Raw genomic sequence first — 115,343 nt, forward strand, 5'->3', positions numbered from 1 at the left:
TTCCGACCGCACACCGCCTGCCAGCCGCAGCTTCTCATCCAGCAGCGCCAGATTGAGCTGCGCAAAGGGGGCCAGACTGCGGAAATCCGTGGGCGGTACCCATTTGCGGCCCGTGGCGATCAGGCGCTGTTCGGTGGTGTCCCAGATGGCGTCGAAGCCGACGGTGCCCGTCAGATCCTCAAATCCCGGCATGGCGCGTTCATAGGCGATCTTGCCGCCCGTCTTACGCGACCGGTTCTGCGACTGATCGAACAGGGTGCCGTTGGGGGCCAGGCGCACATCCTGGAAGGTGGGGATGGGCGACGGGTCGCCACCATAGGTGTCGCGCGATCGGTTGAAGAAAATCTGGCTGGTCAGCGTGCCCTCCGCCAGATCATCGTCGGTCAGCGACAGGGCCACGCTTTCGGTGCGGTTGGCCGCCGGCGTGCCCGGCGGGTTGCCCTTGATGGACGTGCCGGGGACGCGGGCTTTGCGATCTCCCTGGCCGATCGCCGCGACATAGTCGCCATCGCCCTTCAGTTCGAACCGGCTGGTGGTCAGATCCAGACGCGTGCCCTCCCACACCTCATACCCGAAGCGGGCGAAGACATTGGTGCTGGCGCTGTCCTGGGTTTCGCCCTGGGTGCTGTCCATGCCGATACGGCGACCATTGGCGTCGTAGAACGCGCCGCGCGTTTCATAGGCCGCACCCACGGTGGCATCAAGCCGCCCGTCGCGTTGGCTGAGCAGGGCTGCCACCTTGCCACCGAAACTGTCACCTTCGAACCCGTCATTGGCGGTGCCCTGGATCAGGACGCGACCGCTATTGCCATCGGCCTTGGGCGCGCTCACCGTCACCTGATTGACGATACCGCCGGTGCCACCAATGCCCTGCAACGCGTTGGAGCCGAAAATCACCTCCACCCGGTCCACGAAGAACGGATCGATGGTGAAGCCATCGCGCGACCCGTCACGCAGGGGCGTGGATTGCGGAATGCCGTTGATGGCGTAAAGTGGCGACCGACCGCGCAGCGTTTCCCCGGCCCCCGACAGCTTCTGGCGGGTGGGGGAGAAGGACGGGATCAGGGTGGCAACGGCATCCACGACCGACCCGCTGATGGCCGCCTGCTGCGCCAGATCGGCGCTGCCGATGACATCCACGGTCAGGGGCAGGGCGCTGGCCGGCAGCTTAGTGCGCGCCGCCGTGACGACGATGGCGTCAATATCATCCTGTGCCGTTGCCGCCTGCTGTGCGGCGGCGGGAAGGGCGATCAGGCTGCTGCTGATCATCAGGAACGACAAGGACTTGCGCATCGAAACCTCTCCTTTTCAAAACGCCGGGACCCTATGATGGCGGACATACAAATGCAACTCATTATCAATGCTATTGCTGCGGGGCGGGTTTGATGCTGCGGGGGTCTGGCGGTCGATAGGAGTGTGGTTTTGTTGCAAATATGAAATAAAATAAAAACAGCAAATAAATAAATATTAAGTCGCGTAAATAAAATCTTCATGTCGCAAATGCCACAGAGGTTAATAATGAATAAACACTGTTACAATTCACTATTGCAGTAAAATTGGCCCTATACGAGTGTTCCGCCAGTGCCTTGGGGCACATTGACTGAGCGCGCGCCCGCAAGCTTGCCGAACAGAGGCGCGGCCTGTTGGAACAAGGGGACACAGCAACCATGACACTTTCTGAAAACGTGCGCGGCTCGGTCCGCTCCCGCCTGCTGCTGGGCGCCGCCTTGGCTGCGGTGCTGGCGCCGATGGGCACCGCCCTGGCGCAGGATGCGATCGAAGAGATCGTTGTGACCGGTTCGCGCATTGCGCGTCCCAATGATACCTCCACCAGCCCCGTCTATTCGGTCGGCGCGGCCGAGATCGACGCGCTTCAGCAGCCGGAAGTCGAGAAGATCTTCCGCATGCTGCCCGTCACGGTTCCCGGCGACGGCCAGAACACCAATAACGGCACCGCCGGCGCCTCCACCGTCGATCTGCGCGGCCTGGGTGCCCAGCGCAACCTGATCATGATGGATGGCAAGCGCGTCACGCCGTATAATTTCAACGGTCTGGTCGACGTCTCCACCATCCCGACGGCCCTGATCGAGCGTGTGGACATCGTCACCGGCGGCGCCTCTGCCGTGTACGGCTCGGACGCCATGTCCGGTGCCATCAACTTCATCATGAAGGATGATTTTGAAGGCGTTGATGCCAACTACGACTATTCCGTCACGGGCGAGGGGGATGGCCACATCCATTCCGCCGACGTGACCGTTGGTTCCAACCTGGCCGATGGCCGCGGCAACGTCGTGCTGGGCATCAACTATTCCCAGCGCAAGGGTGTGCAGCTGGGTGCCCGCCCGCTGGGCCAGCTGGGCATCGCCACCGCGACGGGTGCCAATTATCAGAACTTCCTGGATGGCAAGGCGCCCGATCCGGCCCCGGCGGGTTGCGGTGGTCCCAACTCCGTGGCGGCTGGCGGTTCGCCGACCACGCTGCCATCGCGCGTCACCATCGCCGGCGGCCCGGCCCTGGGTCAGTTCCGCGACGATGGCTCCATCGGCGCCAACTGCTCGGTCTTCAACTTCAATCCCTATAACTATTACCAGACCCCACTGGAGCGTTTCGGCGGCTTCGCGTCCGGCCATTACGAGATCAACGAGCATGTCGAGGCCTATGGCCGCTTCTCGTATTCCAGCACGAAGAACACCCAGCAGGTCGCCCCGTCGGGTATTTTCGGCACCACCTTCTTCGTGCCGCTGAACAACCCCTATCTGACGGGTGCCGCCCGCCAGACCATCATCAACGCCGCCAATGCCGGTCGCACCGCCGGTACCGTGGTGACGGCGGGCGCCTTCCCGAACTGGGTGGACGTCAACAATAACGGCGTGGTCGATCAGGCCGACGATATCCGTCTGTCGATCAGCCGCCGTACCGTGGAACTGGGGCCCCGCTCCACCTCCTATGATAACAACGCCTTCCAGTTCCTGACCGGTCTGCGCGGCGACATCATGGAAGGCTGGACCTATGATGTGTCGGTGCAGCATGGCGAAAGCAGCCGCACCAACCTTAGCCAGGGCTATACCAACATCACCAATGTCGGCAACGCGCTGAACGCCGTCAGCACCACGGCCTGCCGTGGCGGCCAGGGTGGCTGCGTGCCGATCAACCTGTTCGGTGGCTTTGGCTCCATCACCCCGGAAATGGCGGCCTATGCCTCCGCGTCGGCCATCGACAAGCAACATTACGCCCAGACCATCGTCACCGGTTCCGTCAGCGGCCCGATCGAAGGTCTGGTCAGCCCCTGGGCCAATGACAGCGTCGCTGTCAGCTTCGGTGCCGAATACCGCAAGGAAACCGGCTCCCGCACGCCCGACGAATGCTGGAAGCTGGCCCCGGCCTCGTGCCTGGGTGGTGCGGGCGGTAACCTGCGCCCGATCTCCGGCGGTTTCGACGTGCAGGAAGTCTTCGGCGAAGTGCTGGTGCCGCTGGTCTCCGGCAAGCCGGGCTTCGAGTCGTTGGACCTGGAAGCGGCCTATCGTTATGCCGACTATGATCCGACGGGCGTCAACAAGACCTGGAAGCTCGGCCTGAACTGGACCCCGATCGACAGCGTCCGTTTCCGTGGTTCGCAGCAGCGTGCGGCCCGCGCCCCGAACGTGGGTGAACTGGCTGCACCGCAGGTCGCGGCCCTGCAGAACGCCAATACCGACCCCTGCTCGGTCGGCAATGCGGCGGCTCTGACGGATGCTACCCTGCGCGCCCGCTGCATTTCCACCGGCATGACCGCCGCTCAGGTCGGTAATGTCGTGGATATCGCCGCCGGTCAGGTGAACGTGTTCGCCGGTACCGATCTGGCCCGCCTGCCGACCCCGGAAGTAGCCGATACCAGCACGCTGGGTATCGTCCTGACCCCGGATCTGGGGGCGATCAAGAACACCTTCATCTCGCTGGACTATTACAACATCAAGATCAAGGACGTGATCGGCGCCTTCGCACCGCAGGAAATCCTGGACGGTTGCTATGTCGCCGGTGACGCCAGCCAGTGCGCAAAGGTCATCCGCGTCGGCGGCACGCTGACCCTGCCGGGTGCGGGTCTGCAGGCCTTCACGACCAACCTGAACTACCTGAAGGCCGAAGGTCTGGAACTGGGCGTCAACTTCAATGTCGACCTGGAGGATCTGGGCGTCGGCGGCGATATGGGCACCCTGATCTTCGCCCTGAACGCCAACTACTACCTGACGCAGGAGTCCAAGAGCTCCGACCAGACCCCGGTCCTGGACTGCGTGGGCCGCTTTGGCACCAGCTGCCCTGGCGCCGTCGGTGCCGGTGGCGTCGGCAGCCCGCTGCCGGAAATCCGCTGGGTTCAGCGCATGAACTGGAATCTCGGCGACTTCACCATCGGTTACACCTGGCGTCACCTGGGTGGGGTGGAGATCGAGGAGCGTCAGAAGGCCACGACCTTCGACAAGTTCGAGAAGATCAAGGCTTACAACTACATCGACCTCCAGGGTTCGTATCAGCTGTTCGAGCAGGTGCGCCTCAGCGCCGGCGTGACCAACCTGTTCGAAAAGGACCCGCCGGTGGTCGGCAACGAAGCGGGCGCCACTTCTGCCAACTCGGGCAACACCTTCCCCAGCATGTATGATCCGCTGGGCCGCGTGTTCTCGGTTGGTGTGAACGTGCGCTTCTGATCCCGGATGGACGGGGCGGTGCCGGGTGACCGGTGCCGTTCCGACCGGCCAGGATGACATACCCCCGGCGCGCAACCCGACCGGTCCCATGCGGGACTGGCCGGGTTGCCGTCATTTCGGATATCATTATTGCAACGCGGCCTGTGGGGTGGCTGAAATGATTGAAAGTCACGGCGAAACTTAATTAACAAGGCTGTCCGGCAGGACGGCCACGGCCTGCGGAGTGTGGGTAGCGGTAATGAACCATCTGGCATCCGGGTTCGACATCAATCCTGACCAGGATCTGGTCGTGGGTGATGTGACGATCAGCCCGTCGCTGAACCGGATCGCCATGGGCGACCGCCAGCGCCGGGTGGAGCCGCGCATCATGCAGGTGCTGGTGCTGCTGGTTCGCCATCAGGGACAGTCGGTTTCCCGCGACACGCTGCTGCATCATTGCTGGGGCGGGGTGTTCGTCGCCGAAGACAGCCTGAACCGCTGCATCTTCCAGCTGCGCCGCGCGCTGCGCGATGTCGGCAGCGTCCGTCTGCGCGTGGAGACGATCCCGAAATTCGGATATGCCCTGTTCGTGGATGAAGGGGCGGAGGCAGAGGCCGCGCCTGTGGCGACCCCGGCCACCGACGGACAGGAAGCACCTGTTTTCACCGCCGATACGGATACCGCCCCCGCAGCGGCGGTTCTGCCGGTGGGTACGGTGCCGGCCACGGCAGAGGCACGCCGCCTGCGTCTGGCGCTGCTTGTTGCGGTGGCGCTGCTGTCGCTGGCCGTGATCGTGCTGGGTGTGGCCTATTGGCGGGCGGATCGGGCAGAGCCGTCGCTGGCCATCCCCGTTTTCGACGTGCTGCCGCTGACCCTGGAACCGGGGATGGACCTGTTCCCCGCCTTGTCGCCCGACGGGGAGATGGCGGCCTATGCCGCCCGCAATTCCTTTGACGATTTCGACATCATCCTGCGGGGCACCGGGCCCAATGGCCGGTCGGTGTCGCTGACCAATACGGCCGATCATGACCGGATGCCCGTCTGGTCGCCCCGGGGGGATGCCATTGCCTTCCTGCGCAGCGACCGCGACTGGAACTGCGCCATCTATGTCATCGCGGTGCCGGTGGGCAAGGAACGCCGCATCGGTGACTGTGTCGGTGATCAACTGCCCAATCTGGCCTGGCGGCCCGATGGGCAGGCCATCATCTTTACCGGCGTGCCTGATGCCACCGTGAAGATGTCACGCCTGATGATGATGCCGCTGGAGGGGGGGCAGGCCAGCCTGCTGCCGGTGCCGCCGGGCGGCAATGCCGATGACTGGATCCCCGCCTATTCCCCCGATGGCCGCAAACTGGCCTTTGCTCGCGCCTGGCCCGACGGCAAGCTGTCGATCATGGTGGTGGACACGCGCAGCGGCAAGGAACTGCACCGGCTGGCCCTGGACAGCACGTCTGTGAACTTTGCCTGGTCCGTCGATGGACGCGGCCTTTACATGACCAATGCCAGCCGGCAGCGGCGCGGCCTGTGGTATGTCGATCTGCAGACGACGCGCTGGCAGCAGGTGATGCCCGGCATCGGCCAGCTGGGCCGTCTGGCCGTGGCCAGCCAGCGCGGCAACATGGCCATGGAGATCTACCGTGGTCATGCCGACATTATGGAATTCACCTCCGACGCGCATGAGCGCACCCTGCAGGGGTCTGGCGCCAATGAATATGAGCCGCAGCTGTCGCCCGATGGGCGCGCGCTGGCCTTCGTGTCCGACCGCACCGGTGAGCCGCAAATCTGGCTGGCCGAGGATGACCGTCCGCCCCGGCCCCTGACCAATCTGCCGGGCGCCAACATGAACGGCCTGCGCTGGTCCCCCGATGGCCGCGCCCTGCTGTTCGTGGCGGAGGTGGCGATGGTCAGCGACCTGTACCGTGTCACCATCTCCGACGAGGCGACGGTGCGGCTGACCCATGACGGGCATGCCAAGAACGCGCCCGTCTGGATGCAAGATGGCCGTATCCGCATTCCCATCCGGGGGGATACGACCTGGGATATCTGGCTGATCGATCCAGCGGGTGCGGCGCCCGTGAAGATCGACGAGAACCGCGACTATATCGACATGTCGACCGATGGTTCCATGCTGCTGGTCGGCAATAGCGGTGGCACCAAGCTGACCTGGACCGCGTTGAAGGGGGAGGGCGGTGGAACGCTGGACCTGCCTGTCACGCTGCGCCGGCGCAATGTCGTGGTCTGCCCTGACACGATCTATGCCGCCCGCGTCAACCTGCCCTCGGCAGAGGTGGTTGCCGTGGACCGCAAGACCGGGGCGGAACGCCGCCTGGGCATGGTGGCCCGCACCGAAGGCCGGGGCCAGATCACCGCCGATTGTGCCAATGGATCGGTGATGATGATGCAGTTCGTGGGTCAGGAATCCGATCTGGTCCTGTTGAACCCTGTCAGGCCCGAGTGATTTTCCGTTGATGCGGTCAGCGCCGAATCTTTCCCTGGTTGCCGCAACGGCATCGGATTTGCCTTAGATTTTCCGAAGGATAGGCCGGGGCGGGGGAGGGGTGCCCATGTGCCGGAGAAGGGGGTGGGGGCGTGCCCCATCATCCATCTCACCGCCGCGATCATTCCGGAAATGCGCCCATCATCTTTCCATCATGTGTCAAAGATGGTCTGATCGATGTCAAATTACGTCATCTAAATCAGTGAGTTAGGATAAATCGCAGGCTTTCGTCAGGCGATGATCGGCTTTCAATCAGCCAATGATCATCTTTCCATCATGGTCAGTTCGATGCAGTCCGGCAATCTTTCCCCTGTCGCCGTCACGGATGCCTGAACAATCGGGCAAGGAACGGCACAGATCAGTTGGGGGAAATGATGAAGGACGGAAAACTCCGCCTGAAGGCATGCATCAATATCGAATTCCATACTGAAAACTTCGTCGAGGCGGGTGAGCATCAGAAGCGGCTGATCGAGCTGCTGGAAGAGGTGCAGCGCCATTATCCGGACAGTACGCTGGATCTGCGCGAACTGCGCAACCGCACCGCCGCCAATTCCGGGACCGCACCGCGTCCGCCGGTTACCCGCACTGGCCGTCTGCGTCCCTATGCCAGCGTCGCCTGATAGGGGGATTGTGTCATGCAACGTTATCCCAGCACGGCGCTGGCCATCACGCAGGCCCTGTTGAAGATCAATCCGCGCATGTCGCTGCGCACGGCGGCGGCCCTGCTGACCATCTGCGAGAATGAAGGCATCAGCCAGGCGGAACTCTCCTATCTGATGGGGGAGGCGCCCTGCGCCATCAGCCGGGCCATTGATGAGCTGTCGCGCGATGTGGAAGAGGGGCGGGGCGATGCCGCAGGTGCGCTGGTCGAACGCCGGGCCTGGACCCAGGATGCCCGTCTGCGCGTGGTGCAGCTGACGCCGCGTGGCCGCGCCATCCGTGACCTGCTGAACAGCCAGATCGAGGCGGCCCGCCCCATCGTGGCCGCCTGAATGCTATAGTTCATGCCCTTCAATCGCCGGCGCCCATATCCGTGGGCTTGGGATTACGCGGCACGAGCCGCGCGGCGGCAGTCGCCGCCCTATCACCGGTCAACAATTTTGACCGGTGATATTACCGCAGGGCGGTGAGCTGGGCATAATCGGCGCGCAGTTCGGCCAACCGGCCCGCCGCCGCCTCCGGGTCCGTGTCGACCAGTTCCATGGCCTTCTGCACCGCCATCTGCAAGCGCTGATGCGCCTCATTCACCACCAAGGCGCGGCCAAAGGCGACATTCATCGCCGTCAGGCCGCCCTGCAGGGCACGGCACAGGCTTTCTGCTGACCGCCCCATCCGGTCCACCGCCGAAACAAGTTCTGGCAGCTCCGCCGTCGCAGTGACCAATTGGTCAGCCAGCATGATTGTGGTGGCCAGGGGTCGTGCCTGAACCGGGAATTGGATGATCTCGCCCATACGCGGCCCCTCTTGCCGACTGTCGCGGGGCGTGCCTGCACCCGGTTGCCCACCGTCGCGCGGTCTGTGATTTCGGGCAAGCTATCCATTGGCACAGTTTCCAGCCGGCACCTGCAAGGCTGCCTTTCGCCATGCGACAGGAAATTTTCCGAATGGCCGCCGCCGCGTCCGTTTCGTGCAATCCGCCGCCCAACAACGAAATCGACCTGGGTGCGCTGCCATGCCTAGACTTTGGCCGTCAAAGCCGCCCGCAAAGAAAGGCGGCAGCAGCGATCCATCGGCCCGGAGGCCCCGCCCCATGCTGTTCGATTTCCCCGATTTCGATAATCACGAACTGGTTCTGTTCGGCCGCGACGAGGCCAGTGGTCTGGCCGCCATCATCGCCGTCCATTCAACGGCCCTGGGCCCCGCCTGTGGCGGTTGCCGCATGTGGCCCTATGTAAACGATACCGAAGCGATGCGCGACGCGCTGCGCCTGTCGCGGGGCATGAGCTACAAGAACGCCATGGCTGGCCTGCCGCTGGGCGGTGGCAAGTCCGTGATCATCGGCGACAGCCGCAAGGACAAGACGGACGAGCTGTTCCGCGCCTTTGGCCGCGTCATCGACAGTCTGGGCGGCAAGTACATCGCGGCGGAGGATGTGGGCATCAGTGTCGCCGACGTCATGACCATGGGCCAGACCACGCGCCATGTCGCGGGCCTGTCCAAGGGGCATGACGCGTCGGGCGACCCGTCGCCCTTCACGGCCTATGGCGTCTATATGGGCATCAAGGCCGCCGTCCGCCACAAACTGGCCACCGACAGCCTGAAGGGTGTGCGCGTCGCAGTGCAGGGCCTGGGCAATGTCGGCAGCCATCTGTGCCAGCGTCTGGCCGATGACGGCGCCATCCTGACGGTCACCGACATCCATGCCGATGCCGTGCAGCGCGCCGTGGACAAGTTCGGGGCCATTGCCGTGGCACCGGACCGTATCCATGCCGCCGATGCCGATGTCTACGCGCCCTGCGCTCTGGGTGCCGTCATCAATCCGCGCAGCCTGCCTGAACTGAAGGCGAAGATCGTGGCCGGTGGCGCCAACAACCAGCTTGAAACCGACCCGATGGGCGAGGCGCTGCGTGCCGCCGGCATCCTGTACGCGCCTGATTATGTGATCAATGGCGGCGGTATCATCAATGTTTCCGCCGAAGTGACGCAGGATTATGACCGCGATGCCGTGCTGCGTCAGGTGGAACGCATTCCTGTGACGCTGACGGAGATTTTCCGCCGCGCCGACCGGGAGAACCGGCCGACCAGTGCGGTTGCGGATGAGATGGCCCGCGAAATCCTGGCCGCCGGCAAGGGCGGGCAGAAGCAGGCGGCGTAAGGTTTTTATCTTCGAGCGGGTTGCCCTCACCCTCCCAAACGCTGGCGCGTTCGGGTCCCTCCCTCTCCCACGTTCGTGGGCGAGGGGGGGGACTTTGCCCCTCGCCCACTTGCGGGAGAGGGAGGGGCCCGGCGGCGTCAGCCGTCGGGAGGGTGAGGGAGCGGCGTCTCCGACCCCGTCTCTACGCCCCACCCAGCACCACGCGCGGGGCCACGATGATCCGGCGTAGCGGGGTGGCGCCCGGTGTTTCCACTTCGTCCAGCACCACCTCATAGCCCCAGAGATTGGCCAGGTGCTGCATGACGGCGCGGGCTTCCTCCTCCTCCAGCAGGATCTGGTTCATCACATGATGTTCCAGCATCAGCTTGCGGTCGCCGACCAGATCGACATCGACAATCTGGATATCGGCCTCGGCCCAGGCGATGTCGTATTGCCGGGCCAGCGCCTGACGTACGGCACGGTAACCGCGTTCATCATGGATGGCGGCCACCTTCATTTCCGGGTCACGCGCGTCATCGGCCACATGGAACATCCGGAATTTGCGGATCAGGGCCGGTGACAAGTACTGCAGGATGAAGCTTTCGTCCCGGAAATTGGCCCAGGCATCGCGCAGCGCGCCCATGGCGTCGCCGCGGCCCGCAAGGTCCGGGAACCAGTACCGGTCCTCCTGCGTGGGTTGCGTCGCGATCCGCTCGATATCCTGCATCATGGCAAAGCCCAGCGCGTAAGGATTGATGCCGCCATAGCGGCGGTCATCAAATTCCGGCTGGAACACCACATTGGTATGGCTGTGCATCGCCTCCATCCACGCCCCGTCGGTCAGGGCGCCGCGTTCATGCAGGGTGGACAGGATGCGGTAATGGCAATAGGTGGCGCAGCCTTCATTCATCACCTTGGTCTGGCGTTGCGGATAGAAATACTGTGCCACATGCCGCACGATGCGCAGGATTTCGCGCTGCCAGCCCTGCAGGCGCGGGGCCTTTTTCTCCAGGAAATAGAGGATATTCTCCTCCGGCAGTTCCAGCAGGGTGCGGCGGCGGTCGCGATCCGACAGGGGGCTGGCCCCGCCGGCCTTGGTGGGCACGGTGCGCCACAGGTCGTTGAAGGTGGCCTCCGCATGCTCCAGCCGTTCGCGCGCCCTTTTCTCCTCGTTCCGCAGGTCGGGGCCGCGACGACGGGGATAGCGGTGGACGCCGTGGTTCATCAGCGCATGGGCGGCATCCAGCACCCGTTCCACCATGGCATGGCCGTACCGTTCCTCGCACTGGCTGATATAGGCCTTGGCGAAGGACAGGTAATCCAGGATGCCGTCCGCATCGGTCCATTGCTGGAACAGGTAATTATTCTTGAAGAAATGGTTATGGCCGAAGGCCGCGTGCGCGATCACCAGTGTCTGCATCGTCATGGTGTTTTCTTCCATGATGTAGCTGATGCAGGGGTTGGAATTGATCACGATCTCATAGGCCAGCCCGCGCTGACCCTTGCGGTACATGGCCTCGTCGCGGGCGAAATGCTTGCCGAAGGACCAGTGCTTGTAGAACAGCGGCATGCCGATGCTGGAATAGGCGTCCAGCATCTGTTCGGACGTGATCACCTCGATCTGGTTGGTGTAGCAATCCAGACCCATGTCCCCCAACGCCACCTTCTCGATGGCGTCATAGACGCGGCGGACCTTGTCATAGTCCCAGTCGGCGCCGGTATAGAGCGGGGCGGTCTCAAAGGCGGTCAGGGTCATGCGCTCACCTCCGCCGGTTGCCCGGCCTTGTCCTTGGCGAACAGCTCGCGGAAGACGGGGTAGATTTCCTTGCGTTCGGTTACCCGCCGCATGGCCAGCACGCCGCCGGCATTGATCTGCTTGTAGGTGCGCCACAGGTCGGTTTCGCGCGGGCCGCCGCCATAGGGCAGGCCCGGCATCATTCCTTCCTGCCCCACCTCCAGATAGGCGTAATATTGACAGTCGGGCAGGATGCTGTCGGTCATCAGCTGCGCTGTCTTGGTATTGTCCGACAGGGCATTGTCGCCGTCGCTGGCCTGTGCCCCGTAAATGTTCCATTCACCGGGCGGATAGCGTTCCTTGATAACCCGCGCCATTTCTTCCAGCGCAGTCGATACCACCGTGCCGCCGGTCTCCGCGCTGTAGAAGAAGGTCTCTTCATCTACCTCCGCAGCGCGGTGGGTGTGGCGGATGAAGACCACGTCCACATGCTTGTACCGCCGCGACAAGAACAGGTAGAGCAGCATGTAGAAGCGCTTGGCCAGATCCTTCATATGCTCCGTCATGCTGCCCGACACATCCATCAGGCAAAACATGACCGCCTGCGCCGCCGGGCGCGGCGTGGCCGCGAAACGGTTGTAGCGGACATCGACGGGGTCGATATAGGGGATGCGCTGGGTGCGTTTCAGCGCCTCGGCCAGTGCCAGCCGCGCCTGTTCCAGCCGGTCGCGGTCGCGCCCCGTCCGTTCCAGATCATCGATTTCCTGCCGCAGGGCCTTGATCTCATCACCGGTCGGGCGGTGCAGGGCCATGCGCCGGGCCAGGCTGTTGCGCATGGTGCGCACCAGATTGAGGTTCGTGGGCGATCCCGCCACCGAATAGCCCGCACGGTGCCAGTCCATGGCGTCGGTGACCGCCAGCTTGCGCTTGGCCAGATCGGGAAGTTCCAGATCCTCCAGGAACAGGTCGATGAATTCCTCCCGGCTGAGGACAAAGCGGAATTCATCCTGGCCGTCGCCATCCTCCGATCCCTCATTGCCCCTGCCGGACCCGCCACCCTGCGGCGGGCGTTTGATCTTGTCGCCCGACATGAACTCCTTATTGCCGGGGACCACATAATCACGCTGCCCGCCGGTGGAAGACCGGCGCAGGGTCGGTTCGCGGATCCCGTCGGGGGAGATGGCGATATCCCCACCCATGTCGATATCGCGGATGCCGCGCTTGGCCGAGGCGTCGCGCACGGCCCGCATCACCTGTTCCTTGGCACGGCGCAGGAACCGCTGGCGGTTGGCCAGACTTTTACCCGAAGGATTGAGACGTCGGTCGACAATGGTGAACAAGGTTGCACCGTCCTTTCGATGGGGGCCGAACCCGTCGCCCCTCTCCCCCCGTGGTGGGAGAGGGGGCCGTCATCACCCCGCCTGTTTCACCCGCATGTACCATTCGACCAGACGGCGGACCTGCCGTTCCGTGTAGCCGCGGGCCATCATGCGATTGACGAACTCGCTGTGTTTCTTCTCCGTGTCGCTGTCCTTCTTGCTGCCGAAGCTGATGACGGGCAGCAGTTCCTCCACCTGGCTGAACATCCGCTTCTCGATGACGTCGCGCAGCTTTTCATAGCTGGTCCAGGACGGGTTGCGCCCGCTGTTGCCCGCCCGCATGCGCAGCGCGAATTTTACCACCTCGTTGCGGAAATCCTTGGGGTTGGCGATGCCCGCCGGCTTTTCGATCTTGGTCAGTTCCTGGTTCAGCAGGTCGCGGTTCAGAAGCTGGCCCGTGTCGGGGTCCTTGAAATCCTGATCCTCGATCCAGGCATCGGCATAATCGACATAGCGGTCGAACAGGTTCTGGCCATAGTCGTGGTAGCTTTCCAGATAGGCCTTCTGGATTTCATTGCCGATGAACTCCGCATAGCGCGGGGCGAGTTCACCCTTGATGAACTCCATATATTTCTTCTCCACCTCGTCGGGGAACTGTTCCCGCTTGATGGATTGTTCCAGGATGTACATCAGGTGAACGGGATCGGCCCCAACCTCCGTATTGTCATAGTTGAAGGTGCTGGCCAGGACCTTGAAGGCGAAGCGGGTGGAGATGCCGTTCATCCCCTCATCCACGCCGGCCGCGTCCTTATATTCCTGCATGGTCTTGGCCTTGGGGTCCGTCTCCTTCAGGCTTTCCCCATCATAGACCCGCATCTTGCTGAACAGGTTGGAATTGCCATGGTCGCGCAGGCGCGACAGGACCGTGAAGCGGGCCAGCATTTCCAACGTGGCCGGCGCACAGGGGGCGCCGGACAGTTCGGACGTCTTGATCAGCTTTTCATAGATGCGCTGTTCTTCCATCACGCGCAGGCAATAGGGGACCTTGACCACACAGATACGGTCGATGAAGGCCTCGTTATTCTTGTTGTTCTTGAAGCTCTGCCACTCCGCCTCATTGCTGTGCGCCATGATCACGCCCTGGAAGGGCAGGGCGCCGATATTCTCCGTCCCGATATAATTGCCCTCCTGCGTGGCGGTCAGCAGGGGGTGCAGCATCTTGATCGGGGCCTTGAACATCTCCACGAATTCCAGCATGCCCTGGTTGGCCCGGTTCAGGCCGCCGGAATAGCTGTAGGCGTCGGGATCATTCTGGCTGTAAAGCTCCAGCTTGCGGATATCGACCTTGCCGACCAGCGACGAGATATCCTGGTTGTTCTCATCCCCCGGCTCCGTCTTGGAGATGCCGATCTGGCGCAGGCGGGACGGGCGCAGCTTCACCACCTTGAAGCGGCGGATATCGCCGTCAAACTCATCCAGCCGTTTCAGCGCCCAGGGGCTCATCAAGCCTGTCAGGCGCCGGCGGGGAATGCAGAACTTCTCCTCTATCGTCGCACCCATGGTGGCGGGATCGAACAGGCCCAGGGGGCTTTCGAAGACCGGGCTGATCTGGTCGCCGGCTTTCAGCGCATAGATGGGCTTGTCCTCCATCAGCGCCTTCAACCGTTCGGCCAGCGAGGATTTGCCGCCGCCGACCGGGCCCAGCAGGTAGAGTACCTGCTTACGCTCTTCCAGCCCCTGGGCCGCATGGCGGAAGAAGCCGACGATGCGCTCAATCGTCTCCTCCATGCCAAAGAACTCGGCAAAGGCAGGGTAGACCTTGATGGTACGGTTCATGAAGATGCGGGCAAGCCGCGCATCTTTGGCCGTGTCGATCACTTCCGGCTCGCCAATGGCGGCCAGCAGCCGTTCGGCGGCGCTGGCATACATCAGCGGATCGTCGCGGCACCCCTCCAGGTACTCCATCAGCGACATCTCAACGTCGCGGCGGCTTTCATAGGAACTGGCGTAGCTGGCGAAAAGGTCTGTGACCAGACTGCTCATCGGCACTCTCCTTCCAGACGGCCGGTCGGGGGGCGATAGTGCGGGCATGGGCGTGCCATGCACCGCGACGCCGCGCCGGCGGGGGGCAGTGGGATAGGGTGGCGGTCGATCTTTGGCTCGCGCCGGGCCTCCCCGGCCCGAACCCGTTCCGGCCGCGTCAATGCGAACCGCCGGGTCATTCTTGTCGAACCCGCCACGGGGAACGGGGATGTGTCGGGGGCGGGCCGCAGGGCACCATCCGGTCGGACCGACCGGTCTGTGCGCTTGCTGATGGCCCTACCGTCACCCATCACCGCGTCTCCCAAGGTTGGGGGTCAATCGGTAATCAAGTTGTTGGTACTGAACGCAAAACTGTGATCACGAAACCGAACCGACGCAAAGCATCATCTCCCCCGATTGGGGCAGGCCGAAGGCATGTATGCATGCCGGGGCACCTGCCCGTCCGGGCGACCGGGCGGCGTTCGGCGCCTGCCCGTTTGGGGGAACCCTGTCCCCTGTCCATCCCCGCCCATCCAGCAACGGGAATCCGTACACACAGCATGACCCGAAAGAGGGCCATGGGTCAAAGCATACAGCCGCACACCTTTAACAATCCGTAACGACCGCTTTGCTTTTGCCACTTCTGGTCATGATATGGCGCGGCATGGGGCGGTCGGCCAGCCCCCCTGACCGGATGCGCCGACGGGCGAACTGGGGCGAATCGCCGACGCGAAACCGGCCCCCGGCAATTCCGTATAGTCATCCCGCGATGCGGAAGGGGCGGCCATGCGTTGTTCGCTGTTGCAACAGATTGGCTGATGATTTGATCTAGTCACGTGAACGCCATCGTTTTGGATCAACAGTTTCGCAAATTAGCCGTAATGGCTGGCGATGCTGCGATGCGTGAAGGGCAGTGGCTTTTTGCCGCTCACCGACACCGGCCAGGCCCGATGGTCCCGACCGTGACAAACGTTGAACCTGCGAAGGTGACATGATGAGCAGCGCCGATTTCGATAACGTATTCACCGCCGCCTGCGTTGAGCTGGGCCTGGATCCCGCCAACACCAATATCTTCGCGCTGGAATGCCGCCGCCAGGGTATGGACCCGAGCAAGACCCGCGCCTATGACCTGGACAAGAACCCGTCGCCGATGTGGGCGCAGTTCCGCAAGCTGAAGCGCGCTTCCTGATCCGCCGTCCCTTTCGGGCGCGTAACGGAATGTGAAGGGGCCGTCCCGCTGGGGCGGCCCTTTTTCGTTCCGCCCACCCTCTCCGGGGCCGATATTGGGTGTGTATGCCCAATATTTGCTTGTACAGGTCCAACCCTTTTCGGGCATGATCACCGCGACGGAATATCGCAGCGCAGTTGCGTAACCCCATCAGCGGGTGACCAGTAACGCGCCACGCGATGTGCGGCCGGATGCAGGCCTCTTGGGGAGGGCGATGCTGAAAGGGCTGGGCAGTTCCTTGGCGGCCAGACAGGCGGCGCGTGCCGTGCTTGCCGCCTGTCTCATCGGATTGGTGTTGAGCGGGCTGGAGGTTGCCTGGGCGACGTGGCGCGAACGCGGGAAGGCCAGCGATCTGGTCGAACAGATGCTCGACCTGACGGAAGGCAGTGCCGCCGCCGCCGCCTGGAACGTGGATGAGGCGCTGGCACAGCAGATCGGCAATTCCGCGCTGTCCATCGGCGCCATCGCCGGCATCGATATCCGCATATCGGAGGAACAGCCCCTCTGGTCCCGTCACCGGGCCCTGGCGGCGCCCAGTGGCGGCAGCGGGGCCATTGGGCGGCTGGTGTTCGGCGATCTGGCGCGGGGCACCCGCCTTCTGTACCGGCCCCTGCCTGACGGACGGGAAAAGCCGCCCATCGGCATTCTGCGCATCGACCTGGATATGGCGCGGGTATCGGCGGATTATATCGCCTTTGTCGGGTCATCGCTGCTGGGCGGGCTGGCGCGCAATATCCTGCTGGGCCTGATGCTGACCTGGGTGTTCCACCGGTTCCTGACCCGGCCCTTGGTCGAACTGGAACAGGCCGTGGCGGGGATCGACCCCGACAATCCCCGCGACACCCGCGTGAAGGTGCCCGCAGGCCACGAAACGGACGAGCTGGGTCGTCTGACCCAGCGTATCAATGAGACGCTGGACAAGCTGGATGAAAGCCAGGGGCAGCTCCGGCAGCTGGCGACGCGCGATCCGCTGACCGAACTGCCCAACCGTGCCCTGCTGCTGGAACGGCTGGAACATGCGCTGGCGCGGGCCCGGCGGACCAAGCGCGGCGTGGCGGTGCTGTTCCTGGACCTGGACCGGTTCAAGCATGTGAATGACAGCCTGGGCCATGACATGGGCGACCGGATGCTGCAGGGCATCGCCCGTCGCCTGGACGATACGCTGCGCCATTCCGACACGGTGGGCCGGCTGGGCGGGGATGAATTCCTGGTTCTGGTGGAGGATGTGAAGGAGCCGAAGGAGGCAATCCAGGTTGCCGACCGCATCCTGGCCACGCTGGCCCGTCCGCTGGACCTGGAAGGCCATCTGCTGCATCCCAGCGCCTCCATCGGCATCTCGCTCTGGCCCAGCGACGGGCAGGATGCGCGGCAGATCCTGCGCTGCGCCGATGTCGCCATGTACGCGGCCAAGGCGGCGGGCACCGGCTGCTGGCGGATGTTCAGCGCCGAGATGTCGGAACAGGCCATGGCCCGCCTGCGCACGGAGGCGCGGCTGCGCGCCGCCGAACTGCGTGGGGAGTTCGAGCTGTTCTATCAGCCCAAGGTGGACCCGCGCAGCCTGACCCTGCGGGGGGCGGAGGCGTTGCTGCGCTGGAAGACGGAGGATGGCTATATCGCTCCCGCCGACTTCATCCCCGTGGCGGAGGAGACGGGTCTGATCGGCCCCATCGGCGACTGGGTGCTGGGCGATGCCTGTCGGCAGGCGGCGGCCTGGCGCCGGCTTTATGGCGATCTGCCCGTGGCCATCAATGTCAGCCCACGTCAACTGGCGGATGCCGATTTCCCCAACCGTGTGCGGGCGGCGCTCGCCAATTCGGGTCTTCCTGCCCATCTGCTGACGCTGGAGATTACGGAAACGGTGGCGATGACGCAGGCGGCCGGCGATTTCGCCATGCTGCGGCTGTTGCGGGATATCGGCGTCGGCATGGCCATCGATGATTTCGGGACGGGTTATTCCTCCCTGTCCCACCTGCGGCGCATCCCGCTGACCGTGCTGAAGATCGATCGGGGTTTCATGCAGACGGTGCCGCATGACGTGGCCATCCCGGCCACCATACTGGAACTGGGCCAGCGCCTGGGGCTGGAGATCGTGGCGGAAGGGGTGGAGACGGAGGCGCAGCGCGACTGGCTCTGCACGCTCGATTGTCAGACGATCCAGGGCTTCCTGATTTCCCGCCCCCTGCCGGCAGCGGAGTTTGAGGAACGGTTCCTGGGGGAGGGGGTTCGGGCGGTGGGGTGAGGGCGCAACATCCCCACCCCTATCAGACCCCCGCGGCCCCCCGCAGTCGGCGCATGAAGCGGGTGGGTGACGGAATATGGGCCAGCAAGCCCGCCGCCTTGTCGGCCCGGCCCGTGACCTGTCCGATCACCTTGCCCACGCTCATCACATTGGCGATGCGCCGGTCCAGGAAGGCCCAGCTGTCGGTCAGCTCATCGGAGCGGTCATCCAGCCAATAAAGCGTGGTGGCGGTGACGACGCCGGCCAGAAGCAGGCGCTTGGTATAGAAATTATAGTCGACGGAGGTATCGCCGACGGCACGCCAAGCGGCATCGACCGTGGCATAGACAAGCTGCGGCCCGCGCGTGGCATTCTGCGGTAGGGACAGCAGGCTGCTGGCGCGGCGCACCGCCTCGCGATAGGGGATCAGGATTTCCAGGCGCTTGCGCACGGCCAGGGTCACCCGTTCGCGTACCTTCAATGCCGTCAGGTCGGTGCCGGCCAGGGCGTCCACCATCTGCCGGTCGGCCCAGTCGCTGAACCAGCAGGCAGCTTCCACCGGGCCACCGGGGAAGGCGGCATCGGCCTCCTGCGCGTGGAACCCGGCGGCTTCCGCCCCGCGCCGCAGGGTGGTGCCGGTCCAGCCATCGAACGCCACATCGGGCAGCATGGCCACCAGGATCGCATCCTTGCGCGCGGCCAGGGCGGCCTGTGCGCGGGTATAGGCATCCTGCGGCGGCGGTGTCGTGGCGTCGGTCATCATATGTCTCCCTGCCGGCGTGTCAGCGCGATGGCGCCAGCACGTCGGGTCCGAAAAACTTCTGCTCTTCCATATAGGTCAGCGTGGCCAAGCTTTCCATGCGGTCCAGATAAAGGACGGCGTCCAGATGATCCAGCTCATGCTGGATCACGCGGGCATGGGTGTTCGCGGCCTCGCGTTCCACCAGATTTCCATCCAGATCATAGCCGCGGTAGCGGATGCGGCGATAGCGTGGCACGACGCCGCGCAGGCCGGGGATGGACAGGCACCCTTCCCAGCCCAGCACCGTTTCGGCCCCCACGGGCACGAATTCCGGGTTGATCAGGACCTGCGGCCCCATGGCCGCATCGCCCTGGTCGCCCGTGGCGCGTTCCGGCGGTACCCGGAAAACGATGATGCGGCGGGACACGTCGATCTGCGGGGCGGCAAGGCCGATGCCGGGCGCATCGAACATGGTCTCCACCATGTCGGCTGCCAATTGCCGCAACCCATCGTCGAAACCGCCGGCCACCGGTACCGGGATTGGGTCGGCGACACGGCGCAGGACGGGGTTGCCCATGCGGACGATGGGAAGCACGGCCATGGAAAAGGCTCCGAAAAAGGGGGCGATTCGGCTATATCGCTATTGTGAGGCCCAGGGCGGGGCGATGCAAGGCAAGGAAAAGCGTGCCCCCTGTGGCCGCATGCCCGCCATTCCGCATGAATCTTCACAAGGATGCGCTGCGGGTCTTCACAAGCCCCACCGGCATGTGTATAACCCCGCCGACTGGATCGGGCGATGGCGCGACCTTCATGGTCTCGCGTTGCCTTTGTCTTTGTTTTCAACCCTACCCGCAAGTGCTGGCCCTGGCTGGTGTGAGCGCACGATTGGAGTGGATGTCCCGTGCAAGTTCTGGTTCGTGATAACAACGTCGATCAGGCACTGCGCGCGCTGAAGAAGAAGATGCAGCGTGAGGGCATCTTCCGCGAAATGAAGCTGCGCCGCAATTATGAGAAGCCGTCGGAAAAGCGCGCTCGCGAAAAGGCTGAAGCCGTTCGCCGCGCCCGCAAGCTGCTGCGCAAGCGTCTGGAGCGCGAGGGCTACTAATAGCCCTCCCTGTCCACCAGACAGATTGCCAGTTGGCCGTAAAGGCCACGGGATTGAATGCCGCCCCTGGGAAAGCCCGCGGGCGGCTTTTGGTCTTTCTGGGGGTGCGGTATGATGGTTGCTCCGTCCCGCCGCCAAGGCCTGTCCGATGCCCCGCCGCCCAGCCGATTCCCATATTTTCTGGCGTGATCCCGCCCTTGCCCATCTGGAAGCGCGGGAGGTCATGGATGGCCGCACCGTCTGTTACGTGCCGCATTCCCATCCGACCTTTTCCATCGGCGCCATCACGGGCGGATACAGCGAATATCTGACCGGCACCGACCGGTTTGAGGCGGCCGAAGGCACCGTCGTGCTGATGAACCCGGAAATCGTGCACGCCTGCAACCCGGTCAATGACCACCCCTGGTCCTACCGCATGCTGTATGTGGATACCGGCTGGCTGGCGTGTGTGCAGGGGCTGCCGGCGTTCCGGCCCTTTGGCGCCGTGATCAGCCGCGATCGCGATCTTTATGCCGACCTGATGGCCCTGTTCGATCTGCTGTTCGATGACGGGGTTGAGGTCGCGGACAAGGAAGCCGGAGCCTGCCGTTTCTTCTCATTCCTGGCGGAACGTGTGGATGGGGCCGGACTGCCCCTGACGGAAAGCCATGACGCCCTGGCGCGGGCTGCCGATTACATTACCCGTCACTGCACCCGTGATTTACGGGTGGAGGAGGTGGCGGCGGCGTCGGGCCTGTCCCCCTCCTATCTGATCCGGGCGTTCAAGGCGCGTTACGGCCTGACCCCGCATGCCTATCAGACCAATCAGCGTATCCGGGTGGGGCAGGCGGGGTTGCGGCGGGGAGAGGCCATTGTCGATGTGGCGCTGGATGCCGGATTTGCCGATCAGGCCCATTTCCAGCGGGTGTTCAAGGCGCATGTTGCCGCCACGCCGGGCCAGTATGGGCAGCAGGGTCAATCCCGTTCCCGCAGACGGTAATGGAAGGCTTTGGGCTGCGTCGCCTCACGCTCGATCATCTCCCGCATCCGATCTTCGGCCCCCGCGATCAGGTCGGGGATCAGGTCCGCCTCCGGCAGGTTCTTCCAGTATTTCTTGGGCATTTCCGACTGCATGGCCCGCACCTTCAACCGGGCCGGGTTGAAGATATGGGCGAAGTAGGTGCGCCAGAGATCGTCCGTATCGTCGATCAGGTCGGGCTTTTCCGAAGGTTCGTCGGATAGGGTCAGTTGCTGCCCGTCCCAGGCAGCCGATCCCTTGGGTGTGGCGATGATCCAGTCCATGTCGGTGAAGCGGCGTTGGAAAAAGCCGGCTGTGCGGCCCACGATGTAATTGTCCGGTTCAAACCAGGCGGCGAAGCGGCGGCGGCCATCCTGCGGCGGTCCCATTTCCTTGAACCGGACAAAGGCCTTCATCTTGTGCGCGTCGCGGCGGATGGCCTTGGTCAGGGTTTCCGCCCGCGCCACATCCGCATCCGACGGGTTGGACAGCAGCGCCTTTTCCCGCTGCACCCGCCACAGCAGACGGTACAGCAGGGCGAAGCGCGCCGGGTCGACATGGCAGATGACGGCATCGGCCAGGGTCAGGAAGGCGGCAGGCACCGTGGGTGCGGGCAGTGACGGGTCGGGCGGGGGCAGGGGATCGTCGGCCATGCCGAACAGGTCGGCCCCCGCATCCCGCACCCGCCATTCCACATCGCCCGGTCCCACCCCGGCCCGCAGCAGGGCGCGGGCCGCATCCCGCCATTCCGCCAAATCACCGCGTCCACGCAGGGACAGGCGGATCATCCGAACAGGCTCAACTGCTTGGGCTTGGGCGCGAACAGGTCGCGCAGATCGGTGCGGTCGGTCAGGCGCAGGGGTGACCAGCCCTCCGCCATGATGAAGGGCCGCACCTTGCGCACCCCCACGCCCAGCCGTTCCAGATCCTCCAGCCGCAGGTTCTTGTGCCGCCGCGCCGACAGGATGGAGGGCACGGACTTGGTGCCCAGGCCCGGCACGCGCAGCAGCATTTCCTTATCCGCCCGGTTTACATCCACCGGGAATCGGTCGCGGTTGGCCAGGGCCCAGGCCAGTTTCGGATCGATATCCAGCTCCAGATTGCCGTCTTCCCTGACCGACGTGATCTCCGCCACGTCGAACCCATAGAACCGGTAGAGCCAGTCCGCCTGATACAGCCGGTGTTCACGCATCAGGGGTGGGCGCGACAGGGGCAGGACGCTGGAGGCATCGGGAATGGGGCTGAAGGCCGAGTAATAGACGCGGCGCAGACGGAACCGGCTGTAGAGATTGGCGGACGAGCCCAGGATGGTGGCGTCGGTCGTGTTATCCACGCCCACGATCATCTGCGTGCTTTGTCCGCCCGGTGCGAAGCGGATGCGCCGCTTGGTCCGCAATGTTTGTTCCTTCGACGCCTCGATCCTGACCGACAAGTCCGACATGGAGCGGCGGATGCGGGCCGGATGCTTTTGCGGTGCAAACTGCTCGATGCTCTGATCGGTCGGCAGCTCGATATTGATCGACAGGCGGTCGGCATACAGCCCCGCCTCCTCGATCAGTTGCGGCGATGCCTCCGGGATGGTCTTCAGATGGATATAGCCGCGGAAATTATGGATCGTGCGCAGGTCCTTGGCCACGCGGACCAGTTGTTCCATTGTATAATCGGAAGAGCGGATGATGCCCGACGACAGGAACAGCCCCTCAATATAGTTGCGGCGATAGAATTCCAGGGTCAGCCAGACCACTTCGTCGGCCTTGAATCGCGCCCGCTCCACATTGCTGGACGACCGGTTCACGCAATAGACGCAGTCATAGATGCAGAAATTGGTCAGCAGGATCTTCAACAGCGAGATGCAGCGCCCGTCGGGTGCATAGGCGTGGCAGATGCCCATGCCTTCCGTCGATCCCAGCCCGCCGCTGGCCGACGAATCGCGCCGCTGGGTGCCGCTGGATGCACAGGACGCATCATATTTCGCGGCATCGGACAGTACGGCGAGACGTTGTTTCAGCGATTTGGCCATGGTCCGAACGGGCAGGGGGAAGGGATTTTGTTCATGATATGTTCGTGGATGTCCACGTCAACAATCTTGAACTATGCCCCCCGTCCTGAACGGCAAGGCACCCCTATCCGCGCCGGGGGAACAGGACCGTGAAGCAGGTGCCATCGCCCACCCGGCTGTCGACATCGATGCGCCCGCCCAGACGCTGCGTGACCAGATTATAGACCAGATGCAGGCCCAGGCCGGTGCCGCCCGCATCGCGCCTTGTCGTGAAGAACGGATCGAAGATGCGGGGCAGGGTGGCGGCGTCGATGCCGTTGCCATCATCGGCCACCGACAGCTCCGCCCACCCTGCCTGTGTTTCGGCGGGGCGCAGGCGGACCCGGATGGTCCCGCCATCCCCCCGACCCGTGAAGGCATGGGTCAAGGCGTTCATCACCAGATTGGTGACGATTTGCGCGATAGCGCCGGGCGTGCTGTCCACTTCCAGCCCTTCGACCAGATCGGCCTCCAGCCGGTGGGGAACGCGACGCAACTGCGGCTGCAAGCTGCGCAGCACCTCCCCCAGATAATCGCCCAGGTCGAAGCGGCGGACCTGATCGGTGGTCTGGTCCACGGCCACCTGCTTGAAGCTCTGCACCAGATCGGCGGCGCGGGTAATGTTGCCCAGCACAAAGCCCATCGCCTCCGTCGCGGAGGCCACGTAATCCTCCAGCAGGCTGCGGCGCAGGGACCCGTCGCGATAGGCGGCACCGAACCGTTCGGTATCCTGGGCAAAGGCTGTCGCCGCCGTGACCGCGACGCCTAGCGGCGTATTGATCTCATGCGCCACACCCGCCACCAGCCCGCCCAGGGCCGCCATCTTTTCCGCCTGGATCAGGTCGCGCTGCGTGGCGCGCAGCCGGTCCAGGGTGCGGGACATCTCCTCCGCCGTCAGGCGCATGACGTCGATGCCCTGGCCTAGCCCCATGGCCCGGCCATCGCCATCCACCAGGACGAAGCCACGGTGCAGGGCGTCGGGCTTCTGTTCCGCAATCAAGGCGTTCAGGGCTGATAGGCCGGTCTCCAGCGGCACCAGCAGCGGTTCCCGGTCGGCCAGATGTGTGACGGCGCGGCGGGCATAAAGGTCACGGCCATAACGCTGGGAGAAATGCAGAAGGAAGGTGGCGCGGTCGGCCAGCGCAAGCGGACGACCGCCCGCATCGGCCACGATCACGCCGGGCAGGGTAGGGTCAGCCTGGAACAGTTCGGCCACGCTGCCGCAGCGTGTTTGTTCCGGCACCGACGGTACGGTGCGGCACAGCCGTGCGGCTGTCCAGGCCGCGTCCGTCATCTCCCCGCCTGCTGCCGGGTCCTTGTCCCTGTCCCGGTCCAACCATTCCCCCGCTGCTGGGATCGTGTTCGGGTGTGATGCCAGAAAGCCATGACGGATTCGTGACGGGCGCGCTACCCTCAACCGCCCTTCATCACCGTCAGGGCAGCATCCCAGTAAGGGACCGGCCCGAACCGGCCCGCCAGAAAATCCACAAAGGCCCTGACCTTGGGGCTGAGATGGCGGTTGGCGGGATAGACGGCGTGGGCGGCCAGCGGGCTGGGCAGCCAAGCATCCAGCAAGGGGATCAGCCGTCCCGCCGCCAGCGCATCGCCCACGATGAAGGTGGGCAGCAGCACCAGCCCCTGGCCGTGCAGCGCCGCCTCGCGCAGCGCGTCACCATTATTGGCGCGCAGCCGCCCCTTCAGACGCACATTCTGCGTCTCCTCCGATCCAGGTGCGGTGCGGAAAGTCCATTGATCCGGGTTCTGGACATTGGTGTAGATCAGGCAATCATGATCGGCGATGTCGGCGGGGCTTTGCGGCGTGCCGCGCCGGGCCAGGTAATCGGGGCTGGCGCAGATCACGGCGCGCACGGGAAAAAGGCGGCGGGCCACCAGCGAACTGTCCTTCAGCCGCCCGATGCGCACCGCCAGATCATAACCTTCCTCCACCAGATCGACGAACCGGTCGGACAGGTCCATATCCACGATGACTTCCGGGTACAGGCCCATGAAATCGGCAATGGCGCCTGACAGGTGGACAAAGCCGAACGACATGGGGGCGGCCAGTTTCAGGACACCGCGCGGGGCCGCATGCTGGCTGGCCACCGACCGTTCCGCCTCCTCCAGCGCGTCCAGCGCCTGGGTGACGCGTGCATAGAAGCCCTCGCCCACCTGGGTCAGGCTGATATGGCGGGTGGTGCGGTTGAACAGGCGGGCACCCAGACGCGCCTCCAACTCCCCGATGCGGCGGCTGGCGGCGGATTTCGACAAGCCCAGCTTTTCAGCGGCCCTTGTGAAGCTGCGCCCCTCCGCCACCAGCGTGAACAGCCGCAGATCCTCAAGCCTGTCCATTTTGGCCCCCATGATTGTCCCGCCCAGCGGGACAAAGCTGTTCGAAATTGGACCATTATCGGGAATGATGCAACCGCCTATCTTTCTCTCAACAGCGCAACACACCGCACCTTATGGAGAGCGAAATGAGCAAGGTTCTGGTCCTCTATTATTCCTCCTACGGCCATATCGAGACGATGGCCAAGGCCGTTGCCGAGGGTGCGGCCTCTGTCGCCGGCACCGAAGTGGTGGTCAAGCGCGTGCCGGAGCTGATCCCGGAAGAGGTTGCCAAGCGGTCTGGCATCAAGCTGGAACAGGATGCCGCCGTCGCCACCGTGGACGAGCTGCCGAACTATGACGCCATCATTTTCGGCACGCCCACCCGCTTTGGCATGATGGCCAGCCAGATGCGCAACTTCCTGGACCAGACCGGCGGTCTGTGGGCCAAGGGTGCGCTGATCGGCAAGGTCGGCTCGGTCTTCGTGTCAACGGCGACCCAGCATGGCGGTCAGGAGGCGACCCTGCTGTCCTTCCACACCAGCCTGCTGCACCATGGCATGGTCATCGCTGGATTGCCCTACAGCTTCGGCGGTCAGACCCGCCTGGACGAGGTGACGGGCGGCAGCCCCTATGGCGCCACCACCATCGCCGGCGGCGACGGTTCCCGCCAGCCGTCGGAGAATGAGCTGGAAGGTGCGCGCTTCCAGGGTGCCCATGTGGCCCGTCTGGCGGCAAAGCTGTCGGCCTAACGCCTGTCCCTCAAACGCCGGGCGCCGTCGTCCGGCGGCTTGGCTCACGGCGCATGTGCGCCGGGCCGGCAGTCGCCGGCCTCCGATGGTCATGGGGTCATGACCATCGGGTTTTATTCCATGACCGTAACGGTCCTTGCAGCGTTGCCAGTCCGGGGCGCTGCCGGGAGCCATCAAGGAGAAGTGTCATGATCGAACATCGCCCCTTCGCCGGCCTGGGTAAGGCCAACCATGGCTGGCTGCGCGCCAATTTCCACTTCAGCTTTGCCGGCTATCACAATCCGTCGCGGGTCCATTGGGGACCGTTGCGGGTGTGGAACGATGATACCATCGACAGCAATACCGGCTTTGACCCGCATCCCCATCAGGATATGGAAATCATCACCTATGTTCGCAAGGGCGCCATCACGCACCAGGATTTCCTGGGTAATGAGGGCCGCACGGAAGCGGGCGATGTGCAGGTGATGTCGGCGGGCACCGGCATCGTGCATGCCGAATATAACCGCGAACCGGGAGAAACCACCCTGTTCCAGATCTGGATCATCCCCAACAAGCGTGGCGTGAAGCCGCGCTGGGAAGCCGCGAAGTTCCCCAAGGGCACCGATGCCCAGGGCCAGCTGCGCGTCCTGGCATCGGGCCGGGATCAGGATAAGGACAGCGGTGCGCTCTATATTCACCAGGATGCTGCACTTTTGGGTGGAACCTTGCCGGCGGGTACGGTGTTGACCCATCGGTTGGGTGATCGGCTGGCCTATCTGGTCCCCGCCCGGGGCAAGGTGAAGGTCAATGGCCTGACCCTTGATGCCCGCGACGGCGCCGCGGTGAAGGACGAAGAAGTCCTCACCATCGAGGTGCTGGAAGAGGCCGAACTGATCCTCGCTGATCTGCCGCGTGCGGCCTGATCGGCAGGGTCCACCATACCGGGGCCGGCTCCCCCATCCCCCTGAAGGCCGGTCCCGGTTTCAAAGGGCGGCGTCCTCCCCCCGGACGCCGCCCGTTTTATTTTGGGCACTATGCTGCGCGCATCCGTCCCCTTGGCGGCGGGGGCGGTTGATGCCAGTTATCGGTGCAGGATAACGCCAAGGAACCATCCCCGTGACCCATCCCGACAGTCCCGCCCCGCCCGCCGGTGACCCCGTGGCTGCCCGCCTGATGCTGCTGGCCGGCCTGTTCGGGGCGGTTGCGGTGGCGGCGGGGGCCTTTGCCAGCCATGGGCTGTCGGCGGTGCGGGATGCGCATGCGGTCGACCTGTGGAAAACGGCCAGCCAGTATCAGATGGTCCACGCCCTGGCCATCCTGGTGCTGGCCCCGCTGCGACGTGCCCTGCCGGGTCAGACGCGGTGGCTGGCGGCGGCGGGCCTGTGCTTTGCCGTCGGCTGCGTACTGTTTCCGGGCGCGCTCTACGCGCTGGGCTGGTACGGGCCGTCGGCCATGGGGGCCGTGGCGCCCATCGGTGGGCTGTGTTTCATCCTGGGCTGGCTGCTGACCGGGATTGCGGGTCTGCGCAGCGCGGGTTAGGGCCGCGACGGGAACAGGCGCCGCATCAGAGACAGAACCTCAATCGGTGCGTCGCCCTTCAGGGCATAGAAAATGGTTTGTGCCTGCCGACGGGTTCGCACCAGCCCTTCCTGCCGCAGTATGGCCAGATGCTGGGACAGGGCGGACTGTGACAGGCCGACCAGTACCTCCATCTCCCCCACTGATTTCTCGCCATGAGCCAGGTGCAGAAGTATGCACAAGCGCCGTTCATTGCCCATGGCCTTCAGCAGGGCAGCGGCGGCGTCGGTCTTGACAGGCAGTGTCATGGCATCCATAGCCAACGGGAAACTGGACCATCCCACGCCCCCGTCAAGCCCAGGGTCCAGAAGATTTTCCGGAAAAAGGGGAAAGCCCATGGATGCCGCCATCCATGCCGATGTCACGCTGGATTGTTCGGGTCTGAAATGCCCGATGCCGGTGCTGCGCGCGGCCAAGGCGCTGCGGGGCATGATTGCCGGTCAGGTCCTGTCCGTGACGGCGACCGACAAGGCAGCGCCCAAGGATTTTCAGACCTTCTGTGCCGAAGGCGGGCACATATTGATTGCGACCGATGTCCTGGGTGACACACCCCAGGGGCAGTTGGTACGGTTCACCATCAGGCGTGGCGGCTGATCTGTCGCAAAGACAGAAAACGGGTCACCGCCCATGATGGAATTGGCGACAGCCGGCGCAAAAGACCGGCGGGCCAGATTTGAGGAAATGACCGGGGACGCCGCATCGCATGAATACGCTGCTTTTCTCCCATCCCGACTGCCTGGACCATGATACGGGCTATGGCCATCCCGAATGCGCCGACCGGCTGCGTGTCGTGCTGTCGGCGCTGGAGGATGAGGCCTTCATGTTCCTGGACCGGCGCGACGCACCCCTGGCCACGCGTGAGCAGTTGGAGCGGGTGCATCCGCCCGGCCATGTATCGGCCCTGCTGGACGCCATTCCCGCTGATGGTCATGGCAGCATCGATGCCGATACGGTTCTGTCACCGGGGACTGGCAAGGCCGCCCTGCGTGCTGCCGGGGCCGTGGTCGCCGCCGTGGACGCCGTGTGCGGCGGGGAGGCACGCAACGCCTTCTGTGCCGTGCGCCCGCCGGGGCACCATGCCGAACCGGATCAGGCCATGGGTTTCTGTCTGTTCAACAATGTCGCAGTGGGGGCGGCGCATGCCCGCGCCAATCACCGCATCCGCCGCGTTGCCATCATTGATTTCGATGTGCATCACGGCAATGGCACCCAGACCTTCTGCGAACAGGATGCCGACCTGTTCTATGGCTCTACCCACCAATGGCCGCTTTATCCCGGCACCGGATCGGTGAAGGAGAAGGGGGTGTTCGGCAATATCGTCAATGCCTGCCTGCCGCCCATGGCCGGCAGCCCGGAATTCCGCCACGCCATCCAATCCACGCTGATCCCGGCGCTGGATGCGTTCAGGCCGGATCTGGTGATGATCTCCGCCGGGTTCGACGCCCATATGCGCGATCCCGTGGGCGGGCTGGACCTGACGGAGGATGATTTCGTTTGGGTCACGCAGAAGCTGATCGAGGTGGCGGACCGTCACGCCAAGGGCCGTATCGTCTCCGTCCTGGAGGGGGGCTACGACCTGCGCGCACTCGCCAACAGCACGGCGGCGCATGTGAAGACATTGATGGTCGCCTGAGACTTCGTGTGACTGGCACTTGAACCGCTCGGCCAGGGGACATACAGTCCGGCCTTCCGAATGACAGTGCCGAAGCCATGACCGACCAGACCCTGCCCCCCGACATCGCCGCCCTCAGCTTTGAGGATGCGCTCGCCGAGCTGGAACGGATTGTCCGCCAGCTGGAGGAAGGCAAGGCCAAGCTGGACGATGCCATCCAGTCCTATGAGCGTGGCACCTGGCTGAAACGCCACTGCGAATCCCGGCTGCGCGAGGCGCAGGCCAAGGTGGACCGCATCACCATCGCTGCCGACGGCACCATCGGTGCCGAGTCCGCCCGTCTGGATTGAAAGCCTCCATCCCATGCCCTCCCTCCCCAAGACCCTGACCGCCGCCATGGCGGATACTGTTGAACAGGTCGAAGCCGCCATTGAGGTGCTGCTGCCGCGTAGCAACCTGATGGAGGCGCGCCTGTTCGACGCCATGCGCTATGGTTGCCTTGGCGGGGGCAAGCGTCTGCGTCCCTTCCTGGTCATGGAAAGTGCGCGCATGTTCGGGGTCAGCCCGGCCTGTGCCTTGCGCACGGCGGCGGCGGTGGAGTTCATCCACTGCTATAGCCTTGTCCATGACGATCTGCCCGCCATGGATGACAGCGAACTGCGCCGGGGCCGCAAGACAGTGCATCTGGAATTTGACGAGGCGACCGCCATCCTGGCCGGTGACGGGCTGTTGACCCAGGCGTTCGAGATATTGGCCGACCATGAGACGCATGAGGACCCGCAGGTCCGGTGCAAGCTGGTGGCGGCCCTGGCCAAGGCCGCCGGCCCGCGTGGCATGGTGGGTGGGCAGATGCTGGACCTGATCGCGGAGACGACGCCGCTGGATATCGGTGCCATCACCCGGCTTCAGCGGCTGAAGACCGGTGAGATGATCGCCTTTTCCGCCGTGGCCGGCGCCATCCTGGGCCGGGCGGGCGCGCCGCAGCATCACGCGCTGCAGGCCTATGCCCATGATTTGGGTCTGGCTTTCCAGATTGCCGACGATCTCCTGGATGTCGAAGGCACCCAGGATGAGGTGGGCAAGCCGGTGGGCCGTGACGGCGACGCAGGAAAAGCCACATTCGTGTCCATCCTGGGGCCGGAGCGGGCGCGCGATCAGGCACGCCGGCTGGCCGATCAGGCGGCTCAGCACCTTGAGATTTTCGGGGACCGGGCTGATATGCTGCGTCAGGTGGCGCATTATGTCGTTGAGCGGCGCACATAAAAACAAAGTAAGAGGTGGGGACAATGTCCCAGTCGAAGACGCCGTTGCTTGACCAGGTGAAGGTTCCCGCCGATCTGCGGCGGTTGCAGCCCGCACAATTGCGCCAGCTTGCCGATGAGCTGCGCAATGAGACCATTGATGCCGTCTCGGTCACGGGTGGGCATCTGGGGGCTGGTCTGGGCGTGGTCGAACTGACCGTGGCCCTGCATTACTGCTTCGACACGCCCGCCGACCGCCTGATCTGGGATGTCGGCCATCAGGCCTATCCGCACAAGATCCTGACCGGACGGCGCGACCGTATCCGCACCCTGCGCATGGGCGGCGGCCTGTCGGGCTTCACCAAGCGGTCGGAGAGCGAGTACGACCCGTTTGGCACGGCCCACAGCTCCACCTCCATCTCCGCCGGTCTGGGCATGGCCGCGGCGCGCGATCTGGCGGGGCGCACCAACAATGTCGTGGCCATCATCGGTGACGGCGCCCTGTCGGCCGGCATGGCGTATGAGGCGATGAATAATGCCGGCGCGTTGCAATCGCGGCTTGTCGTCATCCTGAACGACAATGACATGTCCATCGCCCCGCCGGTAGGTGCCTTGTCTGCCTATCTGTCGCGGCTGATCTCGTCCAAATCCTATCGCGGCTTCCGCGATTTCTCCAAACAGGTGGCCGAACATCTGCCGCGCCCGCTGCTGAACGCTGCGCGCCGGGCAGAGGAATATGCAAGAGGCATGGTCACGGGCGGCACCCTGTTTGAGGAACTGGGCTTTTACTATGTCGGCCCCATCGACGGGCATAATCTGGATCATCTGCTGCCCATTCTGGAGAATGTGCGCGACGATCCGCGCGGCGGCCCCGTGCTGGTGCATGTCGTCACGCAGAAGGGCAAGGGCTATGCCCCCGCAGAGGCATCGGCGGACAAGCTGCATGCGGTCGGCAAGTTCGACGTCATCACCGGCACCCAGGCCAAGCCCAAGGCCAATGCCCCCAGCTATACCCGCGTCTTTGCCGACAGCCTGATCAAGGAGGCCGAGAAGGACGAGAAGATCGTGGCCATCACGGCGGCCATGCCGTCGGGCACGGGCCTGGACCTGTTCCAGCAGAAATTCCCCAAGCGCAGCTTTGATGTGGCCATCGCCGAACAGCATGCCGTGACCTTCGCCGCCGGCATGGCGACCGAAGGCTACAAGCCGTTCTGCGCCATCTATTCCACCTTCCTGCAGCGCGGCTATGACCAACTGGTCCATGACGTTGCCTTGCAGAACCTGCCCGTCCGCTTCGCCATCGACCGCGCCGGTCTGGTCGGGGCCGATGGGGCCACCCATGCCGGCGCCTTCGACGTCGCCTACCTTGCCTGCCTGCCCAACATGGTGGTGATGGCGGCGGCGGATGAGGGGGAGCTGGTGCATATGGTGGCTACCTGTGCCGCCTATGATGCCGGCCCCATTGCCGTGCGCTATCCGCGCGGTGAAGGCGTGGGCGTGGACATGCCGGAACAGGGCGTGCCGCTGCCCATCGGCAAGGGCCGTGTCATCCGTGAAGGGTCCAAGGTCGCCATCCTGTCGCTGGGCACCCGTCTGGCGGAGGCATCAAAGGCCGCCGAGGATCTGGCCGCCCTGGGCCTGTCCACCACCGTCGCCGACGCCCGCTTTGCCAAGCCCATCGACATGGAACTGGTCGAACGGCTGGTGCGCAGCCATGAAGTGCTTATCACCATCGAGGAAGGCAGCATCGGCGGCTTTGGCAGCCATGTCCTGCACCATCTGGCGGTGGAAGGCCTACTGGAACTGGGCTGCAAGGTCCGCCCCATGGTCCTGCCCGATACCTATCAGGACCATGACAGCCCGGTGAAGCAGTATGAGGAAGCCGGCCTGCAGGCCCGTAACATCGTGGATACGGCGCTGAAGGCGCTGGGCGTTGAGGGAGTGGCGGCGGCGCGGGCGTGAAGGTTGCATGGGCGGGGGGCACCGTTATCCCTGCACATGCTCATACGCACTAAGTTGGTGAATGGCCCCCTCCCTGCGTCCCCCGCGAAAGCGGAGGTGCAGACCCAAGGGCTCCCAGCGTGGTTCTTGTGCCCCTGGGTCCCCGGTTCCGCAGGGAAAGCGCCTCAGTGCGAGAGGCTAACTTAATGCCTGTACGCAACGGCGAGGCCGTACGGGTGAGGCTCTGGCACCTTGCAAGCCGTGGCCGGACGGATAACATTGCCGCCATTCCACGACGGGGGAAGCTGTGAGCAGCGGAACGACGCGGCGGGAGCTGTTTCTGGCGGGTGGGGCTATTCTGGCCTTGGCCGGAAGCGGTGTGGGCGGGACAAAGGCACAGCAGGGGACAAGTATGTACGGATTGATCGGCCGCATGATCGCCACGCCGGGCAAGCGGGATGAACTGGCTTCCATCCTGCTGGAAGGCACCGCCGCCATGCCGGGGTGCCTGTCCTATATCATTGCCGCCGATCCCACGAATCCAGACGCGCTGTGGATCACGGAGGCGTGGGACAGCAAGGACAGTCACGCGGCCAGCCTGAAACTGCCGTCCGTTCAGGCCGCCATTGCCAGGGGCCGTCCCCTGATTGCCGGGTTCGACAGCCGGTCGGAGACCACGCCCCTGGGCGGTCATGGTCTGGTCAGGGTGGGGTAGGGGCCGGGTTCCCGAAGAAGTGCTGAAACGCCAGATCGGTGCGCACCGCATATTCGTTCTCGAATGACAGGATGCGGCGGGCCCATTGTTTCTGGCTGTCCAGCACCTTCTGAAAGAAGGGATCGGCCGACTTCGCGGCGATCACCTTGTCCCAGGCGGCAAGCTGCGCCAGCAGGACGCTGTCGGGTGTCTTGACGACATTCACCCCTTCGGCCTTCAGCGCCTCCAGATCGGCGGAGTAGCGGTCCATGGCCTTCCACGCCATGTCAGCGGATGATGCCTCCGCCGCGACGCGCAGGATGGTCTGCATCTCTTCGGGCAGGCCGTCGTAACGCTTCTTGTTGAAGATGATCTCGAACATCTCCGCCGACTGGTGGTATGAGCCGACCATATAGGTGCGGGTGACATTCTGGAACCCCAGCGCCCGGTCGGAGGAAGGGTTGTTGAATTCCGCCCCGTCCAGCAGCCCCCGGTCCAGGGCCGGCACGATATCGCCCGCCCCCATCACCGTGACGGCCACCCCCATCTCCCGCGCCAGCTCGGCGGCCAGCCCGACGGTGCGGTAGCGCATGCCCTGCATATCCGCCGGCCCTGTGATCTCGCGGTGGAACCAGCCCAGCGGCTGGCTGGGCATGGGGCCGGTGAGAAAGCCGACAAGGTCCAGCTTCAGCACCTGCTGCACCAACTCGTCATAGAGCGCCTGACCGCCGCCATATTTCACCCAGCCCAGCACATGGTCGGCCTTCCAGCCCAGCGCTGGTGGCGTTCCGAACAGGGAGAAGGCGGGGTGGCGGTTGTACCAATAGGCGGTGACGCCGTGCCCGCCATCCAGCGTGCCCTTCACCACCGCGTCCTGCAATTGCAACGGCCCGACCACGGCCCCTGATGGCAGCATGTCCAGGCGTAATCGCCCGCCCGCCAGCTTGTTGACCAAACTGGCGTAATCGCCCGCGAATTCATGGAAGATGTCGCGGGCGGGCCAGGTGGACTGAAACCGCAGGCTGACCGTCTGCGCGCGCGATACATTGGGCATGGACACGCCCGCCACTGCCATGCCGGCAGCGGCCCCACCGGCCCCCGTGATAAAGCGCCGCCTTGAGGCCCGTTCCGGCATCTCTGTCGCTGCCGTCTCTGGGCATTGGATGGGCTGCTTCATACGGCGGAACCTCTCGGCTTAACCCCTTTGATGGCGGGGATGGTAAACGCGAAGGGCGCCGCATTCAAATTCCCGTGCATCGCACAAGTGAATCTCGCGACCGCACAATGGTTCGGTGACCATGCCGGTCGGCTGCTTTATCCACCTGACCGAAAGAACCATCCCGAAAGGATGGTTAACGGGTGGGGCCGCGCGAATTTGCCCATCCGTGCGATGAGGGATTTATGCTAGGCTGACCTACTGCTTTCGTTTGGAGTCTTTCGACAGTGACCGTGCCCACCGATACCGGACGCAATGCTGCGCGCCCTGCTGCCGCCGACACGATGGCGGATGACAAGATCCAGTACAGCACCATGATCCCCTTCATCCTGGTCCATATTGCGTGCTTCGGCGCCATCTGGACCGGTGTGGCCTGGGAACATGTGGTTCTCGCCCTGGTCCTGTACGGCGCCCGGATGTTCGGCATCACGGGCGGGTATCACCGTTACTTCTCCCACCGCTCCTACAAGACGGGCCGGGTGGTGCAGTTCCTGCTGGCCTTTCTGGCGCAAAGCTCGGCCCAGCGCGGTGCGCTGTGGTGGGCGGCGACGCATCGACATCACCATAAATACTCCGACACGGAACATGATGTGCATTCGCCCCGCCACAAGGGCTTTTTCTATTCCCATATGGGCTGGATCTTCACGGAAAAGCACAATGGAGCAGATTACAAGACCATCGGCGACCTGACGAAGTTTCCGGAACTGGTCTGGCTGGACCGTTACTACTATCTGCCGCCAGTGCTGCTGGGTTTTGCCACTTGGGCGCTGTTCGGCTGGGGCGGTCTGGTCGTTGGCTTCCTGTGGAGCACCGTGGCGCTGTACCACGCCACCTTCTGCATCAATTCGCTGGCCCATGTGCTGGGCCGCCCGCGCTATCTGACGGGCGATGACAGCCGCAACAACTGGGCACTGGCCATCGCGACCATGGGCGAGGGCTGGCACAATAACCACCATCACTATCAGTCGGCAGCCCGTCAGGGCTTCCGTTGGTGGGAGATCGACACCTCCTACTATATCATCAAGGCCATGCAGGCCGTGGGCCTGGTCTGGGACGTGCACGAGCCGCCGGCATCGGTGGTCCGCAACGAACAGCGCCTGGGCACCAAGGTCATCGAGGCGGCGGCCGCGCAGCTGGCCAACAGCTTCCAGGTGGAAAAGCTGACCCAGCAGGTGCGTGAGGCCCTGGCCCACACGCCGACCCTGGCCGAGATTGAAGAGCGGGTGCGTCAGGCCCGCGATCAGGCCAAGGTCCGGGTGGAGGCGCTGGTCGCCAATATCCAGTTGCCGCATCTGCCGACGACCGATGAACTGCGTCAGCGTGCGTCGAACATGTTCGTGCGCACGCCCAGCATGGACGATATTGTGGAGCGCGCCCGCCAGATCCTGGTGGCCAATATCTGCACGCGTCTGGCCGGCGTTCCGGCCTGATCGTAAGGGGTAGGGCGGTTTTCGGTCAGCCGGAAACTGCCCCGGCAGCCCCTCAAGCGAACGAACAATTGTACAGGGCCGGCACCGTCAGTGCCGGCCCTCACTTTTGTTCCGTAAGGGCGATGCATATCCGACCCGTTGAATTACCTCGGGCTTTCCCCTTCCCTTCGCGGTTGCGGGACGTTAATTTACGCACCCAGGGGCGCCTTTGGACGATATGGATTTATGAACATGACCCGTTTTACCACCAGCCTGCTGCTTTCCGCAGCGCTGATCGCCGCGCCGGCAACGGTCCTGGCCCAGTCGGCTCCGCCTGCCGGTGCTGCTGATGCTCCGCGCGTCACCGGTGCCGCCGCTGGCGCCAACAAGGCCTCTTTCTTTGCTTCCGGCAACCTGATCCCGCTGGCTGGTGTTGCCGCTGTCGCGGCTGCCGGCGTGATCGCCGCTACCGTCGGCGGTGGTGATGATGAAAGCGGCCCGCCGGTCGCCACCAGCACCACGACCTCGACGGCGACGTCGACCCGCTGATCGGGCGGTTCGTTCCTGGTTTGAAAGCCCCGCTATCCATTGGATGGCGGGGCTTTCTTCTTTTGTGATGCCGGGTTAGAGCAGTTTACAGGCTACCGTAAACTGCGCCGGCGACGACGGCCGCCGCGCGGCCCATGCCGCGTTGCGCCCAAGCTGCGGATGCAGTGCCGGCGCTTGAGGAAAAAGAAAGGAAGGGGGCGCGTTTCCGATCACCGGAAATACGCCCCCGGAAAGACACCATGGAACAGACCGCCGATCTTGAGATTTTCGTGGTGACAACGCCCGGCCTGGAACCCGCCCTTTGCGCGGAGATGCAGGAGAAGGGGTTCGCAAAGCCGGTCATCGCCAAGGGCGGCGTCACGACGCACGGTCCCTGGTCTGAGGTCTGGCGCGCCAATCTGGAACTGCGCGGCGGGGCCCGCGTCCTGGCCCGCATCGGGTCCTTCCGCGCGATGCATCTGGCACAACTGGACAAGCGCGCCCGCAAGTTTCCTTGGGGGCAGGTGTTGCGCCCGGATGTGCCGGTGCGGGTGGAGGCTAGCTGCAACAAATCCCGCATCTATCACGCCGGTGCCGCCGCGCAGCGCATTGCCAAGGCGATTGCAGAGGAACTAGGCGCCCCCATCACCAAGGATGCCGAACTGGTGCTGAAGGCGCGCATTGACGATGATCTCTGCACCTTCTCCATCGACACATCGGGGGAGGCGCTGCATAAGCGCGGCTATAAGGAGGCGGTGAACAAGGCGCCGATGCGTGAGAATCTGGCCGCCATGTTCCTGCGCCAATGCGGGTACAATGGTACCGAACCGGTGGTGGACCCGATGTGTGGTTCCGGCACCTTCGTGATTGAGGCGGCAGAGATGGCCGCCGGCCTGCATCCCGGCCGCGCCCGCTCCTTTGCCTTTGAACAACTGGCCAGCTTTGACCCCGCCGCCTGGGCCAGCCTGCGCGGCACGGCCACCGCCGCCGACACGCCCCTGCGCTTCCATGGCAGCGACCGCGACGCCGGGGCCGTGAAGATGAGCACGGCCAATGCCGAACGCGCCAGCGTGGGGGGCATCACGACCTTCCGCGCCCATGCCATCAGCGATCTGGAACCACCCGAAGGCCCCCCCGGCCTCGTCATCGTCAACCCGCCCTATGGCGGCCGCATCGGCGACACGCGCCAACTCTACGGCCTCTACGGCGCCTTCGGCAAAACCATGCTGAACCGCTTCAAGGGCTGGCGCGTCGGCGTGATCACCAACGAGGCGGCGCTGGCCAAGGTGACCGAACTGCCCTTCCTGCCCACCCTGCCGCCCGTGTCGCATGGCGGGCTGCCGGTGACGCTGTACCGTACAGGGGTGTTGGGGGGCGGGTGAGGCGTGCAGCCAGCGCGTAAAGGTTGATTGTTCACGGCACGCCGGTAAATGATGGCCCTGTCACAAGGTGACAATCTGCCATTTTCCGGGGAGTGGCCGCATGAAGAAGCACCAACCGCCGCCCTATGCGCCGTTCCGGACAGCGGGTGCTGCCACCGTTCCGGTTCAACCCGCAATGGGACGACCTGGTTTTCCCGTGCCGGCTCATGCCGCTGTCTCTGTTCCCGGCACCTGCATTCCGGCAAACCGCCCCCCGTTTCCAGGGGCGGCTTCCATTCAGCCGGCTCTGAAATCAGCGCCACCAGCACCGTCCATCCGTCTTCAACCGCCGCCGCCGGGACCGATGGCCGTATCGTCATTGGCGGTGCAGCGCATGCAGGCCGTCGAGAGGCCGTCCCTGCGCGATATGCTGGCCCCGCACGGGTTTCCCAGTGATTACAAGCAGTTCATGTATAATGGCGGGCTCGTCTACAGGACGTCCTACAAGGAACCGCGTGCGGCCTGTGTGGAGGGCTGGACCAAAGCGGGCGTCGATCCCGATATCGTGAAGCACATGACTGTGGATCAGGGGGTCGGTTCTCCCTGGATATCCTGTTGCCGCGACATGATGGCGACCAAGGACCTGCTGGTGGAATATGGCGGGACCTACGGTAATTTCCTCTATGAGATCGAACTGGATAACTACCAGTCTATCGACGCCGAACTGGCCTACACCACCATCAAGCACAAGGACAAAAGCCCGTTCTTCTGGCAGCAGGAAGTGGCCGTGTTCAAACGGATCAGGGGCGATCAGGTTATTGCTGTCTGGATCAAGCGGGAAACGCCCGCCCAAAACGAACGCAAAGAGCCCTATTTCGCCAGCCTGTATGAACGCTATACGCGTGAGCAGGTTTTGCGCGGCCTCTGACGGGATCGCCAAAAGCAAAAAGCCCCGCTGGCGATCAGCGGGGCTTTTTTGATGATCGCTTGGCGTCCCCAAGGGGATTCGAACCCCTGTTACCGCCGTGAGAGGGCGGTGTCCTAGGCCTCTAGACGATGGGGACTAGAGCCGTGCGAGGCGCGCTTTCTATGCGAAAGGGCCGGGGGTGATCAAGCGATTTTTTCACCCCCGGCGCATTTTTTCGCCGGTCAGCGTGTGACCCAGCCGATGAGGGCCTTGGCCTCTGCCCCGTCCCAATGGGCGGCACCGGCCAGACGGCCAACCTCGCGACCTTCGGCATCAACCAGTATCGACAGAGGCAGGCCTTCCTTCAGGGGGAAGGCCTTCATGCTGGTCATCTTCTGATCCAGATAGATGGGCAGGGACTTGATGCCCGCTTTCTCAAAGAATGGTCCGACTTCGTTCAGGCCGCCGCGGTCGACGGAGATGGCGACGACCTGGAATTTGTCGCCCCCTATTTCCGCCTGCAACCGGTCGAGCGCCGGCATTTCGCGGATACAGGGCGCGCACCAAGTGGCCCAGAGGTTGATCAGCAACGCCTTGCTCTTGAACGAGGCCATGTCGACCGGGTTGCCATCCTTGTCGGTGATGGTCATGGGGGGCAGGGCGGGGCGGTCCGGGCTGGCCACGAAGGGGCGTGCCTCGCCCTGGAAAACCGGCATGGCGGTTGGTGCCGCCGGGGGTTCGGCGGTGGTTGCGGGTGCAGCCGCCGGAGGAGCGGTCGCGGAACTTTCCTTCTTCTCGCCGCAGCCCCCCGTTACGAGAATTGCTGTACCCACGGCCACGATTGTTGCGATGCGTCGGAAAATCGCCATTCTGCCCTCTATCGAACTTTGTACGACAGAGTTCGTGCCCGACGGCCCCGCCGTCAACCCCGCAAACCGACGCAGAATGACGATGACCGAGAAAACCACCCAGACCGCCGCCGCCGGAACCGACGCCAACGCGCTGTGGGGCGGGCGATTTGGCTCTGGTCCCGCCGCCATCATGCAGCAGATCAACGCCTCCATCGGCTTTGACCAGAAGCTGTGGGCGCAGGATATTACGGGGTCGAAGGCGCATGCCACGATGCTGGCGGCGCAGGGCATCATCAGCGTGGCCGACCGCGACGCCATCCTGGCCGGGCTGGATCAGGTGGCCACCGAGATCGCCGAGGGCCGTTTCACCTTCACGGTGGAGAATGAGGATATCCACATGAATGTGGAATCCCGCCTGAAGGAGATCATTGGCGAACCGGCGGGCCGCCTGCACACCGCGCGGTCCCGCAATGATCAGGTGGCGACCGATTTCAAGCTGTGGGTGCGCGATGCGTTCGACCGTCTGGACACGGATATTCAGGCGCTGCAGGCAGCCTTGATCGACCGGGCAGAGCAGTTCCCGGACCTGATCATGCCGGGCTTCACGCATTTGCAGACGGCACAGCCCGTCACCTTCGGCCACCATCTGCTGGCCTATGTGGAAATGCTGGGCCGCGACCGGGCGCGCATGCGCGATGCCCGCAAGCGGCTGAATGAATGCCCGCTGGGCTCCGCTGCGCTGGCCGGCACGCCCTATCCCATCGACCGTGAGGCGACGGCAACGGCACTCGGCTTTGACCGGCCCACGGCCAATTCGCTGGACGCCGTGTCCGACCGCGATTTTGCGCTGGATTATCTGGCCGCCGCCAGCATCTGCGGCACCCACCTGTCGCGTCTGGCCGAAGAGATCGTGATCTGGTGCACCAGCCAGTTCCGTTTTATCCGCCTGACCGATGCGTTCACTACCGGCAGCTCCATCATGCCGCAGAAGCGCAACCCCGATGCCGCCGAACTGGTCCGTGCCAAGGTGGGCCGCGTCATCGGCGCGCTGAACGGTCTGCTGATCGTCATGAAGGGTCTGCCGCTGGCCTATTCCAAGGATATGCAGGAAGACAAGGAGCCGGTCTTCATGGCGGATGAGACGCTGGCTTTGTGTCTGGCGGCCACCACCGGCATGATCCGCGACCTGACGCCCGACCCGGCCTCCATGCGCCGCGCGGTGGAGGCGGGCTTCCCCACGGCCACCGACCTTGCCGACTGGCTGGTCCGGTCCTTGGGCGTGCCGTTCCGCGATGCCCACCATATCACGGGCCGCATCGTGAAACTGGCGGAGGAGGCGGGCACCGGTCTGGCTGAGGTGCCGCTGGAAAAGATGCAGGCGGTGCATGCCGGCATCACCGACGCCGTCTATGGCGTGCTGACCTTGGAAGCGTCGGTCAACAGCCGTACCAGCTTTGGCGGCACCGCCCCGTCGCGCGTCCGCGCCGCCGTGGAAGCGGCGAAGGCGCGGTTCCTGTAACCAGCACCCGGAAGGAGCAAGCCCATGCGCAAAGCCATCCTTTTCGTTGCCCTTCTGGCGCTGGCCGGTTGCGGGATGAAACCGCATTTCCCCAAGGCCCCGCCGGGCAGCCCGCCGCCCAAGACCTATCCCGATCCGGCCAGCGATCCGAAGCCGGCCACTCCTTCACTTGAGAAGCCGCAACAATGACCTGCTTCCCTGTTCCCGGTTTTCATTACACCGACGGCGCGCTGCATGCCGAAGGTGTGGCCCTGTCCGCCATCGCCGCCTCGGTCGGCACGCCCACCTATGTCTATACGACAGAGGGGTTGACGGCTGCGTGGCGCGCCTATGCCGATGCCTTTGCCGGTCAGGATGTGACCATCTGCTACGCGTTGAAGGCCAATTCCAATCTGGCCGTCATCCGCACCCTGGCACAGCTGGGCGCCGGCGGTGACGTCGTGTCGGTGGGCGAAATGCGCCGCGCGTTGGCCGCCGGCATTCCCGCTGACAAGATCGTGTTTTCCGGGGTGGGCAAGACGCGGGACGAACTGGTCGCGGCATTGAAGGCCGGCATCCACCAGATCAATGTCGAAAGCCTGCCCGAACTGGAGGTTCTGTCGGAAGTCGCGGTGGAGCTGGGCGTGGAAGCGCCCATCGCCATCCGCATCAATCCCGACGTCGATGCCGAAACCCATGGCAAGATCGCCACGGGTCGCAAGGAGGACAAGTTCGGCATCGATTTCGCCCATGCGGGCGAGGCCTATGCCCGCGCCCTGGCGCTGCCTGGGATCAATCCGGTCGGCATTGCGGTCCATATCGGTTCCCAGCTTCTGAAGACAACGCCGTTCCGCAAGGCGTTCGGCAAGCTGGCCGAACTGGTGCGCGATCTGAAGGCCCAGGGCGTGCCGCTGAGCCGTATCGACCTGGGCGGTGGTCTGGGAGTGCCGTACAAGCCGGAGGATCAGGCCCCCGATTATCCCGCCTATGCCAAGGCCATTGCCGAGACGGTGGGCGGCTTGGGCTGTCATGTCACGCTGGAACCGGGCCGGTCGCTGGTGGCGGCTGCCGGCCTGCTGCTGACCCGCACCATCTTTGTGAAGGAAGGGCTGCACCGCCGCTTCCTGATCGTCGACGCCGCCATGAATGATCTTGTGCGTCCGGCCATGTATGAGGCCTGGCATACCGTGATCCCCGTGGCACAGCCGGCGGCGGATGCCGTGCTGGCCGATGCCGATATTGTCGGCCCGGTATGCGAGACGGGGGACACGTTCGCCCGCCTGCGGCCCATGCCGCCCGTGGCGCCGGGTGATCTGCTGGCCTTTTTGACGGCGGGTGCCTATGGCGCCGCCATGTCTTCGACATATAATTCACGTCCATTGGTGGCCGAGGTTCTGGTGTCGGGCGCGAATTTCGAGGTGGTGCGCCGCCGCCCAAGTTTCGAGGATAGCCTGACGCTGGAGAAGATGCCCGATTGGCTCTCCCCTTAAGCGGTGAAAGCGGGGTAGGCTGTCGGCCAGACATGTAAGGTGTGAACGACAGATGCCGCCCCGCCCCGCCCCGCCCCGTGATCCCGGCCAGCGTCCCGCCGGCCAGAGTCCCGCCCGGACGCTGGCCGCGCGGCTGCGGTCGCTGCTGGGCCGGTATCGGATGGGATCGGTGCCGGTGCCGGCCAAGGCGCCCTTGCCGGGCGATGCCGGCAGCCGCCCCCTGAAACTGGCCCGCACCATCCTGTGGTGGGAGGCGCTGTGGCCCCCGTTCTGGCGGCCCCTGGCGCTGCTGGGCCTGTTCCTGGCCGTGGCCTGGATGGGCCTGTTCGTTCATCTGTCGCCCTGGCTGCATGTGCCGTTGCTGCTGCTCATGCTGGGTGGGGTCGGTTATCTGGTGCGGCAGGGGCTGCGGTCGCTGCGCCTGCCGACGGAGGCGGATGCCCGCCGCCGCCTGGAACGCGACAGCCGGCTGGCGCACCGGCCCCTGTCGCAATTGCAGGATGGCATTGCCGGTGGGGCCGGTGACCCGCTGGCCCATGTGCTCTGGCGGCTGGCGCAGGAGCGGGCGAAGGGCCAGTCGCGGGATCTGCGCGTCGACCTGCCCGACAGCAATCTGGTCAAGCGGGACCCCTGGGCCCTGCGTGTTGCTGTTGCCCTGCTGATGGTCGTGGGGGCGACGGTCGGCTGGGGCGATTTGGGCGGGCGCACTTTGAGTGCCTTCGTGCCTTCCATCGGGCTGGGGGGTGTGTTCACGCCCACCCGTCTGGATGCCTGGGCCACGCCGCCGGACTATACCGGGCAGCCGCCCGTGTTCCTGACGGGCCTGAAACCCGCCAATGCGGTGGATGACGGGACGGAAGAGGGGGAGGAGAAACCCCTGTTCCTGCCGGCGGGGACCAAGCTGGTGGTGCGGCTTGACGGCGGGTTGGGCACGCCCAGCCTGCGTGCCAATAACCAGGATGTGGATTTCCAGCCTGTGGCCGGTGGCGGCCATCAGGTGGAACTGGCCCTGACCGAGGGGGAAGGCGTCTCTGTGCGGCAGTTCGGGCGGGAGGTGGCGTCCTGGCCCATCCGTCTGATCCCCGATCAGCCGCCGGGCATCGCGTTTCGCACCCCGCCGGCGGCCACGGAACGCAATGCGCTGCGCATCGATTATACCGGGGCCGATGATTACGGCATCCATGCCGTCACGGCGACGGTGACGCTGGCCACCGACCTGCCGATGGGCATCGACAAGACGCCCTTCGATCTGCCCCTGCCTGTCCCGGCCAAGAACAAGCGGGAGATTACGGGCACCGGCTATCACGACCTGTCGGGCCATCCCTGGGCCGGAATGCCGGTGACCGTCCGCCTGCGCGCCACCGATGGCGCCGGGCAGGTGTCGCAGAGTGCCGAACAGGCGATCACTCTGCCGGAGCGGCATTTCAACCACCCCGTGGCCCGCGCCATCATCGAACAGCGCAAGACCCTGATCCTGATGGGGGACACGGTGCGCCCGCTGGTGGGCCGCGCCCTGCATGACCTGTCGGTCAATCTAGACGGCTATGGCGGCGATCCGCTGGCCTTCCTGGCGCTGCGCAGTGCGGTGGGCCGCCTGATGCGCAATGCCGGGCCGGACACGGTGCCCAGTTCCATCGCCATGCTGTGGGATGTGGCCCTGCGTATCGAGGATGGGAACCTGTCGCTGGCCGAACGCGAATTGCGCGATGCGCAGAAGGCGCTGATGGAGGCGCTGGATCGCAACGCCCCGGCAGAAGAGATCGACCAGGCCATGCAGCGCCTGGAACAGGCCATGCGCGATTTCATGGATGCGCTGGAACAGCAGGAAGCCAAGAACCCGCAGGCCCAGAATCAGCCGCAGAATCAGGGTGAGCCCGACCCGGATGCGCAGTCCATGAGCCGGGACGAGGTGGAGGACATGGTGCGCCAGATGCGCGACCTGGCCGCATCCGGCAATCATGAGGCGGCGCGGGAGATGCTGTCGCAGCTTCAACAGATGATGGAGAATCTTCAGAACGGGCAGCCGCCACCCCAGCAGGATGTGGAGGCCAACCAGCAGGGTAAGGCACTGGCCGAACTGAACCAGAAGCTGCGGGAAGTTCAGAAGCAGCAGCAGCAATTGATGGATGACACCTTCACCCAGCAGCAGGAACAGTTTGACGGGGCCGGGGAACTGCCCCCCAACCAGATGCCAGGCCTGTCCATGCCCAACCGCCAGAGCCGCCGCCCCGGTGACCAGGGTGCTGCGCAGCAGGGCAAGGCGGATGCCCATGCCGGCGCCATGGCTGGGCGTCAGGAAGAGTTGCGCGGTGAGTTGGGCGACATCATGCGCCGGCTGGGTGAGATGGGCGGCGAAATCCCCCGCCCCCTGGGCCGGGCCGAACGCGCCATGAAGGAGGCCACCGACGCCCTGCGCAGCGGTGCCCCGGATCAGGCCGTGGCCTCACAGGGGGAGGCGCTGGAACAGCTACAGCAGACGCTGAAATCCATGCAGGAACAGATGGCCAAGGCCAGTCCCGGACAGGCTGGCGGCCAGCGCAACCGCACGGGCCGGCAGCAGGGCCGCGACCCGCTGGGCCGCCCGCTGCCCGGTTCCGGCACCCTGGATGGGGAAGAGGTGAAAATCCCCGCCGAGGCCGACATGCAGCGCGCCCGCCAGATTCTGGAGGAGCTGCGCCGCCGCGCCGGCGAACAGAACCGGCCCAAGGCGGAGCGGGATTACATCGACCGTCTGCTGGACCGGTTCAAACGGTATTGAGGGCCAACAGTCTCGACATCCAGGCCCTGTTGCGCCATGTTCCGGGGCCTAGAACACAGCCGGAACGACAGGCCGCCCCATGCCGACCGACAGCGCCCCCAGCACCGCCCTTCCGCCGGCCGACGGCACACCGCTTTATCTGGTGGATGGGTCGGGCTTCATCTTTCGGGCCTATCATGCGCTGCCGCCGTTGAACCGGCCCGACGGGACGCCGGTGAATGCCGTCATGGGCTTCACCAATATGCTGATGCGGCTGCTGGCAGAGCTGAAGGCCGATGCGGTGGCAATCATCTTTGACAGCAAGCGCCTGAATTTCCGCAATGATTTCTACCCCGACTACAAGGCCCACCGCCCCGACCCGCCGGAGGATCTGCGGCCCCAGTTCGCTATCATCCGCGAGGCGGTGGAGGCCTTTAACCTGCCGTCAATCGAGCTGGAAGGGTTTGAGGCTGACGATCTGATCGCCACCTACGCCCGGCAGGCCCGCGCGCTGGGCCGGCCCGTCACCATCGTGTCGTCGGACAAGGACCTGATGCAGCTCGTGGATGACGGGATCCGCATGCTGGACCCGATGAAGAACAAGATGATCGGGCCGGACGAGGTGTTTGAGAAGTTCGGGGTGGCGCCGGACAAGGTGGTGGATGTCCAGGCCCTGGCCGGCGACAGCGTCGACAATGTGCCCGGCGTGCCCGGTATTGGTATCAAGACGGCGGCGCAGTTGATCACCGAATATGGCTCGCTGGAGGCATTGCTGGAGCGGGCAGGCGAGATCCGCCAAGCCGGCCGCCGGCAGAAGCTGATCGAGAATGCCGATCTGGCCCGCATCTCCAAACGGCTCGTCAAGCTGGAGGAAAACGCCCCCGTACCGGTGCCGGTCGAAGAATTGAAGGTGCGGGAGCCGGACGTGAACCGGCTGCTGTCCTGGCTGGGTGTGCAGGGCTTCCGGTCGATCATCGCCAAGGTGAAGGCGGAGATCGCGGCCGACGGTACCCTGGCCGATGGGGCGGCCATCCAAGCCGCCGCCGGCGGTGGCGGGGAACAGCAGCGCCGTGACCTGCGCGCCGCCTTGGATGGTCGTTCCTTTACCCCGCCCACGACCCCGGTAGAGGCGCGGGCCGATGCCCACATCCCCCGCCCGGACAAGATCGAGCATGTGCTGGTCGATACAGAGGAGGCTTTGGCCGCCTGGGTCGCGGAAGGGTTGGAGGCCGGCGTTGTCGCCGTCGATACCGAGACCGATGGATTGACCCCGATGCGGGCCAGTCTGGTGGGCATTTCGCTGTCCACCCGTCCGGGCCGCGCCTGCTACATCCCCGTGGCCCATATTGATCCGTCCACGCCCAAGGACGGGGCGGGGGGCCTGGATTTCGGCGATGGTGCGCCGCCGCCCAAACAGGTGCCGCTGGACCGTGCCCTTGAAATCCTGAAGCCGCTGCTGGAACATCCCGGCGTGCTGAAGGTCGGGCACAATATCAAGTTCGATTGGCAGATGTTCGCCAAGCATGGCGTTACGGTCGCCCCCATCGACGACACGATGCTCCGCTCCTACGTCATTGGCGGCGGGCGGCATGGCCATGGCATGGATGAGCTGGCGCAGCGCCATCTGGGCGTCACCACCATCTCATTTGATGAGGTGACGGGGACGGGCAAGAGCCGTATTACGTTCGACCGCGTGCCGCTGGACAAGGCTACAGCTTATGCGGCGGAGGATGCGGATATCACCCTGCGCCTCTGGCATGTGCTGCGCCATGATGTGCTGGCCGACCGGATGGTGACGGTTTACGAGACGATTGAGCGTCCCCTGGTGCCGGTGGTGGCGCGGATGGAGATGGAAGGCGTGCTGGTCGACCGGCAGGTCCTGAAGGAACTGTCCAACGATTTTGCCAAGCGGCTGGTGGAGCTGGAGGCCGAAATCCATGTCCTGGCTGGCCGCACCTTCAATGTTGGCAGCCCCAAGCAGCTGGGCGAGATCCTGTTTGATGAGATGAAGCTGTCAGGCGGCAAGAAATCCGCCAAGACAGGCGCCTGGTCCACCGACAGTTCGGTGCTGGAGGAACTGGCCGATTTGGGCATTCCCATCTGCCAGAAGGTCATGGACTGGCGGCAATTCGCCAAGCTGAAATCCACCTACACGGACACGCTGGGCGAACAGATCAATCCCGGCACGGGCCGTGTCCATACCAGCTTTGCCCTGGCCGCCACCTCCACGGGCCGCCTGTCATCGACCGACCCCAACCTGCAGAACATCCCCATCCGCACGGAAGAAGGGCGCAAGATTCGCCGTGCTTTCGTGGCGGCCCCCGGCAACCGCATCATGTCCGTGGATTACAGCCAGATCGAACTGCGCATCGTGGCGGAAATGGCGGGCATCCCGGCCCTGCAACAGGCCTTCCGCGATGGCATCGACATCCATGCCATGACGGCGAGCCAGGTGTTCAACGTACCGCTGGACCAGATGACGTCGGAGATTCGTCGCCGGGCCAAGGCCATCAATTTCGGTATCATCTATGGCATTTCCAGCTTCGGCCTGTCGCGTCAGTTGGGCATTTCTGCCGGGGAGGCCGGGGCCTTCATCAAGGCCTATTTTGAGCGGTTCCCGGAGCTTCAGGCCTATATGGAAAAGACCAAGGCGGAAGCCGCGCGCGACGGCTATGTCCGCACCCTGCTGGGCCGCAAATGCTGGATCCAGGGCATCCAGGAAAAGGGTGCGCGCAAATCCTATGCCGAGCGTCAGGCCATCAACGCCCCCATCCAGGGGACCGCCGCCGACATCATCAAGCTGGCCATGATCAAGCTGCCGGGCGCGCTGGCCGAGGCAGGGTTGAAGGCCCGCATGCTGTTGCAGGTGCATGATGAACTGCTGTTCGAGGTGCCCGACGCGGAGGTGGAGGCCACATCCGCCCTGGTCCGCCGGGTGATGGAAGGGGCCGCCGATATCGGCATCCCGCTGGTGGCGGAAGCCGGCGTCGGCCTGTCCTGGGCCGAGGCGCATTGATCAATCGATACGACATTTTCCGTTTGAGGACAGGTTCATGACCCTTCGCCGCCTTGGTCGCACCGACCTGATGGTTCCCGCCCTTTGCCTGGGCACGATGACCTGGGGCCGGCAGAACAGCCCGGAAGAAGGCTTCGCCCAGATGGATATGGCGCTGGATCGCGGCCTGTTCTTCTGGGACACGGCCGAGATGTATTCCGCCCCGCCCATCGCCGCCACCTGTGGCCGCACGGAAGAGATCATCGGCGACTGGTTCGCCCGGACGGGTCGCCGCAATGAGGTGCTGCTGGCCAGCAAGGTGGTGGGCGATGGGTCCGGCATGGATTACCTGCGCGGCGGCAAGGCGCGCGCCGATCGGAAAAATATCACTGAGGCGGTGGAAGCAAGCCTGCGCCGCCTGCGCACCAACCATATCGACCTGTATCAGCTACACTGGCCCGACCGGCAGGCCGACCGCTTTGGCCGCACCGTGGCCCATCCGGCGGCCCAGCCGGGCGAGGTGCCGATTGAGGAGACGCTGGCCGTCTTCGCCGACCTGATCAAGGCCGGCAAAATCCGGCATGTCGGGGTGTCCAACGAAACGCCATGGGGCACCATGCGTTATGTCGCCGCTGCCTACCATCTGGGCCTGCCCCGCATCGCCAGCATACAAAACCCCTATTCCCTGCTGAACCGCACGTTCGAGATGGGGCTGTCGGAGGTGGCGCTACGCGAGGATGTGTCGATGTTGGCCTATTCGCCGCTGGCCGCCGGCACCCTGACGGGCAAGTATCTGGATGGCGCGCTGCCGGCGGGATCGCGCCGTACCGTGGATCACCGCAAGTCGCGCTATGACTTGCCGCGCGGCGATGCGGCGACGCGCGACTATCTGGCCATTGCCCGCGACCATGGGCTGGACCCCGCTGCCATGGCCATCGCCTTCGTCGTCTCCCGTTCCTTCGTGACCAGCACGATCATCGGGGCCACCAGTATGGACCATCTGAAGGTCGCCATTGATGCCGGCTCGCTGACCCTGTCGGCGGAGGTGCTGGCCGCGCTGGATGCCGTCCATGCGGCCAATCCCAACCCCTGTCCCTGAAGTGAAGACCATGCTGCGTCTGTTCGTCGGGATACCGATGCCGGAGGCGGTGGTGGAACGGCTGTCCAGCCTGGCCAACGGCCTGCCCGGTGCCCGCTGGGTGCGACCCGAAAACTACCACCTGACCTTGCGTTTCCTGGGGGAGATTGACGAGGGCACGGCCCATGATGTGGATGAGGCGCTGGACCTTGTCACCGGCCCGTCCTTCCCCTTGACCTTGTCCGGCCTGGGCAGTTTCGGCAGCGGGCACAAGCAGCACGCGCTCTGGGCAGGATTGGTGGACAACGACCCGCTGCTGCACCTTCAGGCCAAGGTGGAATCCGCCCTGGTCCGGTCGGGCCAGCCGCCGGAACAGCGCAAATACAGCCCGCATGTGACCCTGGCCTATCTGACCGACACGCCGCCGGCCAAGCTGGCCCATTATATGGGGGTCAACGGCCTGTTCCAGGCGGGGCCCTTCACGGTGGACCGTTACTGCCTTTACGAAAGCGTCCTGGGCAAGTCGGGCGCGACCTATCACATCCTGCAGGAATATCCGCTGGGGGGATGGGGTGTGTGATCACCCCGCCAGCCGCCGTGCCGCCGCCAGCAGGGCTTCCACGGCGGCCTCATCGCTGTTCCAGGCGGTGACCAGGCGCACGACAGGGCCGTCCCAGCGGTAAAAGCCGAAGCCCGCCGCTTCCAGCCCTGCGATCACCGGTTCCGGCAGGGCGATGAAGATCTCGTTCCCGTCCACGGGATGGGCCAGATGCGCGCCGGGCAGGGCCGACAGCCCGTCAGCCAGCCGCATCGCCATGCGGTTGGCATGGCCGGCCAGCCGCAGCCACAGCCCGCCCTGCACATAGGCCTCCAGCTGTGCCGACAGGAAGCGCATCTTGGAGAACAGGTGTGCCGCGCGCTTGCGGCGGTAACCGAAATTCTCCGACAGTTCGCGGTCGAAGAACACCACCGCCTCCGCCCCCAGGGCGCCATTCTTGGTGGCGCCGAAGGACAGGACATCCACACCGGCCCGCCAGGTGATGTCCGCCGGCGAACAGCCCAGCGAGGCGACGGCATTGGCAAAGCGTGCCCCGTCCATATGCACCCGCAGACCATGGTGCCGGGCGACGGCGGTCAGCGCCGCTACCTCTGCCGGACTGTAGGCCGTGCCGCATTCGGTCAACTGGCTCAGCGACAGGGCAGCCGGCTGTACCACATGCACGAAGCCCTTGTGCACCCGGTCCAGTGCCGACGACAGGGTGGCGGGCATCAGCTTGCCATGATCGCCGGGAAGGGTGACCAGCTTGGCCCCGCCCGTGAACATTTCCGGCGCGCCGCATTCATCGGCCTGGATATGCGCTTCGGCATGGCAATAGATGCTGCCCCAGGGCGGGGTCAGGGCCGCCAGTGCCAGGGCATTGGCGGCGGTACCGGTTGCCACGGGAAAGACGGCGACGTCGCGTTCGAACAGGTCCGACAGGGACTGTGTCAGCCGCTTTGTCCAATCATCATTGCCATAGGACGGGGCGGTGCCGCCATTTGCCTTGACGATGGCATCCAGGATTTCCGGCGCTGCCCCCGTCACATTGTCGGACATGAAATTCATTTAACGTCCATTTCCCCTGGGAATCGGTTCTATTGTGACCAGGATCACGGCGTGGATGTCACAAGCACCGCATGTTCGCCCGTGGCCGGATCGACGAGAAGCACCTGTGTGCGACCGTCGGTCAGTTTAACCTGTACGGCGACGCGGCCATTCACGGCGGCGATGCCGGGCAGCAGGACCGCTCCCGGCGGCAATGTCACCGCCTCGGTCGGCATCGGTGCCTTCACGGGTGCCGGGACCGGTGGCGCGGGCGGGACCGGCGGTTCGGCCTCGGGGGCTTTCCCCTGCATGCCGAAACGGGCCGAAAACGTGCGCGGATGATTGGGGTCCGTGGAGCGTTTATAGACTTCATAGCCCAGGAACGCGAACCCGGCCGCGATGATCACGGCCCCGATGATAAGGATGTTCTTCAGTGCCTGCACGTTCGGCAAATCCCCAGTTGAAGGCCGCCGGCCGGACGGATATCCCGCCCGCCGGCCTGGAATTCGACCTGGATGACGATCTGTGCGACGAGGAATTCCTGCCCGCCGCCGATGCCGCCCCTGTCCAGGGTGCCGGACCCGCCGAGCATGACGCCATCATCGATGGCAACATGGACGGGGACCGTCTGGACAAGGCGCTGGCGGATCTGCTGGCCGCTGCCGGCCTGTCGCGTTCCCGCCTGCGCGCCCTGATCGATCAGGGGCATGTCTCCACAGGTGGGCAGACCATAAACGACGCGTCCCGCCGGGTCAAAGCCGGCCAGACCTTCCGCGTGCATGTTCCGGCCAGCGCGCCCGCCCTGCCCGTGGCCCAGGATATCCCGCTGTCGATCATTCATGAGGATGAAGACCTGCTGGTCATCGACAAGCCGGCGGGCATGGTGGTGCATCCCGCCGCAGGTAACCCGGACGGCACGCTGGTCAACGCCCTGCTGCACCATTGCGGTGACCGGCTGTCGGGCATCGGTGGCGTGCGCCGGCCAGGCATCGTCCATCGGCTGGACAAGGATACAAGCGGTCTGATGGTGGTGGCCAAGAATGACCGCGCGCATCAGGCCCTGTCGGCGCAGTTCGCCGACCGGTCGCTGTCGCGTACCTATCAGGCGGTGGTCTGGGCCGTGCCTAACCCGCGCACAGGCGAGATCAACGCCAATATCGGTCGCCACCCGACCGACCGCAAGCGCATGGCCGTGCTGGACCGGGGTGGCAAGGTTGCCATCACACGCTACAGCACCGTCCGGGCCCTGGGGCCGGCGGCGGCCCTGATCGAATGCAAGCTGCTGACGGGCCGCACCCACCAGATCCGGGTGCACATGACCCATGTCGGCCATCCGCTGGTCGGCGACCCCGTCTATGGCCGTGTCCGCACGGGCCGCACGCGCGGTCTGTCGGAAGGGGCCAAGCAGGCGCTGGAGACGTTCCCGCGTCAGGCGCTGCACGCCGCCGCCATTGAGTTCATCCATCCGGCCACGGGCGCCAAGGTGCGCTTTGAAACTGTGTTACCGGATGATTTCAAGGGCTTAATTCATGCGCTGGAGGTGCTATAATGCCGCCGCGCATGATGACCGGGCCTCTTCTGGACGGGCGCATGTCGTGTCCGTTCAGGACCTATTCATCGCTGTCGGTGCCAGTTGGGCCGATGGTGTCAACCAGCCTTATGCAAGGGGGTTAACATGACCGCTTCCGTTCCCGCCATTCCGGTCGTCAGCTCGGAAAGCAGCCTCAGCCGCTATCTCCAGGAAATCCGCAAGTTCCCGATGCTGGAACCGGGTGAGGAGTACATGCTGGCCAAGAGCTGGCGCGAGCATGAGGATACCAAGGCCGCCCACCGTCTGGTGACCAGCCATCTGCGCCTTGTGGCGAAGATTGCCATGGGCTATCGCGGCTATGGCCTGCCGGTCTCCGAACTGATTTCCGAAGGCAATGTCGGCATGATGCAGGCCGTCAAGCGGTTTGAGCCCGACCGCGGCTTTCGTTTGGCCACCTACGCCATGTGGTGGATTCGGGCTGCCATCCAGGAATATATCCTGCACAGCTGGTCGCTGGTGAAGATGGGCACCACGGCGGCGCAGAAGAAGCTGTTCTTCAATCTGCGCAAGTTGAAGGGCCAGATGCAGGCCATCGATGATGGCGACCTGCCGCCGGAGGTGGTGACCAAGATCGCCACCACCCTGGACGTGCCGGAAGCCGACGTCGTTTCCATGAACCAGCGTCTGGCCGCGGGTGACCATTCCCTGAATGCGCCGCTGCGCATTGATGGCGAGGGGGAGTGGCAGGACTGGCTGGTCGATGAAAGCGAAAGCCAGGAAATCCGCCTGGGTGACCAGCAGGAACTGGGCAAGCGCAAGGCCCTGCTGGCCAGCGCCATGAAGGGCCTGAACGAGCGTGAGCGTCATATCCTGATCGAACGCCGCCTGCGCGAGGAACCGACGACGCTGGAAGACCTGTCGCAGCATTACGGCATCAGCCGTGAACGCGTGCGTCAGATCGAGGTGCGGGCCTTTGAGAAGCTTCAGAAGGCCATCAAGACCGCCGCGATCCAGCAGCAGTTAACGTAAATCAGATCACCCCGCCGCCCTTTCCAGCGCCACCACCTCTTCCCGGGGGAGGTGGCGGGGAAGGGTCAGGGTGAAGCAGGTTCCGCGGCCTTCGGCGGAGCTGACGCTGATCACGCCTTGCAATGACTGCGTCACCAGATTGAAGACAATGTGCAGGCCCAGGCCGGAACCACCCCGGGCGCGGTTGGTGGTGAAGAAGGGTTCGAACAGCCGGTCCATGTGGGCGGCGGGCACACCCTTGCCATCATCCTGGAACCGCAACTCCACCTGATCATCGGGCAGTTCACGTACCGTGATCTTCATGGTGCCCTGACGGTCCGGGCCGAAAGCGTGGATCAGGGCATTGATGATCAGGTTGGTCAGCACCTGGAACAGGGCGCCGGGATAGCTGTCCATATGGATGCCAGTGGGGCATTCGACCAGGACACGGTGCGGTTCCCCGCGCAGCCGTGGCGCCAGGCTTTGCAGCACCTCGTCGATATAGGCGCCCAGCAGGAAATCGCGCCGTTCCTCGCTGGCCTGATCCACGGCCACCCGCTTGAAACTCTGCACCAGTTCGGCGGCGCGGCCGATATTGGTGTGGACCAGCAGGGCGCTGTCGCGCAGCGTGCCTTGATGCTCCGTCAACTGGCTGCGGGTCAGCTTGCCGGCAGCCACCGTCTTGTCCAGGGAGGTGACAACATCCTCCAGATGGGTGATGGCGGTCAGGGCGATGCCGATGGGCGTGTTCAACTCATGCGCCACCCCGGCGACCAGCCGGCCCAGGCTGGCCAGCTTCTCCGCCTGGGTCAGGCTGTTGCGGGTTTCGCCCAACTGTTGCTGCGCCTCTTCCAGTTCTGCGACCTTGTGGGCCAGCTCGTCGCGCTGATTGGCGATGATGGCTTCACGGCGAAGCAGCTCAGTATTGGCTTCCTTCAGACGAGCCTGTTCGGCCTGCAGGGCGCGCAGGCGCTGAAACTCCATACGGCGCAGGGTTGATAGCTGATAGGCCGTGAAGGCGCCGAAGATATTGGCCAGCGACTGCATGACCGTCGCGGTGCTCATCTGTGACGCCGTGGCACCCGATGCCGGCATGAACAGGCCGATATAAAGGCCGCTGGCCGCCACGCCCCAGGGGATCATGTAGATCACCCGTGTCGGCAGGAACAGATAGTTCATCAGTACGACGATCATCACGAAGAAGCTGACCGTCAGGCCCACCTGCCCCCCGCGATGGATCAGCAGCGCGCCTGCCGAGGTGATGGCCCAGATATAGGTCATCGTCAGCAACACAAGGCCATATCGCAGGCCTACATACTTGGCCTTTACCGGCACCAGCATGGTGGCGATGATCAGCACATAGACGACACCGCGCAGCGGCATCATGACGGTCAGGACCGTCTCAAGGCTGAAATACACAAAGTCCAGTGAGGCGGCCATCAGGTAGAAGATTGCCAGGGCCAGGAGATTGCGCCGCAGGCCCTTGGCTTCCGCCTCCAGCATATGCTGGCGGAAATCCTGCTCCATCGCCCTGTCGGCGAACTCCGCAAATTTCAGCATCTAAACGGCGCGTCCTTCCCCCTTGGTCGCGCCACAGCGCGCCTAAACGCGGGAAGCATTCTAGGCAAGAAGGTCGAGCGCGGCAACAGAAGTGCAACCAAAAGCGGGCGGTGGAAAAGGGCTTTCCACCGCCCGCCGGCTACCTACTCAATAGGCATATTCCTTATAGATGGGATCGATGTTCCCACCCCAGGCACCCTGGTACTTCTCCAGCATCTCGGTCGACAAGGACCGGCCCGACTCCGCGATGGCGATCAGCGGTTCGATGAAGTGGGTTTCATCATCGCCCATGCCGGCGGTGCGGGCCCTGCTGCGCAACCCTTCGCGGGCGATATCGACCACGCGGCGGGCCACATCCTGCACCGTTCCACCCTGGAACGGGGTGGCCAGGCCCAGGCGCGGCACATCGCGGCGCAGGGTGGCACGGTCTTCCTGGGTCCAGCCCTTCACCAGATCCCAGGCGGCATCCAGCGCACTGGTATCATAGAGCAACCCGACCCAGAGCGCGGGCAGGGCGCAGAGGCGGCCCCAGGGGCCGGCATCGGCCCCCCGCATTTCCAGATACTTCTTCAGGCGCACTTCCGGGAACATGGTCGTCATGTGGTCCGACCAGTCGGTCATCAGCGGCTTCTCACCGGGAACGGTAGAGAGCTTGCCATCCAGGAAGTCACGGAACGACAGGCCCGATGCGTCCAGATACTGCCCGTCGCGATAGACGAAATACATGGGCACATCGAGCGCGTAATCGACGTAGCGTTCGAACCCGAACCCGTCCTCGAACACAAAGGGCAGGTCGCCGGTGCGGTCCTTGTCCGTGTCGGTCCAGATATGGGAACGGTAGCTCTGGAAGCCGTTGGGCTTGCCCTCCATAAAGGGGCTGGCCGCGAACAGGGCCGTGGCAATGGGTTGCAGGGCCAGCGACACCCTGAACTTCTTCACCATGTCGGCTTCGGACGCGAAGTCCAGGTTTACCTGGACGGTGCATGTCCGGGTCATCATGTCCAGGCCAAGCGTCCCGACCTTGGGCATGTAGGAGCCCATAATCTTGTACCGGCCCTTGGGCATCCAGGGGATGTCGGACCGCTTCCATTTCGGGTTGAAGCCCATGCCCAGCATGCCAAAGCCCAAATCCTGGCCGATGGCGCGCACTTCCGCCAGATGCTGCCCCACCTCCCCACAGGTCTGGTGGATGCTGACCAGCGGCGCGCCCGACAGTTCGAACTGCCCGCCGGGTTCCAGGCTGATATTGGCCATGCCCTTGGTCAGGGCGATGATATTATCGCCCTCCCGCACGGGTTCCCAGCCGAATCGCCGCTGAAACTCCCCCAGGATCTCACCGATCCCGCCAGGGCCGGCATAGGGGACGGGGGCATGGTCGGGACCCCGGAAAACAAACTTCTCATGCTCGGTGCCGATGCGCCAATCGCTGGCCGGCTTTAACCCACTTTCCAGATACTCGACCAGTTGCCGGCGGTCGGTGATCGGTTCGCCGCGCGACGTCGGAGGTGCGGACATTGGTTTTGTTCCTTAACGCGAAGGACGTTGCAAAGACGGCGGGCGGGATCAGTCAGGTGCGATTGGGCGGCCTTGCATCACCGTCGGCCGACCGCCAGTCGCCCCCCGCCGCCTGCCAGACGGCAAGGGCGGAGAAAGCGGCGGTATCGGCGCGCAGCACGCGCGGCCCCAGGCCCACGCTTACCACAAAAGGCAGGCGGCGCAGGGCATCAAGTTCCTGTTGGTCAAATCCCCCCTCCGGACCCACAAGGAATGCGACGGGCTTTCCCGCCGCCGCAGTGACGGCGGTCACCAGCGGTGCTGCCACCCCGCTTTCCGCCGCCACGAACAGGGTGCGGGCCGGGTCCCAATCGGACAGCAGCCGGCCCAGTTCCACCCCGTCCGCCACGTCCGGCGCGTCCAACCTCTCACACTGTTCGGCGGCCTCCAGGGCGTTGGCGCGCAGCCGGTCGATATTCACGCGGTTGACATCGCCGCGCCGGGTGAAGACGGGCACCAGCCGGCCTACGCCCAGCTCCACCGCCTTTTCCACCACATATTCGGTGCGCCCGCCCTTCAACGGTGCGAACAGCAGCCAGGGGGCGGGCGGGGCGTCAATGTCGGGGCTGCGCGTCTGCTGGTCCAGGCGCAGGGTGCCGGCGGATTTGGACAGGGTCTCGATATGGGCCAGGAATTCCCCGTCCCGGCCATTGAAGGCCAGCACCCCATCCCCCGGCCCTTGCCGCAGCACCGCCCGCAGATAATGCGCCCGGTCCCCATCCAGCACCGCCGCCCCACCGGGGCTCAACGGCTGGTCAATGAACAGGCGGGTGCGGGGCAGGGCGTCGGCAGCCATGGCGGGTCCGGAAAGCTGATCTCCACCATAGGGATAGGCTTTCAGGCGGAAATGTCCAGTGTTGTGGGCAGAACGGGGGCCGTTGCCGGCCCCCGTCTGATAGTTACGCCTCGCTGGCGCGCTTTTCGCCCTCAATGGCGGCCTGTGCGGCAGCCAGGCGGGCGATGGGGACGCGGTAGGGGGAGCAGGAGACGTAATCCAGCCCTACCTTTTCACAGAAATAGACCGATGACGGGTCGCCGCCATGTTCGCCGCAGATGCCCAGCTTGATGTCAGGCCTGGTCTTACGGCCGCGCTCGGCGGCGATCTGCACCAGTTCGCCCACACCTTCGGTATCGAGCGTCACGAACGGGTCATGCTCCAGAATGCCGGCCCGCTGATAATCTGGCAGGAAGGCGCCGGCATCGTCGCGGCTGATGCCAAACGTGGTCTGGGTCAGGTCGTTGGTGCCGAAGCTGAAGAAACCGGCGGTTTCGGCGATCTTGCCGGCCTGCAGCGCGGCACGCGGCAGTTCGATCATGGTGCCGACCAGATAATCAACCTTGTGGCCTGATGCCGCGATGACTTCCGCCCCGACGCGGTCGATCACGGCCTTCAGGATGTCCAGCTCCTTCTTGGTGCCGACCAGGGGGATCATGATCTCGGGGATCACGGTCTCGCCCGTCTCCTTGAAGACTTCCACCGCCGCCTCAAAAATGGCGCGGGCCTGCATCTCATAAATCTCGGGGTAGGAGATGCCCAGGCGGCAGCCACGATGGCCCAGCATCGGGTTGGCTTCGTGCAGCTGCAAGGACCGGTGCTGCACCTTCTGAAGGTCGGTGCCGGCGGCCTTGGCCACCTCCACCATCTCCGCTTCCGAATTCGGCAGGAATTCATGCAGCGGCGGGTCCAGCAGGCGGATCGTGACGGGCAGGCCCTTCATGATCTTGAACAGCTCGACAAAATCCTTGCGCTGCATGGGTGCGATCTTGGCCAGCGCGGTGCGGCGGCCCGCCTCGCTTTCGGCCAGGATCATCTCCCGCACCGCGATAATGCGGTCGGCATCGAAGAACATATGCTCGGTGCGGCACAGGCCGATGCCTTCGGCCCCGAACTTGCGCGCGGTACGGGCGTCCAGCGGGGTTTCGGCGTTGGTGCGCACCTTCATGCGGCGATGGGCATCGGCCCAGCCCATCAGCTCGGCAAAGTCGCCCGACAGTTCCGGCTGAATGGTCGGCACTTCGCCCAGCATGACTTCACCGGTGGAACCATCAATGGTGATGATGTCGCCGGCCCGCACCTCGACATTGCGGACGGTGATGATGCCGCGCTTGTAATCGATGCGCAGTTCACCGGCACCGGCCACGCAGGACCGGCCCATGCCACGGGCCACCACCGCCGCGTGGCTGGTCATGCCGCCACGCGTGGTCAGGATGCCCTTGGCGGCGTGCATGCCGTGAATGTCTTCCGGGCTGGTTTCCACACGGCAGAGGATGACATTCTCACCCAATCCCGCCTGCTTCTCAGCCTCTTCCGCCGTGAAGACGACCTTGCCGCTGGCGGCACCGGGGCTGGCCGGCAGGCCCTTGGCGATGATCTGCTTGGCCGCCTTGGGGTCCAGCGTCGGGTGCAGCAGCTGATCCAGCGACTTCGGCTCGATCCGCAGGATACCTTCCTTCTGGCTGATCAATCCCTCGCGGACCATGTCGACCGCGATCTTGAGGGCCGCCGGGGCCGTGCGCTTGCCCGACCGGGTTTGCAGCATATAGAGCTTGGACTGCTGGACCGTGAATTCGATGTCCTGCATGTCGCGGTAATGCCGTTCCAGCTTCAGGCGCACGGCGTTCAGCTGTTCGAACACTTCCGGCATGCTTTCTTCCATGGCCGGCAGGTCAGAACCGTTGGCGATCTTGCCGGCGATGGTCAGGTGCTGTGGCGTGCGGATGCCGGCCACCACATCCTCACCCTGGGCATTGATCAGGTATTCGCCATAAAACGCGTTCTCGCCCGTGGACGGGTTGCGGGTGAAGGCCACGCCGGTGGCGCAGTCCCCACCCATATTGCCGAACACCATGGCCTGGATGTTCACCGCCGTGCCCCATTCGGCCGGGATGTCATGCAGCTTGCGATAGGTGATGGCGCGGGCATTCATCCAGGAGCCGAACACCGCACCGATGGCGCCCCACAGCTGTTCCTGCGGGTCCTGCGGGAAGGGGCGGCCCAGGGCCTCCTGCACCACTTCCTTATAGCCCTTGATCACTTCCTGCCAGTCTTCGGCGGTCAGCTCGGTATCCAGGTTCAGGTCGTGGCCACGCTTGTGATCTTCCAGCACTTCTTCGAAATGATGGTGATCCACATCCAGCACGACATTGCCGAACATCTGGATGAAACGGCGATAGCTGTCATAGGCGAAGCGGGCATCGCCGGACCGGCGGGCCAGACCCGCCACCGTCACATCATTCAGGCCCAGGTTCAGGACGGTGTCCATCATGCCCGGCATCGACGCGCGGGCACCGGAGCGGACGGAAACCAGCAGCGGGTTTTCCGCATCGCCGAACTTCATGCCCACGATCCGCTCGATCTCCGTCAGGGCGGCGCCGACCTCGGCGCGCAGGCTGTCGGGATACTGGCGGCCATTGGCATAAAAGTAGGTGCAGACCTCCGTCGTGACCGTAAAGCCAGGGGGCACCGGCAGGCCGAGATTGCTCATCTCCGCCAGGTTGGCGCCCTTGCCGCCCAGGAGGTTCTTCATCTCCGCGCGACCTTCGGCCTTGCCTTCACCGAAGCTGTAGACCCACTTCGTCATGATCTTGGTCCCGTTTGATTATGGGGTTGGACTGGTGGTGACGTGGTGAAACACCATGCAACACAATTGTTGGTGTTGTTGCACGGGGATACGGGCGTTGGCCCGATGGGGGGTATGGATTGGGGGTGGGCGCGCAGGCCCTCACCCTCCCGTCGGCGGGCGCCGACGGGCCCGTCCCTCTCCCACTGGCGTGGGCGAGGGGCGGAATTTTGATGTGATGGCACCGCAAGGCGCCCCTCGCCCGCTTGCGGGAGAGGGAGGGGCCCGCCGCGAAGCGGTGGAAGGGTGAGGGAGCGACGGCCCCCAACCACTACCAAACTACCGCACTGCAACAAGGATAACGTAATTCCACTACCTTCACCGCCGCACCCCGCCCGCCGTAGAGGGCGGGGGGTGCGGGGGCGGTGGATCATGGGGTCAGCCTTCGATCTTCGAGAAGTCGGCGATTTCAGAGAAAAGCGCACGCAGTGCCGCATAAAGCCGAAGACGGTTCTCGCGAACATCAGCTTCGGGTGCGTTCACCATTACATTGTTCGCAAACTGGTCAACCGGGCCACGAAGAGCGGCCAAGGCAACCATGGCCTCTTCGAAGCGCTCGTTCGAAATCAGTGTTGGGATGGTTGAATTAGCCGTACCCAGTGCGTCATAAAATTCGATCTCAGCCGGTTCGCCCCGCCGCTCCGGCGTGCCACTGACGGTACGGTCTTCCTTGCCTTCCTCCTTAAAAAGAAGGTTGATCCCGCGTCGGTATGTGCCAAGGAGATTGCCGCCGTCTGGAGAAGCAAGGAAGCTTGAAAGCGCCTTGACCTTGTCGATCAACAGCGTCAGGTCAGTTACTCGACCATTGTTTTCACGAACTGCCCGAATAACGTCAGCTCGGATGCCTTGCTCCCGAAGAGCCACTTCCAGTCGGCCATAGAAGAAGAAGACCAATTCGCCGACAGTGGCATCGGTGGCCCCGGCAGCTTTGAAAATTGCTGCCAAATCGACTCTGAGGTTGTTCTCAAGAATCAGACGGATCACACCGAGCGCTGCACGGCGGAGACCAAACGGGTCGCGGCTACCGGTCGGGAGTTCTTCAATCCCAAAAAACTGAACCAGCGTGTCGATCTTCTCGGCCAGCGCCACGGCCACCGACACCTTGTCGGTCGGCACCCGGTCGGACGGTCCCAGCGGCTTATAATGGTCGGCGATTGCCTCGGCCACGGGGGCGGGCAGCCCTTCGTGATAGGCGACGTAGCGGCCCATAATGCCCTGGACCTCGGGGAACTCGCCCACGACGCCCGTGGTCAGGTCGGACTTGGACAGGCGGGCGGCGAGCGCAGCCTGTTCCACCACCGTCGCGTCCCAGTTCAGGGCCTTGGCGATGGCCACCGACAGGGCCTCAATCCGCTCCACCCGCTGGGCCAGGGTGCCCAGCTTGGCATGGAAGGTGATGTCCTTCAGGCCCGGCACCCGGTCTTCCAGCTTCACCTTCAAATCCTGGTCCCAGAAGAACTTGGCGTCCGACAAGCGGGCGCGCAGGACGCGCTCGTTGCCCGCGATCACGGCCTTGCCGCCGTCGATGGTGGTGCGGTTGGCGACCACGACAAAGCGCGGGGCCAGCTTGCTGTCGGCGGTTTCGAGGGCGAAGTAGCGCTGATGCGTGCGCATGGAGGTGGTCAGCACCTCTGCCGGGACATCCATGAACTGATTGTCGATGGCACCGGTCAGGACGACGGGCCATTCCACCAGGCCCGCCACTTCCTCCAGCAGGCCGGGATCATCCTTCAGGATGAAACCTTCGGCTGCCGCCGCCTTCTGCGCACCGGCCAGGATCAGACGCTTGCGCTCCTCACGGTCCAGCACGACATGAGCGGCCAGCAGCTTGGCCTGATAATCGGCAAAGCCGGTGACGGTGAATTCACCGGGGGACAGGAAGCGGTGGCCCTGGGTCCGGTTGCCATAGGCGACGGTGACGGCCTTCACCTCTCCGGCCAGACAGACATTGCCGTCCGATTGTTCCGGTGCGGCCTCTGCCGTCGCCAGGGTCAGGGCGCCGGGGATCACGGCGCCGTCGAACAGGGCCAGGATGGAATGCAGCGGGCGGACCCACATGAAATCATTGGCGCCCCAGCGCATGGACTTGGGCCAGGGCAGTTCGCGGATGGCGGCATCGATGATGCCGGGCAGGGCGTCGATGGTGGCGCCGCCCTTCTTTTCGATCACCGCGAAATAGAACACACCCTTGCCGGTGTCGCGCTGTTCGGCCTGATCGATGCTGGACAGGCCGGCGGATTTCAGGAACCCGGCCAGCGCCTGTTCGGGGGAGCCGACGCGCGGCCCCTTCTTTTCCTCCCGCACATCGGCCTGCGCGGTCGGCAGACCATCAACCAGAAGGGCCAGACGGCGGGGGGTGGAATGGGCCTCGGCCTTGGTGAAGGCGATACCCGCCGCCGACAGCTTGTCCGTCACCAGACGCTTGAAATCATCGGCAGCGCGCACCTGCATGCGGGCCGGGATTTCTTCCATGAACAGTTCGATCAGCAGTTCGGCCATTTTGGTCACAAGCGTCCGGAGATTATCGTTCTGGTGTCGTAATGAGTGTGCTTAGGCGGCCTTGCCCTTACGGTAGCCGTCCGACAGCCATGCCTCGCAGCAGGCCTTGGCGAGCGTGCGCACCCGCAGGATATAGCTCTGTCGTTCCACCACCGAAATGACCCCGCGCGCGTCCAGCAGATTGAACAGGTGGCTGGCCTTGATGCACTGATCATAGGCCGGCAGGGCCAGACCATGGGACAGCAGGGCCGCGCACTCCTTCTCCGCGTTCTGGAAATGCTGCAACAACATCTCCGTGTTCGCATATTCAAAATTATGCGCGGAGTATTCCTGTTCGGCGCGGTGGAACACCTCGCCATACTTCACGGCCGGACGGTCGCCCACGGGATCGTTGAAGCGCAGGTCGTAAACGTTCTCCACGCCCTGGATATACATGGCCAGCCGTTCCAGACCATAGGTCAGCTCGGCCGCCACCTTCTCCACCCCGATGCCGCCCACCTGCTGGAAATAGGTGAATTGCGACACCTCCATGCCGTCGCACCAGACCTCCCAGCCCAGGCCCCAGGCGCCCAGGGTCGGGCTTTCCCAGTCATCCTCGACAAAGCGGATATCGTGCAGGGCCGGATCAACGCCCAATGCCACCAGGGACTGTAAATACAGGTCCTGGATGTTGGCCGGCGACGGCTTCATGATCACCTGGAACTGGTAATAATGCTGCAGGCGGTTGGGGTTTTCGCCATAGCGGCCATCCTTGGGACGGCGCGAGGGCTGCACGTAAGCGGCATTCCAGTTGTCGGGACCCAGCGCCCGCAAGGTGGTGGCCGGGTGGAAGGTACCCGCACCCACTTCCATGTCGTAAGGCTGCAGCACAAGGCAGCCTTGCGCTGCCCAGAAATTCTGCAGGGTCAGGATAACGCCCTGGAAGGAGAGGGGTTCTTTCGCCGCCATGGTCCCGATACTTCACACGCTTGTTACACTGCATTGCACCTTAGAGGGCGCCAAGGGCCAAATCAAGGCAACGACCTGACTACGTTCTGTGCGGGGAACGCAGGGCTGAAGGTTGGTTTATTGCGCGGGGGCGCTGTATCACCCCACGGACAGATACCGCGCCGAATGCAGGTCCAGCGGGTTGTCGACCCAGCCTTTCAGCTTCGGGCTGATCAGGCGGCGGCTGGCCTGGCGCATGACGGGGATCATGGGCATGTCGGCCATGGCGATCTTTTCCGCCACGGCCAGTTTGGCGCGGAAATCATCCAGGGTCAGGGCCTGATCCACATCCTCCATCGCCCGGTCCAGGGCGGGGTTGATATAGCCGGGGCCAACGGTATTGGCGCGTGAGCGCAGCAGGTTCAGATATTCGGTGACCAGCCCCACGGCCCAGGTGATGCGGACAATATCCGGATAGGTATGTTCCTTCATCCGGCTGACCACGATCTTGAATTCCTGATTTGACAGGGTGGTCTTCACGCCCAAGGTCTGCTGCCACATGGCGGCGACGGCGACGGCCACCTGCCGGTTCAACTCGTTGGTATTGTAAAGCAGTTCCAGCGACAGCGGCTTGTCCGGCCCGTAACCGGCCTTGGCGAACAGGGCCTTGGCGCGCGCGATGCGTTCGGCAGGGGGCAGATCGGCCCAGTCCGGCTTGGGCGGGGTATAGCCCACCAGCCCCTCCGGCGTCATGGCATAGGCCGGCAATTCGCCACCCTTGGTAATCTTCTCCACAATCACCTTGCGATCGATGGCCATGGACAGGGCCACGCACAGGTCGGGATTATCCTTCCACGGCGCCTTGGTCAGGTTGGGGATCAGGAAGAAGGTGCTGGCGCGGTAGGCCAGACGCAGACTGTCGGCCAGATTGGCGCGGGCCCAGTCCAGCTGGGTCGGCGGCACTTCCTTGGTGGCCAGCAATTCGCCAGCGCGGAACCGTTTCAGCTCCGTCTGCAAATCCTCCGTCACATGGTACTTGGCGCCCGCCACCGCGATGGATTTCGCCCCGTGATAATGCGGGTTCACAGCCAGGGTATAATGGCTCTGCGGTACGGCGCCTGTCAGCATGAAGGGACCATTGCCGATCAGCTTTCCCGGCTGCGCAAAGCTGTCGCCATGCTGTGCCACCGAGGCGCGGTGCAGGGGGGAGAGGATCCAGTAGGCGGTATAGACGGTCAGGTCGGGCTTTGGATGTTCCAGCGTGACCTTCAAGGTGCGGTCATTCACCGCCTCCACGCCCAGGCTGGCCGGGTCCTTGCCGGTTTGCAGGATGGGCAGCGCATTCTTGATGGGGGCGATCCATTCCGGCAGGCCCAGAAGCGTGGTGGGCGTCACGGCCCGGCGCCAGGCAAAGACGAAATCGGCCGCCGTCACGGCACTGCCGTCCGACCATTTGGCATCACCGCGCAGATAGAAGGTCCAGGTCAGACCATCGGCGCTGGTTTCCCAGCGTTCCGCCACGCCGGGGATGATGGCGCCATCGGCGGCAAAGCTGGTCAGACCCTCCCACAGCTCGATAAACAACTGTCCGGCCACGATGGTGGTGGATTTATGCGGGTCCAGCGTGTCCACATCCGGGCCCAGGCCGATATCGACCACGGGCTTGCCCTGCGCCAGGACGGGGGACGAGGGGACGAGAAAGGGCAGGGCAGCACCAGCCGCCAGAACGCCACGCCGGGTAATTCCACGCATGATCAAGCACTTGATCCTTATCCAATCCGCCAGGGGAGACTGGACCGTTGCGGCACCGCTGTCGAGGGCCTATAGCACCAACACACCCTTTTCCTGCCCCGGCGACGCCTTTGGCCCGCCATAAAGCGGGGTAAGGATAAAGCATCAGGCCGGGATCATCCGGCCCTTGTGGGAGCGGCGGCCCGACAGGAAAGGCCGCCGGTTTGGGGATGAAACGCTGGGTGGCCGCACTGGCCGGGTTGATGGTGATGGGTCAGGCCGGCACGGCCCTGGCCGGTTCGGTGACCCTGTTCTCCGAACCCTATTTCCGGGGCGACCGGATCACCATCCACGACAATATCGACTCGCTGGCCAAGCTGCCGCCGTGGAACGACCGCACCCGCTCCCTGATCGTGAATTCCGGCACCTGGGAAGTGTGCAAGGACAAGAAGTACGACCATTGCCGCACACTGATGGACGGCGCCCGCGTCGCCGATGTGGCGGAGGTGAAGAACCTGCGCGGCGGCGTCAGCTCCCTGCGCGAGGTTGGGCGGCGTAAGGATTGGGATGGCGGTCATTATGATGACTGGGGCCGCCCGCCGCCCCCGCCCTTGCCGCCCCCGCGTCGGCATGATGACGACATCATCTGGAATGGTGGTGGCGGTGGATACGGCGGTGGTTCCATCTCCAAGAAGCCGCAGAATAGCTGTCAGAGCGAGGTGGAGCGGGCCTTCATTCAGCGCTACGGCTATCGCGGTCGCAGCGAGTTCTCGGGCAACAGCATTGAGGGCACGATCTGGTGGGAAGGCGAGCCCTGGCAATATCGCTGTGCCGGTGGGCAGACGAATATCTGGCGGTAACAAGGGGCGGGGTTGCCCTCACCCTCCCGTCGGCTGACGCCGCCGGGCCACTCCCTCTCCCACCTTCGTGGGCGAGGGGTGAAACTTGGCCCCTCGCCCGCTTGGCGGGAGAGGGAGGGGCCCAAGCCCGTCAGGGCTTGGGAGGGTGAGGGAACCACGTTCCCATCAACATCACTTATACAGCGTCCCGTCCGGCGTGATGCCCGTGGGCTGTCCCACCAGGATGGTGGTCAGCCGGGCGGGGTCCAGCAGGCGGGCGGCCACCCGGCGAACGTCGGCCAGCGTGACGGCGTTCAGCAGGTCGTTGCGCTTGTTCAGGTAATCGATGCCCAGATTGTCCCGCTGCACCTGCAACAACAGGCCGGCGATGGCGCCATTGTTGGTGAATTGCAGGGGGAAGGAGCCGGTCAGATAGGTCTGGGCGTCGCGCAGTTCGGCCTCGGTGATGCCGTTCCTGGCGACATCGCCCCAGATCTGCTTGGTGACGCTGATCGCCTCTGCCGCCTTGTCATTGACGGTGGAGCCGCTGACCGTGACCAGATTGGCATGATCAAAGCTCTGCAGGCTGGAGCCGATGCCATAGGTCAGGCCGCGCTTTTCCCGCACCTCGTCCATCAGACGGGAGGAGAAGCCGCCGCCGCCCAGCGAATAGTTCAGGATGGTGGCCGCGTACCAGTCTGGGTCCGACCGGTCCATGCCGGCATGGGCCAGGATCATCACCGTCTGCGGGATGGGGCGGGGGACCAGGATGGTCTTGCCCGGCGCCGCCGCGCTGATATCGGCAACCGGCGTCAGGTCGGCCTTGGCCGGCAGGGCGCCGAACAGGCTGTCCAGCAGCGGGGCCAGTTCCGCACCCGTGATATCGCCCGACACGGCAACCTTCAGCCCTTCACGGGCCAGACGCGTGCTTGCGAAATTCACCAGATCGTCGCGGCTGATGGCGGCCAGGGTCTGGGGCGTGCCACGTTGTGGCCGTCCATAGGCATGGCCGGGGAACAAAGTCTCCCCGAACGCCATCTGGGCCCAGTAATTGGGATCGGCCTGCGACCGGCGCAGGCTGGTCTGCAACTGCCCCCGGATACGCTCCACGGCTTCGGTGTCAAAGCGCGGCTTGGTCAGGGCCAGACGCATCAGGTCGAAGGCCGTATCCTTGGTTTCGCGCAGGGTCGTCAACTGCCCCACGAAACCATCGCGCCCGGCGCTGAAGGATAGCTGGATGGAGTTCTCATCCAGCTTGCCCTGGAACGCCTGACTGTCCAGGTCACCGGCCCCTTCATCCATGGTGCTGGCCACCATGATGGCCAGACCCAGCTTGCCATTGGGATCGCGTTCGGTGCCGCCGGCAAAGGCGAACTGCATGGCGATGATGGGGTTCTTGGTGTCACGCACCAGCCAGGCCTCGATCCCGCCGGGGCTGACCACCTTTTCGATATCGACGGCGGCGGCGGGCAGGCTGGTGAAGGCCAGGGCGAAGGCCGCGAGCAGCAGCAGGCCCGTGCGGCGGATCATCTTCATCACATCCATTATTTGGTCCCCCCCTTGGCCGGGGTGGTGGGTGCGGCTGGTGGTGCCGCCGGGGCGGCGGCCTGCGCCGGGGCAGGTGCTGCGGCGGGCAACAGGATGCCGGTGACATGGTTGTCCTGCCCCAGCACCAGCTTGGCGGCCTGCTCCACCTGTTCGCGGGTGACGGCGGCGATACGGTCGGGCCAAGCCTCCACATCCTCAACCGTCTGCCCGGTGGTCAGCGCCACGCCGAACGCGTAAGCCGGGCCTTGAAGGCTGTCGCGGGCGAAGACGGCGTCGCGGCGCAGGCGCACCTTGGCCGATGCCACCTCCGCATCCGTCACGCCGCCCGACAGCAGCTTTGCCAGTTCCGCATCCAGCGCCTTTTCCACGGCGGCCACATCCTGCCCCGGTGCCGGCGTGGCGGAGACGGACAGCGTGCCCAGGTCCAGCGCGTTGGGATTGTAGGACAGGTTCACACCCGCCGCGATCTTCTGCTCCACCACCAGCGACTTGTAGAGGCGTGAGGTGGCGCCATCGGCCAGGATGCTTTCCAGCACCTCCAGTGCCGAGGCGTACTGTTTTTCGCCGGCGCTGTAGCTGGGGGCCTTCCAGATGCGCATCCAGTTGGGCTGCCGCACCTGATCATCGGTCAGGGTGATGCGCCGCGCGCCTTCGGTTGGTGGCTCCGTCACGCGCACGCGCGCCGGAATGTCCTTGGACGGCTTGATCTTGCCATAGGTCTTCTCGGCCAGCGGCTTCAGTTCCGCCGCCGTTATGTCGCCCGCCACCACCAGGATGGCGTTGTTGGGCGCGTAGTGGCGCTTGTAGAAATCCAGCGCGTCCTGGGTGGTCAGCTTCTCGATCTCATGCATCCAGCCGATGATGGGCGTGCCATAGGGATGGTGGACGAACAGCAGGCTGTAGAGCTGTTCATAAAGCCGCGATGCCGGCTCATTCTCCGTCCGCTGGCGGCGTTCCTCCTGGATCACCTTGCGCTCCGGCACGACGATATCGTCCGTCAGGCGCAGATTGACCATGCGGTCGGCCTCCATCCCCATGACCAGTTCCAGCCGGTCGCGGGCGATATTCTCGAAATAGGCCGTGTAGTCATAGGCGGTGAAGGCATTGTCGCGCCCGCCATTGCGGGCCACGGTGCGGGAAAATTCCGACGGTTTCATCTTGGCCGTGCCCTTGAACATCAGATGTTCAAGATAATGGGCCAGACCGGATTTTCCCGGCTCCTCATCCGCCGAACCGACCTTGTACCAGACCATATGGCTGACCACCGGCGCGCGGGGGTTGTTCACCACCACCACCTGCATGCCGTTCTTCAGGGTAAAGGTCTCGGGATCGAAAACGCGGGCCGCGGCGGGAAACACCGCCAGCGCCGACAGGGCCACACCGGCCACCAGGGCGCGCCAGCGGCGTCGTTGCGTTACGGGACGTGCATCATGGGTCACGGGTAAAAAATCCTCCCGGCACAACAGGGCTGTTGGCCCGTACTGTGGCGCGGGGGATGCGGAAAGCCAATGGATTTAACGTGAACGAATTGTAATGTGGGCGCGTGTCGCATGCGGGCATAGGCCCTCATGCGACCTACGAAAATGCCGTAGGTCGCACAAGCGGCAGCGCATGCGACAAACCCCGATCCTTACGCCCGCTTGGCCCCGATATAGGCCACGTCGCTGCGCGTGGCTTCGAAATCGGTCAGCTCGATCGGGTATTCGCCGGTGAAGCAGGCGTCGCAATATTGCGGCATGTCGCCATCGCGCTTGGCATGGTTCAACGACTTGTACAGGCCATCCAGGCTGATGAAGGCCAGGCTGTCGGCATTGATATATTGGCGCATTTCTTCCACCGACATGCGGTGGGCCAGCAGCTTTTCCTTCTCCGGCGTGTCGATACCGTAGAAGCAGGGGTTGCTGGTCGGCGGGCTGGAAATGCGCATATGCACTTCCTTGGCGCCGGCATCGCGCATCATCTCCACGATCTTCACAGAGGTGGTGCCGCGCACGATGCTGTCATCGACCAGGATGATGCGCTTGCCCTCGATGAAGTGCCGGTTGGCATTGTGCTTCAGCTTCACGCCCAGGCGGCGGATCTTGTCCGTCGGCTGAATAAAGGTGCGGCCCACATAATGGTTGCGGATGATGCCCAGGTCGAAGGGGATGCCGCTTTTCTCCGCATAACCCAGGGCCGCCGGCACGCCCGAATCCGGCACAGGGATCACCAGATCGGCATCGATATGGCTTTCCACGGCCAGCTGCGCGCCGATCTTCTTGCGCACGCCGTAAACCGAATGGCCTTCCATGAAGCTGTCGGGGCGGGCGAAGTAGATATATTCGAAAATGCAGAATTTGGAGCCGGTCTGCTGGAACGGGCGCAGCGACTGCACCCCATTCTTGTCCAGCACCACCATTTCGCCGGGTTCGATATCGCGCACATAATCGGCACCGATAATGTCCAGCGCCACCGTTTCCGAGGCCAGGACATGGGTGTCACCCAGGCGGCCCAGCACCAGGGGGCGCACGCCATGCGGGTCGCGCACGCCGATCACCTGATCCTTGGCCATGCAGACCAGGGAATAGGCGCCTTCCACCTGACGCAGCGCATCGACCAGACGGTCGATGACGGAGCCGTTACGGCTGGTCGCCATCAGATGGATGATGGTTTCGGTGTCGGACGTTGACTGGAACAGGCAGCCACGGCGCACCAGTTGCCGGCGCAGCTGCATGGCGTTGGTCAGGTTGCCATTATGGGCCAGTGCGAAGCCGCCAAACTCAAACTCCGCGAACAGCGGCTGCACATTGCGCAGGGACCGGTCGCCCGTGGTGGCATAGCGGACATGGCCGATGGCGATGTCACCGGTCAGGTTGCGCATGACCGTTTCGCTGCCGAAAATGTCGCCGACCTGACCCATGGCGCGATGCTGCGGGAAGTCCTGGCCGTCAAAGCTGACGATGCCGGCTGCTTCCTGGCCGCGATGCTGCAACGCGTGCAGACCCAGCGCCACCAGTGCTGCCGCATCCTGGGGACCGTACACACCGAAGACGCCGCACTCCTCGCGCAGCTTGTCGTCGTCGAAGGGATGGGTCGTAAGCATGGGCTTCGCACCTTTCGCGGGGGAGATGGTGTCCGGTTGGGTCATGTTCATGCGCCGGGTCAGCGTTGGTCCCCATCGGGACGTCGATCCGGTTGGTTGGTTTGCGGCTGATCGGTGCTTTTAATCACCTGGTCAAGACGGCCAAGGTCATCGGCATTATAGCCGCGATCCTTTTCCGGCACAGCCGCGTTCCCCGCAGATGTGGGGCGCGGATTGGCAAGCCGTTCCAGGGTGCGCCGCGCATTCTCCGCCTCTTCCAGCCGGTTCTGCGCGCGCTGCGCCTCCCGCTGCGCCGGTGACAGGTCGGCATTGGGCAGGAAGCCTCTAAGGATATCGGCGCCGGTTTCCAGGAAGGGCTTAGCTTTCGCCTCCCGCAGCCAGACCGGCTGTTCGGGCCAGAGCCAGGCCGCGAACAGATAGGCCAGCGACACCAGAACCGCGCCGCGCACCACGCCGAACGCAAAACCCAGCGAGCGGTCGATGGCCGAAAGGCTGCTTTCCTGCACCTTGCCGGAAATGGTGCTGGTCACCACCGACAGCGCGATCAGTGACAGGGTGAACACACCCAGGATGGTGACGCCATCGGCCACATACTGGGTGCTGATATATTGGCGCGTATAGGGGGCGGCCAGCGGGAACAGCCATAAGGTGGCCAGGGCGGCGCCGATCCAGGCGGCAACCGACAGCACCTCGCGCACGAATCCGCGCGCGAACGCCATCAGGGCCGAAATCAGGAGGACCGTGACGACGGCGACGTCAACGGGGTTCAGGCTGCTGCCTTCCATGCGGCTCCCCTCAATCCCGGCCACGCGGCGGGCGCGGTGGCGCGTCCGCCTGGAACAATGGCAGCAGATCGGACAGATGGTCCAGTTCGATGCGCCGCAACCCCTCCGCCGAGCCATCGCCGCGCGACCGGCGCGGCTGTGGCATCAAGGCGCGGTTGAAGCCAAGTTTGGCGGCTTCCTTCAGCCGCTGATCGGTCTGGCTGACGGCGCGGATATCGCCCGACAGGCCGATTTCGCCAAACACCACGGCATCCGCCGGCACGGGTTCCCCCGTCAGTGAGCTGATCAGGGCGGCGGCAACGGCCAGATCGGCGGCGGGTTCTGAGATTTTCAGGCCGCCGGCCACCGACAGATAGACATCGTTGGCCCCGATGGCGACACCGCACCGTGCCTCCAGCACGGCCAGAACCATGGCCAGGCGCGAGGTATCCCAGCCCACCACGGCCCGGCGCGGCGTGCCCAGCGGCGACGGGGCAACCAGCGCCTGCACCTCGACCAGTACGGGCCGCGTCCCCTCAAGCCCCGCGAAGACGGCGGTGCCGGTAATGTCGCGGCGGCGGTCGGCCAGGAACAGCTCGGACGGGTTCGGCACTTCGACCAACCCATCCTCCCCCATCTCGAACACCCCGATCTCATCGGTGGCGCCGAAGCGGTTCTTGACGGCGCGCAGGATGCGGAACTGGTGCCCGCGCTCGCCCTCAAAATAGAGAACGGTGTCGACCATATGTTCCAGCACGCGGGGGCCGGCGATCTGCCCGTCCTTGGTCACGTGACCGACGATCAGCAGGGTGATGCCCTTGCGTTTGGCCACCCGGATCAGCTCCGCCGAACAGGCGCGGACCTGCGCCACCGTTCCCGGCGCGCTGTCCAGATTGTCGATATACATGGTCTGGATCGAATCGATCACCGCCACCTGCGGACCGTCGGCGGCTTCCAGGCTGGCCACGATATCGCGGACATTGTTGGCCGATGCCAGTTGCACGGGCGCGTTGGCCAGGCCCAAGCGGCTGGCGCGCATACGCACCTGATCCACGGCCTCTTCGCCGCTGATATAGGCACAGCGGGTGTCCTGGGCCAGGCAGCAGGTGGCCTGCAGCAGCAGGGTCGATTTGCCGATGCCGGGGTCGCCACCGACCAGCAGGGCAGAGCCATGGACAAGGCCGCCGCCGCAGACACGGTCAAATTCCTGGATGCCCGTCATGCGGCGGGGCGCGTCGGCCGGTACGCCCGACAGGGCCACGAATTCGATCTTGCGCCCGCCGCCGGCCTTGCCCAGCCCCTTGGGCATGGCGTCGGCCACCTGTTCTTCGACCAGGGTGTTCCATTCATTGCAGGCGTCGCACTTGCCCGACCATTTGGGATAGCTGGCGCCGCAATTCTGGCAGACATATTTGCTGGTGGCGCGGGCCAAGGTCTTGACAGCTCCCAGGGGTGGCGGACGCGGCCCCTATATAGACGCTGGAAGGGCCCATGGGGAGCCCTTCATAACACGAATGCAATATGCGCTGGATGCGTGCCGGACGGATTACGTCGATAGAGCGTGCTTCACGGTGCCCTGAACCACGCTCTCCCATTTCATTTCCTCAGTCGCCGGCGCTGCATCCGCAGCTTGGGCTTACGCGGCATGTGCCGCGCGGCGGCGGTCGCCGCCAGTGCTGTTTCCGGATCACCGGAAACAGCACTAGCCCACCCGGCGCGGATCGCGGGTGGGGGCTGTGATGATCGGTTCGCGCCGGCCAGTCGGGCCGGGGGCGGGACCGCCCAGGGTCGGTTCGCGGCGGACGCCACTACCGGCGGGCGGCGGGGGCGGGGCCGGGCGGCGGCCCTTGGCCTTTGCTGCCGGCTTCACCTGCCGGCGACCGCTGCCCCACCAGAAGCCAAGCATGCCGACCAGAAGCGCGCCGATGCCACCCATCAGGCCATAACGCACCCAGTCGGGCAGGCTGTCCGGGCTGAAGCCACCGGCCTCCTCCGGGTTTTCATGCGTCACTTCGGTTTCAACCGAGCTGCGTGGGGCGGCGTCGGGCTGGGCATTGCTGCTGCTGACGGGGGCGGCGGGGCTGGCGGACGGGGCGGGGGCGGCCGTCTGCGGCAATGCCGCCTGCTGCTGGTGCGTGGTCGCCGGCAGATCGCCGCCGCCGCGGGAGACGCCCAGGACCGTGCTTTCGGTGCCGGTGCCGCGATCAACAGAGGCGGCCACGGGGGCGGCCTGCGGCTTCACATCGGCTTCACGCAGGTTCACGGGCGCGCTGGCCTTGGCGCGGCTGGTCGGGTCGGCCAGATTGCCCACACCGGTCCGTTCGGGCCGGCCCCGCATCATGCTATCGATGGTGCCCTGGTCCAGGCGGCCTGTGGCCTTCAACCCGTTCTTCTTCTGATAGGCGGCGATGGCAGCGGCGGTGGCGCTGTCCATCTTGCCGCTGGCCCTTCCCTGGTAGAAACCCTGCTGATCCATGATCTGCTGCGCCCACTGGATGGTGGCGGCATTGGGTCCCTGATCCTGCGCGGTCGCAGCCGGAACCGCCGACAGCAGCAGCAGGGACAGCATTGCCATGCCGGCCTTGGAACGGTGGTGACGGGCGGGACGGATACGGACCGGCGCGGACAAGACGAACACCCCTGTGATAGACGGGACGGAAAAGGGCCACACTGTTGTTGCGGCGCATCATCAAGGGATGACACCGCCAATATCCGTTGGCAAGTGCGACAGGGGTGCGGTCGCATCATGGCAGATGCGGATGATGGACCGGCCCGCCGCCGCAGCCTATACATGGATATGGATCATGTCCTTTCGAAGGCCGAATTGACGCATTCCAGCAACGACAGGCTGTCTGCCGCAACTGTGCCCGACCTGGCCCCACCGCCCGACCTGATGCTGGCGGGTGGGGCGTGGCTGGCCATCATGGCGCTTCTGGATGCGCTGCTTCTGGGCATTGCCCCGTTCATGCTGGGCCTGCGCCTCCTGGGTCTGGCCTTGCTGATCCTGTGGTGGTGGCGGGGACCGCGCGCCCCGCGCTGGTTGCCGCCGCTCTGGCTGGTGGGCACCGTCACGGGTCAGGTGGCGGCGACATATTTCTGGGTTGATGCGGGTGTGGGGGCGACGGCCATGGCGGGTGGCACGCTGGCCGGGTTCCTGCTGCTGCCTGTGGCGGCACCGCTGCTGCGGGAGGTGTCGCATCCGCTGCCGCCGGCGGCAGCGCCGACCGCGCCCGCCGATGCGGCGGTGCCGATGCCTGTGCTGCGGCTGGCCGCCGACAGCCTGAACAGCCGCCTGAACGCCATGGCCCAGGAACTGGACGGGTTGACCAGCGGCCCGGTATCGCCGGCCCAGGCCATCCAACTGCGCCTGCTGCGGAACGAAGTGTCTGGCATGCAGGCGCTGGTCCGGCAACGGCTGGGTGGCGGGGCGGTGGCGAAGGCGGAGCCGTTGCGCGCCATGGTGTCGCCGCCCCCCCCGGCCGCCCTCTCCGGTCCCGGCCCCTCACCCGTGCGCCCGGCAGGCGCCGCCAATGGCCGTTCCGCCATGGTGGTGGATGATGATGCCGTGGGCCGCACCCTGACGCGGTTGCTGCTGGAGCAGGCGGGGTACAGGGTGGAGGAGACGGACGATGCCAAGATGGCGCTGGAAATGGCGCTGATGGAGGGGCCGGACGTCGCCCTTGTCTCCGCCCGCATCGGCCAGCACAGCGGATTGGCCCTGGCATGGTGCATCCGGCGGGGTGGGGGGCCACCGGTTGTCCTGCTGCGCGGGCGGGCCGACCGGATCACCGACCGGCAGCGGCAGCGCAGCGGACTGGCCGCCATCCTGGGCAAGCCCGCAACCCCCGACACGCTGGCGGCGACACTGGACCCGCTGCTTGCACAGTATGCCCCGGTCATCGCGGTCGCGCCGCCCCCCCCTCCGCCACCGCCCCCCGTACCCGCCCGCCCCGTGGCCCCCGCGGATACGGGGCCGGTCCTGGACCTGGGCGTGCTGGAGGAACATCTGTCGATTCTGGGGGCCGAACGGGTGGCGCAGATCATCGACAGCTTCAGCCGCAACGCACCGGCCACATTGGCAGCCGTGGCGCAGGCGCTGGACCGTGGTGATGTGCCGGAGGTGGGCAAGGCCGCGCATAAGCTAGCCTCTGGTGCCTTGACCGTTGGGCTGGGCGTGCTGGCGCGGCTGGCCAAGCAGGCGGACAGTGCCGCCCGGAATGGCGATGGCGATACGGCCCTGGCGGCGGCACGGCAGTTCCCCGCCGCCTTCGCCGCCGGTCAAGCGGCCCTGGCCGGTTACCGCCGCGACCGGCTTACGGCTGCTGGTCCGTAATCTCGGCAGCCAGGCGGTAGCCCAGGCCCTTTTCGGTGATGATCACGTCCAGCGAGCCGCTATCCTGCATCTTGCGGCGCAAGCGGCTGACCAGCACGTCGATGGTGCGGTCATTGGGGTTGCGGTCGGTGCCGCTGACGGCGTCGATCAACTGATCACGCGTCACCACGCGCCCGCCAGACCGGACCAGCAGGCCCAGCAGCTCAAACTCGCCCCGCGTCACCCGCACCTCAATCCCCGCCGGATCGACCAGACGGCGGCGGGCCAGATCCATGGTCCAGCCGGCGAAATAGCGCACCGTGCCCTCGGCCTTGTGCATCTTGGTCGGATGCGTCCGGCGCAGCAGGTTGCGGGCACGGGCCAGCAGCTCACGCGGGTTGGGCGGCTTGGTCACATAATCATCGCCGCCCGTCTCCAACCCGAAGACGCGGTCGCCATCATTGGCGCGCTGGGTGACGATGATGATCCCGACATTGGAAATTTCGCGGATGGACCGGGCCAAGCTGAACCCATCCTCGTCCGGCAGCTCGATATCCAGCAGCACCAGATCAGGCGGCTGACGCAGCATGACCTCACGGGTCTGCTTGCCATCTTCCGCCTCGGCCACCAGGAAACCGGCCTCATGGAAATAGCCGGCCAGCAGGGCGCGCGTCGCCGGCTCGTCCTCGACGATCAGAACCAGTGGGGCATCGGCGATCTCGGACATCCGGAAGGGAACTCCATCCAGCGGGTGCGGGATGCCGGTGCGGAAACAGCGCCCGGCGCGGAACGTTCTTCCGGCTATAGCCCTTTTTCACAGAAAAATGAAGCCGTTGGGCGATGATCCCCCGCATGGGAGACCACCGCCCAACGGCGCGGTACGCGGACTGCTGTCTTAAAGTTGTATTTTTATTTAAGACGGAAACACCAGATTGTCGGCGTTGCCGCCACCCGTGCCGGGGTGCGGGGCTTGCGCCCCGGCGGGTCCTTTTACGCTCCCAGTTCCAGAAGCGAAGCATTGCCGCCGAAGGCCGTCGTATTGACGGTCAGCGTCTTTTCGGTGACGAAGCGGTGCAGATAGTGCGGGCCGCCGGCCTTGGGACCCGTGCCGGACAGGCCCTGGCCGCCGAACGGCTGCACGCCGACAACGGCACCCACCATGTTGCGGTTGATATAGGTGTTGCCGACAGGCAGCGTCTTGAACAGGTTCTGGGCGCGGCCTTCCAGGCGGCTATGCACACCGAAGGTCAGGCCATAGCCGGTGGCCGCAATCTCCGCCGCCACCTTGTCCAGCTCCGACGCCTTGAAGCGCACGATATGCAGGATGGGGCCGAACACCTCGCGCTTCAGGCGCGACAGGCTGTCGATCTCATACAAGCGCGGGCCGAAGAAGGTGCCGTTCTGCACCGCGTCCGGCACACTCACGGCCTTGATCAGCCGCGCCTCGCCATCCATGCGGCTGGCATGCGCGATCAGGATGTCGCGGGCGTCATCATCAATGACGGGGCCGACATCGGTGGACACGTCGATGGGGTCGCCCAGACGGATCAGGTCCATGGCGCCGGCCAGCATGTCGGCCAGCTTGTCCGCCACCTCTTCCTGCGCGAACAGCACGCGCATGGCCGAACAACGCTGTCCCGCCGACTGGAACGCCGACGTGACGCAATCATCCACTACCTGTTCCAGCAGGGCCGTGCTGTCCACGATCATGCAGTTCTGACCGCCCGTTTCGGCAATCAGCGGCACGATGGCGCCGTCACGGTCGGCCAGGCTGCGGTTGATCAGGCGGGCGGTTTCGGTGGAACCGGTGAAGCAGACACCGGCGATGCGGGTATCGGCCACCAGGGCAGCACCCACCGTCGCGCCATCACCCGGCAGCAGGTGCAGCACATCGCCCGGCACACCGGCCTTGTGCAGCATGCGCACGGCTTCCGCCGCGATCAGGGGGGTCTGTTCGGCGGGCTTGGCAATGACGGCGTTGCCCGTCACCAGGGCCGCCACCACCTGACCCACGAAAATGGCCAGTGGGAAGTTCCACGGGCTGATGCAGGCAAAGATGCCGCGGCCCGTCAGGTGCAGCTCGTTGCGCTCCCCCGTAGGACCCGGTAGCAGGACGGGCTTCAGTCCCGTGCGCGCTTGGGCCGCGTAATAGCGGCAGAAATCCACGGCCTCGCGCACTTCCGCCACGGCGTCGGGCAGGGTCTTGCCCGCCTCGCGCACCAGCAGGGCCATCAGGGCCGGCGTGTCACTTTCCATCAGGTCGGCGGCACGGTCCAGGCAGGCGGCGCGGTGATCGGCGCCCACACGGTCCCAGTCCTTCTGCGCGGCGGCGGACAGGGACAGGGCGCGTTCCACCGCTGCCTTGTCGGCCAACACGACGGTACCCACGGTGCGGGCACGGTTGGCCGGGTCGGTCACGGGCTGGGCCGGGCCGGACAGTTCAACCCCGCCCACGATGGGGCCAGCGGTCCAGTTGCGGGCCAGGGAAGCCTGCATCTGCGTCGTCAGTTCGGCCACCTTCTCCGGGGCCGTCAGGTCGAAGCCCTTGGAATTGGCACGCTCGGCACCATAAATGTCGGCGGGCGTGGGGATGCGCGGATGACGCAGCATGCCTTCTTTCTCCAGAAAAGCGGCCGGGTCGGCAACCACGTCACTGACGGGCACGTCCGGGTCCATATAGGCGTTGACGAAATTGCTGTTCGCACCGTTTTCCAGCAGACGGCGTACCAAATAGGGCAGCAGATCCTCATGGGTACCCACGGGCGCATAAATACGCACACGCGGGAACGCGGGCAGGACCTCGCGCGCCGCCGTATACAGCAGCTCGCCCATGCCGTGCAGTCGCTGGAACTCCAGATCGCGGTTATCGCCGGCCAGATGCAGGATGGCCGCGATGGTATAGGCATTGTGGGTGGCAAACTGCGGATAGATCGCGTCCTTGGCCGCCAGCATCTTGCGCGCACAGACCAGATAGGACAGGTCCGTCGCCGCCTTGCGCGTGAAGACCGGATAATCCGGGTGGCTGGCGATCTGGGACATCTTGATCTCTGTGTCCCAATAGGCGCCCTTCACCAGACGCACCATCAGGCGGCGACCGGCGGCCCGCGCCAGATCAACCAGCCAGTCGACCAATAGATGTGTGCGCTTGGAATAGGCCTGGATGGCCAGACCCAGCCCGTTCCACCCGGCCAGATCGGGGTCATGGGCCAGGGCCGCCAGGATATCCTGCGACAGTTCCAGGCGGTCTGCCTCTTCGGCATCGATGGTCAGGTTGATGTCCCAGCGCTTGGCCTGCAAGGCCAGCCCCTTCACGGCGGGCACAAGACGGGCCATGACATCGGCATGCTGTGCCTGGACATAGCGCGGGTGCAGGGCCGACAGCTTGATCGACACGCCCGGCGCGGCCACGGGGCCACGGCCCGCCGCTTCTGCCCCCACGGCGTCGATGGCCTTTACATAGGCATCCAGATAGCGGCTCGCCTGTTCCCAGGTGCGGGCCCCTTCGCCCAGCATGTCATAGGAATGGACGGTGCCGCTGGGCCGGGCCTTGCGCGCCTCCGCCATGGCTTCCTTAATGGTGCGGCCCAGCACGAAGTGGCCGCCCATGACGCGCATGGCCTGGCCCATGGCGGTACGGATCACGCTTTCGCCCGACCGCGCCACCATGCGCTTCAGGAAATTGCCGGCATCTCGCTCGCCACCGCGCTCCAGATCGGTGATCTTGCCCGTCAGCATCAGGCCCCAGGCGGCGGCATTCACAAAGGCGCTGTCGCTGCGGCCCAGATGCGCATCCCATTGGCCCTGCGCGATTTTCTCGGCGATCAGACGGTCTGCCGTCTCCGGGTCGGCAATGCGCAGCAGGCATTCGGCAATGCACATCAGGGCAATGCCCTCATTATTCGACAGGCCGAATTCCTGCAGGAAATTATCCAGCGGCCCCAGTTCGCGCCGGCGCAGGCGCGCCGCCTCCACAATCGCCACCGCCCGGTCATGGATGCCCGTCCGCTCCGCCGCGGTCAGCCCATGGCTGCGCAGCAGGCCGGTGACGACAGTGACCTCATCGGCATGCTTGGCCTTGCGCAGGTCATTCAGAACGGTGCCGGACATCGCCGTAACTCCGAGAAACGCTGGTGTTTTGAATTGCTCGGAGTATGGCAAATTCTTTGGACGATTTTTCTCCAAAGAAAGGGTTTTTGCAGGATATCATCTGGTGAGAATTCGGTTTTGCCAGAGGATATAATGAGTGCCGATTCCGCAGCTGCGAAGCTGGACCGCATCGACCAGAACATCCTGCGCATCCTGCAGGAGGATGGGCGCATTTCCAATGTGGAGCTGGCGCGGCGGGTGAACCTATCGCCCACGCCGTGTCTGGAGCGGGTGCGCCGGCTGGAACGCGACGGCTTCATTCGCCAATATGTGGCCCTGCTGGACCCGGAATTGCTGGACCGCTCCCTGGCGGCCTTCATCGAGGTGCGCCTGGACCGCACCACCCCCGATGTCTTCCAAATCTTCGCCGACGCTGTCCGCCGGTTGGACGAAATCCAGGAGGCCCATATGGTGGCCGGCGGCTTCGACTATCTGATCAAAGTCCGCGTCGCCGACATGGCCGCCTACCGCGCCTTCCTGGGCGACAAACTCTCCTCCATCCAGGGGGTGGCCCAGACCCATACCTATATGGTGATGGAGGAGGTGAAGAACACGCATGTGGTGCCGGTGCCGGGGCGGTAGGGGCGTTGTGTGGTGAGAGGCGACGTCCGGTGGAGCGCTGCTTTCTCGGACGGCAGAGATTGGGGCCGGAAGGAGATCGGCGGGTTTTCGCTCACGTCGCGGGGAAAGCGGCTATTTCTGGTGATCCGTCAAACGTCGGTTTGATGGACAGGGCCGACTATCCAAAATGCGATTGGCATTCAGTTGCCTGGGCAGGCTGCTGGGTTCGTCAAGGGGGATCGAGAAGGACCGGTATACGTTGGACGCCATTGGATCAATCTGTTTCGGGCAACCCACGTCTAATTGTGAAGGCCTTGAAGGATCGCAGCTCCCAAGGCGCTCGACCCGGTGGCCAATTCCTGGTGGGCTGACCGAACCTTGCCCGGCGATCTATATAGTCCTCCGCAGTGCACCCACCCTTTCGACGATTACAATGACTGCAGCTCAGGGTTATATTTGAGGGCGTGTTTGCCCCTCCGTCGCAGATCGGGGTCATGTGATCCCACTCTTCTTTTCCCTCCGGGACCGCTTGATCGCAATAGGCGCAGCGCCCACCACAGCTACGTCGAATAAACTTCTTTTTCCAATGTGCCATCCCCTCGCCCGGTGCGTCGGCAATGCGCCGCCGCCGCAGGGCCTGCTGATCTTTTACCTTATCGGGGTTGCGCTTTTGCCAGGAACGGACAGCTTCGGCATCACAAGTCCTGCACACATTTCGCCAGCGGCCATCTTTCCGATGGCCGAAAAACGCGTCCTCGCGTGACTTGGTCCATTGGCATCGGGGGCATTTAGCATAGGAATCGCCTCCGAAGAGCACCTTCAGCAGAAGGGCCATCCTGGGAGACTTCGTCTCCCGAATGCGGCGTAGTTGCCTGCTTCTGGAGGGATGTTTCACCATTCTGGTGGCCCTAGCGAAGAAGGAGCTATCACGACATTCACGCCACCGATCTAAATCCTGGCTGACGTATGCGGAAAGCCCCTCGGAAAAGATCTCCTTCTCGATGGGCTTAGTTTCCATGGTCTCAAGGAGTTCATCCACGGTATGCTCGTGCTCCCGGATTGATTCTTTCAGGGCTTCCAGTTTTTGCCTTTCGTTCGGCGTGAGGAAATCAATCACTGTTGCCACGGGGAACCTCTGCAGGGCGTCAGAATGTCAACCGTCAGAATACCTTAGGTAAAACTATCAGTCACCGGTGTAGCATCGCGTCTACACAGAAGGTGGATTTCCGAAGTTCACGCTGTGGCGGTCATGTATCAAGCCAACGGTTGCTGAACGTGCTGACGCCCGTCCATCAAACGGTCCTTTGGCGGTCAAGACGTGGTGGTCCGGAAATTGGCGTCCGCAATGGCAATCCGGACAAATTGTTTGTCGGACGGATTTCCGGACAGAACGTTCGGCGAAATGTCCGCTGACGAGACGTTCGCCAGAGTGCCCGAACGACCACAAGGAAGCGCAAAGCCGTCCCCCCACCTTGACCCACTCCACCCCGGTCTATATCATGATCTCTACCACCTACTAGCCGGGGAGACGATCATGAGCCAGACAGCGAAGCTGTTTACCAATGGGCGCAGCCAGGCGGTGCGGTTGCCGGCGGCGTTTCGGTTTGAGGCGAAGGAAGTGTTTATCCGGCAGGACCCCGTCACGGGGGATGTGATCCTGTCGCGCAAGCCGGCGGATTGGGCGGGGTTTCTGGCCGCCCTGAAGGGTGTCGATATCCCGGATGATTTTCTGGCACCGGGGGAGCGCCAGCAAAAGCATCAGGACCGTGACCCGTTCGTGGGGCTGGACGATTGAACCGCTACATGCTGGACACCAACTCTGTCAGCCACCTGATCCGGGAACATCCGATGGTGGTTCGCCGGGTTGTATCCGCCCCGATGACCGCCTTGTGCCTTTCTGCCGTGACCGAGGCTGAATTGCGGTATGGGCTGGCCAAGAGGCCAGAGGCCACACGTTTGCACCGCGTCGTGGGGGAGTTGCTGCTGCGCCTGGATGTCCTGCCCTGGGATAGCGATGTGGCGCGGATTTATGGTGAAACCCGCGCCGCGATGGAGCGGCAGGGAAAGGCTCTGGCACCGCTGGACCTGATGATCGCGGCGCACGCCATCGCCACAGGCTGCACCCTGGTCAGCAATGATCAGGCATTCGCCCAGCTACCCGGTCTTGCCCTGGAAGACTGGATGACGGGTTGATTGGTCGCGAACCCCTAGCCCGCCACCGTCTCCCCCTGTATTCTCCCTGCGAATGATAGCGCTAACCCGCCCGGCACGAGCCCGGGCGGAAATGGGGATGGAAAATGGCGTCGTGGATTCAGCGGGTTGCCCTGGGTGTTGTGATGGTGGGGATGCTGTCCGCGCCGGCGGTGATGGCGACCGCATCGGGACCAAAGGCGCGGCTGGTGGTGCTGACGGATATTGAGAATGAGCCGGATGATGCGCAGTCGCTGGTGCGGCTTCTGCTTTATGCCAATGAGCTGGATATCGAGGCGCTGGTCGCCACCACCTCCACCCATATGCGCAATGAGGTTCATCCCGACAGCCTGCGCCGCATCATCGCCGCCTACGGGCATGTGCAGCCCAACCTGCTGCTGCATGCGCCGGGCTATCCATCGGCGGAAAGCCTGTTGGCGCTGGTGCATGCGGGGCAGCCGGCCTATGGCATGGCGGCGACGGGGCCGGGTAAGGATAGCGAAGGGGTGCTGCGCATCATCGCCGCCCTGGACAAGGCGGACCCGCGCCCGCTCTGGGTTTCCGTCTGGGGTGGGGCCAATACCTTGGCCCAGGCGCTGATGAGGTTGAAGGCCACGCGGTCGCCGGCGGAGCTGTCGCGGTTGCTGACCAAGATGCGGGTGTATGCGATCTCCGATCAGGATGATGCCGGCGCCTGGATCCGGCGAACCTTTCCCGACCTGTTCTATATCGTCAGTCCCGGCGGCTATGGCGCGGCCACCTGGGGTGGGATGTTTGTCGCGGTGGACGGGCTGGACAACAGCACCATCTCCACCAAATGGATCGCCCACAATATCCAGCAGGGCCGTGGGCCGCTTGGCGCCGAATATCCCGATGTCGCCTATGGGATGGAGGGGGATACGCCGGCCTTTCTGGGCCTGATCCCCACGGGCCTGTCCGATCCCGACCGTCCCGATTGGGGCGGCTGGGGCGGGCGGTATGAGCTTTATGTGCCGGCACTGGAGGCGATGGACCCCAAGGGCTTTAACGGCAATGTGCCGGTGGAGGCGGAGACGCGGCCCATTTGGACCAACGCCGTCGATACCGTCACCCCCTATACCGACAGCCCGCATGGCCGCGCCATCACGCCCGGTCCCCGCAGCTACAGCCATTTTCAGGCCACCATCTGGCGCTGGCGCGATGCGTTCCAGAATGATTTCGCGGCCCGCATCGCCTGGACCACGCAGCCGCCGGAAAAGGCGAACCACCCGCCCGTCGCAGCACTGGACCATGCCGACCGCCTGACCGTGACAGCAGGCACGCTGTTTCGATTGAGCGCTAAAGGCAGTAGTGATCCTGATGGCGACAGCCTGTCCTATCACTGGTTCCATTACCCGGAGGTCGGCAGTTGGAAACAGCCGATCCCCGCCAAGGGGGCGGAGAATATCGACCGCGTCACCTTCCGCGCGCCGATGGTGACCAAGTCTGAAACCGCGCATTTCATCGCCGCCGTCACGGACAAGGGCACCCCTTCCCTGACCCGCTATCGCCGGGTGATCGTGACAATAGAGCCGAAACGGTAGGGGCCATCGGTCGATTTACGCCTGCGGTCCGCTATCCCATACTGCACGCTGCCGGGATCAGGAGATTGAGATGTGTGCATGAGCCAGGACGGAACCTACCTCGCGGTTTTCACCAGTAACAAGAACAGTGCGCGCTGGCGCGCTTGGTACGCGATGGGGGCAGAGGAGCGGCGGGCCACGGATGAGCGGGGGCTGGCGGCCCTTGCCGCCTGGGACGCGGCGCATCAGGATGTGATCGTCTATCAGGGCGGGCCGCTGGGGCCGACCAAGCGTACCTCGCCCGACGGCGTCGCCGATGTCGTGAATGAGCTGACTGTGTTCGTGGTGGTGCGCGCACCGTCGCATCAGGCGGCGGCGGAGATGTTCGCGGGGCACCCGCATTTCACCATCTTCCCCTGCGACAGCGTGGATGTCATGCCGCTGCTGGGGCCGAAGCAGGACGCGTGAGGGACCGCGATGACGCACCGGATTTACGCGATGAGCTTTGCCAGCCTGTACCCGCTCTATGTTGCCAAGGCGGAGAAGAAGGGGCGCACGAAAGCAGAGGTGGATGAGATCATCCGCTGGTTCACGGGTCACAGCCAGGAGGGGCTAGACGCGGAGATCGCTGCTGGGACGAACCTTCAAGACTTCCTGGGTCGGGCGCCCAACCTGAACCCGGCCCGCAGCCTGATCACCGGCGTGGTCTGTGGCGTGCGGGTGGAGCAGGTGGAAGAACCGCTGATGCGGGAAATCCGCTATCTGGACAAGCTGATTGACGAGTTGGCCAAGGGCAAGGCAATGGGGAAAATCCTGCGCGGATAAGGCGTTGGCCCTAATCCAGCACCCGCGCCACCTTGCGCATGCCCAGCGCGTTGGTCAGCACCATGTCGTCGGCGCGGCGCAACTCATCCACCGTCACGGCCCGTTCCTGCGCCCGCCAGTTCTTGAGAAGGGCGGCGCGCATGGTGCCGGGCAGGGCGCCTTCGGCCACGGTCGGTGTCACCCAATGCCCGTCCAGGGAAAGGAAGATATTGGCGGCGGTGGCTTCCGCGACGCGGCCCTGGCTGTTCAGCATCACGGCATCATCGGCTCCGCGTGCCGTTGCCTCCCGCCGGGCGATGATGCTGTCCAGGTAGTTCAGGGTCTTCAGCCGCGACAGAGGCGATTTCTCATTGCGGCAGGTGGTGCGGGCGATGACCAGCCGGGCAGGCGGTGCCTCTGCCGGGATGCGGCCGGCGGCCAGCATCAGGGTGGGGGTGGGGGCGTCGGGCCGGGGCAGGCCGCGGGGGCCGGGGCCGGCGGTCAGGGTCAGGCGCACCGCCGCCTCCCCCTCCATCCCGTTGGCACCCAGCAGGCCCAGGATGGCGTCGTGCAGGACCCGATCGCCGGCCGGTACGGGAAGGCCCAGAAAATCCGCCCCATCGCGCAGACGTTTCAGATGCGCGTCCAGGCGGAGCGGCACGCCGGCCTTCACGGCAATGGTCTCAAACAACCCGTCACCCAGGGTCAGGCCCCGGTCATGAGCCAGCAGGGCCGGCTTGTCGGCGGCGACGAAATCCCCGTTCAGCCAGATGACGCTCATGCCGCCCGCTCCCCCGCCTCATCCACCGCGATGACGGGGGGCCAGGCCATGGCCGGATCAAGGGCGGTCAGGATGGCTTTGGCCTTGGTCAGGCTTTCCTGATACTCCGCCTCCGGCTCGCTATCGGCCACGATGCCGCCGCCGGCCTGTACCTGTACCTTGTCGCCCGATATGGCGGCGGTGCGGATGATGATGGAACTGTCCATGGCACCATCCCAGCCGATCCACATCACCGATCCGCAATAAGGGCCGCGCCGGGCGGGCTCTAGCTCATGGATGATCTGCATGGCGCGGATTTTCGGCGCGCCAGTGATCGACCCGCCGGGAAAGCTGGCGCGCAGCAGGTCGACGGGGCCAAGGCCCGGCTTCAACCGGCCCGTGACGACGGAGGTCAGGTGATGGACGGTGCGGTAGCTTTCCAGACCCCACAGGCTGGGCACCCTGACCGACCCGATCACTGCCACCCGCGACAGGTCGTTGCGCAGCAGATCGACGATCATCAGGTTTTCCGCCCGGTCCTTCTCCGACGACAGCAGTTCCGCGGCCAGTTCGGCATCGCGCATGGCGTCGGCATGGCGGGGGCGGGTGCCCTTGATGGGCCGCGTCTCAATAGCGCCATCGGCGGATAGCGACAGGAACCGTTCCGGCGACCCCGACGCAATGGCCCGACCGTGGCCTAAGTTCAGGAACGCGGAGAAGGGGGCCGATGTGCGCGGGCGCAGGCGGCGATAGGCATCCCAGGGTGTGACGCCGGGGCGCAGACGGCCCAGAAAGCGCTGGGTCATGTTGGCCTGATAGATGTCGCCGGCCCGGATATAGTCCAGGATGCGCGCCACCCGGTCGCGATAGGTGGCGGGTGATAGCTCCGCCTCCCACCCTGGCCGGCGCAGCAGGCCGTCGCCATTGTCGCGGGAAAGCGGCGGGGCGCTGGCCAGCCGGTCATTGAGCGACTGTGCCAGTTCCTTGGCCCGGTGGGGCCGGCGGGCCGGATCGGATTCGCGTTCCCCGCCGGAGATGACCCAGGCCCTGTCCTGCGCATGGTCGATAACGGCGACAGTGTCGTACAGGCCGAAGGCCATGTCGGGCAGGTCGATGCCGGTATCCTGGGGCGCCGGCAGCCGCTCCAGATACCGGCCCAGCTCATACCCCATGACGCCCACGGCACCACCGGTGAAGGGGGGCAGGCCGGCGGGCAGGACCCGCGCAAAGGGGCGCAGCGCCTGTTCCAGGGCCGTGAAGGGGTCCAGGGTCAGCCGGGTGCCGTCCTGCGTCACCGTCCCGTCGCCCGCCACTTCGATCCAGGAAAACGGATCAGCCACCAGGATGGAGTAACGCGCGCGGCCCCCATCCGCCGCCCCGCCATCCAGCAGCATGGCCCCCTTCTGCCCCGCCAGTACCGCAAACGCGGCCAGCGGGTCGGGCAGGGTCAGAGGCAGAACATGAAGTGCGGCGGGGTTGATCATGAGCGGGACCATAACCGGGGCGAGCGGGTTCAACAATGGCCCGCTTTCGCACACCAACCCCTGGCATCATGCCCTGCCAACCCCATATCCCATTGGCGTTCCTTCTCGCGCCCTGGGTGCGGGGCGGGGAACTTCATCGTAACGGGGTTGTTTCACCTCTGGCCGTGCGGCTGCCTTCGCGGTTAGTGTGGGCGGGTTCGGTATCAATCGGAACGGGTCATGCGGATCATCCTACGCGTTTTCGCCATCATTGGCTTTCTGTCTGTGCTTCTCGTCGCCGGTGCCATCGGCCTTGGTGTGCATCTGGCCAACCGGCAGCCCAAGCTGCCCGACAGCATCGTTCTTGAACTGGACCTGGAAAAGCCGCTGGCCGAGGCGCCGGCGAACAGCCCGGTCGCGGGTCTGCTGGGGGATCACCGCACCACGGTGGAACAGGTGGTCCGCACCCTGAACCGGGCATCCAAGGACCCGCGTGTCAAGGGCATCATTGCCCGCACCGGCAATGGCGTGCATTCCTTTGCGGTGACGCAGGAACTGCGCGACAGCATCGCCAAGCTGCGCAAGGAAGGCCGCTTTGCCATCGTCCATGCCGAAAGCTTTGGCGAAATGGGCAATGGCATGCAGCCCTATTACCTGGCCACGGCGTTCGAGCAGGTGTGGATGCAGCCGATGGGCGACATGGCTATCACCGGCATGCAGGCGGAACTGACCTTCCTGCGCGGCACGCTGGACAAGCTGAAGGTAGAGCCGCAGTTCCGCAAGCGCGAGGAATACAAGTCCTTCGCCGAGCAATATACGGAAACCGGCCCGACCCCGGCCAACCGCGAAGCCATCGACAGCCTGATCGGTGATCTGTTCAACCAGTGGGTGACCGATGTGGCGCTGGCCCGTGGCATCAATGATGCCGCCGTGCGCGCCGCCGTGGACAAGGCCCCGCTGATGGACAAGGAGGCACTGGACGCCAAGCTGGTCGACAAGCTGGCCTATTGGGACGAGGCGGTTGACTGGGCCATCGAGAAGGCCAAGGCCGCCGGCGGCACCGGTGGCGAGCCGGAACTGGTCAGCCTGCAGGATTATAACCGCGCCCCGCCGGAAGGGATCGATATGTCGATCACCGATGCGCCGCTGGTGGCCATGATCGTCGGTGACGGCGCCATCATGCGCGGGGACAGCCAGGCCGATCCTTTGTCGGGTGACGAAAGCTTTGGTGCGGCCACCATTGCCGCCGCCTTTGACCAAGCCATTGAAGATGACAATGTGAAGGCCATCCTGTTCCGTGTGAACAGCCCTGGCGGCAGCGCCGTCGCGTCGGAGGTGGTGCGCCGCAAGGTGCTGAAGGCCAAGGCCAAGGGCAAGCCGGTCATCGTGTCGATGGGCGCCGTTGCGGCATCGGGCGGTTACTGGGTCTCCATGGGGGCTGACCGCATCGTGGCCGAACCCGGCACCATCACCGGTTCCATCGGCGTGATCGCCGGCAAGATGGTGGTGCGCGGCCTGACCGATTGGGCCGGTATCAATGTCGAACCGATCAGCCGCGGTGCCAATGCCGGCATGTGGTCCTCCAACACGCCGTTCAGCGAGACCCAGGAAGCCCGCCTCAACGCCTTCCTAGACAGCACCTATGCCGCCTTTACCCAGGGTGTGGCCGAAGGGCGCAACCTGCCGCTGGACAAGGTGAAGGAGATTGCCAAGGGCCGTGTCTATACGGGCCGTCAGGCCAAGGAACTGGGCCTTGTGGATGCGCTGGGCGGTTATGCCACCGCCATGGGCGAGGTGCGCAAGGCGCTGAAGCTGGCCGAGGATGCGCCCGTGCGCGCGATTACCCTGCCGCACAAGCGCTCGCAGTTCGACTTCATTATGGAACTGCTGTCGGGTGACGCGCGCGCGGCGGTCAGCGATGCCGTGACGGCAGAAGTGGCCGATCGTACCCTTGCCCCGTTCCGCCCCGCCCTATCCACCCTGGCCCCCTATCTGAAGGCGGATCAGGACATGGTGGTGCTGATGCCGGCCATGGTGCGGCACGGGTTCTGATCACGGTACCTGCATTGTTAATGCAAGGCCCGCCATGGTTTACGCCATGGCGGGCCTTGTCATTTTCAGTGGCCGGCCAGCATGGCGACAGCGCCAATTGCCAGCAGAACCGCCATGGTGCGGTTGAAAAGGCGCATCCGGTCCGCCGTGCCGATGATCTGCGACGCCCAGGTGCCGGCATAGGCCCAGAGAGCGATAGACGCGTAGCAGATGATGAAATAGAGGCCGGCGAAGACCAGGACGCTGACCATGCCGTCCTGCAATCCATAGGCGCCCATGCCGGCCACCGCCGCGATCCAGGCCTTGGGGTTCAGCCATTGCAGGCTGGCCCCGGCCCATAGCGAGGGTGCCACCGGCACCTCACCCGCCGCCATGCCGCCAGCGGCCCGCCAGAGGCGTAAGGCCAGATAGAACAGGAACCCGGTTCCCGCCACCCGCATGGCCATATCCAGCATGGGCAGCCGCGCCACCGCGTCGGCCATGCCAAGACCGGCCAGCAGCAGCAGGGCCGTGAAGCCCACCGTGGCGCCGGTGACGAAGCCCAGGCTGCGCCGGAACCCGTGCTGCACGCCGCTGGCCAGCGCCATGCTGTTGACGGGACCGGGGGTGATGGAGGCGACAAGCGCGAAGCTGGCCATGGCCAGCAGCAGGGTGCTGTTCATGCCCGCCCCCGTTTGTCGATGATGGCGGAGCGGCATTGTCTATCGTCAAAGGATCGGGTCACGGGTGGCGTCTCCGGGGCTGTTTGCCCGTTTATCGCCACCCGGCCCGATCCCGTATTGAAGGAAATTGACCTTTTGATAGGCTCGTGCCGGTTGTCGGGATGTCAGCGGGTGGTTCCCTCACCCTCCCATTGGCTAGTGCCAATGGGCCCCTCCCTCTCCCACCTTCGTGGGCGAGGGGTGGAATTTTGTCCCTCGCCCGCTTGCGGGAGAGGCAGCAACATCCCGCCTTAGAACTTCGCCCCCAATGTCACGCCCCATTCCCGCGGGCGGCCATAGGAGGCCTCGGCCAGACCGAAGGCGGCGCTGGCATTGCCCGACACGAAATAGCGCCGGTCGGTCAGGTTGGTGGCGAACAGGGCCAGGGTCCAGCTGTCATCCGGCGAGGTATAGGTCAGGCGGCTGTTGACGATGCCATAGCCGGACTGTGCCACCAGTTCGGTATTGGCCACGTCATTGTAGAACTTGGAATAGGCCGACAGATCGCCGCGCAGGCTGAGCGTGCTGCCGTCACCCATGGCGTAGGTATATTGCAGGCCCGTGCTGACCGTCCATTTCGGGGTCTTCACGAACTTTGCCGCCTTGGTGATGGGCAAGATCTGCGTGGGGCCCAGGCCCGTCCCGACCTCGTCATATTTCGCGTCGGTGTAGCCGACGGCCAGATCGAAATCGAGGCCCTTGGCCGGCTTGGCCCGCACCTCCAGCTCCGCCCCCTTGATGGTGCCCTTCGCGGCGTTGGCCACGAAGTTGCGGGGCGTCTGGTTCACGGTCAGCTGGATATTGTCATACTTGCTGAGATATCCCGCGACATTGACGATCAGGCGGTTGTCCAGCCAGCCGGTCTTGGCCCCGACCTCATAGGTCCAGATGGTTTCCGGCTCATACTGCGTCACTTCCGAGGCATCGGCCAGCGGGCGGGCATTGTAGCCGCCGCTCTTGAAGCCCTTGCCCGCGGAGGCGTAGAGCATCGCGTCGTCACTGGCCTTGTATTCCAGGCCAAGCTTCGGCGTGAAGGCGTTCCAGTCGCCCGACCGCTGCACGTCGGTGAAGACCACCTGATCGCGCTGACGGCGGTTGAAGACTGAAATCCACTTCTTGTCGCGGTTCCAGCGGGCGCCGGCGGTGACCGACAGATCGTCCGTCAGCTTGAAATTGCCCTGGCCGAATGCCGCATAGGAGGTGTTATCGATACGGTTCAGGATCAATGTGGCGGGCGACAGTGCCGGCCCCAGCGGCGGCCACAGGCCCATGGCCAGATCGGCGCGGGCATTGTCGGTGCCTTCCTCGGTGAAGTAATAGACGCCACCCACCCAGGTGAAACGGCCATCCATGCCATCGCCGCTCAACTGGAATTCCTGGCTGAACTGCCACTGGTCATCGTCGTTGAACGTCTCGCGATAGGTGAAGGGCGTATTGTCGCCGTCTCGGGCAAAGGTCGCCTGCAGCTCACGATAGGCCGTGATGCTTTTGGCCTCGACAGTGCCCAGGTTCCAGGTCAGGGTGCCGGCCAAGCCCCACAGGTCCAGATCGTTGACATTGGGGCCGGTGGCCCAGGTGGTGAACGGGCTGTCGGTGATGAAGGAGCTGTTCAGCGTCTTCTGACCGTTGGGCGCGGTCACGCCGCGTGTCGGGGCCACAAGGTTGTTGTAGTTCACCAGGAAGGGTACGCCGGTCAGGCCCGGCGCCGGCGCGATGGCCAGCAACTTGTTCGGGGCGGAATGTTCGCGGGCCCGCGTAACATCGCCAACCAGATGAAAATCGATATCTTCCGTAACATTCGTCGTGATCTGCAACCGTGCACTGTCGGCATTGCGGTCGCCCATGTCCTGGCCGTCGGACAGGCGCTTGGCATAGCCATCGCGGTTCAGCGAGGAAACCGACAGGCGGGTCAGCACCTTGCCATCGGCCAGGGGCACATTCACCACGCCCTTCACATCCAGCCGGTCGAAGCGGCCCGTGGTCAGTTCCACCCGGCCCGACAGATCATCCGTGGGACGCTGCGTGCTGATCAGGACGGCGCCGCCGATGGTGTTCTTGCCGAACAGGGTGCCCTGCGGCCCGCGCAATACCTCAACGCTGGCCAGATCCACCGCATCCATGATGCCGCCGATGGAGCGGGCATAATAGACGCCATCAACATAGAAGCCGACGCCGGGATCGCTGAAGATCGCGAAGTCGTTCTGGCCGATGCCGCGAATGAAGACGGTGGCGTTGTAATTGCCCCCCGACAGGGCGGCGGCACCGTCAAACCGAATGTTCGGCGTGAAGCGGGCAATATTGTCCAGCGTCTCCACGCTGCGCGCTTCCAGCGCTTCCGCCGTGAAGGCCGTGACGGCCACGGGCGTGTCCTGCAACGCTTCCGACCGGCGCCGCGCCGTCACCACGATCTCTTCCAGCGTCGCGCCGTCATTCTGGGCTGGGGCCGTCTGGGCGGCGACCGGAGCCGCCATGGCCAGCATCAGGCCCGTGGACAGCAGCAGACGATGGATAGAGCGGACGCGCAAATCCCCCTTCGCCGGGCACGCCCGGCGTTCCGCGATAGACATGAAGTTCCTCCCTTGGAAGCTTTTATGTTTGCTTGGGCGTGGCTGTTGGCACGTTCTCAGCCATCGTATATTCGCATAATGATTATGCGATATTACATTTTGTTGCGCAAGAGATAATGTTGGTCCGATATAGTCCAGCGGGTGTGCTGGTTTTGGGTATATTCAACTAATTGAAAATATAAACCGTTGTATTTATCTACTAAGCTCCAGACCTCTAGATTGGGCCGGGGATATCGCCGTAGGTCAGGTCGATCCGCAGGTGAGCCCTGATGCCGATGGTGCCTTTATCGGTCAGGGCTCGTGCTTTGCCCGCGACCTGACCGACATGGACTGGTTGTCAGTCCCGATATTTCCGGCCAGCCTTTGCATGGTCCTTGGCGCGGAAGGTGACGGCGGTGAATTCCGGGGGCTTACGGGCCACCCACTGGATGAAGGCGGCGATGTCGGGATGGGCGCGCAAGGACTCCAGCGTGGTGTAGCCGCGCGCCAGTTCCTTTTCCGACAGTTCGGCATGGATTTTCCGGTGGCAGACGCGGTGCAGTGGCACCGTTTCCTTGCCACCCTGGCTGCGGGGCAGCAGGTGGTGTTCCTCCACGCTGGGCCCCGCGATCAGGGGCCGACCACACAGGCCGCAATCGCCCAGGACCTTGCCCGCCGATGCGGTGCGCACAGGCAGGGCCAGATCCGGGGGCAATGGCTTCAGGCGTGTCACGGCCAGCCTCGCATGGTCAGATCACTTCCCCCTTGGTGATGCGGGCCAGCCGGTCATTGACCGCCTGCCAGTTCACCAGATTCCACCAGGCTGCCAGATAGTCCGCCCGGCGGTTCTGATATTTAAGATAATAGGCATGTTCCCAGACGTCATTGCCCATCAGGACGGGCTTGCCCTCCATCAGGGGCGTATCCTGGTTAGGCTTCGCCTGGATCAACAATTTGCCGTCGGGCGCAAGCGTCACGAACACCCAGCCGGACCCGAACTGTTTGGCACCGGCCTCATTGAAGGCCTTCTTGAAGGCGTCGAACCCGCCGAAGCTGCCATCGATGGCCTTGGCGACAGCGCCGGTGGGGGTGCCGCCGGCACCCGGCCCCATGATGGACCAGAACATGGAATGGTTGGCATGGCCGCCGCCATTATTGCGCACGGCGGTGCGCACCGCGTCGGGCAGGTCCGGCAGCTTGGCCATCAACTCGGTCAGGGACAGTTTTTGCAACTGCCCGTAATCGGCCAATGCGTTGTTGAGGTTGGTGACATAGGCCTGATGATGCTTGCCATGGTGGATTTCCATGGTTTGGGCATCGATATGCGGTTCCAGGGCCGCCGGGGCGTAGGACAGGGCCGGCAGCGTGTAGGGGGAGGGGCCCTGTGCCATTGCGGGGCCGGCGCTCGCCATGCCCGCCACACCGGCGGCAAGGCCGGTGACCAGGACCTGCCGGCGGTCCAGGGTGATACCCTGTCCCTGCGGGGCTTTCACAAAACGCGTCATGGTCTGATCCTTCCATTCGTGGTTTGGTGATGCGCCGGGCGACCGCCCTCGCCTATACAGCGGGGGGCGACCCTGGACCCTCCTTCCACGCAATGCAATTCAGATGACCCGCATCATCCTGTTGAATAAGCCATTCGACCTATTGTGCCAGTTCACGGACGAAGGCACAGGCGCGCGTACCCTGGCCCAATGCGTCGATGTGCCCGGCGTCTATCCGGCGGGCCGGCTGGACCGTGACAGCGAGGGGCTGGTGGTGCTGACCGATGATGGCGGCCTGATCGCCCGCATCAGCCAGCCGCGCCATAAATGGCCCAAAACCTATTGCGTGCAGGTGGAGGGCGTGCCGACCGACGAGGCCCTGGCCGCCCTGCGCCAGGGCGTGACCCTGAAGGATGGGCCGACCCTGCCGGCAGAGGTGCGGCGGATCGAGGAGCCATCCTGGCTGTGGCCCCGCACCCCGCCGGTCCGGTTCCGGCAGTCGATCCCCACCAGCTGGATCGAGATCGTGCTGCGCGAGGGCAAGAACCGGCAGGTGCGGCGCATGACGGCGGCAGTGGGTTTCCCGACCCTGCGCCTGATTCGCCGCGCCGTCGGCGACTGGACCCTGGACGGATTGGAGCCGGGTCAGTGGCGGGAGGTTAGCGTCGGGTCCATAGCTGCCGCACCGCGTCCACCAACGCGGCGGCCCCCTGCAGGAAAGCCACGGCGGCCCGGTTGATCATCGCGATCTCTCCCCGGTAGATCTGTTTCAGGGCACCGCGCATGCTGCCGATGCCGCCCTCGGCCAGGACATGGAAGCGTCGGGCGCTGATCAGCCAGATGGGGCTGAACAGCCAGGAGAGCGCGATGACCGTCACCGCCATCTGCTGCGCGTCGCGGTCAATGACGCCGATGGACAGGCCGGCGGCGGCCAGCACGAAGCTGAATTCCCCCAGGCTGCCCATGATGACGCCAGCGGGAAAGGCCCGCTCCCACGGTTCGCCCAGCAGATGCAGGGTGCCGACATTGATGGCCGATTTCACCGCCGTCACCGCGAACAGCAGCAACAGCACCTCCCCAAGATGCGACCAGACGAAGGACAGGTCGATCATCAGGCCGATGGACAGGAAGAACACCACGATCAGCACCGACTGGATCGGGTGGGTGGCGCGCAAGGCCTGGGCCCGCCCATCGGAATTGCCCAGCATGAAACCCGCAACAAAGGCGCCGAACGCCGCGGACAGGCCAATGACGCCCGTCGCCGCCGCCATGGTGAAACAGAAGGCCATTGCGGCCAACGGAATGACCTCATGGTTGCGCTTGAACCATTCGCCATAGGGAACGGCCAGCCGTTCCCGGCGTGACAGGAACCAGACCAGCCCGCCCAGGGCCGCCATGGCGGCCCCCAGCTTGAAAAACACAGCCGCCGACAGGCCGCTTCCGCTGCCCATGCCATTGGTGATCAGCAGCAGCGGCACAAAGGCCAGATCCTGGGCGATCAGCACGCCGACGGTGACGCGGCCCGTCTCCGTCTTCAGTTCGCCTACATCCTCCAGCATCTTGATGGCCACCGCCGTGCCCGACAGGGCCATGACGAAGCCCATGACGATGGCGCGCGGCCAGGGCCAGCCCAGCAGCAGGCCGGCAAGGCCGGTGACCAGCAGCGACAGGCCGATCTGACAGGCGACCGCCGCCAGCGCCACCTTCCACACTGCCTGGAACGCCTTCACCGACAGTTCCATGCCCACCAGGAATAGCAGCATCAGCACGCCCAGCTCCGCCAGTGCACTGATGCTTTCCGATGGGGAGACAAGGCCGAAACCGCCCGGCCCCAGAACGATGCCTGCCACGATATAGCCGACGATGGCCGGCTGTTTCAGCCGCGACAGGGCCAGTCCGCACAGCAGGGCGACGGACATGACGATGGCGATGCCGGTCAGATCGAAATGATGCTGCAAGGGTTTTTCCCGGTCTCCGGTTGGTCAGGACACCGACACAGTTTCCCAACCATGGCGCTGCATCGCAACCACCAATCACCGCAGACAGATCCAATCGTCACAGCTCGCAAAGGATCGCCCCGCAGGGCCGGGGGATGGGTTTCCCGGTTGCCTGCGGGGCGTCCCGTCACCCGCGTACTCACAGGTGACGGTCGGATCAGCAGCCGTTGGTGACAACCGCACCGGGCTTGCTGGGCGTGGACAGGGACCAGAGATGGCCGTAGGGGTCACGGACCTGGCCGTAACGGTCGCCCCAGAACATGTCGGCGGGCTTCATCGCCTCTGTGGCGCCGGCGGCCACGGCCTGGGCGAAGGCGGCGTCGATATCGGGGACTGCCATATGCAGCGTCACGGGCGCGTGCTTGGGGTATTCGGTGGGGGTGCCGCCGCGATATTCGGGGAAATCATCGCACATCATGATGGTGCCGCCATTGATGATCAGCTGGGCATGCAACAGCCGCTTGCCATCTTCCGCCGGCATTTCCATGACCTTGGTGGCGCCGAAGGCCTTAATATAGAACTCAATGGCTTCACGCGCGCCAGTCACTACCAGATGCGGGATGACGCCGGGGATGTTGTGCGCGTATTCGGGCTTGTCGGTCATGGGTTTCTCCATGGGTTGGTAAATAGATGATAGCCCAAGGACGGTGGGCGGCCCCCTTGATCCGACAGTGCCCCTGAAAAAATTTACGGGCTCTGCAAACCATCCAGAATCTGGCGGATATGGGCAGCTTCCGCCGGGCTGTGGGCCAGCGCGATGGCGCGGCCAAAGGCGTCGCGCGCCTCTGCGGTACGGCCCAGCTGTTTCAGCAACCCGCCGCGCAGCCCATGAAAATGGAAATAGCCTGACAGGCGGTCGCCCAGCGGTTCCACCATGGCAAGGGCCGCCGCCGCCCCGCGCGCCTTTGATACCGCGACAGCCCGGTTCAAGGTGACGACGGGGGAGGGGGACAGGGCCTCCAGCCCGCCATAGAGCAGGTCGATCTGCGCCCAGTCAGTATCGGCGGGGGTCGCGGCGCGCGCATGCAAGGCGGCGATGGCGGCCTGTATCTGATAAGGGCCGGAACGGCGGTGGCGCACGGCCTTGTCCAGCAGGGCCAGCCCCTCATTGATGGCCGAGCGGTGCCACAGGGTCCGGTCTTGGTCCTCCAGCAGGATCACCGATCCGTCGGGGGCGAAGCGGGCGGGGCGGCGGGCATGCTGCAACAGCATCAGGGCCAGCAGCCCCATCACCTCCGGCTCCGCCGGGAACAGGCGCAGCAGCAGCCGGCCCAGGCGGATCGCCTCCTCGCATAGCGGCGCGCGGGCCGGCTGTTCGTCGGCACTGGCGGAATAGCCTTCGTTGAAGAGCAGATAGACCATGGCTGCCACAGGCCCCAGCCGTTCCGGCCGGTCGGCGGCGCCCGGTGCCTCAAACGCGACCGGGTTTGTGGCGATACGGGCCTTGGCGCGGGTGATGCGCTGTTCCATGGCGCTGTCGCCGACCAGGAAGGCGCGCGCGATCTGCTTCACCGACAGGCCCGACACGATGCGGAGCGCTAGTGCGATCTGCTGTGTCGCCGGCAGGTCCGGATGGCAGCAGATGAACAAGAGGCGCAGGACATCGTCGCGGTAATCCGCCGCGTCCAGCCGCCCCGCCATCTCCGCCTCCCGATCCGACAGATCGGACAAAGGCGCGTCATCATCGGGCAGGGCGACATGGCGGGACCGCACGCGGGTCTGGTCGATACCGGCATTGCGGCCCACCATGATCAGCCAGGCAGCACTGTCGCGCGGCGGCCCGTTCTTTGGCCAGGATGAGAGGGCGCGCAAGGCGGCCTCCTGAAACGCTTCCTCCGCCAGGTCCAGATCGCGGAAATAGCGCAGCAGCGCCCCCACCGCCTGGGGCCGGGCCGCCGCCAGGGCGGCGTTGATCCAGCCTGTATCCGTGGTCATGGTGACAGCGGCCCCCCCGGCATGAACAGGGCCACGGGCCGGATTTCATAGGAACCCTTGCCCGGATTGGCCTTGGCAAGTTCGCGTGCCTTGTCCAGCGCCTCTTCCAGCCCCTCGCAATCGACGATGTAGAAGCCCAGAAGCTGTTCCTTGGTCTCCGCAAACGGACCGTCCAGGATCAGCGGCTCCTCCTTGCCCTTGCGCAGGGTGGCGGCGGCCGTTGTCGGCATCAGGCGCGCGACTGGGCCCAGCTTGCCCTTGTCCGCCCAGCCCTGCTGCACCTTGCCCAGCCGGTCCATGACAATGGCATCTTCTTCCGGCGTCCAGGCGCCGACATAGTCTTCCTCATTATAGCACAGAATGGCGTACAGCATGATCGGGCCTCCCTTCATCTTCATAGGACGGGGAAGTATGCCGCGCGCCGACATTGGCGTTCAGAAAAATTCATCACCGGCACCGTCACCGACGGGCGGATAGGCACGACATCGGCGCTTCACCCCCCGAACCATCGGGCCTGATGGTTTTGTCAGGGCCGGCACGACCGGTCCCGACGATAATCACAAACGGGTAAGGCCATGATCCAGGAAGCGATGTTCAAATCCCTCAGCCGGCGGTCGATCTTTTCTGGCATGGCCGGGATGGGCGCCATGGCCGCGTCGGTGCCGGCCTTCGGCGCGCCGCCGTTGACCAAGGGCAATCTGCGTCCCCTGGATGTGATGGACCCGAAAGAGAACCTGTACGGGTTCGGCAAGATGTGGGGCACGCTGGGGCCGAAGGCGGTTCTGTCGGGCTATCAGGGGGTGCAGTACGCCATTGTCGGCGATAAGCGGGCGGTACCGCTGTTCGGTTATTGCGGGTTCGGCAATAACCGCAACATCGTGCAGCCGGATGGGTCGCTGAAGGTTCTGGGCAAGGAATGCGGCTATTTCACCGATCTGGCGACGGGCGAGATCATCGATCATTGGGACAATCCCTGGACCGGAGAGCGGGTGGAGGTCTTCCCGTTCCTGAACGACCGCTGGCGCGGCACCCTGACCCTGGAACAGAAGGTTTTCCGGGTGGGCGACAGCGAGACGGTGAACAACGATAACGGCACCAAGGGCCAGAAGGGCAAACCCTTCCTGCTGCCCTGGCAGCGCATCGGCGACCAGTATCTGTTGAGCTGGGATTACGCCCATGAATATACCAACCCGGTGACGCCCGAAGGCTGGCCCAAGGCTTCCACGGGCAAACGCGTCAACCCGTCTGAACATTTCACCATCTTCACGCCGGCGGCGGAGATTGATGATCGGTCGCTGGAAAGTGCCCGCTTCACCGCCGGCTTCATGCGTCAGGCCCCCTGGTGGCCCTGGATGCGCATGGGGCAGAGCGGGGTGCATGGCGTGCTGATGGGCCGCATGCACAGCTACAAGATCACCGGCACCGTCGAGGATATCCCCAAATCCGTGCTGAAGCGGGTGGAACGCGACCGTCCCGACCTTCTGGAGGAACCGACCGACGGCCCCGATGAAGGCGTGCGCGGCACCCTGGAAGCCTATGCTGAGGATGTACCGCCGGAGGTGCCGGGCTATGTCTCGCCGCTGGCTGAGAAGCGCAAGGCGATGTTGAAGGAACCGGGTAAGTGACAAGGGTGCGGGGGAGGGGGCGACCCTCCCCCGATTTTACACGCCCTCGTTCGCGGCACGCAGGGGCAGGGGTAGGGCGAAGCTGGCGCTGACTTGGTGCAGGTCGGACCCGCTGGGGCTTTGGAATACGCGCAGGCCGAATTCCGGCAGGACGGCCAGCACATGGTCAAAGATATCGGCCTGGATCGCCTCATAATTCGCCCAGGCGACGGTATTGGTGAAGCAATAGATCTCCATCGGCAGGCCCTGTGACGTTGGCGCCATCTGGCGGACCAGCAGGGTCATGTTCTGGTGGATGCCCGGATGGTGGCGCAGATAATTCTGCAGATAGGCGCGGAAGGTGCCCAGGTTGGTCAGGCGCCGGGCATTATACTGATCCCCCTCGTCCAGCTTGCCGTTCCACTGCGCCAGCTCCTGCTCCTTATCGCCTAGATAGTCGGTCAGCACGCGGAACCGGCGCAGCTTCGCCATTTCCTGCGGGGTGAGGAAGCGCACGCTGGTCTGGTCCAGCAACAAGGAGCGCTTGATGCGCCGTCCGCCCGCCTCCTGCATACCGCGCCAGTTCTTGAACGGTTCGGAAATCAGCTTGCGCGTGGGCAGGGTGGTGATGGTCTTGTCCCAGTTCTGGACCTTCACCGTATGCAGCGCGATGTCGATGACATCGCCATCGGCATTCATCTGCGGCATCTCGATCCAGTCGCCCACCCGCAGCATGTCGCCCGATGAAATCTGTACACTGGCCACCAGCGACAGCAGCGTATCCTGGAACACCAGCATCAGGACGGCGGCCAGCGCACCGACACCCGACAGCAGGATCAGCGGCGACCGGTCCATCAGGGCTGCGATGACCAGCACGGCGGCAATGGCAAACACCACCAGCTTCACCAACTGTACATAGCCCTTGATGGGCTTGCGATGTGCGTCCGGGCGGCGGCCATAGACGGCAATGACGATGTTCAGCAGGGCGCTGACCGCCATGGCCAGGGTCAGGATGATGAAGGCCGCACAGACATTGCGCACGACCAGGACCAGGGCGTCGGGCAAACCGAGGATCAGGTTGATCCCGGCCATGATCACCAGGGCCGGCATGACATTGGCTAGGCGCGGGATCAGCCGCTGCTGCGCCAGCACCTCATCATTGCCATACCGCGTCATGGACAGGCCGCGCCGGATCAGGCCGAGTACCAGTTTCTTCACCACAGAATTGGTGATCCAAGCGGCCAGTATCAGGATGATAAGGCCACCGCCCATACGCAGTGACGCATCATGCTGGGCTAAAAACTCTTGAATATAATCCGGCAACATGGATTTTCCTTTCCAATTTTTATTGCCGATGATGTCCGTCATCGTACGAAAAAAATCAACGTCTGGAGGGAAGTCCATGGGGATATAGGAAGAAATCCTGTGGAATTAACCCCTTTTGTTCAATTTGGTGTCATGCATCGTTTCTGGATAGGGGTATCTTGTGGAGGGGCAGGGGCGGTTGGGTGCTTTGCACACCACCCCTGTCCCCTGCCGGCCCGCAGGGTCATTGCCTTCCGCCCCCCTTGACCCTATCTTGCGCCGCAACTCTATATTCTGGTGCGCGCCTGTCCATGACCGACCTGTCGAAGATCCGTAACTTCTCCATCATCGCCCATATCGACCATGGCAAGTCGACGCTGGCTGACCGTCTGATCGAATTCTGCGGCGCCATCGAGGCGCGCGATATGAAGGCGCAGTTGCTCGATAATATGGATATCGAGCGGGAGCGCGGGATCACGATCAAGGCGCAGACCGTGCGCCTGGAATACAAGGCCAAGGATGGCGAGACCTATCAGTTGAACCTGATGGACACGCCGGGCCATGTCGACTTCGCCTATGAGGTCTCGCGCAGCCTCGCCGCCTGTGAAGGCTCGCTGCTGGTGGTCGACGCCAGCCAAGGGGTGGAGGCGCAGACGCTAGCCAACGTCTATCAGGCGCTGGATGCCAATCACGAGATCGTGCCCATCCTGAATAAGGTTGACCTGCCGGCGGCCGATGTGCCGCGCGTAAAGGCGCAGATCGAGGATGTGATCGGGCTGGACGCGTCCGACGCGGTGGAGATTTCCGCCAAGACCGGCCTGAATATCGAAGGCGTGCTGGAAGCCATCGTCACCCGCCTGCCGCCGCCCAAGGGCGATGCCAGCGCGCCGCTGCAGGCCCTGATCGTCGACAGCTGGTACGATGCCTATCTCGGCGTCGTCATTCTGGTCCGCGTGGTCAATGGCGAGTTGAAGCTGGGCCAGAAGGTGCGCTTCATGGCGACCGGTGCCACGCGTGAGCTGGACCGGGTGGGTATCTTCACGCCCAAGAAGATCGCCCTGGAGAAGCTGGGGCCGGGCGAGATGGGCTTCGTGACCGCCGCCATCAAGGATATCCGCGACACCAAAGTCGGTGACACGATCACCGAGGAACGCCGCCTGGCGCCCACCGCGCTCGCCGGGTTCAAGCCGTCGATCCCTGTGGTGTTCTGCGGCCTGTTCCCGTCGGATGCGGCGGAGTTCGAGCATCTGCGCGACAGCCTGGGCAGGCTGGCGCTGAACGACGCGTCCTTCCAGTATGAGACGGAAAGCTCGGCGGCGCTGGGCTTCGGCTTCCGCTGCGGCTTCTTAGGGTTGCTGCATCTGGAGATCATCCAGGAGCGGCTGGAGCGTGAATTCGATCTGGACCTGATCACCACGGCCCCGTCGGTCGTCTATAAGATGCACATGACCGACGGCAAGGTGATCGAGATGCATAATCCGGCCGACATGCCGGACGTGGTGCGCATCGACCATATCGAGGAGCCGTGGATCAAGGCCACGATCATGCTGCCCGATGAATATCTGGGTGGTGTGCTAGCGCTCTGCACCGAACGACGCGGCGTGCAGAAGGACCTGACCTATGTCGGTGGCCGGGCGATGATCGTCTATGAGCTGCCGCTGAACGAAGTGGTGTTCGATTTCTATGACCGGTTGAAGTCCATCAGCCGCGGCTATGCCAGCTTCGATTACCAGCTGGAGGAATACCGCGAGGGTGATCTGGTCAAGATGTCGATCCTGGTGAATGCGGAGCCGGTGGACGCCCTGTCCATGATCGTCCACCGCAGTCAGGCCGAATATCGTGGCCGTCAGCTGTGTGAACGGTTGAAGGACCTGATCCCCCGCCACCTGTTCAAGATCCCAATCCAGGCGGCCATCGGCGGCAAGGTCGTGGCGCGCGAGACCATCGCCGCCATGCGCAAGGACGTTCTGGCCAAGTGCTATGGCGGCGATATCAGCCGTAAGCGCAAGCTGCTGGACAAGCAGAAGGAAGGCAAGAAGCGTATGCGGCAGTTCGGCGAGGTCGAAATCCCGCAGAGTGCCTTCATCGCCGCCCTGAAGATGGGCGATAACTGATATCGGCCAACAGGCTGAAGCGGTATAGGGGCGGGCCTTCGGGTCCGCCCTTTTCATTTGGGCTACCCCGGATGCTGCCGTGAAACGGCCATGGGTGGGCGGGCAAAATGGGTTGCGCCGCCGCCTTTCTGCCTTATTATCATATTATTCGATTGTTCCACGGGGGCGCTGCTTGTCACAGCCTGTTGCCGGATCGGTCCGGTAAGCTGTGCTTAATTGATGGGAGGGATAGGCATGCGGACAAAGGCCGGTCTGTTGGCGATACTGTCGCTGCTATCCACGGTACCCGCCCTGGCGGAGGCCGCGCAGCCCACCATCTTTGCCATCCGTTTCAACGGTATCGCCGCCCCCTCGACCCAGTACGCTGCCGGATCGCTGCCCAGCCTTCCCGCCGCCATCGTGACGGAGGCCCCGCTGGTCCCGTCCGATCCGGTGGAGGGGCGCAAGGCCATGATGGCCACCCTCACCGACTGGATCGGTCGGATCTATGATGGCGCGTTTGCGCGCTTTACCGGGGATACGCCGCCGGTCGCCGGGTCCACCCCCATCCGGGTTGCCGCCGATCCCCGCACCTATCAGATGGCGGGCGTGGCCGCCGATGCGCAGCTGCGCGCCCTGGGCCTGGACAGCAAGGTCGGCATGCGCATGGGGACCGAGGGCATGCGCCAGTCCCTGCGCCTGACGCGCGGATGCGACCAGACATGGCTGCCCAATTCCGTTTCCGGCGATATGGCCGGCGGTTTCGGCGCCCTGACGGGCAGTGTGCAGGGAAGCTGGGGCACCGCCTGCACCGCCGGGCAAAAGGGCTGGCGCGTCACGGCGGGCATGGTGGCGCTGGGCACTGAGAATGCAGGCCCCAATCTGGGCATGGAGTACCGCCCGCGCGTGGGCAGCTTCGTCTCTGATCTGACAGGCCTGACGGCCATGAAGGCGCAGGTGGCGGATACGGGCGGCAGCGTGGGGCTGGAGGCACCATTCCCCATCATCAAGATCGACCGCATGAAGCTGAATGCCGACATGAGCTGGTCACAAGACGGCGCCACCGCCTTGAAACTGGCAACCAAGCTGCGGTTCTGAATGGCAAGCCGATGGCACCGTTGATTTTCTGATCACCGACGGATGGTTTGCGGCTACTCTGCCCGCAAATCCCGTCCGGGCGAGCAGGCAAACGCATGTCCATTCATCAGCGCGCCTTTAATACGATCAGCGCGATCATGGCCGAGCGCGGGGCCACCGAAGGCGCAATGAATGACGTTTTCGAATTCCTGCTTCATTACCGCTGCATGCTGATCAACAATACCATCATCAAGCAAGGCGATGGCCGTGTGCATGGCGGGCCGTTTGCGGGCATGATCCTGCCCGACCCGGCGAACCGCATGCAGGCACCCCGGCTGCTGGGCTGTTACGAGGGGGAGTTGCACGAGATTGTTCAGGCGATCCCCGATGCCGGTTATCAGCATCTGATCAATATCGGCTGCGGCGAGGGCTATTACGCCGTCGGCATCAAACGCATGGCCCCGCAGATCGAGGTCTGGGCCCATGACATCGACCCCGAGGCGGAACGCAAATGCCGGGAGGCGGCGGCCCTGAATGGGGTCGACATCCATGTCGGGGGGATTTTCGATCCACAGCAATTCGCCCTGCATGAAGGGTACCGCACCCTGGTCTGGTGCGATATCGAGGGGGCGGAGGAGATGCTGCTGGATCCCGCGCGCTATCCCGCCCTGGCCGGCATGGATATCCTGGTGGAATTGCACCCGACCGATGGCGGCCACACGCGCGATACGGTGCCTGCGCGCTTCGCCGATACGCACAGCATCGAGATCCGACAGCCGCGCGGCTATGCCTTTGACATGCCCGACTGGCTGCGCGATGGCAGCCAGTTGAACCAGCTTCTGGCCCGGCTTGAATGGCGGGGGTCCGCGACGCCATGGGCCATGATGCGCGCGCGTGGCACATGACGCGCATGCGTGAATATACAGAAACGGCGCGAAGCATTGGCGTTCGTGCCCGTTTCCGGTTCGGCACCTGTTCACCGCAATAATTCTGTCGTGCAAACTAAACCGCCCTGTCACGCAGGACAGTTACAGCCCGCCTCAAAGTTTTCATCTTGAGGGGGCATCATGAAATATTCGTATCGCGCGGCGCTGCTGGCCAGTGCGCTGTCCATCGCGTCGCTGCCGGCACTGGCGCAGACCGCGACCAGTGTCACGCTGAATGGCAGCACCTTCACCAACCAGGGTCTGCAGGGCGTGGGGCGCCTGTCGGCCAGCCTTCGCGACAAGTTCGGGGAAACCTTCGGGTCCATGTCGGCCATGCAGATCGACCTGCATAGCTGGCGCCGCAATGCCGACGGTTCCTATGCCGGCACGCTCTATGCGCTGCCCGACCGTGGGTACAATGTGGCGGCCACCACGAACTACATCCCGCGTTACAATGTCCTGTCGCTGACCTTCAACCCGTACACGGGCACGGCGGCGGCCCCGCAGACGCAGATCGGTCTAACGCTGAAGGATACGGTGCAGTTCACCGATGACAAGGGTACGCCGTTCAGCGGCCTGGACCCGGCCACGACGGGCACGGGCCTCACCTATCGCCCGGCGGCCAATGGCCTGCCGAACCTGCCGCTGACCGGCACGGGCCGTCTGGCGCTGGACCCCGAAGGCTTTGTGCGCGCCGCCGACGGCACCATCTGGGTCAGCGATGAGTATGGCCCCTACATCTATCACTTCACGGGCGACGGCAAGCTGCTGTCGGCTATCGCGCCGCCGTCCAGTCTATTGCCGCAGCGCAATGGCGCCCTGAACTTTGGTGCGGCGGAATCGACGCCCGCCAACCCGACGCGCGGGCGTCAGAATAACCAGGGTCTGGAAGGCCTGTCGCTCTCGCCCGATGGTAAGACTCTGTGGGTGGCGTTGCAGTCGGCGGCCATTCAGGACCTGAATGCCAGCAGCACGAACACCAGCCGTCGTAACACCCGCTTGCTGTCTTATGACGTGTCTAACAGCGCGGCGCCCGTGTTGAAGAGCGAATATGTCATCCAACTGCCCATGTATAACAACAATGGCACGCCGGGTGGCACCCTGAACCGAGTGGCGGCGCAGTCGGAGCTGCTGGCGCTCAACAACACGCAGTTCCTGCTGCTGTCGCGTGACGGTAATGGCTATGGCAGCGGGGCGACGCCCAACAGCAGTCCCACCAGCTTTTACCGCCGCATCGACCTGATCGACGTGACAGGCGCCACCAACATTGCCGGCACGGCCTATGATACCGGCACCTCCATCGCCCCCAACGGCGTGCTGGTCGCGGCCATCACGCCGGTGCAGTTCGCCAGCTTTGTTGACATGAACGACGCGGCGCAGCTGTCCAAGTTCGGTCTGGTCAATGGCGCCACCAACAATGTGAATTGCCGCACGCAGTGCCTGTCGGAAAAGTGGGAGGCGCTGGCCCTGGTCCCGGCCCTGGACGCCGCCAAGCTGGATGATTTCTTCCTGTTTGTGGGCAACGACAATGATTTCGTCACCCAGAACGGTTTCCAGGTGGGCCAAGCGTACAAGGATGCGTCGGGGGTCGAGAATGACACGATGCTGCTGGCCTATCGCCTGACCCTGCCCACCTATGTCGATCCGATGGCGACCGAAAGCCAGGCGCTGACTGGTCCCGCCATCGGTCAGGCGCTGGGTGAAAGTGCCCTGGCCGCCAACGCCGCCGCGTCCGCCGACCTGACGGGCCGCACCCAGGCCATCCGTGCCGGTCTGGCCACCCGTGCGGAAGGCAGCTTTGAGCTGGCCGCCGGTGGCAATTGGGGGGCGCTTGCCCGCGATGATCAGGGGGGCAAGCGCCTGTCCAAGCCGGAAAGCTGGTCGGCGGGCATTGCCGGTGACTATGCCGTGTCGGGCACGGTGCGCATTGGTCTGGCGCTGAACTATGCCGACACCGATGGCAAGTTTGGTAACCTGGGTGGGGCCAAGGTCACGGCCTGGGGTGTTGGCCCCTATGCCACCCTGTCGCTGCCCGGTGGCTTCTATGCCGATGCCAGCTACCGCTACACCGACCTGAAGATCGAGGATATTCGCCGTAATACCTTCGCCTATAACCTGACCGCCAATGGCGAGACGGAGGGCAAGGGCCATCATGTGGGGGTGGAGTTTGGTTCCGTCGCCACGGCGGGTTCCCTGCGCTATGGCCCCATCGTCAGCTTCAATTATGACCGGGTGGAGCTGGATGCCTGGAATGAGACGGGTGCCCTGCATCTGAACTTGGACCATTCCGATCTGGCCGAACAGCAGCTGCTGTTCAATATCGGCGGTCAGGTTTCGACCCAGATCGACATGGGCAATGGCCGCATGGCCGTGCCGGAACTGCGCGTTGGGTATCAGGAAGACCTGATCAAGGATGACGGCCAGACCTATACCACCACCCTGTCCAACCGCCGCACCAGCAGCCTGGCCACCAACACCAGCATCCTGCCCGATCCGCAGGGCGATGGTTTCCGCGTCGGCCTGGGCCTGTCGCTGTCGGTGGCTGACAATGCCGGCCTGTACCTGTCGGGCGACACGCTGTTTGCGGAGGATGACAAGCCCGACTACACGGTCGGCGCGGGTCTGCGCGTCGGGTTCTGATGAAGGCCAAGCCGGCCCTGGTAAATACCAGAGCCGGCTTCGGAGGCGACTGCCGCCGCGCGGCATGTGCCGCGTGAAGCCAAGCTGCGGATGCAGCGCCAGCGTTTGAGGCAAAAGGAAGTTTAGGGCGGAAGGGGAAAGGGGGCGTGCGACCGCCCCCTTTTTCTATTTCCGCAGCAGGAATTCGCGCCCCACCTTCACCCGCTTCACCCCGTCATAGTCGACAATGTCGGTGGTGGCATAGGTTTCCGACCATTTGTCGGGCAGGTAGCTGCCGGTGCCGATCACGTCGATGGGCGCGCCGGCATCGGCCATGATACGGCATTTTTCCGGGCTGAAGCCACTGGACGCCACGATCTTCACCTTGGGGAAGTCAGCCGCGTCCAACTGTTCACGCAGGTAATGGATGGCGGCGGCCGACACGCCGGCCCCGATCAGATGGCGCAGTTCGCTTTCATCCCGGTAGCCCCGGATGCTGTGGGGCGCGTGGCGTTCCAGCACGGCATAGCTGGTGGGTGGGTCCAACCCCTCCAGAAAGCGCCCGCCCGGCGTGTCGATGCGAAGCGACAGGTCGCCCGCCGCTGCCATATCGGGGAAACGGCGGCAGACGGCCAGCGCGTCCGTCACCTCCCGCCCGAAATAATCGACCAGGACGGTCATGGGCTGACCGGGAAACGTCTCCGCATACATTTCCGCGGCACGGACGGTGGAGCCGGCATAGCCGATCAGGGCATGGGGCATGGTGCCCAGACCCTTCTCGCGCCCGAAATAATGGGCTGTGGCGTCAGTGGCATTGCCGATGAAGCCCACGGCCCCATCGCGCCGCCGGGCGCGGGCGGACCCGACGGATGCCGCATAGGCCATGATCTCCGCCATCTCCGTCCCCGCGCAATGGCGGGCATCCATGGCCAGGAACGCCACCTTGGGCAGGCCCGCGCACATCATATAGGCATTGTAGGCGGCCACACAGGCGGGGCCCAGCTTCATCAGGAACAGGGTCTCCAGTTCCGCCATCTGGCTGAACGGCCCGGTGATCCACATCATGGGCTCACCCGCCCCCACCCATTTGGTTTCCTCATAATTCAGCTGGATATCGGGGGTGAAGCCGCGTTCGGCGGCCACGGCGCGCAGCCAGTCCAGCGCCAGCCGCGGGGCGAACACCACGGGCCGGCGCATGAACACGGCATAGGTGACCTTCTGATCGCCGAACTTTTCCACAATGGCGCGGGTGCGCTGGAAATAAACGTCGGTCCACTGGGCGACGGCATCGGCGGCGGGGGGCGTCTTGGTCATGCGGCGAGCATCCTGAAATCTGTGGCGATGATAAGCCGATCCAGCCCCCGGATGGCAAGACATGCCCGCCTGTTACGCATTTGTTTTCGTTGTAACCGCAGGGTTACCGCCCTTGCGCCGTATCAGGGGGCGTGATGAAGAACCGTTAACCAACGACAACATCAGGCAGCCCCCCATGACACTCACCCTGAAAATCAACGGACAGGATCATCCGCTGGATATCGATCCCGACACGCCTCTGCTGTGGGCACTGCGGGACAATCTGGGTCTGACGGGCACCAAATATGGCTGCGGCATCGGGCAATGCGGGGCCTGCACGGTCCATATAGACGGGCAGGCCGTGCGGTCCTGCGCCATGCCGGTGGATGCCTGTGCCGGTCAATCGGTGACGACCATCGAAGCGCTGTCAACCGACCGCAGCCACGCCGTGCAGCGCGCCTGGATCGAGGGGCAGGTGCCGCAATGCGGCTATTGCCAGTCGGGCATGATCATGGCGGCCGTCGCCTTGCTGAAGGAGAACCCCAAGCCCAGCGACGCCGATATCGACGCCGCCATCACCAACCTGTGCCGTTGCGGCACTTATCCGCGTGTGCGCGCTGCCATCAAGGCGGCTGCCGGCATCGCGGCCTGAGGCGGGGAGGAGATGATGGGCAAGATGGAATTATCGCGCCGGGGCTTCCTGTCGCTGTCAGCTGGAACGGGTTTGACCCTGGGCTTTGGTGTGCTGCCGGCACTGGGCGCGTCGGCGCCGGGCTTTGGCCCCTGGATACGCATCGCGACCGACGGCATGGTGACAGCCCTGACCAATGTCAGCGATATCGGCCAGGGCACCAACAGCGCCCTGGCGCAGGCCGTGGCGGAGGAACTGGCGGTGCCGCTGGCGTCCGTGCGCATGGAAATGGCGCCCGTGGAAACGGCCTTTCACAACAAATCCATCGGCAATTACGCCGTGTATGGCAGCATCGGTCTGCGCACCAATCTGCGCCCCCTGCGTCTGGCGGCGGCGGGGGCGCGGCAGATGCTGGCAGAGGCGGCAGCGACCCGTTTCGGCGTTCCTGTGGATCAGGTGGCGATGCGTGATGGTCAGGCCCTACATGCGGCCAGCGGTCGGTCGCTGGCCTACACGGATCTGCTGGCCGATGCCGCGAAACTGTCGCCACCGGCGGAACCCAAGCTGACCCCGCGTACCGAGTGGAAGGTGCTGGGCCAGTCGCTGCCGCGTCAGGACATTCCGGCCAAGGTGGATGGCAGCACCGTCTATGGTCTGGATGTGCGCCTGCCCGGCATGCTGACGGCTGTGGTCACGCACGCCCCCACCTTTGGCGGCACGCTTGTCTCCGTCGATGAAGCCCCGGCCCTGGCCGTGCGCGGGGTGCGCAAGGTGGTGCGTCTGGCCGGTGCCCTGGCGGTGGTGGCGGACGGTTACTGGCCCGCGTCCAAGGGTCTGGCGGCCCTGTCGCCCCAATGGGGGCCGGGGCCGAATGCCGGGATCGACAGTGATGGCTTGTCCCGCCAGCTGCGCGATGCCGCCATGGCAGGCAAGGGCTACAGCTTTCCGGGCAGTGAAATGCCGGGCACCAACGTCACCGCCACCGCCCAGGCCATGGCCGGTGCCGCCCATATTGTCGATACGCTGTTCGAGGTGCCGTTCCTGGCCCATGCCACGATGGAGCCGATGCATTGCACCATCCAGCTGCGTGCCGACGGGGCTGAGATCTGGTTGTCTACCCAGACGCAGAGCGACACGCAGGCCGGGGTGGCCAAGGTTCTGGGGCTTGATCCTGAAAAGATAAAGGTGAACGCCACCCCCGTGGGGGGTGGGTTTGGCCGCCGCCTGGAACATGATTTTGCGATGCAGGCAGCATATCTGATCAAGGCATTGGCGGCGGATGGCGTCACGGTGCCGGTCAAGATGGTCTGGCCGCGTGAAACCGACATGCGGGCGGGATATTACCGGCCCGCCGTCGCGTCACGGGTGCGCCTCGCGCTGGGTGCCGATGGGATGCCCACAGGGCTGCGCTGCGACAATGCCAACCCATCTCTGCTGGAACATACGGGCCTGACCATCTCTGCCGGGCGGTCGGAGGGGGACTGGTCCGTGGGCATGGGCATCGTGCAGCAATCCTATGCCATTCCGGCCCTGCACCTGACCTGGAGCCGTGTTGATCCGGGCGTGCCGGTGGGGTTCTGGCGGTCGGTCGGCGCGTCGCAGAACGGTCTGTTCCTGGAGATGACCATTGATCGGGCGGCCCGGCATGTGGGCGTCGATCCGGTGGACTATCGCCGCCGTCTGCTGACCGGCAAGGACCGGGCCCGCACGTTCCTTGACAAGCTGGCGAATGCAGCCGGCTGGGGGCGGTCGCTGCCGGCGGGCCATGCGCTGGGCTTCGCGATGGGGCAGGCCAACAACTCCATCTCCGGCCACGTCGTTGAACTATCGGTACCGGAACCGGGCAAGTTCCGCCTGCACCGCATCTGGGCCGCCATCGATCCCGGGGTCACCGCTAATCCGAAGGCGGTGGAAGCGCAGATGATGGGCGGCACCATTTTCGGCCTGTCAGCGGCGCTGGCCGGGGAAATCACCCTGAAGGACGGAATGGTCGAGCAGTCGAATTTCGACAGCTACCCCCTGGCCACCCTGGCGCAGGTGCCACCGATGGAGGTGCTGGTCATTGGCAATAATACCGCCGCTGGCGGGGTGGGGGAGGAAGGGGTGCCGTCCATCGCGCCTGCCATTGCCAACGCCCTGTTCGCCCTGACCGGAAAGCCGATCACCCGGCTGCCGCTGACGCGGGCCGGGTGGGCGATGGTGTAAGAAAGGACTTGGTGAGGGCGCTCAGGCCCTCACCAAATCCGGCATGGCAGTGATAGATTTGGCATCGGGGAAGACATAGCGGTCGATATCCGCCGCCGGCAGTCCCAGATGGCCGGCCAGCACACCCTTCAACAGGGCGCGCATGTCGGTCGTGGGCGCGAGGTCGCGGCCTTCAAACAGCCTGTCATCGCGCAAACCAGGCCAGTCGCCCAGGACCCGACCCCCATTCAGGCCGCCGCCGGCCAGCAGGGCGACGCCGGCGGTACCATGGTCGGTGCCGCCGGTACCGTTGGGGCGGATGGTGCGGCCGAATTCGGTGACGATGGCAATCAGGGTCTGATCCCAGACGCCCTGCATGCTGGTCCGCAGGGTCACCATGGTTTCGGCCAGCTGACCCAGGGCGTTGGGCAGGCGGCCCTGCAGCGTACCCTGGCCCACATGCGTGTCCCATCCGGACAGTTCCAGGGTGGCGATGCGTGGGCCGGCGGGGTCGGACAGCATGCGGCCCGCCGTTTCGGCCAGGATCAGGCGATCCTTGCCGCCGTCCCGCTTCTTGTTGCCATCCATGCCATTGGCCATGTCGGCCACGCCCAACCCCGCCATCAGGGCCGGGCCCAGCACGGGATCGTTGCTGTAAAGGCCCGCCACCCGGTCTATGAAATCCATGGTCGGTTCGGGCAGGGGCGACGGGGCCCAACTAGCTACCGGTACCGATCCGCGCAGGACCAGCGGCACCCCCTGGCCCAGCGACAGGCCCAACCCCTTGCCCCCGCCATCCAGGCGGGCCAGAGCGCGGTTCAGCCAGCCACTGTCATCGCCGGCCCGGATACCGCCGGTATCCAGCAGGTCCTGCGCATCAAAATGGCTGCGGTCGCGATAGGGGGTGGCGATGGCGTGGACGGCCAGAAGCTGCTTCTGCCCCCACCATTCATGCAAGGCGGCCAGCGCCGGGTGCAGGCCGAAACGGCCATCCAGGTCCAGAACCCCGCCTTCCTGTCCCGGTTCGGCCAGGGCCAGCGTGCCGCGCACCGACCGGTAATCCGGATCGGCATAGGGCACGACGGCCCCCAGCCCATCCATGGCCCCGCGCAGCACGATCATCACAAGGCGGCGGTCGGTTCCCGCTGCGGCCAGCGACAGGCGCGGGGAGGATGCCGCCAGAAGGCCGGCGGCCCCGGCGGTGGCGATGAAATGACGGCGATGCAGCATCATGATCACCTCCGTTGAAAGGCGGGAGAAGACAGAACCAGACCCAGCGCCTCTGCCGGGCTGGGTGCGCGGGCCACGGCCTGACGCAAGCCATCATCGGCGAGATCGCCCAGGGCCGTGTCGACAAAGGCGCGGGCGTCCAGCTTTGCGCCCAGCCGCTGTCCGAAGGCCAGCGACCAGTCGATGCGGCGCAGGATGGCATCCGGCCCCGTCCAGTCGGCTGCCTTGTCGGGCCAGCCGGCAGGCGAGGGGGCGGCAAAGGGCATCTGGCCCAGCAGGTTCATCGCATTGACGATCCGGTCATCCGGTATCTCCACCGCGCTGGCGCGAAGGGTGGCGGTGATGAAATCATTGGGGCTGCGCATCTTGGACAGCGGCTGTGCCCAACTGGCATCCATCCTCACCAGCGTCGCCGTGACATGGGCCAGATCGCCCCGGCTGTCGCGGAAGGCCTTGGCCAGCGCGGTGACGGCGGTGGGTGGCGGGTCATCGGCGATGAAGTGCCGGGCCAGCTTTTGCGCCACATGGTTAGCGGTGGCCGGGTGGGCGCACAGCATGTCGATGGCCGCGGCGGCCTCTGCGATCCCGCTTTCCGGGATGCGCTGACCCAGCAGGACCTTCTCCCCCGGCTGGTGACGGCGCGGGTTGAAACTGGCGGTTCCCCGCTCCTCATCCAGGGTCCAGCCCGTCAGGACCAAGGCCATGGCGCGCACATCATCTTGATGATAGCCGCCATCGACACCCAGCAGGTGCAGTTCCAGCGCCTCCCGCCCCAGATTCTCGTTCAGGCCTTTATCGCGTTTCTGCCCGGCCTTGCTGTCCGGTCCGATCGACTGGGCATTGTCAAGATAGATCAGCATGGCGGGGTGCAGGATGGCGGCCCGCGCCATGTCGCGGAAATTGCCCAGGATATGGGGGCGGATGGCCTCATTCTCATAGGCCAACCCCAGGGGTGCGATCGCGGGGCGCTGAGTCGATACCGTGAAATGGTTCGACCAGAACTGCACCAGCCGTTCCTGCAACGGGGCGTCGCTGCCGGCGGCCAGACGGGTACGGATCGCGATATCGGCGCGGTACTGTTCGCGCGCCTGCTTCTTCGCCATCTCCTCCACCTCGCCTTTGGCCTTGCGCGCGGCCAGCAGGGTGGCGACACGCGGGGCGGAGCCTTGGTGTTGGCCAAGGATGGCTGGCAGGGGGCGGGGGGTGAGCTGGCTTTCGACCCAGCCTCGCGGATCGGATTTGACCCTGTCCAGGTCACCCGGCCCGGCACCAAAGCCGAAACGCGACAAGGCATGCGCGGCCAGGGTTCCTGGCGCGGTGGTCATCACCATGGTCAATCCTCCTGACAGGAGTGGGTGATCAGTTTCCCGGTGGGGGTGGCGGCGGATGGGGTGGCCCGTCCTTGTCCGGCTTGCCCTTGCCCCCGCGCTGGGGCGGTGGGGGCAGGGTGCCGGCAGCCTGGGCCGCTTCCATCCGCTCAACAATTGTACGGTGCAGACGTTCCTGCGCCCGGCCTGTGACCTGGCGAAGGTCGGTAAGGGCCGCTTCGGCGGCGGCGGCATCGAAGGGGCGCTGGCGCAGCGTTTCGGTCACGGTGCGGCGGGCGGCGCGGAATGCCTCCATCTGCGCCTTCACGTCCTCATCCTTCGGGCGCATGGCCTGATCAATTTCCGGGCGCAGCGGCTCCGGGACCAGCCCCATCAGCCGTTCCACGCTGCTGGGCGGGCCACCACCGCCCCCGCTGCGCAGCCAATGTCCGGCAAAGATGCCCAGCACGGCCAGATTGCCGGCTGCCGACAGGACCAGCAGGACGGACAGGATCAGGGTCGAGCGTTTCATTCCGCATTCTCCGCGTCGGCGGCATCGAGATAGGGTGTATCCCCCAGCATGGAGACCAGATCCTCCCCTGCCACCTGTTCGCCCGCCGTCGCCGTGGGCAGGGTCACCAACTGACCGTACCCCAGCACAAAGCCGATCACCCCCGCCGCCGTCACCGTCGCCATGCCGGCGGTCCAGCGCCGCCAGCCGGCCAGAAGCAGGTGTGCCAGCGATGGGGCCGCGAGGCTGCGCGGATGATCCAGCGGGATATCCAGGATGGT

At 64.6% G+C, this 115,343-nt stretch carries 96 protein-coding genes and 1 tRNA gene (2 of these 97 only partly in view); 48 read left to right on the forward strand and 49 right to left on the reverse strand.

Annotated elements, in window-relative coordinates; genetic code table 11:
* Positions 1-1,293, reverse strand: the 5' portion of a protein-coding gene (locus ACT6Q8_RS14270; RefSeq protein WP_054168836.1) for a TonB-dependent receptor. It extends 846 nt beyond the left edge of the window; 1,293 of the gene's 2,139 nt are visible here — the first part of the coding sequence; it begins with the start codon at positions 1,291-1,293; its stop codon lies beyond the left edge, outside the window.
* Positions 1,294-1,667: 374 nt separating this feature from the next.
* Between ACT6Q8_RS14270 and ACT6Q8_RS14275 the strand changes: the two genes are divergently transcribed.
* The 4 genes from ACT6Q8_RS14275 to ACT6Q8_RS14290 all read left to right on the forward strand — a co-directional run bounded on the left by ACT6Q8_RS14275 (position 1,668) and on the right by ACT6Q8_RS14290 (position 8,144).
* The gene (locus ACT6Q8_RS14275; protein ID WP_082372443.1) at positions 1,668-4,676 is read left to right on the forward strand and encodes a TonB-dependent receptor domain-containing protein; all 3,009 of its coding nucleotides are present in this window, start codon (positions 1,668-1,670) and stop codon (positions 4,674-4,676) included.
* A 238-nt stretch (positions 4,677-4,914) separates the two neighbouring features.
* Entirely contained in the window at positions 4,915-7,113 is a 2,199-nt protein-coding gene (locus ACT6Q8_RS14280; RefSeq protein ID WP_444733355.1) for a winged helix-turn-helix domain-containing protein, read from the forward strand.
* 410 nt (positions 7,114-7,523) lie between these two features.
* On the forward strand, positions 7,524-7,772 hold the full coding sequence (locus ACT6Q8_RS14285) for a hypothetical protein (RefSeq protein ID WP_444733356.1): 249 nt from the start codon (positions 7,524-7,526) through the stop codon (positions 7,770-7,772).
* A gap of 15 nt (positions 7,773-7,787) precedes the next feature.
* The gene (locus tag ACT6Q8_RS14290) at positions 7,788-8,144 is read left to right on the forward strand and encodes a hypothetical protein (RefSeq protein ID WP_054168839.1); all 357 of its coding nucleotides are present in this window, start codon (positions 7,788-7,790) and stop codon (positions 8,142-8,144) included.
* 121 nt (positions 8,145-8,265) lie between these two features.
* On the opposite strand, the gene ACT6Q8_RS14295 is transcribed toward ACT6Q8_RS14290, so the two are convergent.
* Entirely contained in the window at positions 8,266-8,604 is a 339-nt protein-coding gene (locus ACT6Q8_RS14295; protein ID WP_444733357.1) for a hypothetical protein, read from the reverse strand.
* A 298-nt stretch (positions 8,605-8,902) separates the two neighbouring features.
* On the opposite strand from ACT6Q8_RS14295, the gene ACT6Q8_RS14300 reads away from it, so the two are divergent.
* Positions 8,903-9,967, forward strand: a complete 1,065-nt coding sequence (locus ACT6Q8_RS14300; protein WP_444733358.1) for a Glu/Leu/Phe/Val family dehydrogenase — start codon at positions 8,903-8,905, stop codon at positions 9,965-9,967.
* Positions 9,968-10,148: 181 nt separating this feature from the next.
* Here ACT6Q8_RS14300 and ACT6Q8_RS14305 read toward each other — a convergent pair whose 3' ends face one another.
* The 3 genes from ACT6Q8_RS14305 to ACT6Q8_RS14315 form a co-directional block, all read right to left on the reverse strand.
* Positions 10,149-11,702 (reverse strand): SpoVR family protein, encoded by a 1,554-nt coding sequence (locus ACT6Q8_RS14305; RefSeq protein ID WP_054168842.1) that lies wholly within the window; start codon positions 11,700-11,702, stop codon positions 10,149-10,151.
* Complete coding sequence (locus ACT6Q8_RS14310) at positions 11,699-13,021, reverse strand: YeaH/YhbH family protein (protein WP_156344678.1); 1,323 nt, start codon at positions 13,019-13,021, stop codon at positions 11,699-11,701. The genes ACT6Q8_RS14305 and ACT6Q8_RS14310 overlap by 4 nt, the downstream gene beginning before the upstream one ends.
* Before the next feature lie 72 nt (positions 13,022-13,093).
* The gene (locus ACT6Q8_RS14315) at positions 13,094-15,043 is read right to left on the reverse strand and encodes a PrkA family serine protein kinase (RefSeq protein WP_054168844.1); all 1,950 of its coding nucleotides are present in this window, start codon (positions 15,041-15,043) and stop codon (positions 13,094-13,096) included.
* A 970-nt stretch (positions 15,044-16,013) separates the two neighbouring features.
* Between ACT6Q8_RS14315 and ACT6Q8_RS14320 the strand changes: the two genes are divergently transcribed.
* Positions 16,014-16,211 carry a hypothetical protein gene (locus tag ACT6Q8_RS14320; protein WP_054168845.1) on the forward strand — a complete coding sequence of 66 codons (198 nt, stop codon included), beginning with the start codon at positions 16,014-16,016 and terminating at the stop codon, positions 16,209-16,211.
* A gap of 253 nt (positions 16,212-16,464) precedes the next feature.
* A complete protein-coding gene (locus tag ACT6Q8_RS14325; protein ID WP_444733359.1) occupies positions 16,465-18,489 on the forward strand; it encodes a putative bifunctional diguanylate cyclase/phosphodiesterase in 2,025 nt (674 codons plus the stop codon).
* Positions 18,490-18,511: 22 nt separating this feature from the next.
* Here ACT6Q8_RS14325 and ACT6Q8_RS14330 read toward each other — a convergent pair whose 3' ends face one another.
* A complete protein-coding gene (locus ACT6Q8_RS14330; RefSeq protein ID WP_444733360.1) occupies positions 18,512-19,231 on the reverse strand; it encodes a COQ9 family protein in 720 nt (239 codons plus the stop codon).
* A 19-nt stretch (positions 19,232-19,250) separates the two neighbouring features.
* Entirely contained in the window at positions 19,251-19,811 is a 561-nt protein-coding gene (gene def, locus ACT6Q8_RS14335) for a peptide deformylase (protein WP_444733361.1), read from the reverse strand.
* 300 nt (positions 19,812-20,111) lie between these two features.
* On the opposite strand from def, the gene rpsU reads away from it, so the two are divergent.
* Positions 20,112-20,315: a 30S ribosomal protein S21 gene (rpsU, locus tag ACT6Q8_RS14340; RefSeq protein ID WP_054168849.1), complete on the forward strand. Its 204-nt coding sequence runs from the start codon at positions 20,112-20,114 to the stop codon at positions 20,313-20,315.
* A gap of 148 nt (positions 20,316-20,463) precedes the next feature.
* A complete protein-coding gene (locus tag ACT6Q8_RS14345) occupies positions 20,464-21,294 on the forward strand; it encodes an AraC family transcriptional regulator (protein WP_444733362.1) in 831 nt (276 codons plus the stop codon).
* On the opposite strand, the gene ACT6Q8_RS14350 is transcribed toward ACT6Q8_RS14345, so the two are convergent.
* The 4 genes from ACT6Q8_RS14350 to ACT6Q8_RS14365 all read right to left on the reverse strand — a co-directional run bounded on the left by ACT6Q8_RS14350 (position 21,270) and on the right by ACT6Q8_RS14365 (position 25,699).
* Positions 21,270-22,100 carry a TIGR03915 family putative DNA repair protein gene (locus tag ACT6Q8_RS14350; RefSeq protein WP_054168851.1) on the reverse strand — a complete coding sequence of 277 codons (831 nt, stop codon included), beginning with the start codon at positions 22,098-22,100 and terminating at the stop codon, positions 21,270-21,272. The genes ACT6Q8_RS14345 and ACT6Q8_RS14350 overlap by 25 nt on opposite strands.
* A complete protein-coding gene (locus ACT6Q8_RS14355) occupies positions 22,097-23,332 on the reverse strand; it encodes a putative DNA modification/repair radical SAM protein (RefSeq protein ID WP_444733363.1) in 1,236 nt (411 codons plus the stop codon). Before ACT6Q8_RS14355 ends, ACT6Q8_RS14350 begins: the two co-directional genes overlap by 4 nt.
* Before the next feature lie 103 nt (positions 23,333-23,435).
* Entirely contained in the window at positions 23,436-24,686 is a 1,251-nt protein-coding gene (locus ACT6Q8_RS14360) for a sensor histidine kinase (RefSeq protein ID WP_444733364.1), read from the reverse strand.
* Between the two features lie 77 nt (positions 24,687-24,763).
* Positions 24,764-25,699 (reverse strand): LysR family transcriptional regulator, encoded by a 936-nt coding sequence (locus ACT6Q8_RS14365; protein ID WP_054168854.1) that lies wholly within the window; start codon positions 25,697-25,699, stop codon positions 24,764-24,766.
* A 125-nt stretch (positions 25,700-25,824) separates the two neighbouring features.
* Between ACT6Q8_RS14365 and wrbA the strand changes: the two genes are divergently transcribed.
* From wrbA to ACT6Q8_RS14380, 3 genes are all read left to right on the forward strand, one after another.
* Entirely contained in the window at positions 25,825-26,427 is a 603-nt protein-coding gene (gene wrbA / locus ACT6Q8_RS14370; protein ID WP_054168855.1) for an NAD(P)H:quinone oxidoreductase, read from the forward strand.
* A gap of 188 nt (positions 26,428-26,615) precedes the next feature.
* Positions 26,616-27,329, forward strand: coding sequence for a pirin family protein (locus ACT6Q8_RS14375; protein WP_054168856.1), 714 nt, complete (start codon positions 26,616-26,618; stop codon positions 27,327-27,329).
* 193 nt (positions 27,330-27,522) lie between these two features.
* Positions 27,523-27,945: a DUF423 domain-containing protein gene (locus ACT6Q8_RS14380; RefSeq protein WP_444733365.1), complete on the forward strand. Its 423-nt coding sequence runs from the start codon at positions 27,523-27,525 to the stop codon at positions 27,943-27,945.
* On the opposite strand, the gene ACT6Q8_RS14385 is transcribed toward ACT6Q8_RS14380, so the two are convergent.
* The gene (locus ACT6Q8_RS14385; protein WP_444733366.1) at positions 27,942-28,232 is read right to left on the reverse strand and encodes an ArsR/SmtB family transcription factor; all 291 of its coding nucleotides are present in this window, start codon (positions 28,230-28,232) and stop codon (positions 27,942-27,944) included. The genes ACT6Q8_RS14380 and ACT6Q8_RS14385 overlap by 4 nt on opposite strands.
* Positions 28,233-28,320: 88 nt before the next feature.
* On the opposite strand from ACT6Q8_RS14385, the gene ACT6Q8_RS14390 reads away from it, so the two are divergent.
* From ACT6Q8_RS14390 to ACT6Q8_RS14415, 6 genes are all read left to right on the forward strand, one after another.
* The gene (locus ACT6Q8_RS14390) at positions 28,321-28,578 is read left to right on the forward strand and encodes a sulfurtransferase TusA family protein (RefSeq protein ID WP_054168857.1); all 258 of its coding nucleotides are present in this window, start codon (positions 28,321-28,323) and stop codon (positions 28,576-28,578) included.
* A 109-nt stretch (positions 28,579-28,687) separates the two neighbouring features.
* Complete coding sequence (locus tag ACT6Q8_RS14395; protein ID WP_444733367.1) at positions 28,688-29,617, forward strand: histone deacetylase family protein; 930 nt, start codon at positions 28,688-28,690, stop codon at positions 29,615-29,617.
* A 77-nt stretch (positions 29,618-29,694) separates the two neighbouring features.
* Positions 29,695-29,946, forward strand: a complete 252-nt coding sequence (locus ACT6Q8_RS14400) for an exodeoxyribonuclease VII small subunit (RefSeq protein ID WP_054168859.1) — start codon at positions 29,695-29,697, stop codon at positions 29,944-29,946.
* A 13-nt stretch (positions 29,947-29,959) separates the two neighbouring features.
* Positions 29,960-30,859 (forward strand): polyprenyl synthetase family protein, encoded by a 900-nt coding sequence (locus ACT6Q8_RS14405; RefSeq protein WP_054168860.1) that lies wholly within the window; start codon positions 29,960-29,962, stop codon positions 30,857-30,859.
* 23 nt (positions 30,860-30,882) lie between these two features.
* On the forward strand, positions 30,883-32,799 hold the full coding sequence (dxs, locus tag ACT6Q8_RS14410; protein WP_444733368.1) for a 1-deoxy-D-xylulose-5-phosphate synthase: 1,917 nt from the start codon (positions 30,883-30,885) through the stop codon (positions 32,797-32,799).
* Positions 32,800-33,190: 391 nt separating this feature from the next.
* A complete protein-coding gene (locus tag ACT6Q8_RS14415) occupies positions 33,191-33,493 on the forward strand; it encodes a putative quinol monooxygenase (RefSeq protein ID WP_054168919.1) in 303 nt (100 codons plus the stop codon).
* Here ACT6Q8_RS14415 and ACT6Q8_RS14420 read toward each other — a convergent pair.
* A complete protein-coding gene (locus ACT6Q8_RS14420) occupies positions 33,480-34,649 on the reverse strand; it encodes a TRAP transporter substrate-binding protein (RefSeq protein ID WP_082372444.1) in 1,170 nt (389 codons plus the stop codon). The two genes, ACT6Q8_RS14415 and ACT6Q8_RS14420, sit on opposite strands and share 14 nt — an antisense overlap.
* Positions 34,650-34,915: 266 nt before the next feature.
* Here ACT6Q8_RS14420 and ACT6Q8_RS14425 point away from each other — a divergent pair, with 266 nt between their 5' ends.
* From ACT6Q8_RS14425 to ACT6Q8_RS14440, 4 genes are all read left to right on the forward strand, one after another.
* Positions 34,916-36,118, forward strand: a complete 1,203-nt coding sequence (locus ACT6Q8_RS14425) for a fatty acid desaturase (protein ID WP_444733369.1) — start codon at positions 34,916-34,918, stop codon at positions 36,116-36,118.
* Positions 36,119-36,349: 231 nt separating this feature from the next.
* Positions 36,350-36,646: a hypothetical protein gene (locus tag ACT6Q8_RS14430; protein ID WP_156344680.1), complete on the forward strand. Its 297-nt coding sequence runs from the start codon at positions 36,350-36,352 to the stop codon at positions 36,644-36,646.
* Between the two features lie 239 nt (positions 36,647-36,885).
* Positions 36,886-38,007, forward strand: a complete 1,122-nt coding sequence (locus tag ACT6Q8_RS14435) for a THUMP domain-containing class I SAM-dependent RNA methyltransferase (RefSeq protein WP_444733370.1) — start codon at positions 36,886-36,888, stop codon at positions 38,005-38,007.
* A gap of 343 nt (positions 38,008-38,350) precedes the next feature.
* Positions 38,351-38,914: a hypothetical protein gene (locus ACT6Q8_RS14440; protein WP_054168866.1), complete on the forward strand. Its 564-nt coding sequence runs from the start codon at positions 38,351-38,353 to the stop codon at positions 38,912-38,914.
* A 60-nt stretch (positions 38,915-38,974) separates the two neighbouring features.
* Here the strand turns inward: ACT6Q8_RS14440 and ACT6Q8_RS14445 are convergent.
* Both ACT6Q8_RS14445 and ACT6Q8_RS14450 read right to left on the reverse strand, forming a co-directional pair.
* A tRNA-Glu gene (locus ACT6Q8_RS14445) sits at positions 38,975-39,050 on the reverse strand.
* Between the two features lie 85 nt (positions 39,051-39,135).
* Positions 39,136-39,762 carry a TlpA family protein disulfide reductase gene (locus tag ACT6Q8_RS14450; RefSeq protein WP_444733371.1) on the reverse strand — a complete coding sequence of 209 codons (627 nt, stop codon included), beginning with the start codon at positions 39,760-39,762 and terminating at the stop codon, positions 39,136-39,138.
* Between the two features lie 82 nt (positions 39,763-39,844).
* Between ACT6Q8_RS14450 and argH the strand changes: the two genes are divergently transcribed.
* From argH to thpR, 7 genes are all read left to right on the forward strand, one after another.
* Positions 39,845-41,263, forward strand: coding sequence for an argininosuccinate lyase (gene argH, locus ACT6Q8_RS14455; protein ID WP_444733372.1), 1,419 nt, complete (start codon positions 39,845-39,847; stop codon positions 41,261-41,263).
* 24 nt (positions 41,264-41,287) lie between these two features.
* Positions 41,288-41,452 (forward strand): hypothetical protein, encoded by a 165-nt coding sequence (locus ACT6Q8_RS14460; RefSeq protein WP_444733373.1) that lies wholly within the window; start codon positions 41,288-41,290, stop codon positions 41,450-41,452.
* The gene (lysA, locus tag ACT6Q8_RS14465; protein ID WP_054168882.1) at positions 41,449-42,732 is read left to right on the forward strand and encodes a diaminopimelate decarboxylase; all 1,284 of its coding nucleotides are present in this window, start codon (positions 41,449-41,451) and stop codon (positions 42,730-42,732) included. The genes ACT6Q8_RS14460 and lysA overlap by 4 nt, the downstream gene beginning before the upstream one ends.
* A 52-nt stretch (positions 42,733-42,784) precedes the next feature.
* Positions 42,785-45,490 (forward strand): TIGR02302 family protein, encoded by a 2,706-nt coding sequence (locus ACT6Q8_RS14470; protein ID WP_444733374.1) that lies wholly within the window; start codon positions 42,785-42,787, stop codon positions 45,488-45,490.
* A gap of 79 nt (positions 45,491-45,569) precedes the next feature.
* A complete protein-coding gene (polA, locus tag ACT6Q8_RS14475; RefSeq protein WP_444733375.1) occupies positions 45,570-48,485 on the forward strand; it encodes a DNA polymerase I in 2,916 nt (971 codons plus the stop codon).
* A 37-nt stretch (positions 48,486-48,522) separates the two neighbouring features.
* Positions 48,523-49,563 (forward strand): aldo/keto reductase, encoded by a 1,041-nt coding sequence (locus ACT6Q8_RS14480; protein WP_444733376.1) that lies wholly within the window; start codon positions 48,523-48,525, stop codon positions 49,561-49,563.
* Positions 49,564-49,573: 10 nt separating this feature from the next.
* On the forward strand, positions 49,574-50,122 hold the full coding sequence (thpR, locus tag ACT6Q8_RS14485) for an RNA 2',3'-cyclic phosphodiesterase (protein WP_444733377.1): 549 nt from the start codon (positions 49,574-49,576) through the stop codon (positions 50,120-50,122).
* Here the strand turns inward: thpR and ACT6Q8_RS14490 are convergent, their stop codons facing one another.
* Positions 50,123-51,148 (reverse strand): threonine aldolase family protein, encoded by a 1,026-nt coding sequence (locus ACT6Q8_RS14490; protein WP_054168886.1) that lies wholly within the window; start codon positions 51,146-51,148, stop codon positions 50,123-50,125.
* Positions 51,149-51,192: 44 nt separating this feature from the next.
* Complete coding sequence (locus tag ACT6Q8_RS14495) at positions 51,193-51,570, reverse strand: hypothetical protein (protein WP_054168887.1); 378 nt, start codon at positions 51,568-51,570, stop codon at positions 51,193-51,195.
* Here ACT6Q8_RS14495 and ACT6Q8_RS14500 point away from each other — a divergent pair.
* Complete coding sequence (locus tag ACT6Q8_RS14500; protein ID WP_444733378.1) at positions 51,561-52,676, forward strand: RluA family pseudouridine synthase; 1,116 nt, start codon at positions 51,561-51,563, stop codon at positions 52,674-52,676. The genes ACT6Q8_RS14495 and ACT6Q8_RS14500 overlap by 10 nt on opposite strands.
* A 126-nt stretch (positions 52,677-52,802) precedes the next feature.
* Positions 52,803-53,687 carry an RNA polymerase sigma factor RpoH gene (rpoH, locus tag ACT6Q8_RS14505; protein WP_054168888.1) on the forward strand — a complete coding sequence of 295 codons (885 nt, stop codon included), beginning with the start codon at positions 52,803-52,805 and terminating at the stop codon, positions 53,685-53,687.
* 6 nt (positions 53,688-53,693) lie between these two features.
* Here rpoH and ACT6Q8_RS14510 read toward each other — a convergent pair whose 3' ends face one another.
* From ACT6Q8_RS14510 to ACT6Q8_RS14540, 7 genes are all read right to left on the reverse strand, one after another.
* On the reverse strand, positions 53,694-55,226 hold the full coding sequence (locus tag ACT6Q8_RS14510) for an ATP-binding protein (RefSeq protein WP_082372449.1): 1,533 nt from the start codon (positions 55,224-55,226) through the stop codon (positions 53,694-53,696).
* A 147-nt stretch (positions 55,227-55,373) separates the two neighbouring features.
* On the reverse strand, positions 55,374-56,741 hold the full coding sequence (locus ACT6Q8_RS14515) for a glutamate--cysteine ligase (protein ID WP_444733379.1): 1,368 nt from the start codon (positions 56,739-56,741) through the stop codon (positions 55,374-55,376).
* 52 nt (positions 56,742-56,793) lie between these two features.
* Positions 56,794-57,576, reverse strand: a complete 783-nt coding sequence (locus ACT6Q8_RS14520; protein ID WP_444733380.1) for a 16S rRNA (uracil(1498)-N(3))-methyltransferase — start codon at positions 57,574-57,576, stop codon at positions 56,794-56,796.
* Between the two features lie 103 nt (positions 57,577-57,679).
* Positions 57,680-60,361: a pyruvate, phosphate dikinase gene (gene ppdK / locus ACT6Q8_RS14525; RefSeq protein ID WP_444733381.1), complete on the reverse strand. Its 2,682-nt coding sequence runs from the start codon at positions 60,359-60,361 to the stop codon at positions 57,680-57,682.
* A 417-nt stretch (positions 60,362-60,778) separates the two neighbouring features.
* Complete coding sequence (gene glyS, locus ACT6Q8_RS14530) at positions 60,779-62,899, reverse strand: glycine--tRNA ligase subunit beta (protein WP_444733382.1); 2,121 nt, start codon at positions 62,897-62,899, stop codon at positions 60,779-60,781.
* A gap of 51 nt (positions 62,900-62,950) precedes the next feature.
* Entirely contained in the window at positions 62,951-63,847 is an 897-nt protein-coding gene (locus ACT6Q8_RS14535; RefSeq protein WP_444733383.1) for a glycine--tRNA ligase subunit alpha, read from the reverse strand.
* Between the two features lie 138 nt (positions 63,848-63,985).
* Positions 63,986-65,578: a peptide ABC transporter substrate-binding protein gene (locus ACT6Q8_RS14540; protein ID WP_444733454.1), complete on the reverse strand. Its 1,593-nt coding sequence runs from the start codon at positions 65,576-65,578 to the stop codon at positions 63,986-63,988.
* A 209-nt stretch (positions 65,579-65,787) separates the two neighbouring features.
* On the opposite strand from ACT6Q8_RS14540, the gene ACT6Q8_RS14545 reads away from it, so the two are divergent.
* Positions 65,788-66,417 carry a beta/gamma crystallin-related protein gene (locus ACT6Q8_RS14545; RefSeq protein ID WP_444733384.1) on the forward strand — a complete coding sequence of 210 codons (630 nt, stop codon included), beginning with the start codon at positions 65,788-65,790 and terminating at the stop codon, positions 66,415-66,417.
* A 171-nt stretch (positions 66,418-66,588) separates the two neighbouring features.
* On the opposite strand, the gene ACT6Q8_RS14550 is transcribed toward ACT6Q8_RS14545, so the two are convergent.
* The 6 genes from ACT6Q8_RS14550 to ACT6Q8_RS14575 all read right to left on the reverse strand — a co-directional run bounded on the left by ACT6Q8_RS14550 (position 66,589) and on the right by ACT6Q8_RS14575 (position 74,419).
* Entirely contained in the window at positions 66,589-67,941 is a 1,353-nt protein-coding gene (locus ACT6Q8_RS14550) for a M16 family metallopeptidase (protein WP_444739395.1), read from the reverse strand.
* Positions 67,941-69,383, reverse strand: a complete 1,443-nt coding sequence (locus tag ACT6Q8_RS14555; protein ID WP_444733386.1) for a M16 family metallopeptidase — start codon at positions 69,381-69,383, stop codon at positions 67,941-67,943. The genes ACT6Q8_RS14550 and ACT6Q8_RS14555 overlap by 1 nt, the downstream gene beginning before the upstream one ends.
* Positions 69,384-69,574: 191 nt before the next feature.
* Positions 69,575-71,026, reverse strand: a complete 1,452-nt coding sequence (gene purF, locus ACT6Q8_RS14560; protein WP_054168922.1) for an amidophosphoribosyltransferase — start codon at positions 71,024-71,026, stop codon at positions 69,575-69,577.
* A gap of 59 nt (positions 71,027-71,085) precedes the next feature.
* Positions 71,086-71,811, reverse strand: coding sequence for a CvpA family protein (locus tag ACT6Q8_RS14565; RefSeq protein ID WP_054168899.1), 726 nt, complete (start codon positions 71,809-71,811; stop codon positions 71,086-71,088).
* A gap of 10 nt (positions 71,812-71,821) precedes the next feature.
* On the reverse strand, positions 71,822-73,222 hold the full coding sequence (gene radA, locus ACT6Q8_RS14570; protein WP_444733387.1) for a DNA repair protein RadA: 1,401 nt from the start codon (positions 73,220-73,222) through the stop codon (positions 71,822-71,824).
* Between the two features lie 270 nt (positions 73,223-73,492).
* Positions 73,493-74,419, reverse strand: coding sequence for a peptidoglycan-binding domain-containing protein (locus tag ACT6Q8_RS14575; RefSeq protein WP_444733388.1), 927 nt, complete (start codon positions 74,417-74,419; stop codon positions 73,493-73,495).
* A gap of 117 nt (positions 74,420-74,536) precedes the next feature.
* Between ACT6Q8_RS14575 and ACT6Q8_RS14580 the strand changes: the two genes are divergently transcribed.
* Entirely contained in the window at positions 74,537-76,123 is a 1,587-nt protein-coding gene (locus ACT6Q8_RS14580; protein ID WP_054168902.1) for a response regulator, read from the forward strand.
* Here the strand turns inward: ACT6Q8_RS14580 and ACT6Q8_RS14585 are convergent.
* Together ACT6Q8_RS14585 and putA are read right to left on the reverse strand one after the other, a co-directional pair.
* Positions 76,104-76,829: a response regulator transcription factor gene (locus ACT6Q8_RS14585; protein ID WP_054168903.1), complete on the reverse strand. Its 726-nt coding sequence runs from the start codon at positions 76,827-76,829 to the stop codon at positions 76,104-76,106. The genes ACT6Q8_RS14580 and ACT6Q8_RS14585 overlap by 20 nt on opposite strands.
* Before the next feature lie 263 nt (positions 76,830-77,092).
* Positions 77,093-80,209 carry a bifunctional proline dehydrogenase/L-glutamate gamma-semialdehyde dehydrogenase PutA gene (putA, locus tag ACT6Q8_RS14590; RefSeq protein WP_444733389.1) on the reverse strand — a complete coding sequence of 1,039 codons (3,117 nt, stop codon included), beginning with the start codon at positions 80,207-80,209 and terminating at the stop codon, positions 77,093-77,095.
* Between the two features lie 132 nt (positions 80,210-80,341).
* On the opposite strand from putA, the gene ACT6Q8_RS14595 reads away from it, so the two are divergent.
* Positions 80,342-80,830: an Lrp/AsnC ligand binding domain-containing protein gene (locus tag ACT6Q8_RS14595; protein ID WP_444733390.1), complete on the forward strand. Its 489-nt coding sequence runs from the start codon at positions 80,342-80,344 to the stop codon at positions 80,828-80,830.
* 253 nt (positions 80,831-81,083) lie between these two features.
* Here ACT6Q8_RS14595 and ACT6Q8_RS14600 read toward each other — a convergent pair whose 3' ends face one another.
* Positions 81,084-81,827 carry an HNH endonuclease gene (locus ACT6Q8_RS14600; protein ID WP_444733455.1) on the reverse strand — a complete coding sequence of 248 codons (744 nt, stop codon included), beginning with the start codon at positions 81,825-81,827 and terminating at the stop codon, positions 81,084-81,086.
* 516 nt (positions 81,828-82,343) lie between these two features.
* Between ACT6Q8_RS14600 and ACT6Q8_RS14605 the strand changes: the two genes are divergently transcribed.
* The 5 genes from ACT6Q8_RS14605 to ACT6Q8_RS14625 all read left to right on the forward strand — a co-directional run bounded on the left by ACT6Q8_RS14605 (position 82,344) and on the right by ACT6Q8_RS14625 (position 85,365).
* Positions 82,344-82,604 (forward strand): antitoxin, encoded by a 261-nt coding sequence (locus ACT6Q8_RS14605; protein WP_444733391.1) that lies wholly within the window; start codon positions 82,344-82,346, stop codon positions 82,602-82,604.
* Between the two features lie 8 nt (positions 82,605-82,612).
* Positions 82,613-83,002: a type II toxin-antitoxin system VapC family toxin gene (locus tag ACT6Q8_RS14610; RefSeq protein WP_444733392.1), complete on the forward strand. Its 390-nt coding sequence runs from the start codon at positions 82,613-82,615 to the stop codon at positions 83,000-83,002.
* A gap of 104 nt (positions 83,003-83,106) precedes the next feature.
* Positions 83,107-84,561 (forward strand): nucleoside hydrolase-like domain-containing protein, encoded by a 1,455-nt coding sequence (locus tag ACT6Q8_RS14615; protein WP_444733393.1) that lies wholly within the window; start codon positions 83,107-83,109, stop codon positions 84,559-84,561.
* A 78-nt stretch (positions 84,562-84,639) separates the two neighbouring features.
* The gene (locus ACT6Q8_RS14620; RefSeq protein WP_444733394.1) at positions 84,640-85,008 is read left to right on the forward strand and encodes a hypothetical protein; all 369 of its coding nucleotides are present in this window, start codon (positions 84,640-84,642) and stop codon (positions 85,006-85,008) included.
* Between the two features lie 9 nt (positions 85,009-85,017).
* Positions 85,018-85,365 (forward strand): DUF2200 domain-containing protein, encoded by a 348-nt coding sequence (locus ACT6Q8_RS14625; RefSeq protein ID WP_444733395.1) that lies wholly within the window; start codon positions 85,018-85,020, stop codon positions 85,363-85,365.
* Between the two features lie 10 nt (positions 85,366-85,375).
* On the opposite strand, the gene ACT6Q8_RS14630 is transcribed toward ACT6Q8_RS14625, so the two are convergent.
* Both ACT6Q8_RS14630 and pabB read right to left on the reverse strand, forming a co-directional pair.
* Positions 85,376-86,125, reverse strand: a complete 750-nt coding sequence (locus ACT6Q8_RS14630; protein WP_444733396.1) for an aminotransferase class IV — start codon at positions 86,123-86,125, stop codon at positions 85,376-85,378.
* Positions 86,122-87,588, reverse strand: a complete 1,467-nt coding sequence (gene pabB / locus ACT6Q8_RS14635) for an aminodeoxychorismate synthase component I (protein WP_444733397.1) — start codon at positions 87,586-87,588, stop codon at positions 86,122-86,124. The genes ACT6Q8_RS14630 and pabB overlap by 4 nt, the downstream gene beginning before the upstream one ends.
* A 219-nt stretch (positions 87,589-87,807) precedes the next feature.
* Between pabB and sppA the strand changes: the two genes are divergently transcribed.
* Positions 87,808-89,619: a signal peptide peptidase SppA gene (gene sppA / locus ACT6Q8_RS14640; RefSeq protein ID WP_054170274.1), complete on the forward strand. Its 1,812-nt coding sequence runs from the start codon at positions 87,808-87,810 to the stop codon at positions 89,617-89,619.
* 65 nt (positions 89,620-89,684) lie between these two features.
* Here the strand turns inward: sppA and ACT6Q8_RS14645 are convergent, their stop codons facing one another.
* The 4 genes from ACT6Q8_RS14645 to ACT6Q8_RS14660 form a co-directional block, all read right to left on the reverse strand.
* Positions 89,685-90,281: a LysE family translocator gene (locus ACT6Q8_RS14645; RefSeq protein WP_054170273.1), complete on the reverse strand. Its 597-nt coding sequence runs from the start codon at positions 90,279-90,281 to the stop codon at positions 89,685-89,687.
* A gap of 290 nt (positions 90,282-90,571) precedes the next feature.
* Complete coding sequence (locus ACT6Q8_RS14650) at positions 90,572-92,887, reverse strand: TonB-dependent receptor (protein ID WP_444733398.1); 2,316 nt, start codon at positions 92,885-92,887, stop codon at positions 90,572-90,574.
* A 337-nt stretch (positions 92,888-93,224) separates the two neighbouring features.
* Positions 93,225-93,599, reverse strand: a complete 375-nt coding sequence (locus ACT6Q8_RS14655) for an HNH endonuclease signature motif containing protein (RefSeq protein WP_444733399.1) — start codon at positions 93,597-93,599, stop codon at positions 93,225-93,227.
* Positions 93,600-93,615: 16 nt separating this feature from the next.
* Entirely contained in the window at positions 93,616-94,371 is a 756-nt protein-coding gene (locus tag ACT6Q8_RS14660; protein WP_444733400.1) for a superoxide dismutase, read from the reverse strand.
* Between the two features lie 103 nt (positions 94,372-94,474).
* Here ACT6Q8_RS14660 and ACT6Q8_RS14665 point away from each other — a divergent pair, with 103 nt between their 5' ends.
* Positions 94,475-95,089: a pseudouridine synthase gene (locus ACT6Q8_RS14665; protein WP_444733401.1), complete on the forward strand. Its 615-nt coding sequence runs from the start codon at positions 94,475-94,477 to the stop codon at positions 95,087-95,089.
* Here ACT6Q8_RS14665 and ACT6Q8_RS14670 read toward each other — a convergent pair.
* The 4 genes from ACT6Q8_RS14670 to ACT6Q8_RS14685 form a co-directional block, all read right to left on the reverse strand.
* Entirely contained in the window at positions 95,010-96,308 is a 1,299-nt protein-coding gene (locus ACT6Q8_RS14670) for a cation:proton antiporter (protein WP_444733402.1), read from the reverse strand. The genes ACT6Q8_RS14665 and ACT6Q8_RS14670 overlap by 80 nt on opposite strands.
* A 196-nt stretch (positions 96,309-96,504) precedes the next feature.
* Positions 96,505-96,951, reverse strand: a complete 447-nt coding sequence (locus ACT6Q8_RS14675) for a VOC family protein (RefSeq protein WP_054170307.1) — start codon at positions 96,949-96,951, stop codon at positions 96,505-96,507.
* Positions 96,952-97,034: 83 nt separating this feature from the next.
* The gene (locus tag ACT6Q8_RS14680; protein ID WP_444733403.1) at positions 97,035-98,282 is read right to left on the reverse strand and encodes an RNA polymerase sigma factor; all 1,248 of its coding nucleotides are present in this window, start codon (positions 98,280-98,282) and stop codon (positions 97,035-97,037) included.
* Positions 98,279-98,656: a YciI family protein gene (locus ACT6Q8_RS14685; RefSeq protein WP_054170267.1), complete on the reverse strand. Its 378-nt coding sequence runs from the start codon at positions 98,654-98,656 to the stop codon at positions 98,279-98,281. Before ACT6Q8_RS14685 ends, ACT6Q8_RS14680 begins: the two co-directional genes overlap by 4 nt.
* A gap of 201 nt (positions 98,657-98,857) precedes the next feature.
* Between ACT6Q8_RS14685 and ACT6Q8_RS14690 the strand changes: the two genes are divergently transcribed.
* The gene (locus ACT6Q8_RS14690) at positions 98,858-99,907 is read left to right on the forward strand and encodes a DUF1838 family protein (protein ID WP_444733404.1); all 1,050 of its coding nucleotides are present in this window, start codon (positions 98,858-98,860) and stop codon (positions 99,905-99,907) included.
* 36 nt (positions 99,908-99,943) lie between these two features.
* On the opposite strand, the gene ACT6Q8_RS14695 is transcribed toward ACT6Q8_RS14690, so the two are convergent.
* Positions 99,944-101,212: a mechanosensitive ion channel family protein gene (locus tag ACT6Q8_RS14695; protein WP_444733405.1), complete on the reverse strand. Its 1,269-nt coding sequence runs from the start codon at positions 101,210-101,212 to the stop codon at positions 99,944-99,946.
* 290 nt (positions 101,213-101,502) lie between these two features.
* Here ACT6Q8_RS14695 and lepA point away from each other — a divergent pair, with 290 nt between their 5' ends.
* The 4 genes from lepA (at position 101,503) to ACT6Q8_RS14715 (ending at position 107,927) form a co-directional block, all read left to right on the forward strand.
* A complete protein-coding gene (gene lepA / locus ACT6Q8_RS14700) occupies positions 101,503-103,305 on the forward strand; it encodes a translation elongation factor 4 (protein WP_054170264.1) in 1,803 nt (600 codons plus the stop codon).
* Positions 103,306-103,539: 234 nt separating this feature from the next.
* Entirely contained in the window at positions 103,540-104,382 is an 843-nt protein-coding gene (locus ACT6Q8_RS14705; protein ID WP_054170263.1) for a hypothetical protein, read from the forward strand.
* A 95-nt stretch (positions 104,383-104,477) separates the two neighbouring features.
* Positions 104,478-105,266, forward strand: coding sequence for a hypothetical protein (locus tag ACT6Q8_RS14710; RefSeq protein WP_444733406.1), 789 nt, complete (start codon positions 104,478-104,480; stop codon positions 105,264-105,266).
* 162 nt (positions 105,267-105,428) lie between these two features.
* On the forward strand, positions 105,429-107,927 hold the full coding sequence (locus ACT6Q8_RS14715; protein ID WP_444733407.1) for an esterase-like activity of phytase family protein: 2,499 nt from the start codon (positions 105,429-105,431) through the stop codon (positions 107,925-107,927).
* A 165-nt stretch (positions 107,928-108,092) separates the two neighbouring features.
* Here ACT6Q8_RS14715 and ACT6Q8_RS14720 read toward each other — a convergent pair whose 3' ends face one another.
* A complete protein-coding gene (locus ACT6Q8_RS14720; protein WP_444733408.1) occupies positions 108,093-109,220 on the reverse strand; it encodes a nicotinate phosphoribosyltransferase in 1,128 nt (375 codons plus the stop codon).
* 175 nt (positions 109,221-109,395) lie between these two features.
* Here ACT6Q8_RS14720 and ACT6Q8_RS14725 point away from each other — a divergent pair, with 175 nt between their 5' ends.
* A complete protein-coding gene (locus ACT6Q8_RS14725; RefSeq protein WP_054170259.1) occupies positions 109,396-109,851 on the forward strand; it encodes a (2Fe-2S)-binding protein in 456 nt (151 codons plus the stop codon).
* Positions 109,852-109,863: 12 nt separating this feature from the next.
* Complete coding sequence (locus tag ACT6Q8_RS14730; protein ID WP_444733409.1) at positions 109,864-112,035, forward strand: molybdopterin cofactor-binding domain-containing protein; 2,172 nt, start codon at positions 109,864-109,866, stop codon at positions 112,033-112,035.
* 21 nt (positions 112,036-112,056) lie between these two features.
* Here the strand turns inward: ACT6Q8_RS14730 and ACT6Q8_RS14735 are convergent, their stop codons facing one another.
* The 4 genes in view from ACT6Q8_RS14735 to ACT6Q8_RS14750 are tightly spaced (at most 28 nt apart) and all read right to left on the reverse strand, a layout consistent with a single transcriptional unit that may run on beyond the window.
* On the reverse strand, positions 112,057-113,247 hold the full coding sequence (locus ACT6Q8_RS14735) for a DUF1501 domain-containing protein (protein WP_444733410.1): 1,191 nt from the start codon (positions 113,245-113,247) through the stop codon (positions 112,057-112,059).
* A 2-nt stretch (positions 113,248-113,249) separates the two neighbouring features.
* Positions 113,250-114,575 carry a DUF1800 domain-containing protein gene (locus ACT6Q8_RS14740; protein ID WP_444733411.1) on the reverse strand — a complete coding sequence of 442 codons (1,326 nt, stop codon included), beginning with the start codon at positions 114,573-114,575 and terminating at the stop codon, positions 113,250-113,252.
* 28 nt (positions 114,576-114,603) lie between these two features.
* A complete protein-coding gene (locus tag ACT6Q8_RS14745) occupies positions 114,604-115,083 on the reverse strand; it encodes a periplasmic heavy metal sensor (RefSeq protein WP_444733412.1) in 480 nt (159 codons plus the stop codon).
* Positions 115,080-115,343 carry the 3' portion of a hypothetical protein gene (locus ACT6Q8_RS14750; RefSeq protein ID WP_054170254.1) on the reverse strand. The gene runs 198 nt beyond the window's last position, so 264 of the gene's 462 nt are visible here — the last part of the coding sequence; the start codon falls outside the window, past its right edge; its stop codon occupies positions 115,080-115,082. The genes ACT6Q8_RS14745 and ACT6Q8_RS14750 overlap by 4 nt, the downstream gene beginning before the upstream one ends.

It is taken from the genome of Niveispirillum sp. (assembly GCF_052437035.1).
GTDB lineage: Bacteria > Pseudomonadota > Alphaproteobacteria > Azospirillales > Azospirillaceae > Niveispirillum.

Bases quoted from the DNA above. Each gene is read 5' to 3' on its own strand.
- ACT6Q8_RS14315 (WP_054168844.1), bottom strand. From the start codon at position 15,043: ATGAGCAGTCTGGTCACAGACCTTTTCGCCAGCTACGCCAGTTCCTAT.
- lepA (WP_054170264.1), top strand. From the start codon at position 101,503: ATGACCGACCTGTCGAAGATCCGTAACTTCTCCATCATCGCCCATATC.
- putA (WP_444733389.1), bottom strand. From the start codon at position 80,209: ATGTCCGGCACCGTTCTGAATGACCTGCGCAAGGCCAAGCATGCCGAT.
- ACT6Q8_RS14605 (WP_444733391.1), top strand. From the start codon at position 82,344: ATGAGCCAGACAGCGAAGCTGTTTACCAATGGGCGCAGCCAGGCGGTG.
- ACT6Q8_RS14345 (WP_444733362.1), top strand. From the start codon at position 20,464: ATGCCCCGCCGCCCAGCCGATTCCCATATTTTCTGGCGTGATCCCGCC.
- ACT6Q8_RS14365 (WP_054168854.1), bottom strand. From the start codon at position 25,699: ATGGACAGGCTTGAGGATCTGCGGCTGTTCACGCTGGTGGCGGAGGGG.
- ACT6Q8_RS14690 (WP_444733404.1), top strand. From the start codon at position 98,858: ATGATCCAGGAAGCGATGTTCAAATCCCTCAGCCGGCGGTCGATCTTT.
- ACT6Q8_RS14685 (WP_054170267.1), bottom strand. From the start codon at position 98,656: ATGCTGTACGCCATTCTGTGCTATAATGAGGAAGACTATGTCGGCGCC.
- ACT6Q8_RS14430 (WP_156344680.1), top strand. From the start codon at position 36,350: ATGACCCGTTTTACCACCAGCCTGCTGCTTTCCGCAGCGCTGATCGCC.
- ACT6Q8_RS14600 (WP_444733455.1), bottom strand. From the start codon at position 81,827: ATGGAAACTAAGCCCATCGAGAAGGAGATCTTTTCCGAGGGGCTTTCC.
- ACT6Q8_RS14490 (WP_054168886.1), bottom strand. From the start codon at position 51,148: ATGAATTTCATGTCCGACAATGTGACGGGGGCAGCGCCGGAAATCCTG.
- ACT6Q8_RS14695 (WP_444733405.1), bottom strand. From the start codon at position 101,212: ATGTTGCCGGATTATATTCAAGAGTTTTTAGCCCAGCATGATGCGTCA.
- ACT6Q8_RS14305 (WP_054168842.1), bottom strand. From the start codon at position 11,702: ATGACCCTGACCGCCTTTGAGACCGCCCCGCTCTATACCGGCGCCGAC.
- ACT6Q8_RS14375 (WP_054168856.1), top strand. From the start codon at position 26,616: ATGATCGAACATCGCCCCTTCGCCGGCCTGGGTAAGGCCAACCATGGC.
- ACT6Q8_RS14540 (WP_444733454.1), bottom strand. From the start codon at position 65,578: ATGCGTGGAATTACCCGGCGTGGCGTTCTGGCGGCTGGTGCTGCCCTG.
- ACT6Q8_RS14440 (WP_054168866.1), top strand. From the start codon at position 38,351: ATGGCCGTATCGTCATTGGCGGTGCAGCGCATGCAGGCCGTCGAGAGG.
- ACT6Q8_RS14460 (WP_444733373.1), top strand. From the start codon at position 41,288: ATGCGCAAAGCCATCCTTTTCGTTGCCCTTCTGGCGCTGGCCGGTTGC.
- ACT6Q8_RS14390 (WP_054168857.1), top strand. From the start codon at position 28,321: ATGGATGCCGCCATCCATGCCGATGTCACGCTGGATTGTTCGGGTCTG.
- ACT6Q8_RS14665 (WP_444733401.1), top strand. From the start codon at position 94,475: ATGACCCGCATCATCCTGTTGAATAAGCCATTCGACCTATTGTGCCAG.
- ACT6Q8_RS14535 (WP_444733383.1), bottom strand. From the start codon at position 63,847: ATGGCGGCGAAAGAACCCCTCTCCTTCCAGGGCGTTATCCTGACCCTG.
- ACT6Q8_RS14630 (WP_444733396.1), bottom strand. From the start codon at position 86,125: ATGAGCGTCATCTGGCTGAACGGGGATTTCGTCGCCGCCGACAAGCCG.
- ACT6Q8_RS14595 (WP_444733390.1), top strand. From the start codon at position 80,342: ATGAGTGCCGATTCCGCAGCTGCGAAGCTGGACCGCATCGACCAGAAC.
- ACT6Q8_RS14290 (WP_054168839.1), top strand. From the start codon at position 7,788: ATGCAACGTTATCCCAGCACGGCGCTGGCCATCACGCAGGCCCTGTTG.
- ACT6Q8_RS14620 (WP_444733394.1), top strand. From the start codon at position 84,640: ATGAGCCAGGACGGAACCTACCTCGCGGTTTTCACCAGTAACAAGAAC.
- ACT6Q8_RS14550 (WP_444739395.1), bottom strand. From the start codon at position 67,941: ATGGATGTGATGAAGATGATCCGCCGCACGGGCCTGCTGCTGCTCGCG.
- ACT6Q8_RS14275 (WP_082372443.1), top strand. From the start codon at position 1,668: ATGACACTTTCTGAAAACGTGCGCGGCTCGGTCCGCTCCCGCCTGCTG.
- ACT6Q8_RS14395 (WP_444733367.1), top strand. From the start codon at position 28,688: ATGAATACGCTGCTTTTCTCCCATCCCGACTGCCTGGACCATGATACG.
- ACT6Q8_RS14480 (WP_444733376.1), top strand. From the start codon at position 48,523: ATGACCCTTCGCCGCCTTGGTCGCACCGACCTGATGGTTCCCGCCCTT.
- ACT6Q8_RS14385 (WP_444733366.1), bottom strand. From the start codon at position 28,232: ATGACACTGCCTGTCAAGACCGACGCCGCCGCTGCCCTGCTGAAGGCC.
- ACT6Q8_RS14710 (WP_444733406.1), top strand. From the start codon at position 104,478: ATGTCCATTCATCAGCGCGCCTTTAATACGATCAGCGCGATCATGGCC.
- ACT6Q8_RS14300 (WP_444733358.1), top strand. From the start codon at position 8,903: ATGCTGTTCGATTTCCCCGATTTCGATAATCACGAACTGGTTCTGTTC.
- ACT6Q8_RS14400 (WP_054168859.1), top strand. From the start codon at position 29,695: ATGACCGACCAGACCCTGCCCCCCGACATCGCCGCCCTCAGCTTTGAG.
- ACT6Q8_RS14520 (WP_444733380.1), bottom strand. From the start codon at position 57,576: ATGGCTGCCGACGCCCTGCCCCGCACCCGCCTGTTCATTGACCAGCCG.
- polA (WP_444733375.1), top strand. From the start codon at position 45,570: ATGCCGACCGACAGCGCCCCCAGCACCGCCCTTCCGCCGGCCGACGGC.
- ACT6Q8_RS14295 (WP_444733357.1), bottom strand. From the start codon at position 8,604: ATGGGCGAGATCATCCAATTCCCGGTTCAGGCACGACCCCTGGCCACC.
- ACT6Q8_RS14435 (WP_444733370.1), top strand. From the start codon at position 36,886: ATGGAACAGACCGCCGATCTTGAGATTTTCGTGGTGACAACGCCCGGC.
- ACT6Q8_RS14330 (WP_444733360.1), bottom strand. From the start codon at position 19,231: ATGATGACCGACGCCACGACACCGCCGCCGCAGGATGCCTATACCCGC.
- ACT6Q8_RS14660 (WP_444733400.1), bottom strand. From the start codon at position 94,371: ATGACGCGTTTTGTGAAAGCCCCGCAGGGACAGGGTATCACCCTGGAC.
- ACT6Q8_RS14680 (WP_444733403.1), bottom strand. From the start codon at position 98,282: ATGACCACGGATACAGGCTGGATCAACGCCGCCCTGGCGGCGGCCCGG.
- ACT6Q8_RS14715 (WP_444733407.1), top strand. From the start codon at position 105,429: ATGAAATATTCGTATCGCGCGGCGCTGCTGGCCAGTGCGCTGTCCATC.
- ACT6Q8_RS14450 (WP_444733371.1), bottom strand. From the start codon at position 39,762: ATGGCGATTTTCCGACGCATCGCAACAATCGTGGCCGTGGGTACAGCA.
- ACT6Q8_RS14610 (WP_444733392.1), top strand. From the start codon at position 82,613: ATGCTGGACACCAACTCTGTCAGCCACCTGATCCGGGAACATCCGATG.
- ACT6Q8_RS14420 (WP_082372444.1), bottom strand. From the start codon at position 34,649: ATGAAGCAGCCCATCCAATGCCCAGAGACGGCAGCGACAGAGATGCCG.
- ACT6Q8_RS14675 (WP_054170307.1), bottom strand. From the start codon at position 96,951: ATGACCGACAAGCCCGAATACGCGCACAACATCCCCGGCGTCATCCCG.
- ppdK (WP_444733381.1), bottom strand. From the start codon at position 60,361: ATGACGAAGTGGGTCTACAGCTTCGGTGAAGGCAAGGCCGAAGGTCGC.
- ACT6Q8_RS14545 (WP_444733384.1), top strand. From the start codon at position 65,788: ATGAAACGCTGGGTGGCCGCACTGGCCGGGTTGATGGTGATGGGTCAG.
- ACT6Q8_RS14705 (WP_054170263.1), top strand. From the start codon at position 103,540: ATGCGGACAAAGGCCGGTCTGTTGGCGATACTGTCGCTGCTATCCACG.
- ACT6Q8_RS14725 (WP_054170259.1), top strand. From the start codon at position 109,396: ATGACACTCACCCTGAAAATCAACGGACAGGATCATCCGCTGGATATC.
- ACT6Q8_RS14405 (WP_054168860.1), top strand. From the start codon at position 29,960: ATGCCCTCCCTCCCCAAGACCCTGACCGCCGCCATGGCGGATACTGTT.
- def (WP_444733361.1), bottom strand. From the start codon at position 19,811: ATGGCCGTGCTTCCCATCGTCCGCATGGGCAACCCCGTCCTGCGCCGT.
- glyS (WP_444733382.1), bottom strand. From the start codon at position 62,899: ATGGCCGAACTGCTGATCGAACTGTTCATGGAAGAAATCCCGGCCCGC.
- ACT6Q8_RS14320 (WP_054168845.1), top strand. From the start codon at position 16,014: ATGATGAGCAGCGCCGATTTCGATAACGTATTCACCGCCGCCTGCGTT.
- ACT6Q8_RS14350 (WP_054168851.1), bottom strand. From the start codon at position 22,100: ATGATCCGCCTGTCCCTGCGTGGACGCGGTGATTTGGCGGAATGGCGG.
- ACT6Q8_RS14565 (WP_054168899.1), bottom strand. From the start codon at position 71,811: ATGGAAGGCAGCAGCCTGAACCCCGTTGACGTCGCCGTCGTCACGGTC.
- ACT6Q8_RS14650 (WP_444733398.1), bottom strand. From the start codon at position 92,887: ATGTCTATCGCGGAACGCCGGGCGTGCCCGGCGAAGGGGGATTTGCGC.
- argH (WP_444733372.1), top strand. From the start codon at position 39,845: ATGACCGAGAAAACCACCCAGACCGCCGCCGCCGGAACCGACGCCAAC.
- sppA (WP_054170274.1), top strand. From the start codon at position 87,808: ATGCGGATCATCCTACGCGTTTTCGCCATCATTGGCTTTCTGTCTGTG.
- ACT6Q8_RS14470 (WP_444733374.1), top strand. From the start codon at position 42,785: ATGCCGCCCCGCCCCGCCCCGCCCCGTGATCCCGGCCAGCGTCCCGCC.
- ACT6Q8_RS14615 (WP_444733393.1), top strand. From the start codon at position 83,107: ATGGCGTCGTGGATTCAGCGGGTTGCCCTGGGTGTTGTGATGGTGGGG.
- ACT6Q8_RS14585 (WP_054168903.1), bottom strand. From the start codon at position 76,829: ATGTCCGAGATCGCCGATGCCCCACTGGTTCTGATCGTCGAGGACGAG.
- ACT6Q8_RS14745 (WP_444733412.1), bottom strand. From the start codon at position 115,083: ATGAAACGCTCGACCCTGATCCTGTCCGTCCTGCTGGTCCTGTCGGCA.
- lysA (WP_054168882.1), top strand. From the start codon at position 41,449: ATGACCTGCTTCCCTGTTCCCGGTTTTCATTACACCGACGGCGCGCTG.
- ACT6Q8_RS14325 (WP_444733359.1), top strand. From the start codon at position 16,465: ATGCTGAAAGGGCTGGGCAGTTCCTTGGCGGCCAGACAGGCGGCGCGT.
- ACT6Q8_RS14740 (WP_444733411.1), bottom strand. From the start codon at position 114,575: ATGGTGATGACCACCGCGCCAGGAACCCTGGCCGCGCATGCCTTGTCG.
- ACT6Q8_RS14285 (WP_444733356.1), top strand. From the start codon at position 7,524: ATGATGAAGGACGGAAAACTCCGCCTGAAGGCATGCATCAATATCGAA.
- ACT6Q8_RS14580 (WP_054168902.1), top strand. From the start codon at position 74,537: ATGGCAGATGCGGATGATGGACCGGCCCGCCGCCGCAGCCTATACATG.
- ACT6Q8_RS14735 (WP_444733410.1), bottom strand. From the start codon at position 113,247: ATGATGCTGCATCGCCGTCATTTCATCGCCACCGCCGGGGCCGCCGGC.
- ACT6Q8_RS14415 (WP_054168919.1), top strand. From the start codon at position 33,191: ATGTACGGATTGATCGGCCGCATGATCGCCACGCCGGGCAAGCGGGAT.
- ACT6Q8_RS14355 (WP_444733363.1), bottom strand. From the start codon at position 23,332: ATGGCCAAATCGCTGAAACAACGTCTCGCCGTACTGTCCGATGCCGCG.
- ACT6Q8_RS14515 (WP_444733379.1), bottom strand. From the start codon at position 56,741: ATGTCCGCACCTCCGACGTCGCGCGGCGAACCGATCACCGACCGCCGG.
- ACT6Q8_RS14645 (WP_054170273.1), bottom strand. From the start codon at position 90,281: ATGAACAGCACCCTGCTGCTGGCCATGGCCAGCTTCGCGCTTGTCGCC.
- ACT6Q8_RS14730 (WP_444733409.1), top strand. From the start codon at position 109,864: ATGATGGGCAAGATGGAATTATCGCGCCGGGGCTTCCTGTCGCTGTCA.
- ACT6Q8_RS14720 (WP_444733408.1), bottom strand. From the start codon at position 109,220: ATGACCAAGACGCCCCCCGCCGCCGATGCCGTCGCCCAGTGGACCGAC.
- ACT6Q8_RS14510 (WP_082372449.1), bottom strand. From the start codon at position 55,226: ATGCTGAAATTTGCGGAGTTCGCCGACAGGGCGATGGAGCAGGATTTC.
- purF (WP_054168922.1), bottom strand. From the start codon at position 71,026: ATGCTTACGACCCATCCCTTCGACGACGACAAGCTGCGCGAGGAGTGC.
- dxs (WP_444733368.1), top strand. From the start codon at position 30,883: ATGTCCCAGTCGAAGACGCCGTTGCTTGACCAGGTGAAGGTTCCCGCC.
- ACT6Q8_RS14625 (WP_444733395.1), top strand. From the start codon at position 85,018: ATGACGCACCGGATTTACGCGATGAGCTTTGCCAGCCTGTACCCGCTC.
- pabB (WP_444733397.1), bottom strand. From the start codon at position 87,588: ATGATCAACCCCGCCGCACTTCATGTTCTGCCTCTGACCCTGCCCGAC.
- thpR (WP_444733377.1), top strand. From the start codon at position 49,574: ATGCTGCGTCTGTTCGTCGGGATACCGATGCCGGAGGCGGTGGTGGAA.
- rpoH (WP_054168888.1), top strand. From the start codon at position 52,803: ATGACCGCTTCCGTTCCCGCCATTCCGGTCGTCAGCTCGGAAAGCAGC.
- ACT6Q8_RS14280 (WP_444733355.1), top strand. From the start codon at position 4,915: ATGAACCATCTGGCATCCGGGTTCGACATCAATCCTGACCAGGATCTG.
- wrbA (WP_054168855.1), top strand. From the start codon at position 25,825: ATGAGCAAGGTTCTGGTCCTCTATTATTCCTCCTACGGCCATATCGAG.